This is a genomic window from Streptomyces sp. NPDC087906 (assembly GCF_055584925.1).
The window spans coordinates 457,707-571,367 of record NZ_JBVJLC010000003.1; the positions used below are offsets into that span (position 1 = coordinate 457,707).

A 113,661-nucleotide genomic window follows, 5' to 3' on the forward strand; every position below is an offset into this window, starting at 1 on the left:
CGGCTGCGTGAGGACGTCTCCGTCGCGGCCGGCGATCTGATTGCCGTCGACTCGCTCGACGCCAGGCCCACGTACGACGGACTGGTCAACGCCGTCCAGGTCGGCATCCGCTACATCGAGTCCTGGCTGCGCGGTTCGGGCGCCGTGGCGATCTTCAACCTGATGGAGGACGCGGCGACGGCCGAGATCTCCCGCTCGCAGATCTGGCAGTGGATCAACGCGGGGGTGGAGTTCGAGCACGAGGGCCGGACCGTACGGGCCACCCCGGAGCTGACCCGCGAGATCGCCGCCGCCGACCTCGCGGCGATCCGCGCCGAGATCGGCGACGAGGCGTTCGCCGCCGGGCGCTGGCAGCAGGCGCACGACCTGCTGCTGACGGTCTCGCTCGACGAGGACTACGCGGACTTCCTCACGCTCCCCGCGTACGAGCAACTGCGCGGCTGAGCGACCCCGGCGCGCGGCACGACTGCCCCGGTCCGCACCAGGACCGGGGCAGTCGTACGCCGAGTTCCGGCCGCGGCGGGTTCCGCCGCGATGAGTTTCGCCGCTCCCGCCGGTCTACCCCTGCATGGAGACAAACACCGATACGGACATGATCGACCTGACGCCCGTGTGCGACGAGGTCGCCGGGCTGCTCGACTCCGTCACCGACGATCAGCTCGCCGGGCCGACACCCTGCCCCGACTACGCCGTACGGGACGTGCTGACGCATCTCCTGGGGCTGACGGTGGCCTTCCGCGACGCCGCGCGGAAGGACTTCGGGCCGACGACCGACAACACGCCGGGGAACGTGCTGCCCGAGCTGGGCGACGGCTGGCGCGCCGAACTGGCGGGGCAGTTGGCCGAGTTGGCCGCCGCCTGGCAGTCACCCGACGCCTGGCGGGGCGCGACCAGGGCCGGTGGCGTGGATCTGCCGGCCGCTGTCGCCGGGGTGGTCGCCCTCAACGAGGTGCTGATCCACGGCTGGGACGTGGCACGCGGTACGGGACTCGGCTACGCGCCCGACGAGGCGGCGCTCCAGGCGTCCCGCGCCCTGCTGACCCCCGACGACGCGATGGGTCCGAACAAGAACAGCCTGTTCGGCGCCCCGGTGGAGGTCCCGGCGGACGCGCCGCTGCTGGACCGCGTCATCGGACTGAGCGGCCGCCGCCCGGACTGGAAGCCGTAGTCGGGGCCGAGTAACACAGTTCACTCTCCGTCCACCACTCATAACGGATGTTCATAGGTTACTCACGTACGCTCGTAGCCTGATCGGCGCGAGGGCCTGCCCGACCCTGATCGGCCGGACAGGCCCTAGGCACCGCGAAAGGCACGACACGTGATCCACCCGCTCCGCCGCATGCTGCTCCTCCTCTTCGCGCTGGCGCTCGCCGCGTGCGCCGCCTGCACCACCGCTTCGGGTGCGTCCGCGGGGCTCGACGACCCGGCGAAGAAGAAGACAGCGATGCAACTGGTGTCCAGCGCGGAGAACTCGTCGCTGGACTGGCAGGCGCAGTACCGCTACATCGAGGACATCCACGACGGCCGCGGCTACACCGCGGGCATCATCGGCTTCTGCACCGGCTGCGGCGATCTGCTCCAGGTCGTCCGGCGGTACACGAAGGCCAAGCCCGACAACCCGCTGAAGCCCTTCGTCCCCGCGCTGACCGCGGTCAAGGGCAGCGACTCGCACGACGGGCTCGGCGATCCCTTCGTCAGCGCCTGGCGCAAGGCCGCCGCCGATCCCGAGATGCGGGCGGCCCAGGACGCCGAGCGGGACCGGCAGTACTTCGACCCGGCCGTCGACCGGGGGAAGGCCGACGGGCTCGGCGCGCTGGGGCAGTTCATCTACTACGACGCGTTCGTGATGCACGGCGCAGAGGACTCCCCCGGGTCGGTCGGCTTCAACACCCTGCGCGAGCGCGCCATGAAACGGGCCAGGACCCCGCATGACGGCGGCGACCAGACGGCGTATCTGAACGCGTTCCTGGACGTACGGGTCGACGCGATCCGCCACGAGCCGACGCACGCCGACACCAGCAGGATCGACACGGCGCAGCGGGTCTTCCTGAAGCGGGGCAATCTGGATCTCGACACCCCGCTGAGCTGGAAGGTGTACGGCGACAGCTACCACATCGCCAAGCGCTGAGCCGGCCGCTTCATTCAGATCTCTTTACGTAGAACGTCTGTACGCTGCCTCCAAAAGTTGGTAGGAAAGCTTCCTAACAGAACAGCGGAAGCCCAACTCCCCACCCAGGAGGCACAGGTGCACACCCCCCACATCAGCACCGCACGTCGGCTCAGGTTCCTCCCGCCCCTCGCGCTCGGCCTGGCGCTGGCCGCCGCTCCGCTCACCGCGACGGCGGCCACAGCGCCGGTCGCGACGGGTACCGTCACCGCTGTGACCACAGCGAACCCGGCAGCGGCGACCGGTCTTGACGACCCGGCGAAGAAGGACATCGCGATGCGGCTCGTCTCCAGCGCCGAGAACTCGTCGCTGGACTGGCAGGCGCAGTACAGCTACATCGAGGACATCGGCGACGGCCGCGGCTACACCGCCGGCATCATCGGATTCTGCTCGGGCACCGGCGACATGCTCGATCTGGTCGAGGCCTACACGGCGGACGAGCCGGACAACCCGCTGGCCTCCTATCTGCCTGCGCTGCGCGAGGTCGACGGCACGGACTCGCACGAGGGGCTCGACGGATTCCCCGAGGCGTGGCAACAGGCCGCCGAAGACCCGGCGTTCCAGACCGCGCAGAACAACGAGCGGGACCGGGTGTACTTCGACCCGGCCGTCGGCCGGGCCAAGCAGGACGGGCTCGGCACGCTCGGGCAGTTCATCTACTACGACGCCATCGTGATGCACGGCGACGGCGGCGACGACACCAGCTTCGGCTCCATCAGGGAGCGGGCGCTGGCCGAGGCGGCGACGCCGGCGCAGGGCGGTGACGAGGTCACGTATCTCAACGCCTTCCTGGACGGCCGGGTCTGGGCGATGAAGCAGGAGGAGGCGCACTCGGACACCAGCCGGGTGGACACGGCGCAGCGCGTGTTCCTCGACGCGGGCAATCTGAATCTGGACCCGCCGCTCGACTGGAAGGTCTACGGCGAGAGCTTCCACATCGGCTGACGGACCGTCAACCGGTGGATACGTCGGTGTTCTCAGCCCTTCACGGCGCTGAGCACACCGTCGGTCTCCGGCACCTGCGGTGAACTCTCCTTCGCACCCAGGTGGTTGAAGGCCAGATTGAGCGCGATGGCGACGACGCAGCCGGTGCTGATGCCCGAGTCGAAGATGACCATCAGGTCCTTCGGGAAGGCGTGGTAGAAGTCCGGGGCCGCTATCGGTATCAGTCCGATCCCGAGGGCGACGGCCACGATCAGCGCGTTCTCGCCCTTCTCCAGGGCGGCGGAGGCCAGGGTCTGCACGCCGCTCGCCGCGACCGAGCCGAACAGCACGATCCCCGCGCCGCCAAGCACCGGCAGCGGTACGAGCGCGATCACCGACGCCAGCACGGGACACAGCCCGAGCAGGACGAGAATGCCGCCGCCGGTGGCGACGACGAACCGGCTGCGTACCTTCGTCATGGCGACGAGTCCGATGTTCTGCGCGAAGGCACTGCACATGAAGCCGTTGAACAGCGGACTGATCGCGCTGCCCACGGTGTCGGCACGCAGCCCGCCGAGGATGGTGCGCCGGCCGGCGGGCCGCTCGACTATCTTGCCGAGCGCCAGCATGTCGGCCGTCGACTCCGTCATGCAGACGAGCATGACGACACACATGGAGACGATGGCGGCGGCCTCGAAGTGCGGTGCGCCGAAGTGGAAAGGCGTGGGGAAGCCGACGAGGCCCGCGCCCCTGATCGCGTCGAGGTTCGTCATCCCCAGTGGTACGGCGATGAGCGTTCCCGCGACCAGGCCGAGCAGGATGGCGATCTGCTGGAGGAAGCCGCGCAGCACCTTGCGCAGGACGAGCACGATCAGCAGCGTCAGCCCGGCCATCCCGAGATCGCGCATCGAGCCGCGGTCGGCCCCGGCCGCCGAGCCGCCCTGCGCCCAGTCGAAGGCGACGGGGAGCAGCGAGACGCCTATGAGCGTGATGACCGTGCCGGTGACGACCGGTGGGAAGAAGCGCACGAGCTTCGAGAAATACGGCGTGACGACGAGCCCGAGCAGGCTGGCGACGATGATCGCGCCGAAGATGACGGTGAGTCCGTCGGCTCCCCTGTCCTTGCCGATGGCGACCATCGGGGTCACTCCGGCGAACGAGACGCCGTTGACGAACGGGAGCCGGGCGCCGACCTTCCAGAACCCGAGGGTCTGGAGCAGGGTGGCGATGCCTGCGGTGAAGAGACTCGCGCCCATCAGAAAGGCGGTGTCCTTCGCGCCGAGGCCCACGGCGGGCCCCACGATCATGGGCGGGGCGACGACGCCCGCGTACATCGCGGCCACGTGCTGCAGTCCGCTGGTGACCATCTTGAGCGGCGGGAGTGTTTCGTCCACCGGGTGTGTCTTCAGGGGCTGTTCGTCGCGGGTCGGTGTGTCGGCGGGCGTTGGTGTGTCGGCGGGGGTCGGTGGGTCGGCGGGCGGTGTTTCGACGTGCTGTGTCCGGTCTGCCACGGGGATGTTCCTCCGGTCGGTTACGCGTCGTCGGTGACGCGGGTATCAGGGAGGTGGAGACATGATGCGCGCGTACTCGCATGCGTGCGGGCATGGACGAAGACACGTTTCACCGTCCCGGGAGGCGGCCGTACCGCTGTGCGGTGCGGCGCCTCCCGGGCGCGGCTGCCCGTGGACCCTGAGCGGGTCCACGGCTCCGGCCGGGGGCCGTCCCCCCCGGCCGGACTTCCAGGGGGGATCAGCCGTCGGCGGCGATCCGCGCGAGCCGCTGCGCCTCGCCGCGGGTCGAGCGGGCGACAGCGTCCTCGTCCACCGTGGTGAGGTGGTTGTCCTCGACGACGGTCCTGCCGCCGACGAGCGAGAGGGTGACGGGGGCCGCGGCGCCGAAGACCAGGGCGGTCACCGGGTCGGCGATGGAGGAGTGGGCGAGGGTGTCCAGCTTCCAGAGCACGAGGTCGGCGAGCTTGCCGGCCTCGACGGAGCCGATCTGGTCGGCGCGGCCCAGCACTTGGGCGCCGCCGTAGGTACCGAGGCGCAGCGCCTGCCGGGCGTTGAGCGCCGCTTCGCGGTGGGCGCCGAGGCGGTTGATCAGCAGGGCGTTGCGCAGTTCGGTGTGGAGTTCGCCGGACTCGTTGGAGGCCGTGCCGTCCACCCCGAGGCCGACGGGTACCCCGGCGGCGAGCATGTCGGGCACGCGCGCGATCCCGGCGGCGAGGCGGGCGTTGGACGACGGGCAGTGCGCCACACCGGTGCCGGTACGGGCGAAGGCGGCGATGTCGGAGTCGTTCATGTGGACGCAGTGGGCCATCCACACGTCGGAGCCGAGCCAGCCCGTCGACTCGAAGTAGTCCGTGGGTCCCATGCCGAACAGCTCCTTGCAGAACTGCTCCTCCTCGACGGTCTCGCTGCCGTGGGTGTGCAGCCTGACCCCCTTGCGGCGGGCCAACTCGGCGCCCTGCTTCATCAGTTCGGTGGTGACGGAGAAGGGCGAGCAGGGGGCGACGGCGATCTGGGTCATCGCGTCGAACGAGGCGTCGTGGTAGGTGTCGACGGTCTCCTCGGTCGCGGCGAGGGCGCCTTCGAGCGTCTCGACGGCGAAGTCCGGCGGCAGTCCGCCGTCCGACTCGCCGCGGTCCATGGAGCCGCGGGCGAGGGTGAACCGTACGCCGGTCTCCTTCGCCGCGCCGATGATGGCGCCGGTCAGATCGCCGGAGCCGCGCGGGTAGACGTAGTGGTGGTCCATCGCTGTGGTGACACCGCCGCGGGCCAGCATCGCGAGGGAGCCCTGAGCGGCGGCGCGCACCATGGGTTCGTCGATCCGCGCCCAGGTCGGGTAGAGCGCGACCAGCCAGTTGAAGAGGTTGTGGTCGGTGGCGAGCCCGCGGGTGATCCACTGGTAGAAGTGGTGGTGCGTGTTGACCAGGCCAGGGGTGAGGAGATGACCGGTGCCGTCGATCCGGCGGACGACGTCGGCGAGGTCCTGCGGGGCGGGTCCCGCGCCGACGGACTCGACGCGGTCGCCCGCGATGACGACATGGCCCGACGCGTACTCGGTGTCCTGGGCGTCCACGGTCGCGATGGCACAGTTCTCGATGACGATGCGCGAAGCCGTCATGGCGGTTCCTCTTCCTGACGTCGGGCCTGGGGCCCGGATTCTTACGGGCCCGGGGGTCGAGCGGGGTGACGACCGGGTCCAGGGTGCGCAGATGCCCCCGCTCCCCCTCCGGTGGCCCCCGGGAGCGGGAAGGAACTCCCGGGGGCCGACGCCGGCGCGCGCGTCGAGGGGTCAAGGATGTGTCAGAGGTTGGTCAGATCGACCGGGATCTGCGGCTCGACGCCGTCCCGCAGGACGGTCGCCTCGATCAGGCCGTACGGCCGGTCGGCCGCGTAGTAGACCTCATTGTCGTTCTTGAGGCCGAACGGCTCCAGATCCACCAGGAAATGGTGCTTGTTGGGGAGCGAGAAGCGGATCTCGTCGATCTCGCTGCGGCTGTTGATGATCCGCGAGCCCATCTGGTACATCGTCTGCTGGAGCGAGAGCGAGTACGTCTCGGCGAAGGCCTGGAGCAGGTGCTTCTTCGCCTGCTCGTACGACGTGTCCCAGCGGGGCATGCGCTGGTCGTCGGAGGTCCAGTTGTAGCGCCACTTGGCGGCGACCTGGGTGGCGAGTATCCGGTCGTAGGCCTCGGGCAGCGTCGTGTACTTGTCCTTGGCGTAGCCCCAGAACTCGGAGTTGGTCGAGTTCAGCACCGTCAGGTCCTTGAGGCCCGAGATGATCTGCCAGGACTCGCCGTCGTAGGTGATCTGGCTGACCCGGGTCTCCTGGCCCTTGCGGACGAAGGAGTGCCTGACCTCCTCGGCCCCGATGAACTGGGAGTTGGCGTCGGAGGTCGCGATGCGGTCCCAGGCGTACTCCTCGATCCTGATGCGCGCCTGGTGGATCTGCTCCTGGCTGGTCACGAAGTGCCGGGCCAGATGGATGCCGAACTGCTCGGCTGACTCTATGCCGTGCTCCTTGGCGAACGCGTACACCGTGTTCTTGGTGGTGTCGGTCGGCAGGACGTTGGCGTTGGAGCCCGAGTAGTGGACGTCCGCCATCTCGCCGGAGAGCGCGACGGAGACGTTCAGGTCCTTGATGTGGTGGGTGTCGCCGTCCCGCGTGATCTTGACGACGCGGTTCTCCGCTTTGCCGTACTGGTTCTGGCCGAGAATCGTGGGCATCTGCTAGCTCCCTCTGTAAACGGAGTAGCCGAACGGGTTGAGCAGCAGCGGTACATGATAGTGCTCGCCGGGGCTGACGCTGAATGTGATCGCCACCTCCGGGAAAAACGCACCGCTGTCCCGTAGCGCGGGGGCGTCCTGCTGTGCCTCGGCTCGCCTGTCTGTGTGTTCGGTGTGTGCGGTGTGATCGGGCTGGTCGGTGTGTGCGGTGTGCCCGGTGAAGTACGCCTCGGTCGCGAAGTCGAGCCGTACGTGCGTGGTGCCCGCCGGCAGCGCCGGCAGGTCCTTGCAGCGCCCGTCGGGGTCCGTCGCGGAGCCGCCGAGCGCCACCCAGTCGCCGGCCGCGCCGCTGCGGGCGGCGAGGGCAATCCGGACGCCGGACGCCGGGCGTCCGACGCTGGTGTCCAGGATGTGCGTGGACACCGAGGCGGTGGTGTCGGTGCTCAAGACCTCACTCCTCTTCTCCGGCCGCCACGAGGCGGGTCAGCCGGATACGGTTGATCTTGCCCAGTTCGACGCGCACGATCGCACGCTCCTGCTCGGGCGTATGGCCCGACCGGGTCCGCAGCGCGTCCCGCATCTGCTCGCCGGTGGCGCCGGTCGCGCAGATCAGGAAGACATGCCCGAACTTCTCCTGGTAGGCCAGATTCAGTTCGAGCATCTCGGTCTTCAGCGCCTCGGAGGCGTCCGCCATCCCCCGCTGCTCCCTGGCCGATGCCGGATCGCCCGGCTTGGGCCTGCCGATCGGCGGGTGTCCCGCCATCGCCTCGGCGAGAGAAGCGTCGGACAGCTCGGCCGTCGCCCGGTCGGCGGCGGTGAGCAGCGCGTCCACGGTGGCGTAGGGACGCCCGGCGAGCACGCCGCTCCCCCATGCGGGGGCGGCGCACACCTCACGCAGCGCGGCGGTGGCCGCCGCTTCGGGCAAGGTGTTGAACCGGGCGAGACCCGGCGGCTGGCGATACGTCACGGGAGCCTCCGCGGCTGTGCTGGACGGGCTCCGCATAGCTAACGCCCCGAACAACAACACGTCAACACTTTGTTGAAATCTCGCGAACCCGGGCCCTCCCGCCGGACCAGGACCCGTCCGCCGGACCGGCGCTAGTCGCTGTCGGCCGCGTTGGCCCTGTTCAGGTAGTTGTACACAGTGAAACGGCTGACGCCGAGCGCGCTCGCCACCGTCTCCACCCCGTGGCGTACCGAAAAGGCACCGCGTGCCTCCAGGGTCCTGACGGCCGACTGCTTGGACTTGCGGTCGAGGTCGGCCAGCGGCATCCCGTACGTACGCTCCAGCGCCGCCAGGATGTGGTCGAGGGAGTCGGCGAGCTGCGGCAGGCGTACGGCCACGACATCCGTGCCCTCCCAGGCCAGCACGACATCGTCGGGTCTCGCGTCGTCCGGCGCCAGCAGCTCGCCGCCCATGGCGTCCACCAGCGGCTTCACCGCGGCGATGAAGGGGTGGTCAAGCGGCTCCCTCACCGGTCGCCCTCCCCGGCGGCGGCTTCGCCCGCGGCGACGGCGTCCACCACGTTCACCTGGAGCGAGACCCGGGTGGCACCGGCAGCGAGCGACTCGCGCAGCAGCGTCCCCACGGCCGCGAGCACCTCTTCCGCACCACCTTCGGCCGTGTTGCCGAACGGACCGACGTCGACCGCGTCAAGATCAGCCCCTTGGACGACCTCGCGCGCCACCACCGCGTGCGCGGGCGCCTCGTCGAGATCGAAGGGTTCGGTCGTGAATTCCACTCTCAGTCGCACTGTGCCTCCACCGCCATCCTCACCTGCTTCTCCGCATCGGGGAAGACAGGAACAGGTGACTATAGACGGCCCGGCCAAAACCCCACCCGTGGTGAAATGTTTCAAACCATTCTTCGCCGACAAAAACCGTAGGCCGAATGCTCGTGAAGCCTCCTTGACAGGCGGTTCGAACGCGACCTACCTTCACAGTGTGAATCGATTCATCTCCTACTGCCCTCGCCTCTGGAGTGAGCATGCCTGACCTGTCGACCGTGAAGGCCGCACTGAAGTCGCAGGTGATCGAGACCCCGTCGTGGGGGTACGGCAACTCGGGCACACGGTTCAAGGTCTTCACCCAGGAGGGGGTCCCCAGGGACCCGTACGAGAAGCTGAACGACGCGGCGCAGGTGCACGCGGCGACCGGCGTCGCCCCGGTCGTGTCCCTGCACATCCCCTGGGACAAGGTCGACGACTACGGCGCGCTGAAGAAGCACGCCGAGGAGCTGGGGCTGCGGCTCGGCGGGATCAACGCCAACGTCTTCCAGGACGACGACTTCAAGCTCGGGTCCGTGACCAACCCGGACCCGGCGATCCGGCGCAAGGCCGTCGCCCATCTGCTGGAGTGCGTCGACATCATGGATCTCACGGGCTCGCACGACCTCAAGCTCTGGTTCTCCGACGGCACCAACTACCCCGGCCAGGACGACATCGTCGAGCGCCAGGACCGGCTCGCCGAGGCGCTGGCCGAGGTGTACGCGCGGCTCGGCGACGACCAGCGGATCCTGCTGGAGTACAAGCTCTTCGAGCCGGCCTTCTACACCACCGACGTGCCGGACTGGGGCACGTCCTACGCGCACTGCCTCACGCTCGGCGACAAGGCGCAGGTCGTGGTGGACACCGGGCACCACGCGCCCGGCACCAACATCGAGTTCATCGTGGCGTTCCTGCTGCGCCAGGGGAAGCTCGGCGGCTTCGACTTCAACTCGCGCTTCTACGCCGACGACGACCTGATGGTGGGCGCCGCCGACCCGTTCCAGCTCTTCCGGATCCTGCACGAGGTGGCCAAGAACGGCGGCTTCGCCCCGGAGACCGGCGTCGCCTTCATGCTCGACCAGTGCCACAACATCGAGGCGAAGATCCCGGCCGTCATCCGCTCGGTGATGAACGTGCAGGAGGCGACGGCCAAGGCGCTGCTGGTGGACACCGAGGCACTGCGTGCCGCGCAGCGCTCCGGTGATGTGCTCGCCTCCAACGCGGTGCTGATGGACGCGTACAACACCGACGTACGCCCGCTGCTCGCCGAGGTGCGCGAGGAGCAGGGGCTGCACCCCGACCCGGTCGCGGCCTACCGCGCGAGCGGCTGGGCCGAGCGGATCGTGGCCGAGCGCGTCGGCGGCGAACAGGCCGGCTGGGGCGCCTGAGCCGTACGGTCTGCCTCCTCGCACCCCTTGTCGTGCCATCTCTCTTGTCCGTCTCCCCTCCCGTCAAGACCTGCCGCCAGGAACCGAAGGAATCCACGCCATGACGTCCCACCCCGAGGCATCGGCGCTGCTCGCGCGTTCCAACCGCTTGGGCGCCGACCCGCGCAACACCAACTACGCGGGCGGCAACACGTCCGCCAAGGGCACGGCCACCGACCCCGTGAGCGGCACCGACACCGAGCTGATGTGGGTCAAGGGGTCCGGCGGTGACCTGGGCACGCTCGGCGGGTCCGGGCTCGCCGTGCTGCGGCTCGACCGGCTGCGCGCCCTGGTGGACGTCTATCCGGGGGTGGAGCGCGAGGACGAGATGGTCGCCGCCTTCGACTACTGCCTGCACGGCAAGGGCGGCGCCGCGCCGTCCATCGACACGGCCATGCACGGCCTGGTCGACGCGCCGCACGTGGACCATCTGCACCCCGACTCGGGCATCGCGCTGGCCTGCGCCGCCGACGGGGCGGCGCTGACCCGCGAGTGCTTCGGGGACAGCGTGGTGTGGGTGGACTGGCGGCGCCCCGGCTTCCAGCTCGGCCTGGACATCGCCGCGGTCAAGGAGGCCAACCCGGCGGCGATCGGCTGTGTGCTCGGCGGGCACGGCATCACCGCGTGGGGGCGTACGTCCGACGAGTGCGAGGCCAACTCGCTGCGCATCATCGGGGAGGCGGAGCGCTTCCTGGCGGAGCGCGGCAGGCCCGAGCCGTTCGGTCCGGCGCTCGACGGGTACGGGGCGCTGCCCGAGGCCGAGCGGCGGGAGCGGGCCGCCGCCCTCGCGCCGCTGCTGCGCGGCCTCGCTTCGACGGACCGGCCGCAGGTCGGCCACTTCACCGACACCGAACCCGTACTGGACTTCCTGGCGAGCGCCGAGCATCCGCGGCTCGCCGCGCTCGGCACCTCCTGCCCCGACCACTTCCTGCGGACGAAGGTCAGGCCGCTGGTCCTCGACCTGCCGCCGGCCGCGCCCGCGGACGAAGTGACCGCCCGGCTGCGGCAGTTGCACGCGGAGTACCGCGCGGAGTACGCCGCGTACTACGAGCGGCACGCCACCCCTGACTCGCCCGCGATGCGCGGCGCGGACCCGGCGATCGTGCTGGTGCCCGGCGTGGGGATGTTCTCGTTCGGCAAGGACAAGCAGACCGCGCGGGTGGCCGGGGAGTTCTATCTCAACGCGATCAATGTGATGCGCGGCGCCGAGGCCGTCTCGCGCTACACCCCGATCGAGGAGTCGGAGAAGTTCCGTATCGAGTACTGGGCGCTGGAGGAGGCGAAGCTCAAGCGGATGCCGAAGCCCAAGCCGCTGGCGACCAGGGTCGCGCTGGTGACGGGCGCCGGTTCGGGCATCGGCAAGGCGGTGGCGCACCGGCTGGTCGCGGAGGGCGCGTGTGTGGTCGTCGCGGATCTGAACGGGGAGAACGCGGCGACCGTCGCCAAGGAACTGGGCGGCGCCGACAAGGCGGTGGCCGTCACCGCCGACGTGACGGACGAGGAGCAGATCACCGCCGCCTTCCGGCAGGCCGTCCTGGCGTTCGGCGGGGTCGACCTGGTCGTCAACAACGCGGGCATCTCCATCTCCAAGCCGCTGCTGGAGACCACCGCACGGGACTGGGACCTGCAGCACGACATCATGGCGCGCGGCTCGTTCCTGGTGTCGCGGGAGGCGGCCCGGGTCATGACGGAGCAGGCGATGGGCGGTGACATCGTCTACATCGTCTCGAAGAACGCCGTCTTCGCGGGCCCCAACAACATCGCGTATTCGGCGACCAAGGCCGACCAGGCACACCAAGTGCGCCTGTTGGCGGCCGAGTTGGGCGGCGAGGGGATCAGGGTCAACGGGGTCAACCCGGACGGCGTGGTGCGCGGCTCGGGGATCTTCGCCGCGGGCTGGGGCGCGCAGCGCGCCGCCGTCTACGGGGTGGAGGAGGAGAAGCTGGGCGAGTTCTACGCGCAGCGCACCTTGCTCAAGCGCGAGGTGCTGCCGGAGCATGTCGCCAATGCCGTCTTCGCGCTCACCGGCGGCGATCTGACCCACACGACCGGTCTGCACGTACCGGTGGACGCGGGGGTGGCGGCGGCGTTCCTGCGCTGAACGCGCCCGCGCAGCCGCGCTGTTCGTCCCGCCGTCTCCATCGCCAGCGTCCTTCCCGCGTTCTTCCCGCGCCGTCCGCTCCGCCGAGGTAGCCACCGTGTCGACCCCCCACCGTCCGTCCTCCGCCGCACCTTCGGCCTTCGCCGCCGCCGACCTGGGCGCCACCAGTGGACGGGTGATGGTCGGCCGGGTGGGCCCTGCGGGCGGCGGGGGCGCGCCGTATCTCGATCTCAGTGAGGTGCACCGCTTCCCCAACCGGCCGGTGCGGCTGCCCGGCGGGCTGCACTGGGACGTGCTGGGTCTCTTCCAGGGCGTGCTGGACGGGCTGACCGAGGCGAGCCGCTCCCACGACCTCGCCTCGATCGGCGTGGACAGTTGGGCGGTGGACTACGGACTCCTCGACGCGGCAGGGGAGTTGCTCGGCAATCCGTACCACTACCGGGACACCCGTACCGAGGGGACGGCGGCGCGGGTGTGGGCCGATGTGCCGGCCGACGAGCTGTACCGGATCAGCGGGTTGCAGCATCTGCCGTTCAACACGGTCTTCCAGCTCGCCGCCGAGCGGTCCGGCGCGCGGCTGGCCCCGGCGCGGACGCTGCTGCTGATCCCCGATCTGATCACGTACTGGCTGACCGGCAGCGTCGGCGCCGAGGCCACCAACGCCTCCACCACCGCCCTGTTCGACGCGCGCACCGCCGACTGGTCGGGGCAGGTGCTGGACCGCCTCGCCGTCGACCGCGCGCTGCTGCCCCCGATCCGCCACCCCGGCGATCCGGCGGGCACCCTGCTGCCCGAGGTGGCGCTGGCCACGGGCCTGTCCGCCAACACGCCGGTCACGGCGGTCGCTTCGCACGACACCGCGTCCGCCGTCGTCGCCGTACCCGCCGCCGAGGCCGACTTCGCCTACATCTCGTGCGGTACGTGGTCGCTGGCCGGCCTCGAACTGGCGGCGCCCGTGATCACCGAGGCGTCGCGTGCGGCGAACTTCACCAACGAGCGCGGGGTCGAAGGGTCGATCCGCTTCCTGCGCAACATCATGGGGATGTGGCTGCTGACCGAGAGCCTGCGCGCCTGGTCCGCGCGGGGGCTGCCCGCCGACCTGGCGCCCCTGCTCGCCGAAGCGGCCCGCGCGCCCGCCTTCGCCGCGCTCGTCGACCCCGACGCGCCCGACTTCCTCACCCCCGGCGACATGCCGGGCCGGATCGCCGCCTACTGCGAGCGGACGGGACAGCGCGCCCCCGCAGATCAGGGCGCCGTGGTGCGCTGCGTCCTGGAGAGCCTCGCGCTCGCGCACCGCGCCACTTTGCGTACGGCGGCCGAACTGGCGGGCCGGGACATCCGGGTGGTGCATCTGGTCGGCGGCGGCAGCCGCAACGAGCTGCTCTGCCAGCTCACGGCCGACGCCACGGGACTGCCGGTGGTCGCGGGTCCCACCGAGGCGACGGCGCTCGGCAACATCCTCGTCCAGGCACGCGCGCACGGACTCGTCGGCGACCGCGCGGAGATGCGCCAACTGGTCGCCGCGACGCAGGACTTGCGGCACTACACACCGCGCGGTGACGAACGGGCCTGGGCGGCGGCAGCGGCGCGGGTCGGGCTCGGCTGACCGGCGGCGTACAGGCCGCGTCGCGGGCCCCGGTCGCTTCGTACCGCAGCTCTCCGCGCCTCAGCGGCGGGCGCGGCTCGATCCCCTGACGACCAGTTCGGGCTGGAGCACCACATGCTGGTGCTCGTGTCCCGCCCCTTCGGCGCGGATCTCCTCCAGCAGCAGATCGGCGGCGAGCCGCCCCATCGCGGCGGCCGGCTGGCGCACCGACGTCAGCGGTACGGCGGCGGCAGCGGCGAACTCGATGTCGTCGTACCCGACGATGGCCAGGTCCTGCGGCACGGCGAGGCCCGCCGCGTACACCGTCTGGAGCACCCCGAGGGCCAGCAGGTCGTTGGCGCAGAACACGGCGGTGGGGCGCGGCGCGAGGCCGAGCAGCCGGGCGCCCGCGTCGCGGCCCGCCGCCACGTCGAGCCGGTCGGCGGGGATCTCCAGCAGCGCCTCGGGCGGCAGCCCCGCCTCGGCGAGGGCGAGCCGCATGCCCGCGCGCCTGTCCCGTACCTGCTGGAGGTGGGGCGGGCCGCTGATGTAGGCGATGGTGCGGTGTCCCGCGCCGATGAGATGGCGGCCGGCGAGGGCGCCGCCGACCGTGTCGTCCACCGAGACCGAGCATTCCTCGGCCTCCCCCGCGACCCGGTCGACCAGCACGAAGGGGATCTCCTGCTGGCGCAGCGCGTCCAGGTTGGCGCCGGTCGAGTCGACGGGGGTGACCAGCACGCCGCGCACCCGGTGCTCCACGAACAGCGAGAGATACGTCGCCTCCTCGGCGGGGTCCTGGGCGCTGTTGCAGACCATGACGCCGAGTCCGGCGCCGCGCGCCGCCGACTCGGCGCCGCGTGCGACGTCGACGAAGAAGGGGTTGCCCATGTCCAGCACCAGCAGCGCCATGATGCGGCTGTGTCCGGCCCTGAGCTGCCTGGCGGACTCGCTGCGTACGTAGCCGAGGCGTTTGATGACGGCCTGGACCCGTTCCTTGGTCTCCTTGGAGACCATTTCGGGGCGGTTGATCACATTGGACACCGTGCCGACGGAGACGCCGGCCTGCCGTGCCACATCCTTGATCCCGACCATGCCGTCCCACTCTCCGCCGGAGGCTCTACCGGCAGCCCCTATTGAAACATTTCATTTCCCCCTCGGGGCCCTGCGCCTGCGGACAAGGACGATGCCGAACACGAGCAGCAGCAGGCCGGATCCAACACCCGCCGCGCTGTAGAACGACGACGTGGCCCAGCCGGGGCCCGGCCAGATACGTACGGCGACCCCGGCCGTGTCGTTGGCCGGCCGGTCGTCGTGGGTGGGGCGCTTCGCGTCGGCTCCCCGTACGGTGACCTGGCCGCCGCGGTCGGTGATGTCCCGGTCGATGCGCAGCGTGAAGGGGAAGAGGGTCAGCCGCCCCGCCTTCCCGCCCGGCGCCGTGCACGCGTAGCGGCGGGCGGGCGGCTGCCTTTCACCGGCCGACCCGGTGATCGGGGTGCCGTCGTCGCGCAGGGCCCGGCACGGCTGGTCGAGCACCTCCTCGTCGCGCTCGGGCTCGTAGGGGGACTCCACGACGCTGGTGCCGGCCGGCACGGTGAAGCCGACCGTCACGGGTGTGTCGCGCGGGGAGCCGGGACCGCGCGTGCGGAAGCCGATCCGCGTGCTCTGCCTGCTGCCGACGGGGCCTTTGACGGTGGCTCCCACGGCGGCGAGGTCCGTGTGCGTGGTGACGGCGACCTGCAGTTCGTCGCCCGCCGGACGCGCGGACGGCGTGACCGGGACCAGCCGCAGGTCCGGGCCGGACCCCGGCGTGAAGCGCGCCGCCCCCTCCGGCGGGGGTGTGGAGTCCTCCGCGAGGGCGTCGGCCGAGTAGGTGACGCCGGGATACATGGCGTCGGCGGCCACCCGGACCCGCTCGGGTACGGCGAGCGCGTACGCCTCGCCGGGCGCGACGACGACCGTGGCGGCCGGCAGCCGGCACCACGCCGAGGCCCCCCGGTAGCGGCAGTTGCGGTGTTTGCTGTCGAACGAGAAGCCGTCCCGCGCGTCCATCCGGAGGGCCACGCCCCGCGCGGGGACGCCACCGGTGTTACGGATGACGAGCCGGACGCCGACCGTGCCGCCGGGCGCCACCGTCGTACGGTCGGGCCGCTGTTCCACCGCGAGGGTCGGCTTGCCGACGGTGACGGTGGTCCGGCCGGTGACGTCCGGGACGCCGGGCGCGCGCACGGTGTAGCGCACGACGCCGGTGTCCCCCGCCTTGCTGCCCTTGACCGGTACGACATGGAAGGTCTGCGACGCCGCGTGCTGCTGGTCCGTGCGCATGGTGCAGCCGAAGACCGGCTGCCTGATCCGGTCGATCTCGCACCGGTCCCCGCCCCGCTTGAGCACGGCGACCCCGGCCAGCCCCCGGATGTCGAAGGTGATGGAGACGTCGGTGGGTCCCTTGCCGGTCAGTCTCTGGCCGACGTCCAGGTCGTTCTCCGAGCTGAGGGCGCGGGACGGGTCGGTCGACACGTACAGCACCTCGGGCACCTGCAAGCTCAGGCGCGGCCCACCCGACGGGCCAGCACAGCCGCCGAGCAGCGCGACCAGGGCCACGACCACCAGTACGACCGGCCAACGACCCCTGAGACATGTGCCGTTCATCCGACCACCCTGCCCGACGGAGATCACGGCGGGACAACGGAGTCGGCGCGGATTCCGGTGGGGACACTTGACAGCTCCCGAGCCGCGCAGGCAGTCTTCCGTTAAGCAGAAAACAACTTCCGCAATACGGAAGGAGCGGCTGACCCTCATGGGCTACGCAGACCAGCGCTTCGATGTGAACCTCTCGATCCTCTACACCGAGCTTCCGCTCCTGGAGCGCCCGGCGGCGGCCGCCGCCGCGGGCTTCACCGCGGTCGAGCTGTGGTGGCCCTGGACCGACACGCCCACCCCGCCGCAGGCCGAACTCGACGCGCTCAAGAAGGCGCTCGACGACGCGGGCACCCGGCTCGTCGGGCTGAACTTCTACGCGGGGCAGCTCCCGGGGCCCGACCGCGGCGCACTGTCCGTGCCCGGCGAGGAGTCCGACCGGTTCCGCGCCAATATCGAGGTCGCGGCGGAGTTCGCCGCGTCCGTCGGCTGCACGGCGCTGAACGCGCTGTACGGGAACCGGGTCGACAGTGTCGCCCCCGAACTCCAGGACGCCCTCGCCCTGGAGAATCTGGTCCTCGCGGCGCGCGCGGCCGACCGGGTCGGCGCGACGCTGCTCGTCGAAGCCCTCAACAAGCCGGAATCGCCGCGCTATCCGCTGGTGAGCGCGCCCTCGGCCGTCGAGGTGGTCGACAAGGTGAACGCGGCGACCGGGCTCGGCAACGCCTCGTTCCTGCTCGACCTCTACCACCTGTCGATGAACGGTGAGGATCTGGCCGAGGTCGTGGACCGCTACGCGGGCAAGGCCGGTCATGTGCAGATCGCGGACAACCCGGGCCGCGGCGCGCCGGGCACCGGATCGCTGCCGCTCCAGGACCTGCTGGACCGGCTGCGGGACGCGGGGTACCGCGGTTGGGTCGGCCTGGAGTACAAGCCGGGCGACCGGCCGAGTGCCGAGTCCTTCGACTGGCTGCCCGCCGAGGCGCGCGCGGCACGCTGATCGCACGTCAGCTCCCCTTATCCAAGCGTCAGTTGAACCCAGGAAGGCATCCCATGAGCACGCTCCCCAAGATCGCATGGATAGGTCTCGGCATCATGGGCTCGCCCATGTCGGAGAACCTGATCAAGGCCGGTTACCAGGTGACCGGTTACACACTGGAGCAGGACAAGCTGGACCGGCTCGCGGCTGCGGGCGGCGCCGCCGCTTCCTCGATCGCCGAAGCGGTGGCCGACGCCGATGTCATCGTCACCATGGTGCCCGCCTCGCCGCAGGTCGAGGCCATCGCGTACGGCGACGACGGCATCCTGGCGCACGCCCGGCGCGGCGCGCTCCTCGTCGACATGTCCTCGATCACCCCGCAGACCTCGGTCGAGCTGGCCAAGGCCGGTGCGGAGAAGGGGATCCGCGTTCTCGACGCGCCGGTCTCCGGCGGCGAGGCCGGTGCGATCGAGGCCGTACTGTCCATCATGGCCGGCGGCGAGCAGGCCGACTTCGACGAGGCGAAGCCGCTGCTGGAGGCCCTGGGCAAGACCATTGTGCTCTGCGGCCCGCACGGCTCGGGGCAGACGGTGAAGGCCGCCAACCAGCTCATCGTGGCCGTCAACATCCAGGCGTGCGCCGAGGCCGTGGTCTTCCTGGAGAAGTCCGGCGTCGACCTGGCCGCCGCGCTGGACGTGCTGAACGGCGGCCTGGCCGGCTCGACCGTGCTGACCCGCAAGAAGGACAACTTCCTCAACCGCGACTTCAAGCCCGGCTTCCGGATCGACCTGCACCACAAGGACATGGGCATCGTCACCGACGCGGCCCGCAATGTCGGCGCGGCACTGCCCGTCGGCGCCGTGGTGGCCCAACTGGTCGCGTCCCTGCGCGCGCAGGGCGACGGCGGCCTCGACCACTCCGCGCTGCTGCGCTCCGTCGAGCGCCTCTCCGGCGACCAGGTCTGAGCCGAGCACCAGACCCTCGCCTCCCCCCGAACCCCGGGCGGCGGTGGCGCTGACACCTGTCCTGTCGCGCCCAGGCGCCGCCGCCGCCCGGAACCCACTTCTCTTCAGTCCCGCACGGAAGGTCACCATGTCGAAGCGCGTGCTTACGACCGAGTCAGGCGCCCCGGTCGCCGACAACCAGAACGCGGCGACCGCAGGCGCCGGCGGTCCCCTGCTCCTCCAGGACCAGCATCTGCTGGAGAAGCTCGCCCGCTTCAACCGCGAGCGCATCCCGGAGCGTGTGGTGCATGCACGCGGCTCCGGTGCCTACGGCTACTTCGAGGTGACCGACGACGTCACCGCGTACACCAGCGCCGACTTCCTGTCCGCCGTAGGCAGGCGCACCGAGACCTTCGCGCGCTTCTCCACCGTCGCCGACTCGCTCGGCGGCGCCGACGCGGTGCGCGACCCGCGCGGTTTCGCGCTGAAGTTCTACACCGAGCAGGGGAATTACGACCTGGTCGGCAACAACACGCCGGTGTTCTTCATCAAGGACCCCATCAAGTTCCCTGACTTCATCCACTCGCAGAAGCGCGACCCGTTCACGGGCCGCCAGGAGCCGGACAACGTCTGGGACTTCTGGGCGCATTCGCCCGAGGCGACGCACCAGGTGACCTGGCTGATGGGCGACCGCGGCATCCCCGCCTCGTACCGGCACATGAACGGCTACGGCTCGCACACCTACCAGTGGACGAACGCGGAAGGCGCGGCCTTCTTCGTCAAGTACCACTTCAAGACCAACCAGGGCGTGCGCTCGCTGAGCGCGGGGCAGGCGGCCGAACTCGTCGGCAGGGACGCGAACTCGCACCAGACGGACCTGCTCCAGGCCATCGAGCGCGGCATGAACCCGTCGTGGACGCTGCACGTCCAGGTGATGCCGGCCGCAGAGGCCGCGAGCTACCGCTTCAACCCGTTCGACGTCACCAAGGTGTGGCCGCACAGCGACTATCCGCTGCGCCGGGTGGGCCGCCTGGTGCTCGACCGCAACCCCGACAACGTCTTCGCCGAGGTCGAGCAGGCGGCGTTCTCACCGAACAACTTCGTTCCTGGCATCGGCCCTTCGCCGGACAAGATGCTCCAGGGCCGGCTGTTCGCGTACGCCGACGCCCACCGCTACCGGCTCGGCGTCAACCACACCCAGCTCGCCGTGAACGCGCCGAAGGCGGCGACCGTCGACAACTACGGCCGTGACGGCGCCATGGCCGCGCGCCGTGGCGGACGGTACGACAAGAACTACGAGCCCAATTCGTACGCGGGGCCCGTGCAGAGCGACGCCGCGCTCGCCGCGCCGTACGCCGTGCACGGCTGGACCGGGACCCACCCGGCGCCCGCGCACACCAAGGACGACGACTTCTTCCAGGCCGGCGAGTTGTACCGGCTGATGTCGGCGGAGGAGAGGTCCCGGCTCGTCGCGAACATCGCCGGCGGGCTGTCGCAGGTCTCCCTGGACGAGGTGGTCGAGAAGAACCTGGCCCATTTCCACGCCGCCGACCAGGAGTACGGCAAGCGTGTCGAGGAAGCGGTACGCGCGCTGCGCGAGGAGTGAGCCTTCCTCCCTGATCGGACCGCGGCGGCGAGTGAGCCAGTGCGGTGGTAACGGGAGCGAGCGGCCCCCTCACCGACGTGAGGGAGGGGGCCCCGCTCCCTTCGCCCGCCGCCGCGGTCTGCCCGACGGAGCGCGGGGTACGGAGACAACTGGTCCCGTACTCCGCGCTCTTGTGTGTCAGGGCCGACCCGCACGAAGGGCCCGGGGCCGCTACGTACACCCGCGCACGCGTACGGCCCCGGTGCCGGAGTTGGTCCGGTACCGGGGCCGTACAGGGCCTGCCGCCAGGGTCAGGCCAGCGGCAGGATCGCGGTGGGCGCGTGGCCCGGCTCGGTGGCGATGTCCTCGAACTCGTTCACACTGGCGATGTCACTGCCGCTCATGGCGATGTTGGTGACGCGCTCCAGGATGGCCTCCACGACGACCGGCACCCGGAACTCGGCCGCCAGCTTCTTGGCCTCCTCGAAGGCGGGCAGCAACTGATCGGGCTCGGTGACCCTGATCGCCTTGCAGCCGAGACCCTCGGCGACCTTCACATGGTCGACCCCGTAGACGCCCAGCTCGGGCGAGTTGAGGTTCTCGAACTCCAGATTGACCTGGAAGTCGATGTCGAAGTTGCGCTGCGCCTGGCGGATCAGGCCCAGATAGGAGTTGTTCACCAGCACATGCACGTAAGGGATGTGGTGCTGCGCGCCGACCGCCAGCTCTTCGAGCATGAACTGGAAGTCGTAGTCGCCGGACAGGGCGACGACGGTCGCCTCCGGGTCGGCGGTGGCGACGCCCAGCGCCGCGGGAACGGTCCAGCCGAGCGGGCCCGCCTGGCCGCAGTTGATCCAGTGGCGCGGCCGGTAGACGTGCAGCATCTGCGCGCCGGCGATCTGGGAGAGGCCGATGGTGGTCACGTACCGGGTCTCGGGCCCGAAGGCCCGGTTCATCTCCTCGTACACCCGCTGCGGCTTGAGCGGCACGTTGTCGAAGTGCGTACGCCGGTGCAGTGTGGCCTTGCGCTCCCTGGCCGACGCGGCCCAGGCACTGCGGTCGGGCAGCCGCCCGGCCTCCTTCAGCTCCCGCGCCACCTGGACGAAGAGCTCCAACGCCGCCTTGGCGTCGGACGCGATGCCGAGGTCGGGGGCGAATATCTTGCCGAGCTGGGTGGGTTCGATGTCGACGTGCACGAACGTCCGCCCACGCGTGTAGACATCGAGCTTGCCGGTGTGCCGGTTGGCCCAGCGGTTGCCGATGCCGAGGACGAAGTCCGACTCCAGGAACGTGGCGTTGCCGTAGCGGTGCGAGGTCTGGAGCCCGACCATGCCCGCGTTCAGCTCGTGGTCGTCGGCGATGGTGCCCCAGCCCATCAGGGTGGGGATGACCGGCACGCCGGTCAGCTCGGCGAACTCGACCAGCAGCGCGGACGCGTCCGCGTTGATGATGCCGCCGCCCGCGACGATCAGCGGCCGCTCGGAAGCGGCCAGCATCGCGACGGCCTTCTCCGCCTGCGCGCGGGTCGCGGCCGGCTTGTACGGCGTCAGCGGCTCGTACAGCTCCGGGTCGAACTCGATCTCGGTGAGCTGGACGTCGATCGGCAGGTCGACCAGGACCGGGCCCGGCCGTCCCGAGCGCATCAGATGGAACGCCTGCTGCAGCACGCCGGGCACCTGCGCGGCCTCCAGGACCGTGGTGGCGGCCTTGGTGACGGGCGCGGCGATCGACGCGATGTCGACGGCCTGGAAGTCCTCCTTGTGGATCACGGCGGTGGGCGCCTGGCCCGTGATGCACAGGATCGGGATGGAGTCGCCGAGCGCCGAGTAGAGACCGGTGATCATGTCGGTGCCGGCCGGACCCGACGTACCCACGCAGACACCGATGTTGCCGGTCTCGGTACGGGTGTAGCCCTCCGCCATGTGCGAGGCGCCCTCGACATGGCGGGCGAGCGTGTGATGGATGCCCCCGGACGCCTTGAGGGCGGCGTAGAAGGGATTGATCGCGGCACCCGGCACACCGAAGGCGTGTGTCACGCCCTCGCGCTTGAGGATCTCAACTGCCGCTCGGGCGGCGGTCATTCGCGTCATGGGGTTACTCCTCATCCGGCAGGCGGATTCGGGCTCTGTCGCGCCACCTGAGAGCGCCAATTCCGTAATGTGGAAGTACTGTTCTGCTATATGGAAACAATCTAGGGTCGATACGACACCCCGTCAAGGGAGGGATCCCGGCGGCCCCTCCCCAACGCCTCGCTCTTGGTGGACGATGGGCCACGCAGCGCAGTCGATGAGGCATGTGCGAACGTGGTTGATGGGGGTCGTGATGGGAGAGAGCGTTCCGGTGAGCTGCCCGACCTGCAGCCGTCGGCACACCTTCGTGGTGTCGGTGTACCCGTGCGCCTGCGGCGCACCGGTGGCCCCGCCGCTGGCGCGGGACGCACCCCCTGAACCGATCACCCACCGCACCTGGACCGACGAGTGGGTGATGGTCCGCTGCGCCGCCTGCGGCCGGCAGGGGCACTGGCCCCAGCCCGAACTCGGCTGCCCCTGCGGGGCGGTGCTGCGCATCCCCGTACGGCCGGTGAATCCGGCGGGACCGGCGCGGGAGCCGCGGGAGCCCCAGGACCCGCAGGACACGGCGCGGGTGCGCCCGGTGCTGTCGCGCAGGCCCGCGGCTCCCCGGCCGTCCTTCCATCCGCTGACGATCCGCACGGCGCGCGACGTGGTGACGGCAGCCGCGCTCTATCTGCGCTGGCTGGGCTTCCACGGCATCGTCCAGGCCGAGGAGCAGCCGGCGTCCGGCATCGACCTGCGCGGCCCCGAGGTCGTCGCCCAGGTCGACCCGACGACCAGCCCGGCCTCGCTGCGCTCGGTGGAGACGCTATGGCTGCACGGGCTGAGCGCCTCGGCGGTCAGTGTCTTCTTCTCGCTCGCGGGGTACGCGGACGACGCGCGCGCCCGCGCCGACGACCTCGGGGTGCCGCTGTTCGTCATGGACCTCACGGGCGCCCCGCAGCCGGTCAACACCCCGGCGGCGGAATTAGTGTCGTCCGGGGCGTGAGCCCGCGCCATAATCGGCCGATGCTCATACGCCCTGCCACCTCGGCGGATCTGCCCCTGCTCCAGGACATCGAGGTCGCGGCGGGCGAGCCGTTCCGCACGGTCGGGATGGCGCTCGTCGCCGACGACACTCCCCCGTCGCTCCATGTGCTGGAGCGCTACCGCGCCGACGGCCTGCTCTGGGTGACGGACGACGGCAGCGGCGCGCCCGTCGCCTATGTGATCCACGAGGAGGTCGACGGCACGGGGCATGTGGAGCAGGTCACGGTCCACCCGGCGGCGGCACACCGCAGGATCGGCAGCGCCCTCATCGACCATGTCGGACGGCTCGCGAAGGACGCGGGGCTGCCCGCGCTCACCCTCACGACGTTCGCCGAGGTCCCGTGGAACGCGCCGTACTACACGCGGCTCGGCTTCCGCACCCTCGGCGAGGACGAACTCACCGAGGGCCTGCGGGAGATCAGGCGCGCCGAGGCACAACAGGGCCTGGACGCCTGGCCGCGGGTCTGTATGCGCCGCGAACTGTGAGCCGGGGCGGGGGCCGGGGCCGGGGCCGCCGATTCGGCGCTCAGGCGCGGGGGGCGACCGTCGCCATCGCGCGGTCGACGGCCTCGGCGAAGGGGCCGTGCGCACCGGAAGCGAGCCAGGAGTGCTGCGCCGTCGCCCACCACCCCGGAAATGTCGCGTCGAGCTTCGGCACCAAGTCCGAGAGCCGGCTGATGAAGTTCATCACCATCGACCCTGTCACCCGTGGCATGTTGATCTCTCCGGAGAAGGGCGCGGACCAGTTGGTCTGGTTCGCCGAGAGCCACCCCGGCACCGACTGGGAGCCGGGGCGCTACTACGAGCAGCGCGAACCCGCCAAGCGGCTCAACCCTCAACCCGCAGACGCGGGACGCCGATCTGGCCCGTCAGCTCTGGGAGCGCTCCGCGGAGTTGCTGGCCTGAACGCCGAAACGCTCGCGCAGTTCGACCTTTCTGACCTTGCCGCTCACCGTCATCGGGAAGGCGTCCACGATCTCCACCCGGCGCGGGATCTTGTAGTGCGCGAGCCGGTCGCGGCAGTACGCGGCGATGTCGTCCAGCGTGGGCGGGTCGGCCGGGTCGCGCGGGATGACGCAGGCCAGGATCTCCTCGCCGTACTTCGGATCGGCGACACCGACGACCTGTACGTCGGCGACCTGGGGGTGGGTGTAGAGGAACTCCTCGATCTCCCGCGGATAGACGTTCTCCCCACCCCTGATGATCATGTCCTTGATCCGGCCCACGATCTGCGCGTAGCCGTCCTCCCTGATCACCGCGAGATCGCCGGTGTGCATCCAGCGTCCCGCGTCGATGACCTCGGCCGTGCGCTCGGGCTCGTCCCAGTAGCCCAGCATCACGCTGTAGCCCCGGGTGCACAGCTCGCCCGACTCGCCGCGCGGCAGGGTCACTCCGGTCACCGGGTCGATCACCTTGACCTCGATGTGCGGCAGGGCCCGGCCCGCTGTGCCGGTGCGCCGCTCCAGGTCGTCGTCGCGGCGGGTCTGGGTGGAGACGGGTGAGGTCTCCGTCATGCCGTAGCAGATCGAGACCTCCGCCATGTTCATCTCGGCGACGACCCGCTTCATCACCTCGACCGGGCAGGGCGAGCCCGCCATGATGCCGGTGCGCAGCGACGACAGGTCGTACGCCGCGAACCCGGGGAGGTTCAACTCGGCGATGAACATGGTCGGTACGCCGTACAGGGACGTGCAGTGCTCCGCCTCGACGGCGCGCAGCGTCGTTTCGGCGTCGAAGGCTCCGGCCGGGATGACGATGCACGCGCCGTGCGAGGTGGCGGCGAGATTGCCCATGACCATGCCGAAGCAGTGGTAGAAGGGGACCGGCAGGCAGATCCGGTCCTGCTCGGTGTAGCCGACCGTCTCCCCCACGAAATAGCCGTTGTTGAGGATGTTGTGGTGGGAGAGGGTGGCGCCCTTGGGGAAACCGGTGGTGCCTGAGGTGTACTGGATATTGATCGCGTCGTCGCAGGACAGCTCGGCCTCGCGCGCCCTCAGTTGGTCCCCGCTGACGCCGCCGGCCGCGTCGTGGAGTGCGTGCCAGCTCGGGTCGCCGATGTAGTGGACGGCGCGCAGGGCCGGGCAGTTGGCCCGCACCTGCTCCACCATCGCCCGGTAGTCGCTGGTGCGGTGGGCGGTGGACGCGATCAGCAGGGAGATCCCGGACTGCTTGAGCACGAACTCCAACTCGTAGGCGCGGTAGGCCGGGTTGATGTTGACCATGATGGCGCCGACCCGGGCAGTCGCGTACTGCACGAGCACCCACTCGGGGCAGTTGACCGCCCAGATGCCGACCCGGTCGCCCTTCGCGATGCCGCTGCCGAGCAGGGCGCGCGCCAGTTCGTCGACGGCCGCCCCGAACTCCCCGTACGTCCAGCGCCGTCCGGACGGTACGTCGACCAGGGCCTCGCGGTCGGGGAACGCCTCGATCGCCCGGTCGAGATTGGCGCCGATGGTGTCGCCGAGCAGCGGGGTGTCCCCCGTACCGTGGGTGTACGACGCGGCCGTGGCCGGTGTGCTCATCGCAGGTCTCCCTCGTCGTATTCGGCGTCCGAACCGTTGGCGGTCAGCTCGCGCAGCTCGATGCGGCGGATCTTCCCCGAGACGGTCTTGGGCAGCGGTGCGAACTCCAGCCGGCGCAGCCGCTTGTACGGCGCGAGGACGGCGCGGGAGTGCTCGAAGATCACCTTGGCCGTGTCGGGCCCCGGCTCCCAGCCTTCGGCGAGGACGATGTACGCCTTCGGCACGGCGAGCCGCAGCGGGTCGGGGGCGGGCACGACGGCGGCCTCGGCCACCGCCTCGTGCTCCAACAGGGCGCTCTCCAGCTCGAAGGGCGAGATCTTGTAGTCACTGGCCTTGAACACGTCGTCACTTCGGCCGATGTAGGTGATGTAGCCGTCGGCGTCGCGCGAGCCGATGTCGCCTGTCCGGTAGTAGCCGCCCGCCATCGCCTCGGCCGTACGCTCCGGGTCGCCGTGGTAGCCGGTCATCAACCCGACCGGAAGCGTGGACAGGTCGAGCGAGATCTCCCCCTCGTCCACCCCCGCCTCGCCCGTCACCGGGTCGACCAGCACCACCCGGTAGCCGGGGGTCGGCCGGCCCATGGAGCCCGCCTTGACCAACTGCCCCGGTGAGTTGGCGACCTGCACGGCCGTCTCCGTCTGGCCGAACCCGTCCCGGATGGTCAGACCCCACTCGCGCCGTACGGTCTCGATCACCTCGGGGTTGAGCGGTTCGCCGGCCGCGACGACCTCGCGCGGCCGGGTGCGGAGCTGCGACAGGTCGGCCTGGATCAGCATCCGCCACACGGTGGGCGGGGCGCAGAAGCTGGTGACCCCGGCGCCGTCCATCTCCGCCATCAGCCGCGCCGGGTCGAAGCGGGTGTAGTTGTGGATGAAGACGGTCGCCTCGGCGTTCCACGGCCCGAAGAGATTCGACCAGGCGTGCTTGGCCCATCCGGGTGAGGCAATGTTGAGATGCACGTCGCCCGGCTTGAGGCCGATCCAGTACATCGTGGCCAGATGGCCGATCGGGTACGAGACGTGGGTGTGCTCGACCAGCTTCGGCCGCGCGGTGGTGCCCGAGGTGAAATACAGCATCAGCGGATCGTCCGCACGGGTGACCCCGTCGGGCTCGAACGTCTCGGACTCGGCGTACGCCTGCTGGTACGGCAGCCAGCCGCCGGTCTGCGCGTCGCGCCCGGCCCCGACCACGACGCGGGTGAAGTCGCCGGGCACGGAGTCGAACTTCGCGGTGTCGTCGGCCCTGACGATCACATGGCGGGCCCGGCCGCGCTCGACGCGGTCGCGCAGGTCGACGGGGCCGAGCAGCGGGGTCGCCGGGATGACGACGGCCCGCAGCTTCATCGCGGCCAGCGCGGTCTCCCACAGCTCGACCTGGTTGCCGAGCATGACGATGATCCGGTCCCCCGCCCGCACCCCTTGCGCGCGCAGCCAGTTGGCCGCCTGGTTGGAGCGCGCCGCCATCTCGGCGAAGGTGACCCGGGTGCGGGCACCGTCCTCCTCGACGATGTGCAGGGCGAGCCGGTCGTTGCCTTCGGCGATGCGGTCGAACCAGTCCAGCGCCCAGTTGAACCGCTCGGGCCTGGGCCACTCGAACCCCGCGTAGGCCGTCGCGTAGTCCTCGCGGTGCGCCAGGAGGAAGTCCCGGGCGGCCCTGAACTGCTCGGTCGGGCCGGTCGGGCTGGATTCCGTCATGTGTCCTCCTCATTGCGGGGCCGTGCACTGCCACTGTGTAATCGTGACGCAGGTCTCACCACCCCCGAACGGGGGTGGCCCGGCGGGGCGAGAGGAACGAGCGGCGTGGCCGAAGCGGTGGAGGCGGTGGAGATGCGCGCTGCGCTGCTGCGGCTGCGCCGTACGACGGGGCTGCCGGTCGCCTTCGGCGGGCTGCTGCACGACCCGGGCCAGGTCAGACTCGCCGAGCTGACCGGAGCGGCGACGAGCGCCCTGCGCGGCCTGCTGATCTCCTCGGGCAACGGCCTCGGCGGCAAGTCGATCGCGCTGCGCCGCCCGTTCGCCGTGACCGACTACCACGAGGCGCGCCACATCAGCCACGAGTACGACGCGGCGGTCGCCGCCGAGGGCCTGCGCTCGGTGCTGGCCGTGCCGGTGGTCGTACGGCGCAAGGTGCGCGGGGTGCTGTACGGGGCGCTGCGCACGGCGCTGCCGATAGGCGACCGCACCTTCGACGCGGCTGTCGCCGCCGCGCGGGACGTGGAGCAGTCCCTTGCGGTACGCGACGAGGTGCAGCGGCTGCTGTCCCTGACCCGCGAACCGGCGGCCGGTACGGCGGCCTGGGAGCAGGTACGCGCGGCCCACAGCGAACTGCGCGCCCTGGCCCCCCGCGTCCCCGACACCCGGCTGCGCGACGAACTCCTCGCGGTCTGCGGCCGGTTGGCGGGCGCGACAGCGCCGGACGGCCCCCCGATGCCGATCGGCCTGGCCCCCCGCGAACTGGACGTCCTGAGCTGCGTCTCGGCAGGCGCGACGAACGCGTCGGCAGCCGAACTGCTCGGCCTGCGCCCCGAGACGGTGAAGGGCTACCTCCGCTCGGCCATGCGCAAACTGGGCGCCCACACCCGCCTCGAAGCGGTCGTGTCAGCCCGCAGGGCGGGGCTCCTGCCCTGAGCGGGTCCGCAGGTCAGGACGGGGCGGCGACAGGGGGGCGTCAAGATCTGGGGGGTGGTGATCAAGGGGTCGTCATGGGCCCGCCGGACGCGTCCCCGGCGGGCATAGCTTCCTGGTGTCAGGCAGTGACCTACTCCTCCGGAGGACACCATGGAGCGCATTTCCGACGACGAAGCCGCGGACCCCGACCCGGCCGATCTGCCGTGCGGTGCGGGCATGCTCTACGTACCCGTGCGGCGCGGTCCCTCGGGGGACTGCCAGTTGCGTTTCGCGCGTACCCCGCTCGGGGCGCGGACCGCTGTCGGGTTCACCCGCAGGGGGCGGCTGGCTGCCGTCTTCGGTGAGCGGCAGGCCTGGATCCTGCTCTCCGAGCCGGCGCTGCGCGCGCTCGGCGCGCCGCTCGGGGCGATGGTGGTGACGGTCGACCCGCAGCTCACCGCCGTCCCGTCCGCTCCTCCCTCACCGGTCGGCCGGCGTCCCGCGCCGGTCATGACCTGCGCGCGCCGGACCATGGGCCCGCTGGACGTCCCGGAGGCGATGGCCGTATGACCACCGAACCGCGGCCGCTGCTGCGTATCGACGAGCTGAGTACGGCGACGGTGTGGCCCACGTCCGCCGTGCTGGCCCCCGGCGGTGACATCGCCGTGGCGGGCGTGTCCCTGGCCGAGCTGGCCGAGCGGTACGGCACACCGGCGTACGTACTGGACGAGGGCGAGGTCAGATCCCGGGCGCGGGCCTGGCGTGCCGCGCTGCCGCAGGCCGATGTCGTCTACGCGGCCAAGGCGTTCCTGTGCCGCGCCGTGGTCGACTGGGTCGAGCAGGAGGGCCTCGGGCTCGATGTCTGCTCCGCCGGTGAACTGGAGCTGGCCGCCACCCGCGGCTTCCCGCCGGAGCACATCGTGCTGCACGGCAACGCGAAGTCGCCGGAGGACCTGCGGACGGCGCTGCGGCTCGGCGTCGGCCGGATCGTCATCGACTCGGACAACGAGATCGCACGGCTCGCCGCCCAGGTCGCCGGGCCCGACCCGCAGCAGGTGATGGTGCGGGTGGTGCCCGGTGTGGCGGCGGGTGCGCATCGCAAGGTGCGTACGGGGGTGGTGGGCCAGAAGTTCGGCCTGTCGATCGCCGACGGCGACGCGCTGGACGCCGTCGGCCGGATCCTCGGCCAGCACCGGCTCCAACTGGTCGGGCTGCACTGCCACTTGGGCTCGCAGATCACCCAAGCCGAGCCGTTCGCCGAGGCCGTGCGGCGGGTGGTCGCCTTCATGGCGCTGATCCGGGAGCGGTTCGGGGTGACCCTGCCCGAGCTGGACATGGGCGGCGGTTTCGCCGTGGCGTATCTGCCGGGCGACCCGGCGCCCGCGCCGTCGGTGTACGGGCGGCTGATCACCGAAACGCTGGCGGACGCCTGCGCCGAGCACGAGCTACCGGTGCCGCGGCTGACCGTCGAGCCGGGCCGTTCGATCATGGCACCGGCCGGGATCGCCCTCTACCGCGTGCTGTCGGTCAAACACACCGGCGGCCGGGCCTTCGTCGCCGTCGACGGCGGGATGAGCGACAACCCGCGCCCCGCGCTGTACGGCGCGCGCTACACCGTCCGCAGGGTGGGCCGGGCGTCGGACGCGCCGATGCGGACGGCGACGGTCGTCGGGCGGCACTGCGAGGCGGGCGACGTGCTCGCCGAGTCGGTGGAGCTGCCCGAGGACGTCAGAGCGGGTGACGTACTGGCCGTACCGGCGTCGGGCGCCTACCAGGTGTCGATGGCGTCCGGCTACAACATGACGGGCCGCCCGCCGGTGGTCGCGGTGTCGGAGGGCAGGTCACGGCTGCTGGTCCGGCGGGAGAGCTTCGACGACCTGCGGATGCGGGACGTCGGGCTGTGAGGTGACGATCCGTCAGAGCACGCGTGCGGTCAGGCGCCGGTGAAGTTCGCGTAGCGGACTCCACCGGCCGCGCCCGCGTACATGGTGGTGAGCAGCCGCTTGCCCTCCTCCGTCACCTCGGCGAGCTGTCGGCGGCCGATGGCGGCGAAGAGTTCGACGGTGAGGGGCGCGCCGCCGCCTTCCGGCGGCTGCCAGACGCCCGCGAGGAAGCCGTCCACGAGGAGCGTGCGGTATCCGGTGTTCCCCCGCCAGGCGCGGCCCCGATAGGCCGGCGGGACGATCCGGCCGCGCTCGGCGTACGAGAGCAGCACGTTGTCGAACTCCGGCAGGAAGCGCGGCGGCGCCGGGGTGCCGGGGTCGGGCCTCGGCGCTTCGGGCAGGTCGAAGAGTTCGCCGCCGTTCTCGTCCCGGAACGTGCGCAGCCGGGGCCGTAGCCGCTCGAAGACGGCCCGCAGCCGGGTCAGCCCCGCCCAGGTCTGCATGTCCTTCACGGAGGCGGGTCCGAAGGCCGCGAGATAGCGCAGAACGGTCCCGTCGGGGGCGGGCGCTGGCTCGGCGGGCCTGCCGAACCAGTGTTCCGCCGTGGTGAGGGTGACCTGGGCGCTGGTCTCCCACAGTCCGCGCGGGGTGGTCTGCACGAGCGGCAGCAGGCAGCGGGCTGCGGCGGTCAGCGCCTGCGGATCGGCGTCCGGCCACCGCTTCAGCAGTGCCTCGCGCAACTCCTTGACCGGGCGCGGCTGTTCCTCGACGAACGCGCGGCTGTACGCGGCCAGCCGGTCGAGGTCGACGCCGGTCAGCCCCTTGCGGAAGAGCCCCAGTTCGCGGTCGCGGGCGGGCTGGACGAGCGGGCGCAGGGTGAGGCAGTCGTCGGCGGTGTGCGTATGGATCGTGGAGCGCATGGTCACCAGCCGGGCCACGGCGCGGGAGGCCATCAGCCCGGACAGGTCCTCGGGGACGAACCCCGCCAGCCGGGCCGCGAGTTGGAAGTACGGCGGTTTCACGTTCTGCGCCTGCAGCCCCAGCAGATGCGCGACGGCGTCCTCGGCCGGCCTCGTGTCGCGGCGCAGGAGCATCTGCCGCTCCAGGGTCGCCCGGTTGAGGGCGTGCACCCCGAGCACGGGGTCGGTCGTCTTCGAGGCCATGCCCGAAACCGTACCGAGCCTTGCGGACACCTTCGGTCCGCGACACCGGCCGGCGAGGAGCCGGTCTACCGGGACGCAGCCGCGAGGACGACGGACGTCATGATGATGCCGTCCCGCACCGCCCAGCGCCCGGTGAACCCCTTGAGCGTGCCGTGGCCCGGCAGTTCGGGTCCCGGCACCAGCAGCCGCGCCGTGAAGCCGCCGCTCGCCGCACCCGCCGCACCCGCCGCACCCGCCGCACCGGACGCGCCCGTCGCTTCGATGTCGAACTCCGCCTCGGTGAAGTCCAGCCAGCTTCCGGTGATCGGGTACCACGCCTTGTACACGGACTCCTTGGCGCTGAACAGCAGCCGGTCCCAGTGGACTTCGGGCCGGGTGCGGGACAGCTTCCCGATACGGGCCGGCTCGTCCCCCACCGTGATGGTCTCCAGCACGCCGTCGGGGATCCGGGCGTGCGGTTCGGCGTCGATGCCGAGGGTGACGATGTCGCTCTTCCTGGCGACGGCGGCGGCGCGGAAGCCGTCGCAGTGGGTCATGCTGCCGACCGTCCCGGCCGGCCAGCCCGGCGCGCCGCGCTGGTCCCGCAGGATGGGCGCGCGCTCCACGCCCAGTTGGGCGAGCGCGCTGCGCGCGCAGTGCCGGGCGGTGCCGAACTCGCGCACCCGCTTGGGCACGGCCTTCTCCACCAGCGCCGCCTCTTCGGGGAAGAGGTCGGGCTCGGCGACGTCGTCCGTCCTGGCCACGGACGCCACGGTCGGCGGCAGTATCTCGCCGATCATGACGTGGACCCCGGCACGGGCAGGATCTGGCGCAGCGCGGGATCGGGGTGCCGCTGGCGCTGCCATTCGCGGGGGTAGCCGACGGAGACCTCCTCGAACCGCACCCCGTCCTCGTAGGTGGTGCGCGGGATGTGCAGATGGCCGTAGACGACCGCCTTGGCCTCGAAGCGCACATGCCAGTCGGCCGTGGCTTCCGTGCCGCACCACAGCGCGAACTCGGGATAGGTGAGGACGCGGGTGGGGTGGCGGGTCAGCGGCCAGTGGTTGACCAGAATCGTCGGCATACCGGGTGTTCTGTCTTCGAGCCGCTTCTCGGTGATCCTGACCCGCTCGGCGCTCCAGGCCTCACGGCTCTGATACGGGTCGGGGTGGAGCACCATCTCGTCCGTGCAGACCACGCCCGACTCGTGCGCGACGGCCAGCGCCTGCTCCTTGGTCGTGGTGCCGGCCGGGCGGAACGTGTAGTCGTAGAGGACGAAGAGGGGCGCCACGGTGACAGGACCGCCGGGGCCCCGCCAGACGGGGTACGGGTCTTCGGGCGTCGACACGCCCAACTCCCGGCAGAGCGCCACCAGATGCTGGTAGCGGGCGTCGCCGCGCAGTTGCACCGGGTCCTGCTTGTGCGTCCACAGCTCGTGGTTGCCCGGCGTCCACACCACTTTCGCGAACCGGCCGGCGAGGGTGCGCAGCGCCCATTCGACGTCCGCGACCTTCTCCGCGGTGTCGCCCGCGACGATGAGCCAGTCGTCCGGGGACTGCGGGCGCAGCGATTCGACGATGTCGCGGTTCTCGGTGTACGCGACGTGGAGGTCACTGATCGCGAAGAGTTTCGGCGTCTGGTCAGAGGCGTCGGAGGCGCTGGGCACAGTCACACGCGCCAGGCTATCGCGGCGGCTTCCGGTGCTGCGAGGGCGCGTGCCCCTGCGGGCCCGCAGGTGGCCGTCGCAAGCAGGCGCCTTGTACACGGTCGGCTCCGCGGGCCTGTGGGTGAACAGGCCCCCGGAACCGGCCGTTTCGGCGCTTTCGCGCTCAGTACTGCGCGGGCGGCGGTGCCGGGGCCGCCCGGCGGCGTGAGGGGCGGGCCAGGGTGTAGCCGGCGATGGCGGCGAGCGCGCCGAGCACGCCGCCGCCGACCGTCCACAGCCAGCGGTCGGACCAGCGGCCCGACGACCAGCCGTCCTCGGGCGCCGTCGCCGCTCCGTCGTCGGCGACGCCGGGCGTCAGCGGTGCGGCGAGCTTGCCGCCGACGGCGTGCGCGCCGCCTTCGCCGGACGTCCGCACCCCGATCGACGCCTTCATCGGCAGCCCGAGGTCCTGCTCCTGCGCGTTGATCGCGGTCAGCCGGATGTAATAGCTGCCCGGCAGCGGGTCGTTGGACCACGGCTCGGCCCAGGCCCGTACGGTGCGCAGCGTGCAGCGCAGTTCGACCGTGCCCGCGTCTCCCGCGACGGCCCGGGTCTGCGCGCCGTAGACGCACGGCTGGCGGCGGCGCAGTCCGTCGTACACGTCGACCTGCCAGGTGGAACTCGACTTCCTGGCCGAGGAGTCGGGGAAGGTGACCTCGGCGGTCACGGTGGCCCGCTGCCCCACGTCGACGGGGAACATCCAGTACAGGTAGTCGCCGGTCGACGCGTCGGCCGTGGGCCGCTGCCCCGGCCGGAAGGCCGTCGCCGTACGGAACGACGTGCCGGCCTCGGTCGGCGCAGCCGAGCCGTCGTCGCCCGAACCGTCGTCGGTGGTGGCGGCGGTGTCGGACGGGCTCGGGCTGTCGGCCGCGGCGGGTCCTGCGGCGCCGGCGAACACCGCGCCCGCCAAAGCACCCGTGAGCAGAACGCTCGTGAACACACCTGTGGTACGCATCAGTTGCTCCTCCAGACAGCGACACGCCAGCGGGAGATCCAGCCCCACAGCAGTCCGGCGACCAGTCCGGTGAGGGTCAGCAGACCGAGCAGCCACCAGCCCCGGCCGAGACCGAAGGAGGCGACGTCGGAGGGGTCGTCGGGCGAGTCCACCAGGGCGACGGTCAGCTCGACCGGCAGTCCCGGGGTGGTCTGCACCGAGTCGGGCGCCGAGAAGGCGTTGCCGACCTCAAGGCAGACCGCCTCGGCGGGCGGTGGGGTGCCGTCGTCGTCCTCGTCGACGGGCGGCTTCGGGTAGCGCAGACCGGCGGAGATCACATCGGTGCGCCCCGCGCCCGCCTCCGAGCCGCGCACGATCTCCCTGCCGTGCAGCGTCACGGCCCGCAGCAGTACGCCGTAGTCGAGGTCGACCGCGCGGTCGGCGGAGACGCTCACCGAGGCGCGCAGCTCCTGTCCCGGCCGGACGTCGACGCGGTACCAGCGGTGTTCGGAGAACCGCTCGCGGTCGCTGTAGAGACCGGGCTTGAGTTCGGGGGCCTGCGCGCAGCGCGCCGCGCCCTCGGTGGCCACGGGCGTGACCACGGGATCGGCGGCCCGGTCGACCAACTGGGTCACCCGGCCGGACAGTTCGTCGGTGTGCCGTACGGAGGTGTAGGTGCCGCCGGTGGCCTCGGCGATGCAGGTGAGCTGCTTGCGCGTCTTGTCGTCGGGGACGAGGCCGAGCGTGTCGATGACGAGGTGGATGCCCTTGGCCGCGATGTCGCGGGCCACCTCGCAGGGGTCGAGCGGCGCGCAGGTGTCCTCGCCGTCGGTGATCAGGACGATACGGCGGGTGGCCTCGCCGCCTTCGAGGTCGTCGGCCGCACGCAGCAGCGCGGGGCCGATGGGCGTCCAGCCGGTGGGGGCGAGGGTGGCGACGGCGGTCTTCGCCTCGGTGCGGTCCAGCGGGCCGACCTTGTAGAGCTGCTCGGTGTCCTTGCAGCCCACCTTGGTGTCCTTGCCCGGGTAGTTGGCCCCGAGGGTGCGGATCCCCAGCTCCACCCCCTGCGGTACCGCGTCCAGGACTTCGTTGAACGCCTGCTTGGCCGCCGTCATCCGGGTCTGGCCGTCGATGTCGCGGGTCCGCATCGAACCGCTGACGTCCAGCACGAGATCGACCTTGGGTGCGGGCTGCGCCGCGGGTTCGTCGTCGGCTGCCGCGGTGGAGGGCGCGAGGAGCCCGAAGGACAGAGCGGCCAGCAGACCGCACGCGGCGACCGCCGACCGTTTACTTATGATCATCGCCGGATGATATGGAGAAGCGGCCACCGGGACCAAATGCGTTCTGACGGCCCGTCATATCAGTTCCGGACTTGTCGGGACGAGCGGATCGGGCCACTGTGGTGGGCGCGTTCGCCCCGTCCACCACGATCCCCCGTCCACCACGATCCCCCCTCCACCACTCTCCACCCGTCACACCCCCACCCGTCACACCCCCCACACGCAGAGGTGACCGGCATGAGCAGGAGCACAGGACAGGACGCACAACCACCCGGCGGCCCCGGCAGGCGCCGGGTGCTCGGCGTGTTCGCCGCGGCGGCGGCGCTGGCCGCCGTACCGGCGGCGGCGGAGGCGAACACCGCGCCGCTGAGCCGGAGTCCACTGCCCGCAGGACCGCGCGCCGCCGGCCGGCCGCTGTACCTCGGGACGTACACCTCCCAGCAGGGCGGCGGAACGGGCGTCGGCCTCGCGACCTACGACGGGACGACCGGCGCCGTCACGGCGGGCGGCACGCTCACCGGCGTCGCCAACCCCTCGTATCTGGCGGTCCATCCGGACGGTACGACGCTCTACGCGGTCGACGAACAGCAGGACGGCGCGGTGACCGCGATCACCCTGCCCGCCGACGGCGGCAGCCCCTCGGTGCTGGGCAGCAGGAGCGCGGGCGGTGCGGGGCCGACCCATCTGTCGGTCCATCCGAGCGGCCGGTGGCTGCTGAGCGCCGCCTACACGTCGGGCAGTGTGGCCGTGCACCCGATCGACACGACGGGCGCGCTGGGCGAGGCGACGGACGTGGTCCAGCACTCGGCCCCCGCACCGGGCCCAGGACAGGACGGGCCGCACGCCCACCAGATCGTCACCAGCCCGGACGGCGGCCATGTCCTCGCCGTCGACCTGGGCAACGACACCGTCTACACGTACCGCCTCGACGAGTCGGCCGGCACCCTCAGCCAGGTCTCGTACGCGACGCTGCGGCCTGGCGCGGGCCCCCGGCACCTCACCTTCCACCCGTCGGGCGCGTACGCCTATCTGGCCAACGAACTCGACAACACCGTGGTCGTCTGCGGCTACGACCCGCAGAGCGGTGAACTCACCCCGGGGGAACCGCAGTCCACCGGGGCGGGCGGCGCGGGCAGCAGCTTCCCCGCCGAACTGCTGGTCACGGCCGACGGCGCCTTCGCCTATCTCGCCAACCGGGGCCACAACAGCCTGACCCGGTACGCGGTCGAGGCGGACGGCGCCGAACTGCGGCTGCTGGACACCGTGCCGGTCGGCGGCGACTACCCCCGGCAGATCGCCTTCTCGCCCGACGGCGGGCTGCTGTTCGCCGCGAACCAGAACTCCGGCACGGTGACGGTCTTCCACGTCGACCTCGCGAGCGGCGAACTCAGCCCCGCCGGGGACCCGTTCCCCTCGCCGGTGGCGGTCTGCGCACTGCCGCTGTAGCGGGTTGCCGTACATACCACTGTGCGCCACGGGCCGGCCGGCCCGTGGCGCACAGTGGTATGTCGTGACAGTGTCAGTGTGAGTACGAGTGTGCGTTCCCGTCAGTCCGTCGCGCCGTCTCGCCGTCGGATGTCTCAGTGGTGGTGCTTCGGCGCCCAGTGCTTCGAGGCGACCACGTGGTGGTGGTTGTCGCGCAGGGTCGCCGTGTCGTCGTTGTCCCAGATGTAGAAGCGGCTGCCCTGGTAGAGGTCGCGCGCCGTGTCGCGGCCGACGCCGGTGTGCACCCGCAGCGACTGCTTGGCGGCCAGCCGGACGTTCTTGAAGTGGTAGACGTGCCGGCTGTCCTTGGCCAGCGTGTAGCCGTTGAGGTTCACTGCGCGCTTGCCGGTGTTCTTGACCGTGACCCACTCCGCGTTGAGGCTCCGGTTGGACCGGTCGTCGCGTCCGGGGCTGTCGTACTGGACCTCGCCCAGGGTGACGGTCGAGTGCGGCGCCGGCGCGCCGTGACCGTGGCCGTGGCCGTGCCCGTGGTCGGCGGCGACGGCGGGGAGGACGGCACCGGCCGCCAGCGCGGCCGAGCCCAGGATGACCGCTGCGGTGCGGGATACGGAGTTGGACATGTGAACCTCCTGCGTACGGCGCCCGTCCCTGGGTGCCGCTGGTACCTGTGCCCGGTCGGTCGCCGGGCGCTTTCACACTGTGGCGGTCCGGCGGCCGACGGTGAAGAAAATGCGGTTACGGGTTACAAAACACGGACATTTGCACACCCTCGTCACGCCAGGCGCGTACGCCCCGGCGCTCACCGCACGCCACACGACACCCCCTGCAACGACCCGGGTGGCACAAGGCCGACATATGCATGAGAGCGCTCCCAGTGGTTGGATGGCGAGAGTGCTCGCGGCAGTCCGTTCCCCCACACACCGGACGGCGTACAGATGCAGACCGGAGGTCGCAGAGATGGTGGCGAAGGGACGTACGGGTCAGCCGACCCTGGAAGAGGTCGCGGCGCTCGCCGGAGTCGGCCGGGGCACCGTCTCCCGCGTCATCAACAACTCGCCGCGGGTCAAGGACAGCACCAGGGTCCTGGTCGAGCAGGCGATCAGCGAGCTGGGCTACGTACCGAACCGGGCGGCCAGGGCGCTGGCGGGCAGCAGGACCGACGCGGTCGCGCTGGTCATCCCGGAGAACGAGAAGCGGTTCTTCGCCGAGCCGTACTTCTCCGACATCGTGCACGGCGTGGCCGACGGGTTCGCCGACACCGACATGCAGTTGCTGCTCACCTTCCTGCGCACCGAGAGCGAGCGGAAGCGGTTCCTGCAGTACGCGGGCGCCCGCCGCGTGGACGGCGTCCTGCTGGTCTCCGTGCACGGCAGCGACCCGCTGCCCGACCTGCTCGCCCAGATCGGTCTGCCGACGGTGCTCGGCGGCCGGCGCTCCGCCGCCGAGCCCGTGGCGTACGTGGACGCCGACAACGCGGGCGGCGCCCGCTCGGCCGTGGCCCATCTGGCCGGCTCGGGGCGGCGCGCCATCGCTACGGTCACCGGACCGCCGGACATGTACGTGGCGCAGTCCCGGCTGCGCGGGTACGAGGAGGCGGTGCGCGACGTCTCGGGCTCGGCGCCCGACCCGTCGTGGATCGCGAACGGCGACTTCACCGAGGAGGGCGGCCGGCGTGCGACGGCGGAGCTGCTGGAGCGCCACCCGGAGCTGGACGCGGTGTTCGCGGCCTCCGACGTGATGGCGGCCGGCGCCCTGCACACGCTGCGCGCCGCCGGCCGCCGGATCCCCGAGGACGTGGCGGTGGTGGGATTCGACGACTCCCCCATCGCCCGCCACACCGACCCGCGGCTGACCTCGGTACGCCAGCCGGTGGAGGAGATGGGGCGCACGATGGCGCGGGTGCTGCTGACGGCGCTCGGTGCGCCGGAGGCGGCGCGCGAGCACGTGGTGCTGCCGACGGAGCTGGTGCAGCGGGCGTCGGGCTGAGCCCGCAGGACACAGAGAACGTCGCCGCCCTTGACAGCGGCGAGGCGTGGGAGAAGTCTTTCGGGAGCGCTCCCAAAACCGCGAGAGGGCCTGTCTCCCGTCCACGCCACCCCGCACGGACTGCCGCTCCGGTTCCGGGTGCGCCGCTGCCTCACCGGTCGTACGGGCAGGTAGCCGCGCCGTTCCGTGCCGCGCCCGTGGGGGGTCGCGGCCCGGGACGGCGCACCTGACCGCGGTCCCGCCCGATCGGCGGTCGTCACCGATCCGGCGGTCCCACCCGAGCGGCAGTTGTGCCCGATCGGCGGTCCCACCCGAGCGGCAATCGTGACCGAGCGGCAGTTGTGACCGGCTCAGGCGACCGAGCCGATGCGCCTGCCGGGGCCCCGGCGGGATCCGTCGTGGTGGATCGGCGTGTGCGCCCCGGTCAGCGAGACTCCCGTACCGCCGCGCCGGCACGCGACGATCTCGGCGGCGATCGACAGCGCGGTCTCCTCGGGCGTACGCGCCCCCAGGTCGAGGCCGATCGGCGAGTGCAGCCCGGCCAGTTCGCGCTCGGTCAGACCGACCTCGCGCAGCCGCCGGTTGCGGTCCTCGTGGGTGCGGCGCGAACCCATCGCGCCGACGAAGGCGACGGGGAGCCGGAGCGCCACCTCCAGGAGCGGTACGTCGAACTTGGCGTCGTGCGTGAGCACGCACAGCACCGTCCGACCGTCGGTCTCCGTCGACTCCAGGTAGCGGTGCGGCCAGTCGACGACGATCTCGTCGGCGTCCGGGAAACGCTCGCGGGTGGCGAAGACGGGGCGCGCGTCGCACACCGTCACCCGGTATCCGAGGAACGTGCCGACCCGCACCAGCGCCGCAGCGAAATCTATGGCGCCGAAGACGATCATGCGCGGGGGCGGGACGCTGGACTCGACCAGCAGGGTGACAGGGCGGCCGCACCGCGAGCCGCCCGCGCCGATCACCACGGTGCCGGTCCGGCCGGCGTCCAGCATCGCGCGCGCCTCGCCCACCGCCGTACGGTCCAGCGCCGGGTGGCCGCCGAGTCCGCCCTCGTACGAGCCGTCCGGCCGTACCAGCAGGGCCTGTTCGCGCAGGTCGTCCGGGCCTTCCGTGATGCGGGCGAGCGCCGCCGCCCCGCCGCCCGCCGCGGTGGCGAGGGCGGCGGCGAACACATCGCGGCGTGCGGTGCCCGCGCGCACCGGTGTGACGAGGATGTCGATGACACCGCCGCAGGTCAGTCCCACGGCGAAGGCGTCCTCGTCGCTGTAGCCGAAGCGTTCCAGGACCACGGAGCCGTCGGCGAGCACCTGTTGGCACAGCTCGTACACCGCACCCTCCACGCAGCCGCCCGAGACCGAACCGATCGCGGTGCCCTCGCTGTCGACGGCGAGCGCGGCACCCGGCTGGCGGGGCGCGCTGCCGCCGACGGCCACGACGGTGGCGACGGCGAAGTCCCGGCCCTGCCCGACCCACCGGTTCAGCTCTTCGGCGATGTCCAGCATGACGGTCTCCTCAAGGGTCCGGCGGCCAAGTGGCGTGCATGGATAGCGGGTTGATGTGGGTGACGGCGGGTCAGGAGACGCCCAGCCACGCCTCGATCGGGTGCAGCGCGTAGAAGACGAGGAAGACCGCGGTGAGCCCCCACATGAAGGCCCCGATCTCCCGCGCCCTGCCCTGGGCGATCTTGATGGCGACATAGGCGATGACGCCTGCGGCCACGCCGGCGGTGATGGAGTACGTGAACGGCATCAGCACCACGGTGAGGAACACCGGTATGGCGACCGACCGGTCGCTCCAGTCCACATGCCTGGCGTTCTGCATCATCATCGCGCCGATGACGACCAGCGCCGCGGCGGCGACCTCGCCCGGCACGATCTGGGTGATCGGTGTGAAGAACAGGCAGGCGGCGAAGAACAGGCCGGTGATGACGGCGGAGAAGCCGGTACGCGCCCCCTCGCCGACACCGGTCGCCGACTCGACGAAGACGGTCTGGCCCGAGCCGCCGACCACACCGCCGACCGCACCGCCCGCGCCGTCGATGAACAGTGCCTTGGAAAGCCCCGGCATCCGCCCGTCGGCATCGGCCAGCTTGGCCTCCGTGCCGACCCCGATGATGGTGGCCATCGCGTCGAAGAAGCCGGCCAGCACGAGGGTGAAGACGATCATGCCGACCGTCATGGCGCCGACCTGGCCCCAGCCGCCGAACTCGACCTTCCCGAACAGCGAGAAGTCCGGCATCGAGACCGCGCCGCCCTTCAGCTCGGGCGGGCCGCTGCCCCACGCCTTGGGGCTGATGTCGCCGACGGCGTTGAGCACGACGGCGATGACCGTGCCGATCACGATGCCGATGAGGATCGCGCCGGGCACGTTGCGCGCCTGGAGCATGAAGATCAGCAGCAGGGTGACGCAGAAGATCAGCACGGGCCAGCCGGCGAGCTGTCCCGCCGGGCCGAGGGTGACGGGCCCGCCGCCGGTGGAGGCGTGCACGAAGCCCGCCTTCACCAGGCCGATCAGGGCGACGAACATCCCGATGCCCATGGTGATCGCGTGTTTCAGCGCGAGCGGGATCGCGTTCATGATCATCTCGCGTAGCCCGGTGACCACCAGCAGCATGATCACCACGCCGTACATCACGCACATGCCCATGGCCTGCGGCCAGGTCATCACGGGCACGACCTGGCTGGACAGCACACCGGACACGGACAGCCCCGCGGCGAGCGCCAAGGGCACCTTGCCGACGAAGCCCATGAGCAGGGTGGTGAGGGCGGCGGCGAAGGCCGTCGCCGTGATGAGCGCGGAGCGGCTGAGGCTGTCGCCCGCCGCGTCCTTGCCCGACAGGATCAGCGGGTTGAGCAGCAGGATGTACGCCATCGCCATGAAGGTCGTGACGCCGCCGCGCAGTTCGCGCGAGACGGTCGACCCTCGGTGCGTTATGTGGAAATACCGGTCGAGCCACGAGCGGCCCGCCGGGGGACGTGAGCCTGAGCCGGCGTCCTCGGCTGTGGTCTTCGGCTCTGTCGACGACTGGGTCATGGTGCCTACTCCCAAGGTTCACAGGGGCACCCGCGTGGTACTGGGATTGCGGGATTTGGGATGGTGCGTGGGCTGCACGACCCGGGGGACGGCCCGAGGCGAACTGGGTACGGCGGGAACGCCGTTGGCTGGTTACGTACCGGTGAGATGCTCGGGACGTACCGGCGTCCGGTTGAGTTCGAGCCCTGTCGCGTTCCTGATGGCCGCGAGGACAGCGGGAGTTGACGACAGGGTGGGTGCCTCGCCGATGCCGCGCAGCCCGTAGGGGGCGTGGTCGTCGGCGAGTTCGAGCACATCGACGGGGATGGTCGGTGTGTCGAGAATGGTGGGGATCAGATAGTCGGTGAAGGACGGGTTGCGCACCTTCGCGGTCTTGGGGTCGACGATGATCTCCTCCATGACCGCGACGCCGAGCCCCTGGGTGGTACCACCCTGGATCTGGCCGACCACGGACAGCGGGTTGAGTGCCTTGCCGACGTCCTGCGCGCAGGCCAGTTCGATGACCTTCACCAGGCCGAGTTCCGTGTCGACCTCGACGACGGCGCGGTGCGCGGCGAACGAGTACTGGACGTGGCCGTTGCCCTGCCCGGTGCGGAGGTCGAACGCCGCGGTCGGCCGGTGGCCCCACTCCAGCTCCAGGTCGACCGCCTCGTCGCCGAGTACGTCCACCAGGCCGGCCAGCACCTCGCCGCCGTCGGTGACGACCTTGCCGCTTTCGAGCAGCAACTCGGCGGTGGCCCAGGCCGGATGGTAGCTGCCGAGCTTGCGGCGGCCCATCTCCAGGACCTGTTCGCGCACGTGCTCGCAGGTGTTCTTCACCGCGCCGCCGGTGACGTACGTCTGCCGTGACGCGGATGTGGAGCCGGCCGAACCGACCTGGGTGTCGGCGGGGTTGATGGTGACCTGGGTGACGCCCAGCTCGCTGCGGGCGATCTGCGCGTGCACGGTCACCCCTCCCTGGCCGACCTCGGCCATGGCCGTGTGCACGACGGCGACCGGCTCGCCGTTGATGACTTCGAGCCGCACCCGCGCGGTGGAGTAGTCGTCGAAGCCCTCGGAGAAGCCGACGTTCTTGAGGCCGACCGCGTAGCCGATGCCCCGTACCACCCCTTCGCCGTGGGTGGTGTTGGAAAGCCCGCCGGGCAGCGCCCGCACGTCGGCGGCCTCACCGGCGGTGAGCCACTGCTGCTCGGGCGGCAGCGGCCTGGCCTTGACGCGGCGCAGCAGTTCGGCGACGGGCGCCGGTGAGTCGACGCGCTGTCCCGTCGGCAGCAGTGTGCCTTGCTCCATGGCGTTGAGCTGGCGGAACTCGACCGGGCCCAGGCCCAGTTGCTTGGCCAGCTTGTCCATCTGCGCCTCGTAGGCGAAGCACGCCTGCACGGCGCCGAACCCGCGCATGGCGCCGCAGGGCGGGTTGTTGGTGTAGAGGGCGATGGCCTCGATGTCGACGTCCTCGATGACGTACGGACCGACCGAGAGCGACGAGGCGTTGCCGACGACGGCGGGGGACGCGGAGGCGTAGGCGCCGCCGTCGAGGACGATGCGGCACTTCATGTGGGTGAGCTTGCCGTCGCGGGTGGCGCCGTGCTCGTACCAGAGCTTCGCCGGATGCCGGTGGACATGCCCGAAGAACGACTCGAACCGGTTGTAGACGATCTTGACCGGCTTGCCGGTGCGCAGCGCCAGCAGGCAGGCGTGGATCTGCATCGAGAGGTCTTCACGGCCGCCGAAGGCGCCGCCGACACCGGACAGGGTCATCCGGACCTTGTCCTCGGGCAGGCCGAGCACGGGCGCGATCTGCCGCAGGTCGGAGTGGAGCCACTGGGTCGCCACGTACAGGTCGACGCCGCCGTCCTCGCCGGGCACGGCCATACCGGACTCGGGGCCGAGGAACGCCTGGTCCTGCATGCCGAAGACGTACTCCCCCGACACGATCACATCGGCGCGCTTGGCGGCCTCGTCGGCGTTACCGCGTACGACGGGCTGCCGGTGCACGATGTTCGGGTGCGGGACATGGCCGATGTGGTGGTCGTCCCGGCCCTCGTGGATCAGCAGCGCGCCGGGCGCCGTCGCGGACGCCTCGTCGGTGATGACGGGCAGTTCGGCGTAGTCGATCACGATCTTCGCAGCGGCCCGGCGCGCGGTCTCCGGGTGGTCGGCTGCGATGATCGCGACCGGCTCGCCGTGGTGGCGCACCTTGCCGTGCGCGAGGACGGGGGTGTCCTGGATCTCCAGGCCGTAGTTCTTCACGTCGGTGGGCAGGTCGTCGTACGTGAGGATGGCGTAGACACCCGGCATGGCGAGGGCTTCGGCGGTGTCGATGGACCGGATCTCGGCGTGCGCGACGGTGGAGCGCAGGGTGTGGCCCCAGAGCATGTCCTCGTGCCACAGGTCGGACGAGTACGCGAACTCACCGGTGACCTTGAGGGTGCCGTCGGGGCGGAGGGTGGACTCGCCGATGCCGCCCTTGGTCTGGGAGCCCTGGGTGAGGCTGGTGGGGGTTCCTGTGGTGGGACGGGTGGCGCGGGCGGCGCCGGTGGCGCGGGGCGCCGGTGTGGGGGCTTCGGTCGTCATCGGGTCTTGGGTCGTCATCGGTTCGTGGTTCGTCATCGGACCGCCTCTTCCTGCCGGGCGGCGGCGAGGCGCACCGCGTCGAGGATCTTCTCGTAACCGGTGCAGCGGCAGAGGTTGCCGGACAGCGCCTCGCGGATGTCCGCGTCCGTGGGCGAGGGGGTCCGCTCCAGCATCTCGTCGGCCGCGACGAGCAGGCCGGGGGTGCAGAAGCCGCACTGCACGGCGCCGGCGTCGATGAACGCCTGCTGGATGGGGGACAGCGCGCCGCCCTCGCCGGTCTGCGAGTCGGTGCCCTGCGCCGGCGGGCGGGCCTGCCACTGCTGGGCGCGCTGGATGTCGGTGCCGGCGGGGGCGCCGTGGGAGTCGTGGGCGCCGTGGGAGTCGTGGGAGTCCTCGCCCCTGCGGCCCTCGGCGCGCTGCTCGGCGTAGTCGGCCAGGCCCTCGACCGTGATCACCTCGCGGCCCTCGACCTGGCCGGCGGCCACGAGGCAGGAGCAGACCGGGACGCCGTCGAGCCGTACCGTACAGCTACCGCACTCCCCCTGCTCGCACGCGTTCTTGGAGCCCGGCAGGCCCATGCGCTCGCGCAGGACGTACAGCAGGCTCTCGCCCTCCCAGACGTCGTCGGCCTCGTGCTTGCGTCCGTTGACGGTGAAGTTCACGCGCATGGTTATGCAGCTCCTTCCAACGTGCGGCCGGTGCCGCGGTACTGCTCCCAGGTCCAGCCGAGCTGGCGGCGAGCCATGATCCCGACGGCGTGCCTGCGGTAGGCGGCGGTGCCGCGCACGTCGTCGATGGGGTTGCAGGCGGCCGACACCAGCGTGGCGAACTGCTTGGCGATCGACGGGGTGATGATCTTGCCGCTGTCCCAGAAGCCGCCCTCTTCGAGCGCCGCGTTCAGGAACTCCTCCGCCGTCGCGGCCCGTACGGGGGTCGGCGCGGCGGAGCCGATGCCGGTCCTGACCGTGCGGGTACGGGGGTGCAGCGCGAGCCCGAAGGCGCAGACGGCGATCACCATCGCGTTGCGGGTGCCGACCTTCGAGTACTGCTGCGGGCCTTCGGCCTTCTTGATGTGCACCCACTTGATCAGCTCGTCGGCTTCGAGAGCGTTGCGCTTGACGCCGGTGTAGAACGCGTCGATCGGGATGCGCCGGGCGCCGCGTACGGACTCGACCTCGACCTCGGCGCCCGCGGCGAGCAGGGCCGGGTGCGCGTCCCCTGCGGGGGACGCGGTGCCGAGGTTGCCGCCGACGCCGCCGCGGTTGCGGATCTGGGGGGAAGCGACGGTGTGGGAGGCGAGCGCGAGACCCGGCAGCTCGGTCCTGAGCCGCTCCATGATGTGGGTGTACGGGACGGAGGCGCCGAGCTGGACGCTCTCGGCGCCGACGGCCCACTCGCGCAACTCGCCGATGCGGTTCAGGTCCAGCAGGTACTCCGGCCGCCGGTGGTCGAAATTGATCTCGACCATGACGTCCGTGCCACCCGCGATGGGCACAGCGGTGGGGTGCTCGGCCTTGGCGGCGAGCGCCTCCTCCCAACTGGCGGGACGAAGGAAGTCCATCAGTGGCTCTTTCATTCGTGATCGGTCGTGATCGGTCGTGCGCTGAGGCGATCGGTCGTGCGCTGAAGCCCGGAGACGGCCGGAGATTCGACAGGTTATTCATGAGCTGTTAACGCTGTGTGGCCCCAGTACACCGGGCCGTGCTCCGTCCGAGGCAGTCACCGAAACCATGAAGGAGTTGGCTGGGCGGGTTCGCGGTCTTGTAGATTCGAACAAAAGACGAGGCGGACGGTGCGCGCACGGTGCGTGTCCTGGCGGCTGTACCCACCCCTGAGCGACGAAAAAAGATCGGCGGCGACGAGATGCGGCTGCGCGCACTGCTGGAAACCGAGGCGCTCGGCCTGCGCCTCCTCGGCGGCGCCGACGAACTCGACCGGCCGGTGCGGGGCGTGATGACCACCGACCTGCGCGACCCGAGCCGCTATCTGACGGGCGGCGAACTGGTGCTCACGGGGCTCGCCTGGCGGCATGAGGCGGCCGACTCCGAGCCGTTCGTACGCATCCTCGCGGGCTCAGGCGTCACCGGGCTCGCGGCGGGAGACGCGGGGCTCAACGGCATCCCGGACGATCTGGTGGAGGCGTGCGTACGCCACCGGCTGCCGCTCTTCGCGGTGAGCGAGGACGTTGCCTTCGCGACGATCACCGAGCACGTGGTGCGGCAGGTGTCCGGGGAGCGCGCCGGGGATCTGGCCGCCGTCGTCGACCGGCACCGCAGGCTGATGACGGCGGGTCCTGCGGGCGGCGGCCCCGATGTCGTCCTCGACCTGCTGGGCTCGGACCTCGACCTGCGGGCCTGGGTACTCTCCCCGGCCGGCCGGCAGATCGCGGGCTCCGGCGAACCGCTGTCGGCGGCGCGGGCGGCCCGGCTCGCGGGCGAGCACATGGCGGCGACGCGTACGGGACGGCGGGGGCCTTACCGGGTGACGCTGGACGGTACGGCGTATTCACTCTTCGCGGTACGCAACGCCGGGCGTGTCGAGACGCCGCTGGGAGCCGGGGTATCGGGGGCGGGGGCGGTTTCCTCAGGAGTGCTTCCCTCGGGAACGGCGCGGGATCCGCGCGAGGCGGTGCTCTCGGAGTGGCTGCTCGCCGTCGAGGCTGACGCCGGCGAGTGGCCGACGGCCCGGCTCGATCTGCTGCAGGGCGTCACCCAGCTCATCGCGGTGGAACGGGACCGGCGCGACGGCGCCCGTACGGTACGGCGCAGGCTCGCGCAGGAGATCCTCGAACTCGTCCAGGCGGGCGCGCCGCCCGCCGAGATCGCCGCGCGGCTGCGGGTCGCGGCGCCGGTGCTCCTGCCGGGGCTCGACACGGCGCCGCACTGGCAGGTCGTGGTGGCCAGGGTCGAGTGGACGCGGGGCGGTACGGACGGGGCGGCGGCGGTGGGCCACGGTCCTGTGGCGCAGTCGCTGCTGGAGGAGATCCTGGTCGATCCGACGATCGCGGGGGCCGATCCGTCGGACCGTATCGCCGTGGCGCAGGTCGGCGACGAGGCGGTCGCGCTGGTACCGCTCGTACCGCCGGCGGTGGCGGAGGCGGAGGCGACGGAGCCGGGCGGGGCTGTTGAGGAGGAAGCGCTGGGGGAGGCCGTAGACGCCGGGCCGGGGCTGCGGGCCGATGTGCTCCTGGCCGCCGTACAGGCACCGCTGTCCGCCGGGCTGGCGGACGACGGCCGGCTGACCCTCGGTGTGAGCGCGGCCGTCCACTCGGCCGAGGGGCTGCGCGGCGCCCTGGAGGAGGCACGGCACGCCCGCCGGGTGGCGGCGACGCGGCCGGGCCGGGTCTGCGCCGCGGGCCACCACGAGCTGGCCTCGCACGTACTGCTGCTGCCGTTCGTCCCCGACGACGTACGCCGGGCCTTCACCGCGAGGCTGCTCGACCCGCTGCGGGACTACGACCGCCGGCACCGCGCTGAGCTGATCCCCACGCTTGAGGCGTTCCTGGACTGCGACGGCTCATGGACGCGCTGCGCCGCGCGACTGCATCTGCATGTGAACACGCTGCGGTACCGGATCGGGCGGATCGAGCAGTTGACGGGCCGTGATCTGTCGCGGCTGGAAGACAAGTTGGACTTCTTCCTGGCGCTGCGGATGAGTTGAGGGGCGGTTCGAAGCGCGGCCCGTGGGGCGGGCTTCCGCCTGCCACGGGTCGGCGTCACCGCGTGCCAGGTTGACCGCCTCACCCGAAAAGGTCACGTGGAGATCCAACCGGTCGGCCACGGCGGGTGCATGACAGACCTGGACGATCTCTGTGACGCCGGCCTCACCGCAGGTGAGGGGCGTGAGCGAGGCGTGGCGGCCGGATCGGGGCGGGGTCGCGGCCCGCGTTGACGACCAAGAGATTGTGAAAACTTTCACCTAACCTATTGGCCCGGCGTGCCTATCCGTGTTGAGATGCGTCTCACACTCAACAGCACAATGGCGCGCTAGGGGAGGGCAATGTGGCGCATACCGCCATGTCTGGTACCGGAACCACTGCCGGGGACGACCCACTCCAGACCGCGGTATGGCGGCTGCGCTCGCGCGGCTGTTGGACCGACGCAGCAGCCCTGCTCGCACCGCACACCGGCACGGCGGCCCCGGCGCTCCAGCGGGCCGCGCTCCTCGTCGAACGGTGCCTGTACACCGGAAGCGGCTGGGCCGACGCGGAGGACGCCCTGCGTACGGCGGAGGCCATCGCCCACGAGGACGACGAACGCGGCGCCGCCGCCTGCGAACGCGGTCATCTCGCGTACGCCTCGACGTGGCTCGGCGTCCGGGACCGCGCGGACGAGGCCCGCGCCGCGCTCGGCCGAGCAGCGGCGCTGCTCGACCCGACGGCGCCCGGCCGCGGGCTGCTCGACTTCCGCCGCGGCCTGATCGCCGAACACCTCTCCGACTCCCCCCAGTCGGCCCGCGCGGCATACGGCCGCGCCCACGCGTCGGCGACGGCGCAGGGTGACCAACTGCTGCTCTCGCTCACGTGGCGCCACTTGGCGGGACTGGCACTCAGGGACGGCGAACTGGCGGAGGCGAGACACGGCTTCAGCGAATCGCTGCGCCTGAGCGAGGAGTTGGGCTACCTGGTAGGCACAGCCCCGGCCCTGGCCGCCCTGGCGGAAGCCGAACCAGAACCGGAAGCCACCCGCCTACGCACAGAAGCCACCCGCCTGGTCCGCCTCTTGGACGGCGTCCCGACGTGGCTGGCGGAGCAGTTGACACCACCGACGGCGACGGTCTGAGGGTGGGGCGGGGGCCCGGGTACAACGTCGGAGATCATTCGTCCGGAGTTCTCAGTACGGTGGCGGGCATGGCGACGATCCTGCGGCACCCCCGACCCGGATTCACGTGGGACTGGTGGGCCGTCGACACCGAGGGCTTCCTCGTACAGTTCAGCGACGGGCCGGCCCCCGAGCACCTGCTGACGCAGGTGGCCCGCGTCGACGCCGCAGCCGCGTGGGCGGAGGAACACCGCCCCGCATGGTTCAGCCCAGGTCCTCCACCGCTCCACGCCTTCATCTGTAACGGCGAGTTGCCGACCTACACCCGGCACGATGTCCCGGACTCCCCGATGCGGCTGTCCGAAGCACCGCCAGTCATGGGGGAGGTCGCGGCCCTGGTCGAATTGAACAGGGCGGTAGGAGACGCCTGGACGATCCACCTCGACGAGGGATGGGTCTAGACAGCTCACTCGGGGTCACGCCACGGTGCCGCAAGCTGGGGCATCCCCCGCTGGTGCGGGTGCCGCGCGGCGGTTGCGTGGGGCGACTCGGGCAGTCTCGGCGTCTGCCCCGGCGGGTGGTCGGCGGGGACGCATGCCCCGCTGGATTAGCCGCCCGTGGGACCGCCCCCCTGAGGTTTGAGTGTCGCGGTTGCGGTCCGGGAGCGGTGTAACGGGTGCTTGCCCGGGTGCGGGTGCCGCGCGGCGGTTGCATGGGGCGACTCGGGCAGGCTCGGCGTCCGCCCCGGCGGGTGGTCGGCGGGGACGCATGCCCCGCTGGTCACTGGGGGTGAGTGGGTGCTGGTGAGTGCGCATGGGCCCGAAGCTGTGCGGACCGGAGGGATTAGCCGCCCGTAGGGCCGCCCCCTGAGGTGTGAGTGTCGCGGTTCCGGTCCGGGCGTCAAGGGCGCTCCTACGTCGCGTCGCTTCGCGATGACCTGCGGTCACCCTTGACTCCCGGCCCTCCACCGCAAGTACCTCTTTTTTGGGGGGGGCGGCCGGGGGGACCACGGGCAAGCTGGGATCGCGGTGACGGGTGCTCGGCCGACTGCGGGTGCCACGCACCAGTTGCATGGGGTGACTCGGGCTGGCTAAGCGTCCACCCCCACCGGGTAGTAGCTGAGACACATGCCCCGCTGGTCACTCGGGGTGGGTGGTGGGACGGGAGGGCGCCCTGGCGGAGGAAGCGGGGCCAGGGCAACGGGCCGGTGGGTGGGACGGGTGTGACTGGGGTGACGAGGGACGGCTCCTGGGGCGGCGGTCCGGAGCCTTTTGCGTGGGTGGTTGCGTTCAGCGCGCCACAGGGCGCACCCGGCCGGTGGAGCGACCCCGGCGGTGGAGCGGGTGTGACTGGGGTGACAGGGGACGGCTCCTAGGGCGCTCGTCCGGAGCCTATTGCGTGGGGAGTTGCGTTAGGCGCGCCATAGGGCGCACCCGGCCGGTGGAACGAGCCCGGCGGTGAGGCGGGTGTGACGGGAGGGACGCGGGATGGTCCGTGGGGCGACTGTCCCGTGCCTTATGCGTGGGGCGTTGCGTTAGGTGCGCTGTAGAGGGCACCCAGGCCATAGATGGGCCTGACGACGGGGGTGGAAGTGGACGGTCGGCCGGACCTGTTGCGCGGGCGGGCACTCGCAGCCCCCGTCGGGGTACCCCACAGGTCGCACCCACCCCGCCGCTCGGACGCTCCACCGGCCTGATTCGGCCTGATGCGCCCTCAACGCAACCGCCCACACATAAGGCTCCACATAGCCGCCCCAAAAGGCATCTTCCGTCACATCCGACACATCCGATTCACCCACCGGGTGCCTCCACCAGCCTGATGCGCCCTGATGCGCGCTGAACGCAACTCCCCACGCAAAAGGCGCCCGACGGCTGCCCCACAAACAATCCCTCGTCCCACCCGTCCCACCACCCACCCCTAGTGACCAGCGGGGCATGAGTCTCAGCTACTACCCGGTGGGGGTGGACGCCGAGACGGGCCGAGTCACCCCACGCAACTGGTGCGTGGCACCCGCAGTCGGCCAAGCACCCGTCACCGCGAACCCAGCCAGCCCGTGGTCCCCCCGGCCGCCCCCCCCAAAAAAGAGGTACTTGCGGTGGAGGGCCGGGGGTCAAGGGTGGGCGCAGCCCATCGCGAAGCGACGCGACGAAGGAGCGCCCTTGACGCCCGGACCGCAACCGCGACACTCAAACCCCAGGGGGCGGCCCCACGGGCGGCTAATCCCTCCGGCCCGCACAATCCCCGGCCCATGCGCACTCGCCCGCACCTGACAACCCCCAGTGACCAGCGGGGCATGCATCCCAGCCGACCACCCGCCGGGGCGGACGCTTAGCCAGCCCGAGTCGCCCCACGCAACTGCCGCGCGGCACCCGCACCCGGGCAAGCACCCGTCACAACGGCCGGTCTGGTCCGTGGTTCCCCCCGGCCGCCCCCCCAGCCTTCCCTTGCGGTGGAGGTTCGGGGGTCAAGGGTGAAGCGCAGCGGAATCGGCGCAGCCGACGCGACGAAGGAGCGCCCTTGACGCCCGGACCGGAGCCGCGACACTCACACCTCAGGGGGCGGCCCTACAGCCGCCTAATCTCGGCGGTCGCCCAGGGCCCGGCTCATGCCGCCCTGACCTGCACACGCCGAGCCAGCCCGAGTCCCCCATTCAACTGACACGTGGCACCCGTCACCGTCACCCGCTGCTTCCCTGCCACGACTGCCACGACTGCCACAGCGACGCGTACTCGCCCTTCTGCCCTACCAGTTCCTCGTGGGTGCCCAGTTCCGTCAGGTGGCCGTCCCTCATCACCGCCACGCGGTCCGCGTCGCGGGCTGTGTGGAGGCGGTGGGCTATCGCTATGACCGTGCGGCCCTTCAGGACCGCGGCCAGGGCGCGTTCTGTGTGGCGGGCCGTTGTTGGGTCCAGGAGTGCTGTCGCCTCGTCCAGGATCAGGGTGTGCGGGTCGGCCAGTACGACTCTGGCCAGGGCCAGTTGCTGCGACTGCGCGCCGTTGAGCGGGTGTCTGCCCGCGCCCAGTTCCGTGTCCAGGCTCTCCACCAGGCGCCGGACCCAATCCGCGCCCACCACTCCCAGCGCCGACCACAGTTCTTCGTCCGTGGCGGCCGGGGCCGCGATCAGCAGGTTGTCGCGGACCGTGTCGTGGAAGACGTGGTGCTCCTGCGTCACGAGCACGACCTGCCGGCGCAACTCGTCGGGGTCCAGGTCCGCGACCGGTACGCCGCCCACCGTCACCGTGCCACGGGCCGGTCGGTCGATGCCGACGAGCAGTCTGCCCAGCGTGGACTTCCCCGCTCCCGACGGGCCGACGAGGGCCAGCCGTTCGCCCGGACGGACCGTCAGGTCGACGCCGCGCAGCACGTCGCGGCCGCCGTCGTACGCGTAGTGGACGCCTGTCACCTCGATGCGGTCGTCCGCCGGGACCGGGCCCGTGGACGGCCGTACGCGCGGGGCCAGTTCGAGGCCCTCGACCCTCGCGAACGCGGCTCCGCTGCTCTGCAGGCTCTCCATCTGCTGCAGGATCACGTCCAGCGGCTGCGACAACTGCCGCAGATACAGGGCGCAGGAGACGACCGTCCCCAGGCTGACCGCGCCGTGGTCGAGCAGCGTCCCGCCGACCAGCAGTACGGCGACGACGGGGATCACGTACGAGATGTCGATCGACGGGAAGAGCACACTGCGCAGCCGCAACGTCCGCATCCGGGACCGCAGCCACGTGCCGTTGGCCTCTCGGCCGGCCGCGATCCGGCGCTCCTGGAGACCCAGCGCCTCGACCGTACGCGCGCCCGTGGCCGTGGTGGTGATCACCTCGGCCAGGGCCGAGTTGGCCTCGCCCTGGCGGAGGTAGGCCGTACGGGCGCGGCGCAGATACCAGCGCGCGGCGGCCACGATGCCGAACAGGCCCAGCAGGCCGCACACGCCGAGCAGCGGATCGAGGACGAGTACGGCGCCGACGATGAACACCGCCTGGATCGCGGCGATCGCGATCTCGGGTCCCGCATCGCGCAGTGTGCTGCCCACCGCCACGACGTCGGTGGTGCCCCGCGACGTCAGATCGCCGGTGCCGGCGCGCTCCACCACGGCGACCGGCAGGTCGAGTGCCCGGTCGACGAACTGTTCGCGGACACGGGCCGAGGTCCGTTCACCGAAGCGGTGGCCCACGTACCCCGCGTAACGGGTGAGGACGAGCTGGGCGAGCGCGCAGGCCACGATCGCGTACGCGTACCGGTCGACCTTGCCGACGGCGCCGTTCCCCCCGCCCGCACCGACCACGTTGACGATGCGCCCGAGCAGCCACGGTCCGACGAGGCCGACGGCCGCCGCCGCCGCGTTGAGTAGGAGCATCAGGCCGAACGCGCCACGGTCCCGCCCGATCAACCGCAGCGCGGCACGCCGGACTTGGCGCTGCGTCGCGACGGGCAGCGGCAGCGGCAGCGCGGAGGAGTCGTCGTGGCCGGTCATCGAGCCGTGCCCCCCTCGCCCGGGTCCTCCCCTGCATCCTCCCCCGCGCCCCGCGACACCAACTCCCGGTATCCCGGCGTCGATCCCAGCAGCTCGTGGTGCGTCCCCACCGCCGCCACCCGCCCGTCGACCAGGTAGCAGACGGCGTCCGCGTGATCCAGCAGCAGCGGCGAGGTGCTGGTGACCACCGTCGTACGCCCGGCGCGCGTCGCGTGCAGCCGCGCGGCGAGGGCGGCCTCGGTGTGGGCGTCGACCGCCGAGGTCGGTTCGACGGCGAGCAGCACCTCGGGGTCGGCCAGCAACGCCCGCACCAGCCGCACACGTTGACGCTGGCCGCCCGACAGGTTGCGGCCCTGTGCGTCGATCGCCGAGTCCAGTCCTGCGGGCAGCCCTTGGACGATGTCGTCGGCAACTGCCGTACGTACGGCCTCTGCTATGGCCTCTTCCCTGCGCTCCGACCGGCCCTCCACGACGGCGCGCAGTGTGCCCGAGAACAGGTCGGCTTCGTTGTCGGCGACCAGGATCCGTTCCCGTACGTCCGCCAGGGCGACGGCGTCGAGCCGTACGCCACCCCAGGTGGCTGCCGAGCGGGCGAACCGGCCCACCCGGTCGACCACTTCGGCCGTTTCCTCGGGCCGGGCCGAGACGAGCGCGGTCATCCTCCCCGGTTCGATCTCCACACCGGAGTCGGGGTCGCGCAGTGTGGACGGTCCCGCGGGCGCCGCCACCCGCGCGGTCCCGCTGTCGTCGTCCGCCTCGGGGCGGAGGTTCAGGAAGTGCGTGACACGGCGGGCCGCGACCAGCCCGCGGCTGACGTCGTACCCGCCCTCGATGAAGAACGAGACCGGCACGACGAGGACAGCCACGTAACCGTAGACCGCGACAAGATCGCCCGCGCTGATCGTCCCCCGGGCCGCCATCCGCGCGCTCAGCCACGTCACGGCGGCGAGGAACAGCGCGGGCAGGCCGACCCCGAGGGCCTGGATCCAGCTCGTCACAGCCCCCACCCGGTACCCCTCGGTGCTCAGCCGCCGCGAACCGCGCCGGTAGCGCGCCGCGTACGCGTCCTTGCCCCCGAGACCGCCGAGGACACGCAGCCCGCCCACCATGTCGGCGACCCGGGCGGCCAGCTCGCTCTGCTGCGCGCGGTACGAGGTCTCCACCACCCGCAGCCGGCCCAGCAGCGGTCCGATCAGCAGCACGAGCACCGGCACGCCCAGCACCACGACCACCGCGAGCAGCGGTGAGATGGTCAACAGCATTACGGCGACGACGACATACGAGAGCACGGCGCCGACGCCCGGCCCGGTCACGGTCAGGGTGTCGGCCATCATCGCGACATCGCCGAAGCCGATGGTGACCAGCTCTCCCGCCGTGACCCGGCGCGGGAGTGTGGCGCCGAGCCGCGTCGCGTGCTCGACCACGGTCTGCACCGTGCGCAGTGCGGCGTCCGTCCGGATCCTGGTCATGGTGCGGTGGCGCATGATCGCGAGCCAGGCGTTGAGGATGCCGACGCCGAGCAGCGCGGCCGACCAGCCGAGCAGCGCGTCGCGCCGGGCAGGGCGCAGGCCGTCGTCGATGGCGTGCGAGAGCAGGAACGGCGGCAGGGTGAGGGCGATCATCCAGAGGCTGCCGAGGGTGGCCCCGGCGGCGATACGGCGGGGCTGGCTCGCGGCCAGCCACCAGAGGTAGCGCGCGGCACTGCGCCGGTCGGGCTCTCCCGGGTTCATGTAGGCGCCACTCATGGGGAAGACCCTAGTCAAATGCCCATGTGGGCCGGGCTGCGGGTCTCCCGGCAGGGGTCACACGTCACACCGAAGGGGCCCCGCACCGGAGGGGCCCCGCACCGGAGGCGTCAACCCTCAGCGCGAAGCACCTGTGAAGTGTTCGCTCACGAGCGACCGCACCACCGGCAGGTCCCGCGCCGTCAGCGCGTCGAGGAGCGCTTGGTGCTCGGCGGCGTCGGCGACGAGATCCGCGCGGCGCGTGGCCGGTGCGCTCATCAGCGGCCACTGCGAGCGGCGGTGCAGGTCGTCGGCGAGCATGACCAACTGCTGGTTGCCGGACAGCGAGAGCAGCGCCCGGTGGAAGGCCCTGTCCCGGTCGGCGTACGCGGCGCGGTCGCCGCGCGCGGCGGCGGCGCCCGTCTCGTCGGCCAAGGGCCGCAGCGCGGCCCAGCGTTCGGCGGGGACGGTACGGGCCAGCCGCAGCATCACCGGCACCTCCAACAGCGCCCGCACCTCGGCGAGTTGGGCCAGTTCACCGGCGCTGCGCTCGGCGATTCTGAACCCCCGGTTGGGTACGACCTCGACGGCGCCCTCGACGGCGAGCTGCTGCATCGCCTCGCGCACGGGCGTGGCGGAGACGCCGAACCGCTCACCGAGCGCGGGCGCGGAGTACACACCGCCGGGCGCCAGCTCGCCGCTGACGAGCGCGGCCCGCAGCGCGGCGAGTATCTGTCCGCGCACCGAGTGGCGGCGCACCGGCAGCGGGGCGGGCGGTTCACTGTGCGTGTGCTCGCCGCGCGCCTGCTCCGGGAGCCGGACCGGGTCGTACGGATCCACGCCGGACGAACAGGCAGCGGAGGGCCCGGACGGAGCCGAGGCGGCCAATCCGGGGCCCGGCGCATCCGACGCGCCCGACGCAGGTGTAGACACAGCCGCAGACGCAGACGCAGCCGACGCGGCAGCGGCCCCCGTGTCACGCGTACCGCTCTGCTCCACTCGGGTCCACCTCCGGCGGCCTGTCAGGTCCCCGCCCGGGTCAGGGGCGGCCGATGCTCCTCTGCACGATAGGCGGCCCCGCTCCCAGTTCAAACACCGATCACATCGGGTAAGGTAAGCCTTGCCTGTCAACGAACGTGATTCGGTGGTCCCCGCATGAGCCTGTCCACCCTGCTGCCCAGCTTGTCCACCTCGCCGGTCGCCGCCGCCTACACGCGGCTGACCGAGGTGTCCCCGGGGCTGCGGGTGGACGAGATCACGGGGCGTGAACCACTGCCGTCCGGCGCCGGCTGGCTGTGCGCGGGCGACCTCGCGGCCGGCGGTCCCGTCCTGGACGAGTTCCTGGCGTGGGACGCGGCCCAGGTGGTGCGGGACTACGGCCAGGAGGCCCGGCCCGACGTGGTCGCCACCTTCGGCCTGCACCGCTACGCGTGGCCCGCCTGCCTGCTGATCACCGTGCCGTGGTTCTTCCAGCGGCGCGTGCCCCGGCTGCCGGCCGGGTCCGTCGCCTTCCACCGGACGCTCGGCCGAATGGCCGTCAGGACCGGGGAATTCGCATGCCTGCCCGACGACCCGGCGGCGGGGCTGCCCGGCGCCCGTGTCGTACCGGACGAGGAGGCGCTGCGCGCCGAGGTACGGGCCGCCGTCGCCGAGCATCTCGGCCCGCTCCTGGACGTGTTCGCACCACGGATGCGCCGTGGCCCGCGGGCGCTGTGGGGCATGGCGACCGACGAGATCGTCGAAGGGCTCTGGTACGTCGGCTCGTTGGTGGACGAGGAGCCGCGCGCGATGGCCGAGCTCGAACTGCTGCTGCCGGGCGGCGTACGGCCGTACGTGGGTACGCCCGGCTTCCGCGAGCTGACCGGGGCGGCCGGCGAACCGCTGCCGACGCGCGACCGGGCGAGCTGCTGCCTCTACTACACACTGCGGCCGGACGACACGTGTGTCACCTGCCCGCGCACGTGTGACGCCGACCGGGTGGCGAAACTCGCGGCAGAGGCCACGGCCGAGGCCGCGGCGCACCCCGCCGACCAGGCCTGACACACCCCGCGACACACCCTCGACACGCCCACGTCACACCACTCAGGAAGGCATCCTGCGGCGGAAGCTCGGCGGTGGGTCTGACGGATCGTCACCCCGAGTTCAACGCCACTCGCAAGGGTGATATTAATCAAACATGACAGCCGCATGCCGCACGGCAGTTCTAGCCGAACGCGCCTATTTGCGTAACTCGACGCCCCGTTGGCGTTCTCTTGTCCCGAAACCCTCTGTGGGACACCCTTCTTCCGCCATTATGGCGCCCGAAACGTCCTACTGCGATGCAAGGAACACCGCATGCGTCTGACCGACATATCGCTCGACTGGCTGCTTCCCGGCGGCGTGCTGCTCGTCGGAATCCTGGCGGCGGTGGCAGTGCTCGCGCGCGGCAAGCGCGCGAGTGTCAAGGCTGCGGCCGGCTCCGAGGATTCCTGGGAACGCCAGGAAGAACGCCGCAGACGGAAGGAAGCGATCTACGGCACGGCCTCCTACGCACTGCTCTTCTGCTGTGCTGCGGTGGCCGCCGCGCTCTCCTTCCACGGCCTGGTCGGCTTCGGCCAGGAAAACCTCAACCTCACCGACGGATGGGAGTACTTGGTTCCGTTCGGCCTCGACGGCGCGGCGATGTTCTGCTCCGTGCTCGCCGTGCGCGAGGCCAGCCACGGTGACGCCGCTCTCGGCTCGCGGCTGCTCGTGTGGCTGTTCGCCGGCGCTGCCGCCTGGTTCAACTGGGTCCACGCGCCGCGGGGGTTCGGCCACGCCGGCGCGCCCCAGTTCTTCGCGGGGATGTCTCTCTCGTCAGCGGTGCTCTTCGACCGCGCGCTGAAGCAGACCCGCAGGGCCGCACTGCGCGAACAGGGCCTGGTGCCGCGCCCGTTGCCGCAGATCAGGATCGTACGGTGGCTGCGTGCGCCCCGCGAGACCTTCGGCGCCTGGTCGCTGATGCTGCTCGAGGGCGTTCGTACGCTGGACGAAGCGGTCGAAGAAGTCCGCGAGGACAAGCGTCAGCAGGAGCAGACCAGGCACCGCAGGCGCGAACAGGGGAAGCTGGACCGGGCGCAGATAAGGGCGCTCAACCGGCAGCACCGCTCCTGGCCGCGTGGTCGCGGTGGCCGTCAGGTCCCCGCACTGACCGCATCGGGTTCGGCTCCGGCGGCCGTCGGCTCATCGGAGCCTGCGCTATCGGAGCCCGAACCCCTCCCCCAGCGGGAACCGGATCCGCAGCGCTCGTGGCCGTCCCTTCAGGCGGTCAAAGGCACTGAGACTCCACGTACCGTGGACCTCACGGCGGAGGACGACACCCAGGCACTGCCGAGGCTCGACTCCCTTGAGCGCAAGCTCAAGGACCTTGAGCAGCAGTTCGGCTGAGTCAGGACCAGTTCGGATCGGAGCGGGTCGGTACGACGGAGACGTCGTACCGGCCCGCTCAGTCGTTCGTACCGGCCCGCTTCGGTGTGCGGCACCGACAGCGCGGCACTGGGCAGTGCGGCGCCGGACAGTGCGTCAAGGCCGTGGCACGTTGCGCAGGTTGGAGCGGGCCATCTGCACCATGCGGCCGACTCCCCCGTCCAGCACGATCTTGCTGGCGGAGAGCGCGAAGCCGGTGACCATGTCCGCGCTGATCTTCGGCGGGATGGACAGCGCGTTCGGGTCGGTCACCACGTCGACCAGCGCGGGACCCTTGTGCTTGAAGGCGTCCTTGAGCGCGCCCTCCAACTGCTTCGGCTTCTCGACCCGCACCCCGTACGCCCCCGCCGCACGCGCGATGGCGGCGAAGTCCGGGTTGTGGTTGGTGGTTCCGTAAGCGGGCAGGCCCGCCACCATCATCTCCAACTCGACCATCCCGAGCGCCGAGTTGTTGAACAGGACGACCTTCACCGGCAGATCGTGCTGGACCAGCGTGAGGAAGTCGCCCATCAGCATGGAGAATCCGCCGTCGCCCGACATCGAGACAACCTGCCGGTCCCGGTCGATGAACTGCGCGCCGATGGCCTGCGGCAGCGCGTTGGCCATCGAGCCGTGGCTGAACGATCCGATCACCCGGCGCCGTCCGTTCGGGGTGAGATAACGCGCCGCCCACACGTTGCACATGCCGGTGTCGACGGTGAACACGGCGTCCTCGTCGGCGAGATCGTCCAGCACGGCCGCCACGTACTCCGGATGGATCGGGGTGTGCTTCTCGACCCTGCGGGTGTACGCCTTGACCACGCCCTCCAGCGCCTCGGCGTGCTTCTTCAGCATCTTGTCGAGGAACCGGCGGTCGGTCTTCGCCCGCACCCGGGGGGTGAGCCCCAGCAGCGTCTCGCGCACATCTCCCCACACCGCGAGATCCAGCTTGGAGCGGCGGCCCAGGTGTTCCGGCCTGATGTCCACCTGCGCGATCTTGACATCGTCCGGGAGGAAGGCGTTGTACGGGAAGTCCGTACCGAGCAGGATCAGCAGATCGCACTCGTGCGTGGCCTCGTAGGCGGCGCCGTAACCCAGCAGCCCGCTCATGCCGACGTCGAACGGGTTGTCGTACTGGATCCACTCCTTGCCGCGCAGCGCGTGCCCAACCGGGGACTTGATCCGTTCGGCGAACTCCATCACCTCGGCATGCGCGCCCGCCGTGCCGCTGCCGCAGAAGAGGGTGACCCGGTCGGCCTCGTCGATCATCCGCGCCAGCTTCTCGATCTCCGCGTCGCCCGGCCGTACCGAAGGTCGCGAGGTGACCAGTGCCTGCTCCGAGGCGCGCTCGGGCGCGGGGGCCGAGGCGATGTCGCCCGGCAGGGTCACCACACTCACTCCGCTCTGGCCGACGGCGTGCTGGATCGCCGTCTGGAGCACCCGTGGCATCTGCTTCGGGTTGGAGATCATCTCGCTGTAGTGGGAACACTCCCGGAACAACTGGTCCGGATGGGTCTCCTGGAAGTAGCTCAGCCCGATCTCGCTGGACGGGATGTGCGAGGCGAGGGCGAGCACCGGGGCCATCGAGCGGTGCGCGTCGTACAGGCCGTTGATGAGATGCAGATTGCCGGGCCCGCAGGAGCCGGCGCAGGCGGCGAGCTTGCCGCTGATCTGCGCCTCGGCCCCGGCGGCGAAGGCAGCGGTCTCCTCGTGCCGTACCTGCACCCAGTCGAGGCCCGGGGTGCGGCGGATGGCGTCGACGACAGGGTTGAGACTGTCGCCGACGACCCCGTACAGCCGCTGGACACCCGCCTTGACGAGGATGTCGACGAACTGCTCCGCCACGTTCTGCTTGGCCATGGGAGGCGCACCCTTCCGGTGTGAGGTCCGGTTCCGGTGTCCATCAACCCATGTCCCGCGCGGTTACGCCTCCCAGACGGCGACGGCCGTGCGGTCGTCGGCGTACCCCTTCATCCGCAACTGGGTGTCGGCCAGGAACTCCACAAGACCGGGCGGCTCGGCGGCGGCCCAGCGCTCGGCCAGCGCAGCGGCCAGCTCAGGACCGCCGCGCAGCGGCTCGGAGAGACCCGGTCCGCACAGCAGGAGCGTGTCGCCAGGCCGGGCGACGGACGCGCGGAACCGGAACGGCTCGGCGGGGGCCGGGGCCGGCTCGTCGACATGCGGCGCGGGCGCCGTCGTGATCCCGAGGTCCATGGTCAGCCTGTCCCCGTCGGGGGTCTCGGCGGGCTGGGCGCCGAAGCCGACGACCGCCTCGCCCGTGACCGCCCCGGGGTCCGGGGCCGGCGGCTCCAGGTCCTGCCAGACGCCGTCCCTGAGCCGGAAGAGGCCGCCGGGGCCCACGCCGAAGAAGACCCGGGTCCTGCACTCCGGATCGGCGGACAGCAGGAGGCAGCGCAGCCCCGCCGTGTACTCCTGCGGTTCGACGCCCAGCTCGGCTGCGCGGGAGCGGAGCTTGCCGAAGCTGCGGTCGGTGAGCCGGTGCAGACCGGACTTGAGATCGCCCCTGCGGCCGCTCCGTATGTCGTCGGAGAGCCGGCTGTGGCTGCGCCCGACGGCGCCGCCGATCCAGTGGCACGCGTCGGCCGCCGCGCGATGCGCCCCTTCGGTCGCGCGGGCGCCGCTGGCGACGGCCACCAGCACGAGCGCGCCGGCGCCGCTGCCGAAGCGCGCCGTCAGCAGCGCGTCCCTGCGCGGCTCGCCGCGGTAGCGCGCGGAGTCGCCGCGTACGGAAGCGGCCCGCAGGGTGTACGTGCCGTAGCGGGCGCCGTCGAGGACGGTGTCGGCGACGAGCGCGCCGAGGTCGTCGTAGTCGGCGGGGGCGAGGGCGGTGGGCTCGGGGTCGTACGTGGGCGGCCGGTCGCCCACGTAGGCGATGCCGGGCCGTACGAGACCTCCGAGACCTCCGAGATCTCCGAGACCTCTGTCGCCGATGGCGGTGTTCTCCACGGGGCTCTCCGCCAGTCTCTCCGGTTGCGTGGTCGGCTTCTGGGGCTGCTTCGCAGGCTGCTGCTCGGGCTGCTGCTCGGCGTACTCGTCCGCGTACTCGGCTCGCGGCGGGACCGGCGGCAGTGGAGGTGTCACCGGAGGCGTGGGGGTGGGCGGAGGCGCAACCGGAGGCGTAAGCGGAACCGGCGGCGGGGCGGCGGCGCGGCCCGGCAGCGGGCGCGCGTCGGACGGGTCGTAAGCGACGGGCGGCTCCCACGGCGCGCGCTGCCGTGGAGGCGCGGGTGCGGGTGCCGGGGCGGGTGCCGGGGCGGGTGCCGGGGCGGGAGTCGGCGGCGGGGGCGGTACGGGAGCGGGTGCCGGTACGGGGGTGGCGGCGGGCGGTGCCGTGGGTGACGGCGGCGCCGGGACGGCCGGCTTCGCCGTGGGCGCCGCGGCCGGCGAGACCGGCGGTGCGGGGGTCGGCGGTGGCGGCGGCTCCCACCAGGCGCGCGGACGCCGGGGCCGCGGTCCCGGCGGGTCGGCCGGGCCGGGCGGGCCGGTCTCGGGCGGCGGTGCTGCGGCCGGTGGGCGGCGGACATCCGGCTGGTGGTGGACATCCGGCTGATGACGGGCGGCGGGCGGCCGGGCCGGACGCGGCGGCCGTTCCGTGCGCGGCCGTTCGGCGCGCGGCGGATCCACGGGTAGCGGCTGCGGTTGCGGCTGCGGTGCGTCGGCCGGTTCCGGCGCCGGGTCGCGGACTGCCGAGCCGGCGACCGCTGCCGGGCCCCCGGTCGCGTCCGGCGGGTCCGCCGGGGTCGGATCCGTCGGATCCGCCGCCCCCACGGTGTCCGCCGCCGAATCGAAGCGGTCGTCGAGTGTGTCGTCCGTCGCTGCCGTGGGGCCGGTGTCCGGAGTGGTCTCGTCGTACAACCGGTTCCACCAGTCGTCGGTGGTCGACCTCTCCCCCTGTTGACTCATGCCCCTATTGTCGACCGCCGGAGGGACCAGAAAACGGAGCATCCGGAAAAATAACGGCGGCGGCCGGTCCCGGCCGCCGCGCACGTCCCTGGAGTCCGCCGGGCGGCCCTACCCCCCACAGGAAGGACGCCCGGCAGACGTTCACAGGACAAGCAGGGCGCATCACGCGCCCGAGCACATCCACGGTCAAGCGTACCCAGGGCGTACCCAAAAGGCATATGACCGAGGTCTGTTGCTGCTGTGATGCCCCACCTTGGCAGAGTGGCGACCGGTACGGGGATGATAGGCGCGGCGGGTTTACGCCGTGGCTGGTATCCGCCAGCACGCGCCGGTGGCGTAGGGAGGGGTGCGAGGGGTGCTGGGAGCAATAGGTCTCGACGAGAGACAGGAGTCCGCCTACCGCGCGCTCGTGGCGATCGGCGCCGCCGATGTCGCGGATCTCGCGCACCGGCTCGCGCTGCCCGAACCGGAAACGGAACGGGCGCTGCGCAAGCTGGAACGGCACGGGCTCGCGGCGCAGTCGTCGTCCCGTACCGGCCGCTGGGTCGCCGCGCCGCCGGGGGTCGCGCTGGGCGCGCTGCTCACCCAGCAGCGGCACGAGCTGGAGCGGGCGGAGCTGGCGGCGGCGCTGCTCGCCGAGGAGTACCGCGCCGAGGCCACCGAACCGGCCGTGCACGATCTGGTCGAGATGGTGACCGGGGCGGCCGCCGTCTCGCACCGCTTCCTCCAGTTGCAGCTCGGGGCGGGCCAGGAGGTCTGCGCCCTGGTCACCGGGCGTCCGGTCGCGGTGACGGGCGGGGACAACGAGGCCGAGGCACAGGCCACGGACAGGGGCGTCACGTACCGGGTGGTCATCGAGCGCGAGGCGCTCGCCGAGCCCGCCGGTATCGGGGAGCTGGTCGCGGCGCTCGGCCGGGACGAGCAGGTCAGGGTGGCCGAGCGGCTTCCCACGAAGCTGGTGATCGCCGACCGGGCGCTGGCGATGGTGCCGCTGACCGGGCCGGGCGCCGAGCCCGCCGCGCTGGTCATCCATGCCAGCGGGCTGCTGGAGTCGCTGCTCAGCCTGTTCGAGGCGGTGTGGCGGGAGTCGCGCCCGCTGCGGCTGGACGGCAGGGGCGCGGCGGCGGAGGGCGAGCTGCCCGGCCCTGACGGCACGGATCTGGAGATCCTGTCGCTGCTGCTCGCCGGGATGACCGACGCCAGTGTCGCCAAACAGCTCGATCTCGGCCTGCGTACCGTGCAGCGGCGGGTGAAGGGGCTGATGGAGCTGAGCGGGGTGACGACCCGGCTGCAGCTCGGCTGGCACGCGTACGAGCGCGGGTGGGTGGCTCGCGAACTGCGGAAATGAGCTGATTCCGGCAGGCTGGGCAGATGGACGTGTGGCAGCTCGTGCTGGTCGGACTGGTCATGCTGCTCGGTCTGATCGGCGTCCTCGTCCCCGGTGTGCCCGGACAGGCGATCGTCTGGGCCGCCGTGCTGTGGTGGGCGTTCTCGGAAAAGACCGCGCTCGCCTGGGCCGTACTGGTGGGGGCGACGGTGCTGCTGCTGGTCAACCTGGCGCTGAGACCCATCCTGCCCTCGCGGCGGACCGGCAGGACAGGTGCGCCTCGGCGGGTGCTGGTGATGGGCGGGGCCGCCGGCATCGTCGGCTTCTTCGTGGTGCCGGTGGTGGGCGCGGTGATCGGGTTCGTCGGGGGTGTCTACGGCGCCGAGCGGGTCCGGCTCGGCAGCCGCAGGAACGCCTGGGGGTCGACCCGGACGATCATGCGCAGCGCGGGCTACTCGCTGCTGGTGGAGCTGCTCTCGTGCCTGCTGGCGATCGGTGCCTGGCTGGGCGTACTGATCTGGGGCTGACCGCTCCCGGTCCGGCACTGTCCGGGGCTGATCTGACGGCCCGTTCACCGAGGCCCGCCCGGGATCGGCGCGGGACCGGTGCGCCGCCCGGGACCTGTGCGTCGGCGCGTCGGTGCGGCGGGCATGTGACGCTGGGCGCATGACCGCATTCAGCGAGGCCGAGAGCGCCTATCTCAAGTCCCAGCGGCTGGGACGGCTGGCCACCGTCGACCCCAAGGGGCAGCCGCAGGCCAATCCGGTCGGCTTCTTCCCGCAGGAGGACGGCACGATCCTGGTCGGCGGGTATTCGCTCGGCACCACGAAGAAATGGCGCAATCTCCAGTCCAATCCCCGGGTGGCGCTCGTCGTCGACGACATCGTCAGTCTGCGGCCGTGGACGGTGCGCGGGGTCGACATCCGGGGCGAGGCCGAGCTGTTGACGGGGCCGCATGATCTCGGTCCGCACTTCAGCGAGGAGTTGATCCGGATCCACCCGCGCAAGATCCATAGCTGGGGTCTCGACTGACGGCGTCACGAGCTGACGGCGTCAAGGGCTGACGGCGTCAAGGGCTGACGGCCGTCACGAGCCGACGGCCGTCGGAGGACCGGCGAGCACCGGCGTATCGCGCAGATGCCGGGCCGCGTAGGAGCGCCAGGGCCGCCACGCCCCGGTCTCCTCCTCAGCGCCCGGCTCGCCGGCCGACGGCGGCCAGATGTCCGGGTCACCGAGCGCCCGCATCCGGATCAGCGCGGCGATCCGCGGCGTGATCCCCGCGACCGACAGCAGCGCCTTCTCCGCCTCGTCGCGGTCGGCGCCGGGGTCGAGTCGTACGGCGCCGTCGGCGAGCGCGGCGGCGAGCGGTCCCGCCACCGGGTGGTCGCGCAGGGCCGACGGCGCGGGGAACAGCCGGGTCAGCCCGCCGCACGGCTCGGGGATGTCCTCCCCGTACGTCTCGACGAGGCGCGCCGCCGCCTCCTGGCCGAGGAGGGCGCGCAGCGCGTACTCCTCGGGCTCGGCGGCGCCCGGCGAGCGCAGCCCTGGGCGGGCGGCCACGAGCGGCGCGAGCCTCGGGTCGGCGCCGAGCCGTTCGTCCACGGCGTACGGATCGGCGTCGAGGTCGAGGAGCCGGCGCAGCCGCTGTACGGCGGTGGTCAGGTCGCGCAGATCGCCGAGCTGGATCCGGGCCTCCAGCCACCCGCCGCGACCGACCGGGGCCTGCCTCTGCCCCAGTCCCTGCCCCCGTCCATGCCCCTGCCCCTGCCCCCGTCCCTGTCCCTGCCTGCGTTCGTCCACGGTGACGACGCCCGGACCGTGCGGCAGCCGCAGGGTGCGCCGGTAGGTGCGGCGGCCCGGGGTGCCGGTGATCTCCTCGACGCCGGGGATCGCCTCGCGGGCGAGCAGATCGAAGACGTCGCGTGCGCCGTACGGGCCGCGGAACGCGAGCCGTAGCGGCACACCCGCGAGCGCGGGGGCGCGGGAGGTGCCGAGCCGGGTGCCGCTCTCCTTGCGCAGTTCGCTGGGGGTGCGGGCGTAGATCTGCCGGACCGTGTCGTTGAACTGCCTGACGCTGGCGAAGCCCGCGCCGAACGCGATGTCGGTGATCGGCAGCACGGTGGTCTGGAGCAGCACCCGGGCGGTGTGGGCGCGTTGGGCGCGGGCGAGCGCGACGGGACCCGCGCCGAGTTCGGCGTTGAGCTGGCGCTGCACCTGGCGGGTACTGTAGCCGAGCCGCTCGGCGAGCCCCGGTACGCCTTCGCGGTCCACGACGCCGTCGCCGATCATGCGCATGGCACGACCGACGACGTCGGCGCGTACGTTCCACTCGGCGGACCCGGGCACGGCGTCCGGCCTGCACCGGCGGCAGGCGCGGAAGCCGTGCCCCTGGGCCGCTGCGGCGGTGCGGAAGAACCGTACGTTCTTCCGCTTCGGGGTCACCGCGGGGCAGCTCGGGCGGCAGTAGATGCCCGTGGTCTCGACGGCGAAGAAGAACACGCCGTCGAATCGGGCATCGCGGCTGGTCACCGCTTCGTACCGGGTCTCCTCGTCCGTCATGGGTCCAGTGTGCGGCAGCCGCGGCCACCGCACTCGCGGGATTCGGACAGCACCGTCAGTGCGGTTCTGTCACCGGATACGGCCGCCGCGCTTGGCCTCCATGGCGGCCTTGCCCTGCGCTCCCCGCATCTTCCAGACGCGCCGGAGTTCCGCGCGGGCCCGTGCGTCGGTCTTGGCGACGATGTACTGGTTCTCCCGGATGAGTTTGCGGTAGCTCTCCAGCCGCCGGTCCTGGAGCGAGCCGTCCTCGACGGCGGCGAGCACGGCGCAGCCCGGTTCCGCGACATGGCCGCAGTCGTGGAAGCGGCACTGCGCGGCCAGTTCCTCGATCTCGGCGAAGACCTGTCCGACGCCGGTCTCGGCGTCCCACAGCCCGACGCCGCGCAGCCCGGGGGTGTCGATGAGCACCCCGCCGCCGGGCAGCGTGAGGAGGTTGCGGGTCGTGGTGGTGTGCCGGCCCTTGCCGTCGACGTCCCGGATGGCCTCCACCCCCATCACGTCCTCGCCGACGAGCGCGTTGGCGAGGGTGGACTTCCCCGCGCCGGAGGCACCCAGCAGCACCGCCGTACCGCCGGCGAGCACGGCGGAGAGTACGTCGATGCCCTCGCCCGTCTCGGAGCTGACGACCAGCACCTGCACGCCGGGCGCCGCGGTTTCGACGTCCTGGACGGTGTGGGCGAGCACAGCGGGGTCGCCGACCAGGTCGGCCTTGGTGAGGACGAGCAGCGGCGTCGCACCGCTCTCCCAGGCCAGCGCGAGAAAGCGCTCGACCCGGCCGAGGTCGAGTTCGACGGCGAGGGAGACGGCCACGACCGTGTGGTCGATGTTGGCGGCGAGGATCTGCCCCTCGGACCGTTTGGACGAGGTCGACCGGACGAACGAGGTCCGGCGCGGCAGATAGTCCCGTACGAAACGCGGGTCGCCCGACGGGTCGACGGCGGCCCAGTCCCCGGTGCAGATCACCCGCAGCGGGTCGCGCGGCACGACGTACGCGGTGTCGGCGCGTACGAGACCTTCGGCGGTGACGACATCGCACTGCCCGCGGTCCACCCGCACGACACGGCCGGGCACGAGCCCCCGCTCGGCGTGGGCGGCGAACGCCGCTTCCCACGCGTCGTCCCACCCGTACAGGGCGAGAGGATGCGAAGAAGGGAGATGAGATGGAGAGAAAGACAAGGTGGGACCCTTCACAAGGGTGGCCCCGGCACCGCGCTCACGGGCGCGGGAAGTAAAGAGGTCAGCCGGAGACCACGGAAGTGGACTTGATGAACTTCCGGATGCGGGCAGCGCCCATCTCAACGACAGCCATCGGTCACACCTCCTTGATCACACGGGACCACACCGGCGGCCACCGGCCACCGCGGAACGAGGTAACCCTAGCCACACGCATCGGCGGAAGGCCATCTGTTTTTCCGCCGAGGAGCCCCTGTGCGCTGCGTAACCTCACGCTGCTTGGCACCATCACACGCGGGGAGCTGACGGGCCGCTGAGGCGGGCCGTATTCGCGCGGCTCGTAAGGCTGCCTCACTCCTCACTGGGGGCGTGGACCGCAAGGCACGGGCCGGCACGTGTGTGCGCTGTCAGCGGGGGTCGTGCCAGGTCCAGTCGCGGATTTCGGGCAGGTCCTGGCCGTGCAGACCGATGTAGCGGCTGTGTTCGACGAGCTTGTCGCGCATGGTCTGCTTGAGGTAGTCGCCCCGTGGGCCCAATTGCTCCACCCGGTCGATGACATCCATCACCAGGTGGAAGCGGTCCAGTCGGTTCTGTACCCGCATGTCGAACGGGGTGGTGATGGTGCCTTCCTCGTTGTAGCCGCGGACGTGCAGATTGCGATTGGTCCGGGCGTAGGTCAGGCGGTGGATCAGCCAGGGATAGCCGTGGAATGCGAAGATGATGTGCTTGTCGGTCGTGAACAGCGAGTCGTAGTCCGCGTCGCTCAGCCCGTGCGGGTGCTCGGTGTCGGGCTCCAGCTTCATCAGGTCCACGACGTTGACCACGCGGACCTTCAGGTCGGGCAGGTGCTCGCGCAGAATCGACACCGCAGCCAGCACCTCCAGGGTGGGAGTGTCGCCGCAGCAGGCCAGCACCACGTCAGGTTCGCTGCCCTGGTCGTTGCCTGCCCACTGCCAGATCCCGGCGCCTTCGGTGCAGTGGACGACCGCGTCCTCCATCGACAGCCACTGCGGCATGTCGCGTTTACCGGCCACTACGACATTGACGTAATTCCGGCTGCGCAGGCAGTGGTCGACCACGGACAGCAGGCAGTTGGCGTCCGGCGGCAGGTAGACCCGGACCACGTCGGCCTTCTTGTTGACGACGTGGTCCAGGAAGCCGGGGTCCTGGTGGGTGAAGCCGTTGTGGTCCTGCTGCCAGACGTGCGAGGTGAGCAGGTAATTGAGGGAGGCGATGTCGCGCCGCCAGGGAAGCTGCTTGGTGACCTTCAGCCACTTCGCGTGCTGGTTGAACATCGAGTCGATGATGTGGACGAACGCCTCGTAGCAGTTGAACAGGCCGTGCCGCCCGGTCAGCAGATAGCCCTCCAGCCAGCCCTCGCACTGGTGCTCGCTGAGCATCGAGTCCAGGACCCGTCCAGAAGGTGCCAGGAACTCGTCGTTCGGCTCCACCTCGGCGTTCCACTGACGGCCGGTGACCTCGAAGACCGCGCCCAGGAAGTTGGACAGCGTCTCGTCGGGACCGAAGATCCGGAAGTTGTGCCGGTCCTCGTTGAGTGTGATCACATCCCGGAGGAAATTCCCCAGCACCAGGGTGTCCTGCCGGTCGACGGCACCCGGAGTGGGTACGTCCACCGCGTGCCGGCGGAAGTCCGGCATCCGTAGATCCCTCAGCAGCAGCCCGCCGTTGGTGTGCGGATTGGCGCCCATCCGCCGCTCCCCCTCGGGCGCCAGCACTGCGAGGTCGGGCATCAGGCGGCCGTCCGCGTCGAACAGTTCCTCGGGCCGGTAGCTGCGCATCCAGCTCTCCAACTGCCGCACATGGTCAGGGTGCGCGGCGTCCACCAGCAGCGGCACCTGGTGCGATCGGAAGGTGCCCTCGACCGGCAATCCGTCGACCACCGCCGGCCCGGTCCAGCCCTTCGGCGACCGCAGCACGATCATCGGCCAGCGCGGACGGGTGGTGTCGCCGGTGGAGCGGGCATGCGACTGGATGTCCTTGATCCGCTCGACGGCCAGATCCATGGTTGCCGCCATGAGCCGGTGCATTGCCTCAGGCTCGGAGCCGGACACCACGTACGGTTCCCAGCCGCAGCCCCGGATGAACTGCTCCAGTTCTTCGTCCTCGATACGGGCCAGCACCGTCGGGTTGCTGATCTTGTAGCCATTCAGATGGAGGATGGGCAGAACAGCCCCGTCACTGACCGGGTCGAGGAACTTGGTGGATTGCCACGCGGTGGCCAACGGACCGGTCTCGGCCTCGCCGTCGCCCACCACGCAGGCCACCACCAGCTCCGGGTTGTCAAAGGCGGCGCCGAACGCGTGACTGAGGGAGTAGCCCAGCTCACCGCCCTCGTGGATCGACCCCGGGGTGGTGGGCGCGACGTGGCTGGAAATTCCGCCTGGGAAGGAGAACTGGGTGAACAGTTTTTTCAGCCCTGCCTCATCCTGGCTGATATCCGGGTAAATCTCGCTGTAGGAACCCTCAAGATAGGTGTTGCCCACCAATGCGGGTCCGCCGTGACCGGGACCGGCGATGTAAAACATGTCGAGGTCGTATTTCTTGATGATCCTGTTCAGGTGCACGTACACGAAATTCTGCCCCGGTGTTGTCCCCCAGTGCCCGACAATGAGCGGCTTGACGTCCGAAAGTTCCAGGGGACGCCGCAGCAGCGGATTGTCGTAGAGATAGAGCTGCCCCACGGAGAGGTAGTTCGCAGCCCGCCAGTACCCGTCCATGGCGTGCAGAAGATCCAGGGAAAGCGTGTCGGCGGCTCGGGTCTGCATGGCCATGGCCGGGCTCCTTCGCGATCGGGCGTGGTCAGGGAAATTCCTGTGCTCCGCAGGGGCCGGGCGAAACCAGCGAGCCATAATTGCTCGAAATAACCGAGCGACTAAATGAAAGCATCACGTGCGAGTGAACGCTCGCTTCGGTCGCGTGTCAACGCGCGGGCAAAACTGCCTGCGGGTTCCGTTCGGGCCGCGGGCCGAAGGGCCGGGGCCCGGCCCTCGAAGTGTCGTAATCAAGTCTGAACTGACACGGCTGCCATGGACTCCTGGAGCGGCACGGTGCAGCATCTACCGCACAGCGACAGCCCATGAGGAAGTAGGCACATTCAGATGAGCGACCGAGATGTATCGCAGCAACACCATCCTGTCGTTGTTGCCCACCGGTCCGAACGCGCGGCCGATGTCCAGTTGCGCATCGCCGATGCGATCACCAAGTTCGCCGGCTCCATGGTTTTCGTCTATCTCCATGCGGTCGGGTTTCTACTCTGGATGCTGTTCGTCGAGACCAATCCGTGGCCCACGCTGACGCTGATCGTATCCCTTGAGGCGATTTTCCTGTCAACCTTCGTCATGATCGGGCAAAATCGCCAGGCCGCCTTTCAGCAGGCCAAGGCCGATCACGACTTTGTCGAGCAAGAACTGGAGCTGAAGACCAACACTGAACTGACCCGAGCGATCCACGTCATGACCACCGAGCTACACCGCCGCTTGGTAGCAGATCCTGACCAGCGCTGACCAGAACATCCCGGGTGAATGCAGGGCCACAGAACATTCTCGCGGTAGCACGATATCCGGTGCGGATCAGATGTCTGCCGGTGGTGTGTCGCCCGGTGTGTTCCGACGGCGCAGCCACCGGACCAATTCATCGGCTCCCCAGACAATGAAGGGGAACGGAGCCACGACGGCCAGTTGTGAAAGACCGACCGACGCGGTGCCGAAGACGTGCTGGAGCGGCGGCGCATAGACGACGGTTGCCGTGAAGACCAGTTCGAAGGCGATGCCCCAGAGCAGGAGCCGATTGGACCGCAGACCGACGGTGAACAGCGAGGCGTGGTCGGTTCGGGCGGCGAACGCCGTGCCGATCTGGCAGGCGACGATGCCGACGAAGGTGATCGTCGTGGCTTGCAGATAGGCGTGGTGCAAAGCCGCACCGCCCCCCGTGGGGTCACCAGGGTGCCAGCCGGCACGCCAGAGGGTGACGAAGAAGCCGCCCATGACCAGGACCGCCGAGACGCTTCCGAGGAGCGCCCAGGCGCGCATGAGTAGCGCTCGGTCGATGACTCCGGCGGTACGGGAGCGGGGCGGGCGGTCCATCAGTCCGGGTTCGGCAGGCTCGCGTCCCAACGCCAGGGCGGGCAGGGTCTCCGTGCCGAGGTCGATAGCGAGAATCTGAAGGACCGTCAGGGGAAGCGGTACTGATCCGCCGGAGAGTGCGAACACGAGAAAGGGGATCACTTCGGGGACGGCGTGGGCGAAGATGTACAGGACGAACTTGCGGACATTGTCGAACACCCTTCGCCCGGCGTCGACGGCGGACACGATGGTGGCGAAGTTGTCGTCGGTGAGCACCATGGTCGCCGCTTCGCGGGCGACGTCGGTGCCGGAGCGTCCCATGGCCACACCGATATCGGCATGCCGCAGTGCCGGGGCGTCGTTGACGCCGTCTCCCGTCATCGCCACCACTTCGCCGCGGGCACGCAGGGCTTCGCAGATGCGCAGTTTGGCCTCGGGAGACGTTCGGGCGAACACGATCTCGTCGTCACCTGAGATCAGGACGCCCAGGTCGGCGTCACTCATCTGGTCGAGCGTCGTGCCCGCGACGACCGGGCTGCCTTTGCCTCCGATTCCGACCTGGCGGGCGATTTCGGCGGCGGTCGGTCCGTAGTCGCCGGTGACGACATGGATCCGGATTCCTGCCCGGTGGGCCGCACTGACCGCTGTGGCGACACCCTTGCGGGGTGGGTCGGTCATCGCCACCAGACCGACCAGCGTCAGTCCGGCTTCCGACTCCTCCCTGCTGTCCGGAGCGGCCGCTCCCCGGGGCATGACGCGCCGGGCGACGGCAAGCACGCGCAGACCGGCAGCCGCGTAGCGGTCGGTGGCAGTGCGCAGGTCGAGTTGTGCACCTTCATCTAGCTGCTGTCTGTGGCCACGGGCGTCCACGAGGCCCGTACAGAAAGGCAGCACGGTTTCGAGCGCACCCTTGGTGTGCACCACGATGTCGCCGGCGGTTTCGTCCACAGTCGACATGCGCTTGAGGTGGGCGTCGAAGTGGAAGACGGCCCGGCGTGCGGCTGTGCGCTCGGAGGTGGTCACCGCTACGCCGATCTCCGATGCCAGCCGCAGGAGGGCGAGTTCCGTGGGATCACCGTTGCCGCCGGGTTGGCCATCGGTCGGTGCTTCCGCGGTCGTGCACGCGGCGGCGCTCGCTGCCAGCAGCTCGGCACGAGGATCGCCTTTCATCCGCGCGGTGTCCAGTTCGCCGCCGGGCAGCCACATCCGGGTGACCCGCATCCGGTTCTCGGTGAGCGTGCCTGTCTTGTCCGTGCAGATGACTGTCGTCGAGCCGAGGGTCTCCACGGCCGAGAGACGTTTGACGACGGCTCCTGCGCGGGCGAGTTCGCGTACTCCGCCGGCCAGGGACAGCGTGATCGTGGGCAGAAGACCTTCGGGTACGTTGGCGACGATCAGGCCGATCGAGAAGCTGATCGCCGCACTCCAGCCCAGTCCGGCCGCGACACCCACGGGCAGGAACGCCGCGCCGATGACCACCGCGACGACTGCGATGATCCAGGTCGCCCGTCTGACCTGCTGCTCCAGCGGGCTGCGCTCCGCCGTCGCGCGCTGGGAGAGGCTGGCGATGCGGCCCAGCTCGGTGTGCATCCCGGTTCGCGTGACGACGGCGTCGGCTTCGCCGCCGCTGCACGTGGTACCGCTGAAGACGAGTTCCTGGGCTTCCAGCAGGGCCCCTGTGACTGCCCCCGGGTCGGCGGAGCGGCTGACCGGCAGCGACTCACCGGTCAGCGAGGACAGGTTCAGCAGAACCGTCCCGTCAACGATGCGCGCGTCAGCGCAGACGCGGTCTCCTTCGGCGATGACCAGGAGGTCGCCGGGCACCAGGTCGCGGGCCGCGATCTCACACCGGGCCCCGTCCCTGACCACGCGGGCGGTGGCGGGCAGGAACGCGGCCAGCGCCTCGACGGCACGTTCGGCCTGCATCTCCTGCACGAAAGCGAATCCGGCGTTGAGCAGGATCACTGCCACCACGGCGATCGACAACGCCGGCGTGCCGCCCGCCCAGGCCAGAACGGCTGCCAAGGCGAGCAGGATCGCCAGTGGCTGCGTGAACTGGGTCAGCAGTTCACGGGGCCAACGACGACCTCCACGGCGCGTCAACTCGTTCGGCCCGTAGATCAGTTGGCGCCGAGCCGCTTCCCTGCTCGCCAGCCCCTGCCGGGAGGACCGCAAATCGCGGAAGAGCTCGGCCGGCTGTTGTCGCTCGTCTGCGTCCTCCGCGTTGTCCGCGTCAGGTGCGGCAGCAGCGTCTGGCTTGTGGATGCCGCGTGACAGCACCATGAGGTGTCCTCCTGAGTGTTGAACGGATCCACGTACTCGGCGAAGTCACCCGGCTGCTGGGGCGTCGCCCGCGTCCGACTGCGGAACGACGACGACGGGACAGGGCGCGTGCTGGACGCAGTGCTGGCTGACGGAACCGAGCAGGACACCGGCGAAGGCGCCGTGTCCCCGGGTTCCGACCACCAGCAGCCGGGCATCGCGCGAAGCTTCCATGAGCACCTGAGCCGGGTGTCCCTCGATCACCCGGGGCGTCACCGCAGTCGTCGTGCTGACCTGGTCCTTGACGCGCGCAACGGCTTCTTCCAGCACTTTCTCGGCGGACGCTGAGAAGTCTCCACCGTCCGGCATGGACGGCAAGTACCCCCAGGAGTAGCCATACATATCGGGGTACTGCCAGGCGGCAACGGCCTCGACCGACGCGTTCATCTGCCGGGCATGGGCCAACGCCCAGCGCAGTGCGGCCTCGGAACCCGCGGAACCGTCCACTCCCACGACGATCCGGCCGGTCCGGTCTACGAGTTGATCCACCATCGGAACTCCTACTGATCGATTGTGATCGGGCTTCACGTACGAATCGTGCGGATCATGCCCGCCTGGTCGGCTCGGCGGTCAGCGGTCAGCGGTCAGCGGCCGGCGGCCGGCGGCCGGCGCCGGGTGACGGGAGACAGTGGTGAGTGCGGTGGTCACACCGCTGCGCCGGCACCGTTCAGCACGGGTGCGGGGACGGGCTTCGCAGCGCCGTTCGGCGACGCGGGGATCGCAGCGGCGGCGGTCTCACGGGCGAGGAAGGAGCCGAGTTCGCCGATGGTGCTCATCAGCGGGGCGGGGAAGACGACGGTCGTGTTCTTGTCGACGCCTATCTCGACCAGACTCTGCAGGTTGCGTAGCTGGAGCGCGAGCGGGTGCTCCATCATGATGTCCGAGGCATCGCCGAGTGCGGCGGCTGCCATCGATTCACCCTCGGCATTGATGATCTTCGCTCGCTTTTCCCGCTCTGCTTCCGCCTGACGGGCCATGGCCCGCTTCATGCTGTCCGGCAGTTGTATGTCCTTGAGCTCCACCAGGGTGACTTCCACGCCCCATTCGGCGGTCGTCACGTCGAGTATCTCGCGTATGCCCAGATTGATCCGGTCCGTCTCCGACAGCGTTTCGTCGAGCGTGTGCTGGCCGACGACCTTGCGCAGAGTCGTCTGCGCTATCTGGTCGATCGCCGTATGCACGTTCTCGATCGCGATCACCGATTTCACGGCGTCAACGACCCGGAAGTAGGCGACGGCCGACACGTCGACGCTCACGTTGTCCCGCGTGATGATGCCCTGGGACTGAATGGGCATGGTGACGATCCGCAGCGACACCCGGCGAAGGACATCAACGAACGGAACGATGAGCCGCAGTCCTGGCGAACGCGTCCCCACCAGTCTGCCGAACCTGAACAGCACCCCTTCTCGTACTGCTTGACCACCTTGACCGCCGTCGCGAGAGCCACGATGCCCGCGACGACCGCGATGACCAGAAGGAAAATCAGAACTGCCATGGTGTTGCTCCTCAGAAGAGGGGGTCGCACACTCCGTGCGCGATATCCCGTGATCGTCTTGTCTGCGACGGCTCAGCATCCGGTGGGCGTTCGAGCGACCGCCCCGCGACGAGTTCGCACGCGATCCTGATATATGTCTCCCCCGTGGGGTTCGCCCAGGACTGCGTGTCCAGCGCGCGCAGCCTCCGGCATTCGCCGGCGTCCCTCACCAGCCCGGCCCGACCAGTGACGACCACACTCCATCCGCTTCGGGCGTCTTCATCAAAGCAATCCGCCTCAAAGGCGACTATTGCGTTGTCCACTTCGACGACCATGGGAGAAGCCTTGGAGGTACGGACGACAATCGCGGAATCGTGGTCCAGGACATACCTGACGGGCAGGACCGCGGGCAGGGCGTGGCGCGTGAAGACCATGCGCCCGATAGAGACCATCGCCAGCAGTCTCAGGCACTCTTGATCACCCAGCTCGCGGAATCCGTCGTGGTAGTCCATACATCCATCCTCGCCACGTCAGGTCGTCTCCCGGTAGGGCCGCTTGGTCCCCCGTCGCAGGCCTGGCGGCCCCGCTCACGCGGGCCGCACTCCTCCTGCGGAGTGGTCGCCAATCCGTTTCGGCGAGTCGATCGGCCCTAGCCGTCGGATCGGTTGTCGCACCATCGTGGAGACATGAACATCCAAGAGACCAACTTGCCGGAGTTCGCCGGAGCGCGGCCGATCGTCGTGGGGGTGAACGGATCCCGCGCGTCTCTCGCTGCCCTGCAATGGGCCGTGGTCGAAGCGGTGAAGCTCAATGCGCCTCTCGTGATGGTTCACGCCTGGGAGCCGTCGGGACGTCTCCGCGCGCCGTACGCAACTGTGACCGAGCGTCGTACGCCGGCCGAGGATCGGGCCGGCGGGCAACGGGTGGTCCAGGCCGCGGTGGCCGCCGTCCTGACGGCCTGTCCGGGCGCCGACGTGCGGACGGCGCTGACCGAGGGGCCGCCGGTCCCGGTACTTCTGCGCTACACCGACGACGCCCTGCTGCTGGCACTCGGGCAGCGCCCCTACCAGGACGGATCGCCGACCGTGCTCGGTCCTGTGACCCGCGCGTGCGTCAGCGAGTCTCGTTGCCCCGTCGTGACTGTGCCGGACTCCCCAGTGACAGCGCACCACAGCGAACTCCCGGCCGTAACGCCCTTGGAGGCAGCCTTCGCCGGCTGACTGGCTGTCTCCCCCACGGGTCAGTGGTTGCCGACGGCGACGCCGGTTTCGGCAGAGCCAGGACGGCACCACGCGAACACGCGCCTGCCCCGGTCCGAGCTTCGGATCGGGGCGAGTCTTTCCATGCCCGGTGGCTCGCTGAAGGCGGTCTCAGTCGTGTGGGACGACGGCGATGGGGGCCCTTGCATGATGGATCGCCGCGTGGGTCACGGAGCCGATGTGCGAGCCGATCGACGAACTGCGAACGCGGCGGCCAACGACCAGCAGCGAAGCGTCGGACGCCGCCTCGACCAGTACGGGGGCCACGCTGCCCATCCGGGCCTCCACGACCACCTCGACGTCGGGGAACTTCTCCCGCCACGGCAACAGCGTCCGCGTCAACGCGTCTGCCACGTTCGCGGCCAACTCGACGCCGAGGTCCGCAGGCACGCCCACCGGTGCATTGCCGTAGATCGCCGGCAGATGCCAGCCATGGACGACACGCAGCGCGGCCGAGCGGCGGGACGCGGCGTCGAAGGCGAAGGCGATCACCGCGTCGCCGGGGTGCTCCACGTCGAGCCCGAGCACGACGTCCCGGCTCTCGGAAGGCTTCGGCGGTCGAGCGCCTTCGGCCTGCCGCTGCTCGTCTTCCGCCAGCCCGCCTCCGCGCAGGAGCACCACCGGCCGTGACGCGGCGGCAACGACCTCAAGCGCCACCGAGCCGATCAGGAAGCCGGCCACCGCGCCCAGGCCGCGCGATCCGAGCACCAGGAGTTCGGCCTCCGCGCCGGCGGCCACCAGGGTGGGGACTGCCGGGCCGCCGACCTGGTCGGCGGTGATCGGCAGCCGGGGATAGCGGCGGCGCAGTGCGGCGGACGCCTCGCGCGGTATCCGCTCGGCCCAGTGACGCGTCTCATCGGCGCCGGCCAGTGATCCTCTTGTGTCGTAGTTGTACGGCTGCCATTCCCAAGCATGGATCAAGTGGAGTGGCAGCCCGCGGCCGGCGGCTTCGCGGGCTGCCCAGTCGGCTGCGGACAGGCTTTCGGGTGAACCATCCAGACCTGCGACAACGGAACGGATCATGGCTGCGGCCTCCTTCAGGCGTTTGGCCGCCAGCTTCGCGGCTGCCGCCGCGCAGGAGCAGGGGCCGCGGGTCCTTCTTCGGGGGCCGACCGGCCCCGCGCCCCGTGCCGGGAGGTCAGATCGCCGGCAGACCGTGCTCGCGGAACTGGCCCCGTACTCGTTCGATGAGCGCGGGGTCGGGTACGGGGGTGTCGCGGAGGGGGAACGAGAGGCCGAGGGCCTCGTACTTGACGGTGCCGAGTTTGTGGAACGGCAGGACGTCAACGCATTCGACGTTGCCGAGCCCGGCGGCGAAGGCGGCCAGACCGTCGATCGCGCGCTGGTCGTCTGTCCAGCCGGGGACGAGGACGTAGCGGATCCGGGCCGGGACACCGAGCTTGTTGAGGCGGGTGGCGAAGGTGAGGGTGGGGGCCAGGCAACCGCCGGTGAGTCTGCGGTAGGTCGGAATGTCGAAGGCCTTGATGTCGAGCAGGACCAGGTCGGTGTCGGCGAGCAGGCCGTCGGTCGCGCGGGCGCCGAGGGAGCCTGAGGTGTCCAGCGCGGTGTGCAGGCCCAGTTCGCGGCAGCGGCGGAACACCTCAGCGGTGAAGGCGGACTGGAGCAGCGGCTCGCCGCCGCTGAGGGTGACTCCGCCACCGGCGGTCGTCAGGAAGTCCCGGTACTTCGTGATCTCCTCCATGACCTCGTCCACCGTGGCGCGCCGGCCTTCGCGCATGTGCCATGTGTCGGGGTTCTGGCAGTACAGGCAGCGCAGAGGGCAACCGCTGAGGAAGAGTACGAACCGGGTGCCGGGGCCGTCCACGCCGGTCGACACGTCCCATGAGTGGATCCGCCCGCCGGTCTCGGTACGGACGGCCCGAGTCGCGGGGCCGGTGCTCATCGGGCGCCGTGGAAGGTGCGGCTGAGGACGTCGAACTGCTGCTCGCGGGTGAGGCGGACGAAGTTCACGGCGTATCCGGAGACCCGGATGGTCAGGTCCGGGTACTTCTCCGGGTGCTCCATGGCGTCTTCGAGGGTCGCCCGGTCCAGGACGTTGACATTGAGGTGGAAGCCGCCGGCAGCCGTGAATCCGTCGAGGATGCCCACCAGATTCCCCGCGCGTTCGGCGGGGTCGTGGCCCAGTCCCTCCGGGGTGACGGTGGACGTCAGGGAGATCCCGTCACGAGCCTTGTCGTACGGGATCTTGGCGACCGACATCGCGGAGGCGATCACCCCGTGGAGGTCCCGCCCGTTCATCGGGTTGGCGCCCGGGGCGAAGGGTGCACCTGCGGGGCGCCCGTCGGGAGTGTTGCCGGTGTGCGCGCCGTAGACGACGTTGGAGGTGATGGTGAGCACCGATTGAGTGTGCTCGGCGTCGCGGTACGTCGGGTGGCGGGCGATCTTGGCCATGAACGACTCGACCAGGCCCACTGCGAGGTCGTCCGCACGGTCGTCGTTGTTGCCGTACGCGGGCCAGTCGCCCTCGGTCTCGTACTGCACCGCCAGGCCGGTCGTGTCCCGGATCACCTTGACCCGGGCGTACTTGACGGCGGACAGGCTGTCGGCGGCGACGGACAGGCCTGCGATGCCGCAGGCCATGAAGCGGTGCACCGGGTAGTCGTGCAAAGCCATTTCCAGCCGCTCGTAGGCGTACTTGTCGTGCATGTAGTGGATGACGTTGAGCGCGTCGACGTAGGTGGCGGCCAGCCAGTCCAGTGTGCGGTCATACGCGGCGGAGAGCTCGTCGTAGTCGAGATAGTCACCGGTGAGTGGCTGCGTCGGCGGGCTGATCTGCTCGCCGGTCCTCTCGTCGCGACCGCCGTTGATCGCGTAGAGCAGGGCCTTGGCGAGGTTGACCCGGGCCCCGAAGAACTGCATCTGCTTTCCCACCGCCATGGCGGAGACGCAGCAGGCGATGGCGGTGTCGTCGCCGGTACGCGGGCGCATCAGGTCGTCGGACTCGTACTGGATGGCGCTGGTATCGATGGAGACCTGGGCGCAGAACCGCTTGAAGCTCTCCGGGAGCCATGGTGACCAGAGCACGGTCAGGTTGGGTTCAGGCGCGGGGCCGAGGTTGTAGAGGGTCTGCAGGAAGCGGAAGGAGGTGCGGGTGACCAGGGTCCGGCCGTCGGTCCCCATTCCGCCGACGGCCTCGGTGACCCAGGTCGGGTCACCTGAGAAGAGCGCGTCGTACTCGGGTGTGCGCAGGAAGCGGACGATCCGCAGCTTGATGACGAAGTCGTCGATCAGCTCCTGCGCACCTGTCTCGTCGATGTTGCCGGCGTCGAGGTCCCGCTGGAGGTAGACGTCCAGGAAGGTGGAGGTCCGGCCCAGTGACATCGCCGCGCCGTTCTGCTCCTTCACCGCGGCGAGGTAGCCGAGGTACAGCCATTGGATGGCCTCGCGGCCGGTGGCTGCGGGGCAGGTCACGTCGCAGCCGTAAGCACCGGCCATCTGGTCCAGCTCGCCCAGCGCCCGGATCTGCTCGGCCAGTTCCTCGCGGTCGCGGATGACGTCCGCAGTGGAAGGTTGCTCATCGAGCAGGGCGCGCTCGGCCCGCTTGACCTCGACCAGGCGGGCGGTGCCGTAGAGGGCGACGCGGCGGTAGTCGCCGATGATCCGGCCGCGGCCGTAGGCATCGGGCAGGCCGGTGACGATGCCGGCTTTGCGGGCGCGGCGCATCTCGGGCGTATAGGCGTCGAAGACCCCGTCGTTGTGCGTCTTGCGGTAGGTGCCGAACACCTTGGTGACGAACGGGTCGGGCTCGTAGCCGTACGCGCGCAGGCTGTTCTCGACCATGCGCAGACCGCCGTTCGGCATGATCGCGCGCTTGAGCGGGGCGTCGGTCTGCAGGCCGACGATCAGTTCGCGGTCGCGGTCGAGGTATCCGGGGGCGTGCGAGGTGATGGTCGAGGGGGTGGCCGCGTCGACGTCGAGGATGCCCCGGGCGCGCTCCTCCGGGTAGAGGGCCGAGACCCCGGCCCACACCGCGAGGGTACGGTCGGTCGGGCCGCTCAGGAACGCGGGGCCGCCCTCGTACGGCGTGTAGTTGGCCTGGATGAAGTCGCGGACGTCGACGCGGTCGCGCCAAAGCTGCCCTCGCCATGTCGCGGTCCATGCCTCGGTGCGGGATTCGGATGTCGCAGTCATCGCCGTCGTCCTTTTCACGTTGCCCGTCACTGCTGTGCCGATCCTGGTCGCGATGGGCGGGCGACGGCAGGGCCGCCGGGTGCCGAACTGGTGGGCCGGTCGGACCCCGTGTCCCGTCTGCCGGGCGTAGCCGTCCGCGTACCCCTTGGGTCCCGGGGTGCTGCCCCGATCGGCCCTTATGCCGGATGGGGGCGATGACGGACAGTGCGGGAAAGGTCCCGCACTCCAGCAGGAAGGCAGCATCATGAGGTACCGCACCGTGGGCGACCTGATGACCGTTTCAGTGGCACGGGCACGCGTCGACACGCCCTTCAAGGACATCGTCAAGCTGCTGGGTGAGTACGACATCAGCGCGGTGCCCGTCGTGGACGGCACCGATCACCCGGTGGGCGTGGTGTCCGAAGCGGACCTGTTGCGCGCGGCGGCCGGCCGACCGGACCCGGCCCGATTGCTGTCCGTTCGCCCAAGCTCCGGCGACCGTGCCGCGGCGACCACCGCGGGCCGCCTGATGACCAGCCCCGCAGTGGTGGCCGAGCCCCACTGGACGGTCGTCCGGACGGCGCAGGTCATGGACAGCCGCAAGGTCAAGCGGCTACCGGTGGTGGACGAGGCCGGCCGGCTGGTCGGCATAGTCAGCCGAGCTGATCTGCTGCGGGTTTTCCTGCGTCATGACCACGCGATCCGCGAGGAGATCAGCGGGGCCCTCCTCGACCGCACCTTGGGGATCACCTCCACCGACGTGGCCGTCCGTGTCGTCGACGGGCGGGTGACCCTGGTCGGCGTCGTCCAGAGCCGCAGCCAGATTCCCCTTCGTGATCCGGCTGTGCGAGAGCGTCGACGGTGTCGTCGAAGTGACAGGGGAACTCAGATTTCGCACCGACGACGTACTCACATCGGCCACCGCTCACGGACCCGCCAGTCATGTCGAACAGTCACCGTGACACCGCGACGGAAACCGTGGCGACCAGGCCCGCTTCGCTCATGAACCTGGAACGGAATCAACTGCCATGGAAGTGCTGACATTGCAGGGCGAGATCGACCTGTCCACCGCACCGGGAGTGTCCGCTCAACTCGACGCGGCAACCGCCCGTCCAGGCACCGAGTTGGTCGTGGACCTGCGCCCGGTGACATTCATGGACTGCAGCGGGCTGTCGGTGCTGTGCCGCGCGCGCAAGCGCCTCCTGCGCGGCGGTGGCGGTATCCGGCTCGTCGTGAACGACTCCGCCGTCCTGCGGCTGCTGCGCCTGACCGGACTGTCCGAGGTCTTCGACACGGTCGCGGACCTGCCGCACGAAGTCCCTGCCCTGATTGGATGACGCGGGATACGTGCCGGCGATCAGGCGTACCGCACGTATAGGGGGACAGGTTCACCCCGTGGTGCTTCGGCACCGGTGGAGGACCGTTGAGCGAGAACAGCACGGAGACCGGCGGACAACTGCCCAGATCACGGCCGGGCGAACTGCTCGAAGAGCCTCAGCTTCGGGTCGACACGGTGCGCGGGACACGCGACCGGGTGCACAGCTTGCTGGAGGCGGTGCTGTCGGTCGGGCGGGAACTGGATCTGCCCCACGTGCTCAGACGGATCGTGGAGACCGCCGTCGTTCTGGTCGATGCGGAGTACGGTGCGCTGGGTGTGATCGGCGACGACGCCCAACTGTCCGAGTTCCTGACGGTCGGAGTCTCCGACGAACAGGCGCTGCAGATCGGGCCGCTCCCCTCGGGACACGGAATCCTGGGAGAGCTGATCCGCCACCCGGAAACCCTGCGTCTGCCGGAGCTTTCCGCGCACCCGGCGTCATACGGACTCCCGGGGAACCATCCGCCGATGCGTACGTTCCTCGGCGTCCCGATCCGGGTACGGGACGTGGCTTTCGGCAACATCTACCTGACCGAGAAGCGGGGCGGCCGCGAGTTCGATGTCGAGGACGAGAGTCTGCTGACCACCCTGGCTGTCGCGGCCGGCATCGCCATCGAGAACGCCCGACTGTACAAAAAGGCCCGTGAGAGCCAGCGGTGGATGGAGGCGAACGCCGAGGTCGTCAGCGAGCTGCTGTCAGGCGCCGACGAAACACCGGTACTGGAACTGATCGTCGACCACAGCCGCCGCATCCTCCACGCGGACCTGGGCGTCGTCGCGCTCCCCGTACCGGGCGGTACAGACCTGCAAGTGATGATCGCGATGGGCGTCGACGCCGAGAACCATCGGGGGCTGATACTACCGGGCGAGGGCTCTTTCATGGGGACCGCGATGTCCGTCGGCCGACCGATCACCACGACACATATCACCACGGATCCCAGGGTCACCGTCGGCCCCCCGCGCTGGCAGGGGCTCGGGCCGGTGGTGGCAGTGCCCATGGTGGCCGGCGAAAAGGCACGCGGCGTGCTGATGCTCGCGCGCAAGGAGGGGTCGGCCGAATTCACCGAAGGCGAAGCGTCGCCGCTGCTCAGCTTCGCCGGCCACGCTGCGCTGGCACTCGAACTTGCCGAACGACGCCGCGGAGCAGAACAGTTGGCGCTGCTGGAGGACCGCGACCGGATCGCCCGCGACCTTCACGATCTTGCCATCCAGAGGCTTTTCGCGACGGGGATGACGCTCCAGAGCGCCGCGCGGTTCGTCCAGCACCCCGAGGCGAGCGAGCGGCTGGTGCGGGCTGTGGACGATCTGGACGAGACCATCAAGATCATACGATCGACCATCTTCGGACTGCGGGTCCACGAATCCGGCCGAGCCTCCCAAAGCCTGCGGGTACGGGTATCGGCGGCGGTGGCGCAGGCCGCCCGTACGCTCGGCTTCACCCCGGGGCTCAGCATGGAAGGGCTCATCGACACCGACGTGCCGTCGGCAGTCGCGGACGACGCCATCGCTGTCCTGGCCGAAGCTCTTTCCAACGTCTCACGCCACGCGAGGGCCACGACTGCCGGTGTTTCGTTCGCCGTCAGATCCGGGACCCTGACCATCACTGTTGTCGACAACGGAGTCGGCGTGACCGCCGGCAGCAGGCGAAGCGGCCTCGACAACCTCGCGGTACGGGCCGAGCGCCACGGTGGCAGCATGGACATGCGAGCCGGCACCCAGGGCGGTACCCGCCTGGTCTGGTGCGTTCCGGTGGCAGCAGACCACGCCGGACCCGCCTGAAGCGTGTTGCGGACGGTTGTGTCCGTGCACGTCGGGACGAGATTGTGGCCGATCAGGTCCTATGGCGAGGGCGAGTCCGGTGTTGATGTCCGCGGACCTTCGCCGAGAACCGGTGGTTGCGGGACGAGGCACCGACCTTCCGGTCCCGTACCGGGATCGGGGTGCCGTCCACGATCGCAGCCGAACAACGGCGCGAGCTGGCGCATCGTGAGGTTCGTGCCGAAATGCACGGCCACCAGCAACGCCCGGTCCGCCAGGGGATCTCTCAGGTCTCGGAAGCCGCGCCCGTCGATACGACCTCCTCGGTCAGCAGTCGGCGAATGTTCCGGGCCACGGTCTCGGCCTGGACGAAGGCTCGCGGACGGGCCGACGAAGCAGGGCCGACGGCGGGGCCGAGGGCGAAGACCTCGCGCATGGTCGTCGACCGGAACGTCTGCGGGTCGACAGAGAGAAAGCGGTGCCCGTCGGCGAGGCCGGACGGGAGCGGATGCAGTCCGGTCGCCACGACCAAGGCGTCGTAGCCGAGGGTGGTGCCGTCCGTGAGGCAGAGTTCCGCGCGATCGGTGTCCACGGAGGCGACCTCCACGTGACGGAAGCCGATGCCCTGCCGAAGCCGTAGATGCGCGGGCGGTTGCATAGCGTGCGGCCCGTAAAGGCCCAGGGCCACCAGGAGTTCGAGCTCCGGGTCGCGCGGGTCGATCCGATCGATCACGACGATGCGGAACTCACCGCCATAGCAGAGCGCGCGCAGCCGGTTGGCCGCCAGAGTACCCGCGGCGCCGCTACCGATGATCACAATGCGCTGGTGCGTTTTGTGTTCTGCGTATGGGTCCATGTGGTCTTCCACGGGGCTCACTCTCCGTTTGTCGGCGTGGCGCCTTTCACGGCGTCGCGCGATGAGGTTCCGGATGCCGGCGACCACCGCCAGCGGTCAGCACCGTCTGAGTGCTGCGCTGTTCGAGGCGCTGCTTTGTCACCTTCATGTGAAGCGGCGGCGCCGGCTAGCCCGAGCTTCTTCAGGTTGCCGTGTGCGGCGGCCGATGCCGAGAGCCGAACGGCCCTGCCGCGAGGGCGGACCGGGCCGTGAACCAGGCTCGGCCGGCCCTGCCCGTTCACGGAGCCGGGCCCCAGGATCGAGTCGGGGACCCATTACCGAAGGAGCGGGCATGAGCGCACAACGTGTCGTCGTAGGAGTGGACGGATCATCCCCGTCCTTCGTGGCACTGGACGCCGCCGCCATCGAGTCGCAGCGGCGTACGGCAGACCTCGAAGTGGTCTACTGCGTAGCCGACTTGGACGAAGGCGGCCCGATCCTTCGGGCCGCCGCCTCGCGGGTCGCCAAGCGCCACCCCGGCCTCACCGTCAACACAACCGCCGTTGTCGGGGACCCGGCCGACGTGCTGGTCGAACGGGGCCGCGACGCAGTCCTCACGGTGGTCGGCAGCCGTGGGATCGGCGGCTTCGCCGGGCTGATGGTGCCCTCGGTGAGCCATCGGGTGGCGGCCCGTTCAGACGTACCGCTGCTCGTGGTGAAGGGTACGGACGCCCGGCATACGTCTCGGCGCATCCGCAAGGAAGGGGTGTTGCTCGCTCTGGAGAATGACGACGACGCTGACGCCGCGCTGTTCGCCTTCGAGGAGGCCGAACTGCGCCACGCCCAGATCGACGTACCGCACGCCTGGACATATCGGCAGGCGCTCCTGGAAACCCTGGACCCGCACCCCACCGTGCCCGCACAAGAAAGGATCCCGCGCCGGACCGCAGCCTCGGCGGCACTCCCAGGTGAGTTCGTCACACCGCCGCGCCCGGCGTACCCGCGCCGTGAGTTCGGGACCCGGCCTGTGCGGTCCACGCCCTGCCGCGACCTCATCGCAGCCACCGCGGACGCGGAACTGGTGGTCATCGCCGCCCACCGGCGGCGCAACCGGCTGCACATCCAACTGGATCCGCTCATCCGGGCATTGCTACACCACGCGCAGTGCCCGGTGGCAATCGTTCCGGCTCCGGAAGGCTAGGGCGGAGGAACAGGAGCGCCAAACAAGGCGGCGGTCCCGGCCGCTGCCTCGACGAGCCTCCCCTCCTGAATCCGGGCGCCGCCACGCCACCACGCCCCTGGGCAGGGCGCAGGCCCGTGCGCACACACGCGCACGGGCCTCCGCTGTACCCCACCGTTCGCGGACGACAACATGACGTCCTTCCTTCGAGTTTCCCGTTCGACGTCGCATTGCCGAGCGCCCGCGCAAGAGGTCGTCTGCGATTCGGCGTGCACAGGGGTATTGCACCAACTCGTCGGGCGGGGCCGGGAGTCGGCGGGGACGCGGCCGAGGAGCAGGGTGACGCGGGCGTCGTCCTCGGTGACGTGGTCGGTGGGGAGCTGAGTGACGCGAGCGGTGGGCTGCGCGTTCAGCGAGCGCCTGTGGCCGCGCCGCACGGTCTGGTCCAGGAAGGCGCGGAACGTGCGGCGGCCGGGGGGCGATTGGGCAAACCGGGCGTCCAACAGGGTGTGGGTGCAGCCGACCAGGGCGGATTTCTGGGCTGTCAGCCGCCCCAGCAGGCGTACGACGCTGCGGACTTCGTTGCGCACGCCCGCGTACTGTCCGGAGGTGATCTCTCGGCGGGCCCCGTCACCACCTCACGCCGTCTCACCAGCCGGAATCTCTTCGAAGAGCTGCCCCAAGCGCTTTCGCGTGATTCTCACACGCGGGGGAGGTGGCGGTTTGGGCCAGCCTTCCTCACGGGCCTTGTCCGCTCGTGTCTGGGCCCAGCCACGCCACAGATATACCGGGTCGGTCTTCCTGAACATCCAGAAGCGATCGAAGAACCAGTCGCAACGCGCTTCATCCTCAAGTTCAGCCTTGACCCCTTCGAGGCGCGCTATCACCTCGTCGAAATCGTATTCGACCTTTCCCCGCATCCACCAAATTCCCATGTCGCCATGAGGGTGGCGACTCGCTTCCGTCGCGTGGCGCTGGTACGCAAGCTGCGCTGTCCACGCGAGTAACCCCTTATCGCTTTTACCTAGGTTGCACGGCTCACAGGCCGGCACCAAGTTACGCCAGTGCTCGGATCCGCCGCCATTCACCGGCACAACATGATCGATCACCTGCGACTCGGCGTGATCGCAGTAGACGCAGCGCCCCATATTGGCGAGCAACACCATCAGCCTGACCCACATGTCCTGCTTCTTGCGACCCAACAGTCCTCCTTCGCCTCCCAGCGACGGTAGCGGGCACCACTGACAGCCAGTCGCGGGCCGCGAGAAGGCCACCACGACGCTGGCGACGGCGCCTCAATCGACATGCTCAACGAGGTTGGCGCCGCGGGGTGCAGAAGAAATTCGAGGTCTGCGAGACACACCTGTCGTTCTCTTCGTCGTCCGCAGGCACCGACTGTGCCGTGGAAATCGATCTCTACAGCGAGATCGTCGAGAAGGCGGCGGAGAGGGCCTACACGGCGAAGTCGGTCACCCTCAGCCTGCGCAAGCCCGCAGATGTGTGGTGGCCGCGCCTCCAGAAGGACACGCAGAAGTCCGCCTGCATCAAGGCCGACTGGGACAGGTGGGTTGACGAAGAGGAGGACGGGTCCACATTCACCCCGCCCGCCGCTGAAGCGGCGCACAGCGGCTCGGATGCCGACAGGACCGACTTCGACGGCACGGATCTCGATACCGAGGACCTCACGGACGAGGATGAGGGCTCGCAGGCGGCACGACGTACGCGGTGTCGGCGCGTACGAGACCTTCGGCGGTGACGACATCGCACCGCCCGCTCCCCCGGCGCCGCGCCACCCATTTATTAGGCTGACCGGGTCCCGGGTGGTCCAGGGAGGGGCCCAGGTGGTCCAGGGAGGGGAACGGCACATGGCTGAGCTGGGTCGGGCGGGAAACGTCCTGGTCGTCGACGACGATGCCGCCATTCGCCGCTCGCTCGACCGCGGGCTGCGGCTGAACGGGTTTCGCGTACGGGTCGCCGACAGCGGTCCGCGGGCTCTGAGCGCGATCCGCCTCGATCCGCCCGACGCCGTGGTGCTCGATGTGTCGATGCCGGGTATGAGCGGCATCGAGGTGTGTACGGAGATGCGCGAGGCCGGTCAGGACGTGCCGGTGCTGATGCTGTCGGCCCTGGACGAGACCGCCGACCGGATCGCGGGACTCCAGGCGGGCGGGGACGACTATCTGGTGAAGCCGTTCGCACTGCAGGAGCTGGTCCTGCGGCTGCACGCCCTGCTGCGCCGCCGGCCGCCCACCGGGCGCGGTCTCGTACGGGCCGCGGGGCTCGAACTCGACCCGGCGGCGCGGACGGTGCACCACGACGGCACACCGCTGACACTGACGCGGCGCGAGTACGAACTGCTCGAAGTGCTCGCCCGCAACGCCGGACTCGTCCTCACCCGCGACCAGTTGCTGGAGCGGGTCTGGGGGTACGACTTCGACGTGCGGACCGACGCCGTCGACACCTTCATCAGCTATCTGCGCCGCAAACTGGAGAAGTCGGGCCGGCCGCGCGTCATTCACACCGTGCGCGGTGTCGGCTTCGTCCTGCGTACGGCCCTGCCCGTGGACGAACGGTGAGGCTGTCGACCCGGATCGCTCTCGCGGTGGGTCTGAGTGTGCCGTTGCTGGTGCTGCTCTGCGGCTGGCTGCTGCTCCAGTTCGTCTCCCACGACCTGCACCGCGAGCAGGACGACCATCTGCGCGAGCGTGCCGCGGCCGTCGCGAAGGACGCCCGTACGGTCCTGCGGGTGACGGCGGCCGACCGGCCGGACGCCGTCGAGGAGGCCAGGCAGCGGCAGTTGTACAGCGCGGCGCTCGACGTGGGGGTACGACTCGTCGGCCCCGGCGGGACGTTCATGGGCGGCCCGCAGCCCGGCGCGTCGGTGCCGCTGCCCGCCGACGCTTCGAGCCCGCTGACGGTGCGGGACGGGGAGTCGAGCTGGCGGGTCCTGTCCGTGCCGCTCAGGAGCGGGAAGCCCGGCGCCGCGGGTGCCAGGCGGGCGGCCACCGGCACCCTGTGGGTGTTCTCCCCCGACACGGTCGGCCGGGGCCAACTCACCCTGGTGCGGCGGCGCGTGATCACCACGGCCGTGCTCGCTGCGCCGCTCTCCGCGCTGGCTGCCTGGGGGATCGCGGTCGGCGCCGTCCGTCCGCTGGGCCGGCTGCGCAGGGAGACCAGCGGCCTCGACCCGCGCGCCAGTTCGGCCCGGCTGGAGCACCGGCCCACGGGGGTGACGGAGGTGGACGAGCTGGCCGAGACCGTGGCGACGGTCCTGACCCGCTACGACGAGCAGGCGGCGCGTACCGCGCAGGCGTTGGACACGGCGCGCTCCTTCTCATCGGCGGCGTCCCACGAGTTGCGCACGCCGCTGATGAGCATGGGCACCAATCTCGACATCCTCGCCGGGCATCCGGATCTGCCGTCGCAGGACCGGGCGGAGGTGCTGGACGATCTGCGCACCGAACACGGGCGGCTGCTGGGCCTGTTGGTCATGCTCCGGGAGCTGGGCCGGGGCGATCTGGTGGAGAAGGACGCCTTCGGACCGGTCGACGTGGCGGAGACGGCGGACGCGGCCGTCTCGGACGCCCGGCGGCGCGCTCCCGAGGCGTGCTTCACGCTTCGTGCCGGGCCGGGGCTCGTGGTCCACGGCTGGGAGCCCGGCATCCGTACGCTGCTGGACAACCTGCTGGCCAACGCGCTTGCCCACGGCCGGAGTCCGGACGGCAGCGCCACCGTCGAGGTCGGGGCGGTCCGCTCCCGGGAGTGGATCGTGATCACGGTCGACGACCGGGGGCCCGGCATAGCGCCCGACCGGCGGGAGGCCGTCTTCGGCCGCTTCCACCGCGGCCCCGGCAGTACGGGCTCCGGTCTGGGCCTGACCTTGGTCGCCCAGCAGAGCGCCCTGCACCGGGGCGGGGTCGAGATCTCCGCGGGGCCCGGGGGCGTCGGGACCCGGTTCACGGTACGGCTGCCGGCCGCAGGGGACGAGCCGCGGGCAGGTCAACCGCCGCTGCCGAACGGCTCGTTGCCAGGGCCGAGGGACTGGCTGATCGGCGCGGCCGAGCGGTCACACGATTCCCACAAGAACGGTTCCTAGCCTCACTGCCGTCGGGCGGACCGTCCGACGGAGCATCGGAGGCAATCATGCGGAACCCCGTTCTTCGCGAGCACCGCGTCACCGTGGTGGGTCTGGCGGCGGCAGCGCTTCTCGCGGGCAGCAGTCAGCTCGCGCTCGCCGACGACGGCGCCACCGCCACCCCGCGGGGCGGCACGGCGACCCAGGCCCAGAAGGCGGCGAAGGCCCCCAAGGCTGATGGCGCCAAGGCGCTGTGCAAGCGGGTGCCGAAGATCGAGGCGCGCATCGGCCGGGCGCTCAAGCGGCTCGACGGCGGTGTGACGGTCAGGGGGTCGGTGGCCCGGATGGAGAAGCGGGTCGGCAACGCGAAGACAGCCGGTCACACGGAGATCGCGACGTTCCTGAACCACAAGCTGGCGACCCGCACGGCGATGGTGAAGACGTTGCAGCAGCGGCAGACGGATGTGAAGGGCGTCAAAACCTGGTGTCAGAAGAACGACAACGGCAAGAAGCCGGCCCGGAATTCGGCAAGCTGATGACCGGACGCCGTATCCACCGGGCTGCGGGAGCGCTCGTCGCCGCACTCCTGGTGTGTCTCGTCACCGGCTGCTCGGGCAGTGACGGACCGGCCGGACCGGCCAGTTCCACAGCACCGGCCGCCTCACCCGGCGCGCCGTCGTCCGACCCGTCCGACCCGTCGGAACTGGCGGAGATGCGCGAGAAACTGGACGCCGCCGAATCGGCGGCGGCAGCCGAGGAGTCCGACGCCGCGTCCGACGGCTGAGCCGTCAGGGCCCTGGAGGACCGTCACACCGGCAGCACTTCGGCCGTGCCGTGGCGGTCCGTCCAGGTCGAGCGGTGGGCGCGGGCGGCGCCCAGGGCCCGGCGGCGGGCTTCGGCGGGGACCGGCAGGGCGCACAGCGCGTCGGCCGTGTGCAGCAGGTGCGTGGCGAAGTGCCGGCCGAGCGGGGTGAGATGGCCCGAGGCCAGGATCGTGGTGGTCGCTTCGCGGGTCGCGGTGCGCCAGCGGGCGAAGTGGGCGTGCGCGGCGGCTCGTTGCGCCGTCTGCGGTTCGGCCTCGCGGCGGCGGTTCCAGAACTGGGCGACGCCCAGGTGGGCGTAAGCGCCGTGGAACAGGCCGAGCAGCGGGCGCGGGTCGGGGCGCCAGGGGGCGTAGTACAGCTCTGGGGCGGCAGGGTCGAAGAGGTCGAAGAGGTGCAGCAGGGCGGCGAACTTGTTGTGCTGCATCTCGTGGACCAGGGTCACGGCGAAGCCGGTGCCGGTGTTCGGCAGGGACATCGCGACACAGCCGAAGGTCTCCGCGCTGCTGCCGCTGACGCTGCCGGGACCTACGCGCGTCAACGGCACCAGAACCCGTGGCCCCGCGGTGAGTTCCGCGTACGGGCCGGGGTGGTCGGTGCGGAGCAGCCGGTACGCGTCGTGGGCGGTCGAGCGCCAGCGGCGCAGGTCGTCGGCGCCGATCGCGCCGGGGTGCGGTACGGCGCCCGGGAAGCACGCGGGGTCGAGGGCGTCGAGGAGCAGCGGTACGCCGGTGTCGTCCTGGGTCAGTCTCCGCCCGCCGTGCCAGCGGACCCGTACCGTGTACGGGTCACGGGGCACGGTCAGCGGCGGTGAGCCGGGTACGCCGACGCCGGCCTGTCCGTCGGCGGTCACCCGCAGTTCGGCGGTGTCGCCGGCGCTGACGCCGGGGAGATGCGCGCGGCCGAGCGACGGCAGCGCGACCCAGGGGTCGGTGACCGTCCACCGCACGCTGCCGGGCAGTGCGGCGCGGGCCGTGGCCGCCGCGCCGAGGGCGGTCAGCCAATGCATGGGAGGCGCGGGGGGCATGGGGGTGCGGGAGTCCCGCTGCCCCGCGTCCTGGCCGCCGTTCGCCGCCTGCTGGACCCGGGCCAGCAGCCCGGCCAGCGCCGGGCCTGCGGAGGGGTGGGCGATGACCGCTGCCGTGGCGCCGGGGGCCGCCTGCTGCGCGGCGGACAGCAACTCCCATGCTTGCTGTGCTTGTTGGCCGGTCGCGCCGCCGATCTCGCGCGCCATGGTGGTGATCGCGTACACGCAGGCGAGCCGTCGGCTGTACTCGGCGCGGGCGAGCAGCCGCAGCGCCTCGGCCCCGCCGCCGCCCGCGGCGACGGCGTCGAACAGCGGGCCCGGCATCCGATGCGGCGCCGGCGTCATGCCACCGCCCCCACGTCGGCGGCGAGCCGGCCGCGTACCCGGGTGATCAGGGCGGTGAGATCGGCGCAGTACACACTGCGGTTGGCGAACCCGGTGTCCCTGCGGTAGCGGTTGGCGTAGTGCCCGCCGCCGCACACCTGGTGCAGCGGGCAGGCCAGGCAGTCGGCGCACAGCGCGTCGGCGCCCCACTGCCGGGCCGCGACGCCGGGGTGGCGCAGCAGCGTGTCGAAGGAGTGCCGCCGCAGGTCGAGCCCGGTGGTGGCGGCGCCCGCGTAGGCGGTGCGCAGGGTGTCGTCCTGGGTGAGGGTGCCGTCGGTCTCCACGACGGCGTAGCGCACCGGGCGCAGGCCGAGGGCTTCGGTGGCGGGGGCGGCGCCGAGGAGCAGCGCCATGAGGTCGTCGAGCAGCCGGATCCGGGTCTCGCCGACGGGGGCGCCGTACCAGCGTTCGAAGACGGTCCAGAGCCAGTCGGCGTACGGGGTGCGTCCGTCGCCGGGGGTGAGGCCGGGCGGTGGTGTGTGCCAATTGCCCAGCGGGAGAAGGAAGTCGACGGCGGGCGGCCGGTACGCGAGCAGGTCTTCGTAGACGCGTACGGGGTCGTTGCGCAGGTCGACGGTGCAGAGCAGACCGGCGAAGAGGTGCCGGTACGGTCCTTCGGAGAGCAGCCGCAGCGCTTCACGCACGCGGGTGTGGCTGCCGCGCCCGTCGGCGCCTTTGCGGTGGCGGTCCTGGGCGGCCCTGCCGCCGTCCACGCTGACCCCGACGCGGATGCCGTGTTCGGCGCACAGGTCGAGGCGGCGCTCGGTGAGGCGTACGCCGTTGGTCTGGAGGGAGAGGTTCAGCCGTACGCCGTCGCCGACGGCGGCGCGCAGGACCCGGGCGGTGCGGGCGAGGGTGGCGTCGCCGGCGAGGAGCGGTTCACCGCCGTGCAGCACGACACCGGCCTCGCGCAGGCCGTGCGCCGTGAGGTGTTCGGCGATTCGCAGGCCGGCGCGGTCGACGGTCTCCTCCGTCATGGTGCGCGGCTGGGTGCGCCAACTCTGGTCGTGGGAGCGGTACATGTAGCAGTAGTCGCAGGCGAGGTCGCAGCGGCTGTGGATCTTGAGGACGAAGGAGTGCAGCGGGGACGGCACCCAGCCGGCCGCTTCCCTGGACGCCACATCGGCGGCCGTCGGCCAGGGCAGCTCGGTCTGCCGCAGTGGCGGTCGACTCATCGGCTTCCCCCCGAAGTCGTGCGCCTGCCGCCCCTGGTCCGCCGGGGGCGGAGGCAGGCCGGGCGGAGCACACCATGTTCGTTCCATGTTCGTTCGGGCGCCGAACAGCGTCAACATCACGATTGAGCCAAAGGGGTTCCGATCAGGGCGAGTTGCCGGTCAGGAAGCCGGCCGGGAAGGGGGCGTTCGGCCCTGCTCGCCGGGCGGGTGCGGCGGTACGCTGAAGGGGTCACGATTTCTCTGACGCGTACTCGCCGGGCGGGTCACGGCGGAGCGGCCCCGAGCCACCACGGAGCGCATATGACAGCCGCAGCCAAGGGCGTCACCCCCGGCGCTGACGCCGAGTCGGCCGTCCTGGACATCTCGGATCTGCCGCTCGCCGACATCGCCGCTCTGCCGGACTCGGTCCTCGGCGATGTGCTGCGCCGGGTGCGCGCGAGCTGTGCGGCGGGCGACCCGTTCGTCACGGGTCATTCCGAGAGTCTGTGAGATGCCTGTCGGCGCTCCTGCACCGACATCTCTCCCTGTTCCGTTATATCCATTAAGTCCATCTTCCTTGCTCCGCCGCACGGAACGGAGAGGCCATGCCCGACGCCGACCCCTTCGCACCCTCTGGTCCCTTCACCGTCTTCTTCACCACCTCGGAGAACCTCGGGCTCAGCACCACCATGCGCAACGCGGCGGACATCCTCGCCGAGGGCAACCGCAGTGTGCTGATCGTGGACGGCCGGCCGAGCGCCGCGGTGGGGCTGCCGGTACCCGAGCCGGCCCCTGGGGCGGTGGCGTACGCGGCCCGTCCCGACTCCGACTCGCTGACCGGGCTCGGCTCGGACCCGGTGGCCGCCCGTTACGACCATGTGTTCGTCGAGGCGCCGGTGCCCGACGCCCCCGGCGCCGCCGTGCCGGGCCGGCTGGCGCGGTTCGCCGACTCGGTCGTCATCTGCTTCGCGATGACCGCGTGGTCCATCGACGGCGCGGCGGCGCTCGCCGAGGACCTGTCCGGGGTGCGCGCGGCCCGGCCGCTGCGGCTGCTCACCCTCGGACTCAAGAGCGACGTCGGCTCCCGTGACCGGCTGCGGGTGGCGCGCGAGCGGGTCCGCCGCAAGTTCGGACCGCTCTCCCAGGCGCGCGGGCAGGGCGAGATCCCCTTCCTCGAAATCCCCTACAACCCGCTCTACATGGACAGCAGACGGCTCGCCGTCGAGAACGAGGACGCGGGTACGGTCACCGGACTGCGGCCGTACTACGAACAGCTCGCCGACTGGCTGCGCGAGCGCACGCCGCTGCCGCTCAGCGATGTGACCATCGTGCACTCGGGACGCCATGTGCCGTGGGCCGCCTGGCTGGCGGACCGGCTGGGCGACCGGGGCATCGAGACGGAGCTGCGCAGGAGCGACATGTACGCGGGGGAACGCCCCACCCCCGGCACCGCGCTGCTGTTCCTCTCGCTGCCCGACGCCGACGAGACCCTGCTGGCCCAGGTCGCCGCGCTGTCGCACGCCGACGTGCGGATCGTCCTCGTCGACGAGCCGTTCTCGGACGCGGACACCGCGCACCACGAGCGGATCGATCTGCGCGGCACCACCGAGGACGAGGCCCTGCGCATCCTGTACGCGAGCCTGCGGCTCGGGCCCGTGGTGCCGCGTGACGGTACGTCAGGTGCGCGCTTCCCCCGGCTGCCCGGGGTGACCAACGTCGCGGAGCGCAACGGCGACTTCGTCGACCGCGACGCGGTACTGGCGCGGCTGGAGAGCGACCTGCGGACGGCGGGCGAGGAGCGCGCGGCGCTGGTGCTGCACGCCCCGAGCGGCTGGGGCAAGAGCGAGACCGCGCGGGAGCTGTGCCACCGCTACGGCGCCGGGTACGACGTGGTGTGGTGGGTGCGCTCCTGGGAGCGGCTGCGGGTGCGGCGCGGGCTCGCCAGGCTCGCCGGCCTGCTCGGCATCGTGGCCGCCGACGGCGGGGTGGCCGAGCTGCTCGGCCGGCTCTCGGAGCCCGCTTTCCCGCTGGACGGCGCCGGCGACCGGGACGGGAGCTGGCTGATCGTCTACGACGGCGTGGCGGACGTCGCCGAGCTGCGCGATCTGCTGCCCGTCCCGCACGAGCGCGGGCATGTGCTGATCACCGGCCGTACGGCGCCGCCGCAGGACGGCGAGGGACCGCGGCTGACCGGCTCGGCGCTGCCCCGGATGTCGTCGGCCGAATGCCGCAGCCTGCTGCGGGAGCGGCTGCCGGAACTCGCCGACGAGCAGGCCGAACAGGTCGGCAGCGTCCTGGACTTCGTCCCGCTGGCACTGTGGCTGGCCGCCCACTGCCTGGCCGAGCGCGCCGAGACCCACCGGCGCGACGACCACATGGGGCAGGAGGCGTCGACCCGGGCTGCGGTCGCCGATGTCGTGGAGGCGTTCCGCACCGCGAAGACCGACATCCTGGACACGGCGGAGGCGGCTCCGCCGGTCGAGGTCATGGTGCGGGTGGCGCGGCGCGTGGCGCGGGGCACTCCGGGGGCGGCGGCCTGGCGCGCGGAGAGTTCCGCGCGGCTGCCGCTGGACTGGCTGCTGAACGCCGCCTCGCTGCTCACCGGGCGCGGTATGGGCCTGGAACTGCTGCGCTCCCGGCGGATTCTGTCCGAGCTGGCCCGCGACGACTCGGCGGGACCCGAGGCGGGACCGGAGAACGGCGCCGCCGTGCAGCCCCACCCGGAGGACGTGCAGCTCCCCGACGAGCACATGGTGAGTGTCGCGTTGTGGTCGCTGGCCCAAGTGGGCCTGCTCGATGTCGACTTCGACCGGGAGCAGCAGCCGCTCGCGCAGCACCACGCGCTGCGCGACCTGATCCGCGACGGGATGGCGCCGGAGGAGCGGCGGCATGTGGAGTCGGTCCTGCGCGGCATCATCGCCGAGTACGTACCGCGCGCCGAGGAGGATCTGCCGGCCGACTGGGCGCGCGAGGTGTACTCGCTGCGGCTGTGGGAGGACTCCAGGCCCCGGGTGCGCCGGGCGCTGCTGCGCCATCTCAACGCGCTGAGCCAGCGCGGCGAGAGCGCCGACCTGGACCGGCTGCTGGACATCGCCGACCAGGCGCGGGCCGCCTGGATGCCGGAGGGCGACGAGGAGACGCCGGAGTATCTGCGGCTGCTCAACATCACCGCGCGTGCCCACCGGCTGGTCGGCGACTACGAGCAGTCGCGGCGCCAGTCCGAGCGGGCGCTGCGCGGCCACCGCAGGCTGCTGGGGCTGGTCCATCCCCGTACGCTCCTGTCCGCCGACTCGCACGCGGCGACCCTGCGGGCGCTCGGCCGGTTCGACGACGCGCTGATGCAGATCAGGCCCGCCGCCGAGGGGCTCACCCTGCTGCTGGGGTGGAAGCACCCGGCGACGGCCCAGGTCGAGCACAACCTCGCCCTGACGGAGGCGCTGACCGGCCGCATCGACCAGGGCCTGGACCGGGTCCTCGACCGCTTCCGCTACCGCCAGGCCATGGGCGGCAAGGACGACGCGGCCTCCTGGCAGTCGGCCGAACTGCTCTCCTACCTCTACCGGATGACGGGCAGGGACGGCGAGTCGCGGGACCTGCTGCGCCAGCATCTGCGCCGCCACGGCGACGAGTGGGACCTGGCACGGCTCAGGACCGAGGTCGGACTCGCCGTCAGCGAGCGGCGGCTCGCGGACGGCTACCCCGCGGCGAAGGATCCGAGGTACGGCTTCGAGGGCGCCCATGAGCGCGACCGGCGGGCGCTGGACCTGTATGTGAGCCGGTTCGGCGCCGACCGGTTCGACACGCTGCGCTGCCGGTTCAGTTACGCCGCCGACCTGCACGCGCTCGGCAAGCACGAGGACGCCGAGCAGCAGGCACGCCAGTGCGGTGAGGCGCTGGCCGGCCGGTTCGGCGCCGGCCACCCGTACACCGGGGCCTGCCAGGTCCGGCAGGGCGTATATCTGCGCTCACTGGGGCAGTTGGACGAGGCCGAGGAGATGGGGCGGTCGGCGGTGCACGTACTGACGCACAAACTGGGCCATGCCCATCTGTGGGTGGCGGGTGCGGAGAACTCACTCGCGGTCACCCTCGCCGCCGCCGGCAACCGGGACGAAGCGGTCGTGCAGGCGTACAATGCCCTCACCCGGTTGCAGCGTCTGGGCATCGGGCACCGGCCGGACGCACGGCGGGTGAAGGCCCATCACGACTGGCTGACGGGTTCGACGAGGGCCCGCACCGAGCCGCCGTCGGGATTCGACGTCGACTTCGAACTACCGGGCCTGTAAAGGCGTGTGAGCTTGTGCCGGCGGAAAGGCGAGCGAACGTGGCAGTCCCAGCCCCTCATGCGCCCCAGACCTTGCGGGAGCACCACTGGTCCAGCCAACTCCACGGCACGGTCACGGAGTTGGCCCAGGAGACCGCCGCTGCCACCCCGGCCATCCGGTCGCTGTCGCACTACAGCGCGGGCACTCTCGACTTCGTGGTGTGCCGCGCCCGGCGGGCGCCGCTCAGCAGCACGCTCCTGGAGAACGGTGACGACCTCCAGGACGAGTCGCTGGCCGGCAGCCGGCTGCTGCTGTGCACCCAGGACCTCGGCTCGCTCCTGCGTCCGCTGGGCACGGGCGAGTTGATGCGCACGGTCGTCGCCAACGCGGGCGGGGGCCTGTGGGGCGGCCGGGTCAAGCCCGGGGAGTACGTGGCGGCCGTCGCCGACGCGCCGGACGACGTGCAGGCGATGGACGAGGCCATGAACGGGCTGGTCACCCGGATCCGCACCCAGGTGCACAAGCTCGCAGGCGAGATGCTGGGCGGGCCCGAGGCACCGCCGGTCCAGGACACGCCCCTGAGCGCCCAGTTGCGGGTCGACTACGGTACGGCCGCCGAGCCGGACGGCCCGTACGAGCAGCGGCTGCGCGCGCTGTGGGGCAGCCATCTCAGCACCGCGGACCTGCAGTACGCCGCGTACTACCGGGACCGGACGCTGGTCTGCGTCGGCGATGTCTTCGACGCGCCGGAACTCGGCCCGCGCTTCATGGATGTCAGTGTGCGCGCCCGGCGCACCGCCTACCGCGATCTCGCGTTCAGCCTGGGCGGCCATCTGGCCCGGCTGGCCGACGCGCTGTGCCTGGTCGCCACCCCCGGCGCCGATCAGCCGGTGGTGGAGCGGCTGGTGCTGGACGTGCAGGAGGGCGCCGTGTTCGTGACCTGGCCCTCGCCCGACGAGTTCGTCGTCGGGGTGACCCTCGACCAGACACAGGTCCGGCCCGCGGAGGACCGGCTGACCCGGCTCGCCGCCGCCCTGCACAAGGTCACGCTGCCGCGGCGGCGCTGAGCGTCTCCCACACCTCCTCGGCCAGCACCTCGACCGAGCGGGCAGCGGTCAGCGGATGCGGCGGGCCCGGGTTGCCGAGCAGATGGACGGGCAGCACCTCGACGGCGTTCTCGTAGTCCCGGCAGATCCTGCGCAGTTCGTCCCACTGGTCGCCGGTCGGCGCGCCGGACCCCGCCGTCCTGTGCCAGTCGGCGACAGAGCTGCGGAAGGTCTCCGTGAGGGTCCGGGTCAGGGTGGCGCAGCCGAGCCTGCTCAGCTCCGGCCGGGTGACGGTGCGCCGCAAAGCCCTTTCGCTCGCGGCCAGTTCGCGGGTGACGGCGTCGAGGACCGAGAGCGTCTCCTGGAAGCGGCGGTCGACCGGGCCCGGCAGGGTGTCGGCCGGTGCTTCGGGCTCGGCGGGGCGGCCGGTCGTGCCCGCGGGTTCCGGGGTGCCGGTGTCCCGGGCGAGGGCGGTCATGGCCTGGCGTAATTCGGCGAGTTGGATGTTCTGCTGGGCGAGGTCCCGGCGCATCCGCTCGCCGAGCTGCTCCAGTTCCGTCGCGCGCCCCCCGTCGGCCAGCCGGCCCGCGAGCCGTTCGAGGGCGTCGTTCACCTTCCGGTCGAAGTCGGGCTGCCGGTAGACCAGCGGCGGGGATCCGGTCAGCCGGCTCAGCCGGTCCTGCGTGTGCTGCGGCACATGGCCGTTGACGACGATCAGCGCTTCGAAGCGGGCCGGCAGTACGGCGTTGCGCAGGCCCTGCACATAGGCGGCGACCCGCTCGGCGTCGTCGGCGCCGAGTACGGAGCGGGTGACGATGACGGCGAGCCGGGCCTTCGGCGCGGGAGCGAGCCAGTAGACCACTTCCTCGGCGGGGTCCGAGGCGTCCGGCGGCTGCGGGGACGACATCCGCGCGGGCACCGGGTCGCGGGAGGCGATGCGCCACTGGCCGAGGCTCAGCGCGTCATGCACGACGGCCGAGACCTGGTCGCGGGAGACCTTCTCGTGCAGGGCGCGGACGGCTCTGAGGACGGCGGCGGGGGTCACTTCCCGTACCGCGCCGTGGGCGTCCTCGCTGAACTGCCAGGCCTGCCGGCAGGTCTTGAGGATCTCGCGCGGCAGCCCCTCGGTCAGCTCGTGCAGCGTCCGCAGGGTGTCGGCGCCGAAGAGTTCGGCGGACGGGGCCGCCGCCTCGTCCTCGCCGCGGCCCGCCTCGACGTAGGCGGCGACGAGCCGCCCGGTGAGTTCCCTGCTGAATCCCTCCGGCCACACCTGGAGCAGCCGCTCGTGCAGGCTGGGCCGCAGTTCCTGGAGCCCGGCAGGCGAGATGCAGAAGACCAGCAGACCGCCGCGGCTGACATAGATGTTGACCAGCCGCTCGAAGGCGTCGACGAAGGTGCGCCTGCTGTCCTGCGGCCAGTCGAGGACCTTCTCCAGCGAGTCCACGAGCAGCACGTAGGGACTGCCGACCCTGCCGTGCATGAAGCCCTGCACGGCGAGCGCGTCGAAGACCTGGTCGATGCCGGCGGCGGTGTCCTGCCGGCCGGCCGCCGACGGCGGCACGATGGCCTCCGTGATGCCCCGCTCGCGCAGGGCGTCGGCGGGCTCCTCGCCGCCCAGCCAGGCCCACACCAGCCGGGTGAACAGGGGGTCCTGGAGCAGGGCGAGGGCGGTGGCGAACCGGCGGTGCTCGGTGACCTCGCCCAGCGTGCCGCGCAGATCGGCGTGGATCACCTCCGGGTCGTAGCGCAGCGCCGAGACCACCTTGCCCGGGTCGAGGCTGCGGTCGCGCAGTCCCGCCGCGATCTCGTCGAGGCTGCCGAGCCGGGGGTCGCCGCCCTGCTCGCCGACGCGGTTGGCCGTCACGTACGCGTAGTAGTCCCTGACCAGCTCCTCGAACGCGCGGCGCCCCTGCGGGGTGTCGCCAGGACCGCGCAGCCGGTCGCGGTACATCCGGCCCATGTCCTGGGCGGGTTCGTCGACGATCCACATGGCGGGGCCGTCCGGGCGCCTGCTGAGCGAGGTGTAGATCTGCCGCAGCACATGGCTCTTGCCGAGCCCGAAGCTGCCCACGACGGCGATGGCCCTGCCCCGCCTGCCGCCGGTCGGATTCTCCACCAGGTAGTCGTCGACCAGCCGGTTCAACTGGTCGGACGTGGGCGTGGCGATACTCGCGTTGCCCGAGTCGGCCGCCGTCACCGGCGCGTCACCGAGGTCGGCCGAGGGGCCGAGCCGTACGACCGGTATCAGCGGGAAGGGGTTGCGGTACCGGCTGTATCCACGGTCGGCGGTCATGAAGGCACTCCTTCTGGGCCGGGGGGCGTCGTGGGGCCGGTACGGGCCATGGACGCGAGGTCCAGGGCGCCGGGCGGCCAGTACCGGTTCAGCTCGTCGGCGGTGACCGGCGTGCCGGCGGCGTCGGGCCGCCGGTGGCCCGCGGCGGCGTAGAAGACCTGGCGCAGCATCCGCACGTCGGCGGGGCGCCGGGTGTCATGAGCCGCTATCAGGCCGGCCCTGACGGCGGGCGGGAGGTCCTGGGGCTGCCTGTGGTGCGGGACCGCGCTGAATTTCACGGTGTCCTCCGACGTCAGTTGGCCGAGGGCGAGATGGGTGACCGCGCCGTCCGGCAGTTCGGCGATGACCGCCTCCGCCGCCTCGTTCGTCTCCTGGCTCACTTCGACGAAAAGTACGATCCGGGTCTGCGCGTGGTTCAGACAGGTCTTCAGGAAGTTCGTACGCACCCCCGCGCCCTTCCAGTCGATGTGCGGAACGACCGCGAACAGCAGCGCGTCCTGCTGGGCGAGCAGCACGCTGATCGCGCTGAACGCCTTCGCCGGGGGATCCTCGGCTATCGCCGGATCGATCTTGACGTCCTCGAAGTGGCGGCAGAGCGTGGCGTAGATCTGGTCGCGGATGTTGCCGTTGACGACCGGCATCGACGCGAAGTCGCCGTTCTCGTCGATGCTGATCTGCGCCCCGGTGTTGCGGTATCCGCCGGTCATCGCGACGATGCGGCGCAGCGGCGGAGGCCCGCCGTCGCCGGGCAGCCGGGCGATGTACTCGCCCGCCTCGTGGATGCACCGGTGGATGAGGGTGGTCTTGCCCATGCCGCGCGGCCCGCTCACGACCACCAGCCGCCCCGCGCCGACGCCGGGGGTGACCAGCTCGCCGAGCCGTTCGAGGGTCTGCCCGAAGCGGGCCACCTGCTCGCGCGCGTGGTCGACGTCGACCCACTGGGCCGTGTGGTCCGGCTCGTCCCACGGGACCAGCGGGTGGTCGTCCGTGGGCGGGGCTTCGAGGCCGGGCAGGTGGTAGCCGGTGCCCGGCACCCGCACCCCGTACGGGTTGCCCTGGACCGGTGTCATACGCCGCTCCCGGTCGAGCGGTCCCGCAGGGCGCGCCACCACCAGTAGGGGAAGGTCCGGCTGAGATCCGCCGCCTGCGTCAGGTGACGGTCCATCAACTGCCGTACCCGGTCGGCTTCGTGACGTCTGCCCTCGGGGGTCAGCGGCACCCCTTCGCGGTTCTCCGGCAGGCGCTGGGACAGCGGCAGCGCGTCGGCCAGCCGACGGGCCGCTCGGCCCTTGGCCCCGGCACCCTCCACTTCGGCGAAGGCACCGGTCAACGCCTCGCGGGCGGGGAGCAGTTCCGCGTGGTCGGCTTTCGGGTCGCGCTCGTACGCCGCGAGGTAGAGCCGCGCCGCCGACCGGAAGGTCTGTCGGCAGGTCTCCAACTGCCTCTTGAACTGGCGCCGTTCGCCGAGGGTGCGGTCCCAGAACTGCACGAGCAGGGTCAGCAGGGCGCCGAGCACCACCAGGGGCAGTTGCGCCCACTGCGTCAGGAGGGTCGCGAGCCAGCCGTCGTCCTCCTTCGGTGCGGCCCCCGGTGACTCGGACCCGGCCGCCATCAGCGCGTCGCAGGCCCGTGCGAAGTCGTCCTCGCGCCGCTCGGCCCATGCGTCGAGCGTCATCGGGGCGGGCTGCCCGGCGGCGGGCTCCACGGGTCCTTCGGCCGTCGCACCGGGCTTGAGCAGACCCAGCCGTACCCCGGCCGAAGCGAGCCCCGCCCGGTGGGCGGCGTCCAGGCAGTAGACGAGCCGCACATCGCGCTCCTTGCCGCTGTCGGCGGTGGCGTTGCCGCTGTCGGCGGCGGCGCTCGGCGCGGTGACCGACGCCAGCAGGAGCCCCACGGCCACGGCCCGGCGCACCGGCGCCGCCCGCCGGCTGCGCCCTTCCCGCTGTCTCATGCCGCGCCCTCCCCGTCCGGCCGCTCCGGTGCGCCGGTCCTTCCTCATCTCGCGTGGCTGTCGCCTGTCTCGCGTGGCTGTGGTGTCCCGCCCGTACCGGCCTGGCTCAGGTCAGCGAATCCGGCCAGCCGGCCGGCTGGGGTTCGGCGGGTGCGGGAGGCCGTTCGCCACCGGTCCTGCGGCGGCGGGCGCGCAAGCCGAGGCCCGGGAGCCGGGGCGGGTGCGCGAGCAGCAGCCGCGAGCCGCCGTAGAGCAGATTGACGGTGACCACGGCGGGGCCGACGACGGCGACCGTGCCGGGGAAGTCACGCTCCAGGGTGAGCGCGATGAGGACGGCCGTGATGCCGTTCTGCTGGGCGAGCCCCAGCGCGATCCTGTCCCGGCGGTCCAGACCGCGGACGAACAGCGGCATGACGAGCAGCGCCACCACCGCCTGGGCGGCGAAGGCGGACACGCCGAGCAGCAGTCCCGGCCACAGCCGCACGCCCTGCGCCAGAAAGAGGCCGAGCGCGAGGAACGCGGCCAGGAAGGCGCCCGTGACGGCCCGGCCGATGATCTTGTCGAACGCCGCCGTGCGCACCACGAGTCCGGCGACGGCCACGGCGAGCATCAGCATGTTCCCCGCCGCGACCAGCAGCATCGCCACGACCAGCACCCCGGCGGCGGCGAGCGGCAGTGCGGCGCGCCGCCACCGGGGTGCGGGGGCCAGTGGCATGGTCGGCGCCGGGGCCGCCTTGCGTACCGCCCACCACACCAGCAGGACGGCCGCGAGCAGGGCCGCGTTCAGGGCGAGCCCGGTCGCGTAGCCGCGCGTACCGCCGCCGGCCGCCAAGGGCACGCCCGTACGGCCCGACGCCGTATAGGCGTAGCCCGCGGCGTACAGCGTGAGCAGTACGGTCATCGGGTCGTCGAACGACGCCCAGGCCGTGAGCAGCGAACGGGCCCGGTCGGACATCTGTCCGCTCCGGCCGAGGGCGGCGACGGAGAGCGGGTCGATCTGGGCCACCGCGATCCCGAGCACCAGATACTCGGGCCGGCCGAAGGCCAGCACCATGACGGCCGCGATGAGCGCCGCCTTGAGGACGACGCCGAGGGTCACGGCCGCCACCACTCCGGCGAGGTCGGCGCGGAGCGCCTTGATGTCGATGCCGTAGGTGCTGCCGTAGAGCCCGACGGCGAGCAGGAAACCGGCGCAGAACACGTAGCCGGTCGTGCCGACCAGCGCCGTGGGGTCGAGTAACAGACCGAGGGCGACGCCCAGCACCAGCGCGGCCGCCCCGCCGAGCACGACGGGCGGCACGGGACCCAGGGCCCGGAAGGGGCGGGCACGTTCGGATGTCGCCAATGCCTCTCCCCCTCCCCCCGGCGTGCGCGCACGCGCGCGACTGAATCGTATGGGGACGGAGCACCGGCGGAAAGGAGAACTCCCGCCGTTCACCCGGACGTTGACGTTTTATGGCCCGTATCGACCTGTATATGTCGGAGGGTGAGCGCGGGGCATCGCCGCCGGAGCGGGTCCCTCTGTCACGATGCCCGGCGCCGGGGGCCGCCGAACCTTCAGGCGGCGACCGCGAGTCGTACGGTGATGCGCTTGCCGACGAGTTCGCGCCGTACGTCGAACCCGTCGCACAGCGAGAGGATGATCTCCATACCGTGCTGGCCCACCCGGCCGGGGTCGGCGGCGCGGGCGAGCGGCAGCGTGGAGTTGCTGTCCCAGACGGTGATCTCGACCATGTCGTCGGCGAGTTCGAGGTCCAGCAGGCAGGGGCCGATGGCGTACTTGCGCGCGTTGGTGACCAGCTCGCTCACCACCAGTTGCGCGGTGCCGATGAGCCGCCCGGAGAGGGGCTCGCCGTAGCCGGTGCGGGCCTGGGCCAGGAAGTCGGCGGTGAAATGACGCGCCTCGGCGATCATCCCCGGTTCACCGTCGAACGCGATGCCGCCCTTCGGCGACTGGTTCGCGGCTGCCGCTCCGCGTGTGCTGTTCAATGCCGTCCGCTCCATGGCTGCTCCCCCCAGAGACCCGCGCGGTCGGCGTGGGTAGTTTTTGCGACCAACGGCCGGATACCCCGTTACGGGCGGGCTAGGCACTGGTCCCCGGGTCAGTTGAGGGCGCCGGCGCCCAGGAGGCCGAAGAGCAGCAGTCCGATCACGATGCGGTAGATCACGAAGGCGTTGAAGGAGTGCTTGGCGACGAACTTCAGCAGCCAGGCGATCGACCCGTAGGCGACGACGAACGACACGAGTGTGCCCACGACCAGCGGTCCCGCTCCCGTGCCGGTGCCGAGCGCGTCCTTCAGCTCGTAGATCCCGGCGCCGGTGAGGGCGGGGATGCCGAGGAAGAAGGAGAGCCGGGTGGCCGCCACCCGGTCGAGGTCGAGGATGAGCGCGGTGGACATCGTCGCGCCGGACCGGGAGAAGCCGGGGAACAGCAGCGCGAGGATCTGCGAACTGCCCACCAGCATCGCGTCCTTGAACGTCGTGTCGGCCTCGCCGCGGCGGTGCCGGCCCATCTGGTCGGCGGCCCACATCACCCCGCTGCCGACGATCAGCGAGGCCGCCACCACCCACAGGGACGCCAGCGGCCCCTCGATCAGCGGTTTGGCCGCCAGGCCGACGATGACGATCGGGATCGTCGCGTAGATGACCCACCAGGCGAACTTGTAGTCGTGGTTCTGCCGCTCGTCCTGGTGCGCGAGGCCCCGGAACCAGGCGCCGACGATCCGCACGATGTCCTTGAAGAAGTAGACGAGCACGGCGGCGATCGCGCCCACCTGGATGACGGCGGAGAAGCCGACCACCGAGTCGTCGTCGACCGGAATGCCCATCAGCCCCTCGGCGATCTTCAGATGACCGGTGGACGAGACCGGCAGGAACTCCGTCACCCCCTCGACGGCTCCGAGAATCACGGCCTGGCCGATACTGATCACGCTCATCGGGTCTCTTTCCGGGCAGCAGATGGTCTACCGCACTGTAGACGATCGCCGCCGCCGGATCATGACGGGGTGAGCCGGTCCAGCAGAGCCAGCGCTTCCCGTACGGTGCCGCGCTCGGCCGGGGTCCAGCGCTCCTGGACCGCGCGGGCCAGCCAGTCGGCACGCGCCCGCGCCTGCTCCTGGACGAGCGCGCCGCCCGCCTCGCTCAGACTGACGAGCTGCCTGCGGGCGTCGCCGGGATCGGGATCGCGGCGGAGCAGCCCGTGCCGGTCGAGCGCGGCCAGCGTGGCGGCCATGGACTGCGGGCGGACCCGCTCGACCGCCGCCAGCTCGCCGGCGGAAGCGGCGCCGCCCGCCAGCCTGCCGAGCACGGCGGTCTGCGCGGGGGTGAGACCGCGGGCGCCCGCGATCTCCTGGAGCCGGCCGCGCAGCCGGCTGAGGACCACCCGCAGTTCGTGCGCGGTGAGCGAGGACCGCTCGGCGATGTCCTCGGGCGTCTCGTCCATGCGGTCACCCTAAGCTGACGGATCGGGCAGGACGGCCCGATCCGAACGAGGGAGCGAAGGTGCGGCGCATCGAGGTGGCGCAGCGGCGCGCGAGGCTGGCGGTCCGGCACCGGCTGGCCGGTGCGGCGCGGTCGGACGACCCGGTGGAGGTGGCCCGCGACCTGGTGGCCCTGCACAGCACGGACCCGTCGTCGGTCCATGTGGCGGCCTGGGTACGGATGCGTGACGGCGCCGCCGACGAGGTGGAGCGGGCGCTCTACGAGGACCGTTCGCTGATCCGGCTGCTGGGGATGCGCCGTACCGTCTTCGTGACGTCGCTCGACGTGGCCCCGGTGCTGCAGGCGGCCTGCTCCCGTACGGTCGCCGCGCGGGAGCGGCGCAAGCTGCTGGGATTCCTGGCCGAGTCGGGCGTGGCCGACGACGAGGCCGGGGTGCTGCGCTGGCTCGCCGGAGCGGAGGAGGCGGCGCTGCGGGCGCTGACCGCGCGCGGCGAGGCGACGGCGGCCGAACTGGCGGGTGACGATCCCCGGTTGAGCACCCGGATCGTACTGTCGCGCGGCAAGAGCTACGAGGGCCGGCAGAACGTCGCGAGCAGGCTGCTGCTGCTGCTCGCCGCCGAGGGCCGGGTGGTACGCGGCCGGCCGCGCGGCTCCTGGACCTCGCACCAGTACCGCTGGGCGCCGCTGACCGACTGGTTCCCCGGCGGGCTCGCCGAGTGGGACACCGAGGACGCAGAGGTGGCGCTGGCCGAGCGCTGGCTGCGGGCCTTCGGCCCCGCGACCGCCGAGGATCTGAGCTGGTGGGCGGGGTGGACGAAGACGCAGACCCGGCGGGCGCTGACCCGGCTCGCGCCGGTGGAGGTGGAGCTGGGCGACGGCGGCGGTACGGGGCTGCTGCTCGCCGACGACCTGGCGGACACGCCGGAGCCCGAGCCGTGGGCGGCGCTGCTGCCCGCGCTGGACTCGACCCCGATGGGCTGGCACGAGCGCGGCTGGTTCCTCGGCGGTCACGGGCCCCGGCTGTTCGACCGGGCGGGCAACATCGGCCCTTCGGTGTGGTGGAACGGCCGGATCGTCGGCGGCTGGGCGCAGGACGGCGCGGGCACGATCGTCTGCCGCTTCCTGGAGGACGTCGGCGCGGACGCCGAGGCCGCCGTACAGGCCGAGGCGGAGCGGCTGGCGCCGCGGCTGGCCGGCGTACGGCTCAGCCCGCGCACCCGTGGCCGTACCCGGCTGGAGGACGAACTGGCCGCCGGATAAAGCCGGGAGGCAGCGGCGGGTCAGGCGAGGGGGCAGGCAGGCGGGCAGGCAGGCAGGCAGGCAGGCAGCGGAGGCTCAGGCGGGGAGGGCCGCTTCGACCAGTGTCGCGGCCATGGCGCGTGCGTCGGCGGCGGCGACCACCGGGTCGTGGTCCAGCCGGGCCGCGACGGTCGCGCCGTCGGAGACGAGCGTCAGCCTGCGGGCGAGGAGCTCGGGGTCGGCGGCCCCCGCCTCGCGGGCCAGGTCGGTGAGCAGCCGGCGGCGGTGCTGCCGGAAGGAGTCGGTGGCCGCCACGACCGGGCTGTCCGGGGTGGCCTCGGCGCTCGCGTTGGCGAAGTGGCAGCCGTTGAAGGCCGGGGCGACGAAGGTCTCGGCGAGCAGGTCGAACACGCCGAGCAGCCGCTCGCGCGGGGTGTCGTAGTCGGCGGCGAGCCGGGTCGTCATCCGCTGCGTCCAGCGCTCGTGGCGCCGTTCGAGGTAGGCGCGGATCAGTTCGTCCTTGCTGCCGAAGGTGTTGTAGAGGCTCGCCTTGGCCACACCCGCCTGGGCGATGACGCGGTCGATACCGACCGTGCGGACCCCTTCGCCGTAGAACAGCTCGTCCGCCGCGTCGAGCAGCCGCTCGCGCGCCGTCGTTCGATCCGCAGACTTCGTCGCCATGCGCCAACGGTACTAGACAGGTCTGTATGGTGGCAATCGCCGGGCGCGCCGCCGGGCAGCGTGCCGACGGCCGAAAGGGAGAATCGCGGAGTGACCGAATCCTCAGCGGGCGCCGACCAGTCCGGTTCGACGGCGGGCGGCGCCGACGCGCACACGCCGTTCCGCTCCTTCCTGCGTACGGAGACGGGCAGCGCCGCCGTCCTGCTCGCTGCCGTCGTCGCCGCCCTCGTCTGGGCCAACATCAGCCTCGCTTCGTACGAGACCGTGTGGCGGACGGATCTCGCGCTGCGGCTCGGTTCGTACGGCGTCACGCTGGAGCTGCGCGCGTGGGTCAACAGCGGTCTGATGGCGGTGTTCTTCTTCGTCGTCGGCCTGGAGGCGCGCCGCGAGTTCGACATGGGCGAGCTGCGTGAGCGGCGCCGGGTCGCGCTCCCGTTCATCGCGGGGATCTGCGGGATGCTGCTGCCGGTCGGGATCTTCCTCGCCTTCAACGCGGGCCACGGCACGACGCACGGCTGGGGCGCCGCGATGTCCACGGACACCGCGTTCGCGCTGGGCATGCTGGCCCTCCTCGGCAAGCGGCTGCCCGCGGCGGTGCGGATGTTCGTGCTGTCGGTCGCCGTCGTGGACGACTTCGTGGCGCTCGTCGTCATCGGGGTCGCGTACAGCGACCACATCGTCCTGCCGGGGCTGCTGGTGTCCGTCGGGGCGCTGGCCGTCGTGCTGGTGATCACCCTCGCCGGGCTGCGGCGCGGCGGGGCGTACGCGCTGCTCGCGGTGATCGCCTGGGTGGCCATGCTGGAGTCGGGGGTCGACCCGATCGTGGTGGGTCTGGCGATGGGGCTGCTGACGTACGCGTATCCGGCGGCCCGCAGCGATCTGGAGCGGGCCAGCGGTCTCTTCCGGCTCTTCCGCGAGCAGCCGACCCCGGAGCTGGAGCGCTCGGCGCGGCTGGGTCTCGCCTCGGCGATCTCGCCGAACGAACGGCTCCAGCGGATGTACCACCCCTGGAGCAGCTATGTGATCGTGCCGCTGTTCGCCCTCGCCAACGCGGGCATCCGGATCACCGGGAGCGAGCTGGCGAACGCGTTCACCTCCCCCATCACGCTGGGCATCCTGTGCGGCTTCGTCGTCGGCAAGCCGGTCGCCATCTTCGGGGCGTCCTGGCTGGCCACCCGGGTCAGCGGCGGCCGGCTGCGGCCGCCGGTCGGCTGGGGCGCGACGCTGGCGGGCGGCGCGAGCGCCGGAGTCGGATTCACGGTCTCGCTGCTGATCGCGACGCTGGCCTTCAAGGGCGACCAGTTGGAGGAGGCGAAGATCGGCACGCTCAGCGGGCTGATCGGCGCGTTCGCCGTCACGTGGGCGGTGACGGCGGTGATCGGTCTGCTGCCCAAGCACCGGCGCACCCGCGCGCTGCTCGGGACGACGGAGCTGATCGTCGACCTGGCCGTGCCCGTCGACCCGGAGCGGGACAAGGTGCGCGGGCCGATGGAGGCGCCGGTCACGGTGGTCGAGTACGGCGACTTCGAGTGCCCGTACTGCGGTCAGGCGGAGCCGATCGTCCGCGAGCTGCTGGCCGACTTCGGGGACGTGCGTTACGTATGGCGGCATCTGCCGCTCACCGATGTCCATCCGCAGGCGCAGCTCGCGGCGGAGGCGTCGGAGGCGGCGGCCGAGCAGGACGCCTTCTGGGAGATGCACGATCTGCTGCTGTCCCACCAGGGCGCGCTGCGGGCGCCGGATCTGCACCGGTACGCGGCGGATCTCGGGCTCGACATCGAGCGGTTCCGGCGCGACATACGGCACAAGCGCGGCTCGGCGCGGATCGCCGACGACGTGGAGTCGGCGGATCTGAGCGGGGTGTCGGGGACGCCGTCGTTCTTCATCAACGGCCGTAGGCACCGCGGCGCCTACGACATCGGCCATCTCTCGGCCGCCGTGCGGGAGGCGCGGCAGCGGGCGGCGCTGGTACCGCCGTCCTGACCGGTCCGTGCGCCGGCCCGTGCGCCGGTCCTAGCGCCGGTCCTTCCGGGGGAACGGCGTGGGCCCGGCGGACGGTCGTGCCGTCCGCCGGGCCCGTGGCGCGGTCTGCTGGTGCTGCGGTTACGGGTGGTGCTGTGCGGTCAGTGCTTGAAGGCGTCCTTGCCCTTCTCCTTCGCCTGCCGCATGTCACCCTTCGCCGCCTCGGCGCGGCCTTCGGCCGTCATGCGCTCGTTGCCCACCGCGCGGCCGACCGTCTCCTTGGTCTTGCCCTTGATCTGCTCGACCTTGGCCTCGGTCTTCTGGTTCTTCTTCGCGGTCACAACCATCACGTCCTGACGTACTCGAAATCGGTGGACACCCTTCGCATGGCCGCGATCCGGACGGCCAAACCTCGGTTTTTCAGCCGGGCCGCGGCCGGCCTGTCAGCCGGTCCCGTCGGCCGGTCCCGTCAGCCGAGCTGCGTCAGGTCCGGCCGCAGCCGGTGCCAGACCGGCTGCCGGACGACCCGGCCCGAGGTCCAGCCGGAGATGGTGATCTCGGCGACCAGCCGGGGCTCGACCCAGTGCGGGGCCGGTACGTCGACGGGGTTGGCGAAGGGCGAGCCGCCGCGCGGGATCACGCCCAGATAGCGCGCCAGGTCGTGCCGTTCCCGCTCGGACATCCCGGACCCGACGGCCCCCACGTACCGCAGCCCTTCGGGCTCGGCGAGGCCCACCAGCACCGCCCCCGGCAGTCCGGCGAGCCCGCCGCGGCCCTCGGCCCAGCCACCGATGATCACGTCGACGGTCAGCAGATGCTTGGTCTTGCGCCAGTCGGGTGATCTCAGCCCCGGGGTGTAGCGGGAGGAGAGCCGCTTCGCCACGACGCCCTCGAAGCCGCCGCGCAGCGTGGCGTCCCAGGCCTCCTGGCCGTGTCCCTCGATGTACCCGGGGGCCGACCAGCTCGGGCCCGACAGGCCGAGAGCGGCCAGGGCGGCCCTGCGCTCCCGGTAGGTCCTGCCCAGCAGGGACGTGCCGTCCAGCCGCATCAGGTCGAACAGGACGAGGTGGACGGGGTACTCGACCGCGAGCCGCGCGGCCCTGCGCGGGTTGGTCACGCCCATCCGGCGCTGGAGCAGCCCGAAGTCCGGCCGCCCCTTGGCGTCCAGCACCACGACCTCGCCGTCCAGTACGGCGGCCCTGCCGCCGAGCTGGGCGCCGAGGGAGGCCAGCTCGGGGTAGCGGGGTGTCGCGTCGTTGTCCGCGCGGGTGGTCAGCCGTACGGCGCCGTCGGCGGACACGTCGATGACGCACCGCACGCCGTCCCACTTGACCTCGTACGCCCAGAGCGCGCTCCCGTCGGGGGCGCGCTCGTCGTCGGCCGGCAGCGGTCCCGGGACCGCCAGCATCGGTCTGATCAGTGCCGGGTCGGCGGCGCTTCGGTCGGACGTGGCCATGCCTTCGATGATCGGGGCAGTTCGCCCTTGCCGCCTCGCGAGCGCAGCGCGTACTGGAGCTTGCCCTCGGAAGAGCGCAGGGAGCGCAGCGCGAGCATCAGGACCCCGATGTCGTCGAGGTACACCGGGTCGGGCACCAGGTCGGTGGGGAGTACGAGATAGATCATCGCCCCCCAGAACACCCAGCGGTTCTGGACCGGCAGTCCTGAGGCGCGCAGCCTCCGCCTGGTCCGCACCAGCCGGACGGCCAGGACGATCGCGAAGCCGACGGTGACTGCCACCACGACGGCGGCGACGGCGATGAGGATCTGGAGCTCACTGCTCATGGTGATCTCCTCCTTCGGGGTCGGCTCCCGTACCGGATACCCCCGGTCCGTCGCGCCACCGGGGCGCCGACCACTGATTGTCCGTCAGCGGCCGTGCTCGCGGCGGGGCGTGCCGAGAGCGTAGCGAGGGGCGGCGGGCCCGCCGGGTCCTGACTCCCGGCGGGCGCGCCGCCCCTGCCTGCCTTGCCCCGCGCGCGGCCGGGTCAGGCCGCGGCGCCCGCCTTCAACTGCCGGGCGACGCGCACGACGCGGTCGGCCTGGACGCGGGCCGCGTTGCGGGTCTCGTCGTTGACCGGGTTGCTGCCCTGGGCGTCGATGTGCGAGGTGCCGTACGGGTTGCCGTCGGCGAACTTCGCCGGGTCGGTGTAGCCGGGGGCCACGACGATGCCGCCGAAGTGGTGGAAGGAGTTGTAGAGCGCGAGCAGCGTGGACTCCTGGCCGCCGTGCCGGGTCGCCGACGAGACGAAGCCGGAGTAGACCTTGTCGGCCAGCTTGCCCTGCGCCCACAGGCCGCCGAGCGTGTCGATGAACTGCTTGAGCTGCGAGGCGACGTTGCCGAAACGGGTGGGGCTGCCGAAGATCACGGCGTCCGCCCACTCGATGTCCTCGGGGGTCGCGACGGCGATGTCGGCGCTCGCCGCGTGGTTGGCGGCCCAGGCCGGGTTCGAGTCGATGGCGGCCTGCGGGGCCAGCTCGGCGACCCGGCGTACCCGCACCTCGGCGCCGGCCTTCTCGGCGGTCTCTGCCAGCACCTTGGCCACTTCGGTGTTGGTTCCGGTGGCCGAGTAGTACACGACGGCGAGCTTGACGGGGTCACTCATGGTGGGGCCTTTCCGAGCCGGATGCGCGCATGGCGACATGCGCGAGTCGATGACGTATCAACATCTTGGTTTAACGGTAAACCATTATTCGCCGACCACCGCCGTGACCACCCTCACGCCGTGCGGCGGAATGCGCGCCACCGCCGTCGCGTTGGCGTGCGACTGTCGAAATCCAGCCATGATCAACTCAGGTGCAATTCGGTAGCACGGCGCACAAACGGACCGCCGCCACCCCCGCGACGCCGCACTGCCGGGCCCCTACACCTACTCCCGACCGCGCCGAGTCAGATTGCGGACACCCTCGGTGAGCCGTGTGTGATTGCGACGCCCCGGCCCGGTGGCCGAATAGCGCGGACTCTCAACGCGCGTGCTGGGCAGGGGTGTCGGCG

The 113,661-nt window shown here is 71.2% G+C and carries 95 protein-coding genes and 2 pseudogenes (1 of these 97 cut by a window edge); 41 read left to right on the forward strand and 56 right to left on the reverse strand.

Annotation, left to right across the window (positions count from 1 at the left end):
• From aceB to ACZ63I_RS11520, 4 genes are all read left to right on the forward strand, one after another.
• On the forward strand, positions 1-444 hold the 3' end of the coding sequence (gene aceB, locus ACZ63I_RS11505) for a malate synthase A (RefSeq protein ID WP_469337686.1). The gene continues 1,188 nt to the left of window position 1, outside the view; the window shows 444 of its 1,632 coding nt (coding positions 1,189-1,632); the start codon falls outside the window, past its left edge; its stop codon occupies positions 442-444.
• Between the two features lie 148 nt (positions 445-592).
• A complete protein-coding gene (locus ACZ63I_RS11510; protein ID WP_469337687.1) occupies positions 593-1,168 on the forward strand; it encodes a TIGR03086 family metal-binding protein in 576 nt (191 codons plus the stop codon).
• Positions 1,169-1,339: 171 nt separating this feature from the next.
• A complete protein-coding gene (locus ACZ63I_RS11515; RefSeq protein WP_469338339.1) occupies positions 1,340-2,128 on the forward strand; it encodes a chitosanase in 789 nt (262 codons plus the stop codon).
• Positions 2,129-2,245: 117 nt separating this feature from the next.
• A complete protein-coding gene (locus tag ACZ63I_RS11520) occupies positions 2,246-3,112 on the forward strand; it encodes a chitosanase (protein ID WP_469337689.1) in 867 nt (288 codons plus the stop codon).
• Between the two features lie 32 nt (positions 3,113-3,144).
• On the opposite strand, the gene ACZ63I_RS11525 is transcribed toward ACZ63I_RS11520, so the two are convergent.
• The 7 genes from ACZ63I_RS11525 to ACZ63I_RS11555 all read right to left on the reverse strand — a co-directional run bounded on the left by ACZ63I_RS11525 (position 3,145) and on the right by ACZ63I_RS11555 (position 9,077).
• Complete coding sequence (locus ACZ63I_RS11525) at positions 3,145-4,500, reverse strand: nucleobase:cation symporter-2 family protein (protein ID WP_469338341.1); 1,356 nt, start codon at positions 4,498-4,500, stop codon at positions 3,145-3,147.
• Positions 4,501-4,840: 340 nt separating this feature from the next.
• Positions 4,841-6,217, reverse strand: coding sequence for an 8-oxoguanine deaminase (locus ACZ63I_RS11530; protein ID WP_469337691.1), 1,377 nt, complete (start codon positions 6,215-6,217; stop codon positions 4,841-4,843).
• Positions 6,218-6,399: 182 nt separating this feature from the next.
• A complete protein-coding gene (gene pucL, locus ACZ63I_RS11535; RefSeq protein WP_469337693.1) occupies positions 6,400-7,323 on the reverse strand; it encodes a factor-independent urate hydroxylase in 924 nt (307 codons plus the stop codon).
• A gap of 3 nt (positions 7,324-7,326) precedes the next feature.
• Positions 7,327-7,770, reverse strand: a complete 444-nt coding sequence (locus tag ACZ63I_RS11540) for a hydroxyisourate hydrolase (protein ID WP_469337695.1) — start codon at positions 7,768-7,770, stop codon at positions 7,327-7,329.
• A 4-nt stretch (positions 7,771-7,774) separates the two neighbouring features.
• Positions 7,775-8,326: a 2-oxo-4-hydroxy-4-carboxy-5-ureidoimidazoline decarboxylase gene (uraD, locus tag ACZ63I_RS11545; protein ID WP_469337697.1), complete on the reverse strand. Its 552-nt coding sequence runs from the start codon at positions 8,324-8,326 to the stop codon at positions 7,775-7,777.
• Between the two features lie 95 nt (positions 8,327-8,421).
• Positions 8,422-8,742, reverse strand: coding sequence for a helix-turn-helix domain-containing protein (locus ACZ63I_RS11550; protein ID WP_469338343.1), 321 nt, complete (start codon positions 8,740-8,742; stop codon positions 8,422-8,424).
• A 53-nt stretch (positions 8,743-8,795) separates the two neighbouring features.
• Complete coding sequence (locus ACZ63I_RS11555; RefSeq protein WP_469337698.1) at positions 8,796-9,077, reverse strand: YkoF family thiamine-binding protein; 282 nt, start codon at positions 9,075-9,077, stop codon at positions 8,796-8,798.
• Positions 9,078-9,310: 233 nt separating this feature from the next.
• Here ACZ63I_RS11555 and rhaI point away from each other — a divergent pair, with 233 nt between their 5' ends.
• The 3 genes from rhaI (at position 9,311) to ACZ63I_RS11570 (ending at position 14,223) form a co-directional block, all read left to right on the forward strand.
• Positions 9,311-10,477, forward strand: a complete 1,167-nt coding sequence (gene rhaI, locus ACZ63I_RS11560) for an L-rhamnose isomerase (RefSeq protein ID WP_469337700.1) — start codon at positions 9,311-9,313, stop codon at positions 10,475-10,477.
• 100 nt (positions 10,478-10,577) lie between these two features.
• Entirely contained in the window at positions 10,578-12,617 is a 2,040-nt protein-coding gene (locus tag ACZ63I_RS11565; protein ID WP_469337702.1) for a bifunctional aldolase/short-chain dehydrogenase, read from the forward strand.
• 178 nt (positions 12,618-12,795) lie between these two features.
• Positions 12,796-14,223: a rhamnulokinase gene (locus ACZ63I_RS11570; RefSeq protein WP_469338344.1), complete on the forward strand. Its 1,428-nt coding sequence runs from the start codon at positions 12,796-12,798 to the stop codon at positions 14,221-14,223.
• A 60-nt stretch (positions 14,224-14,283) separates the two neighbouring features.
• Here ACZ63I_RS11570 and ACZ63I_RS11575 read toward each other — a convergent pair whose 3' ends face one another.
• Together ACZ63I_RS11575 and ACZ63I_RS11580 are read right to left on the reverse strand one after the other, a co-directional pair.
• Positions 14,284-15,294 carry a LacI family DNA-binding transcriptional regulator gene (locus tag ACZ63I_RS11575; RefSeq protein WP_469337704.1) on the reverse strand — a complete coding sequence of 337 codons (1,011 nt, stop codon included), beginning with the start codon at positions 15,292-15,294 and terminating at the stop codon, positions 14,284-14,286.
• A gap of 51 nt (positions 15,295-15,345) precedes the next feature.
• Positions 15,346-16,848 (reverse strand): COG1470 family protein, encoded by a 1,503-nt coding sequence (locus ACZ63I_RS11580; protein ID WP_469337705.1) that lies wholly within the window; start codon positions 16,846-16,848, stop codon positions 15,346-15,348.
• Positions 16,849-16,996: 148 nt separating this feature from the next.
• On the opposite strand from ACZ63I_RS11580, the gene ACZ63I_RS11585 reads away from it, so the two are divergent.
• The 3 genes from ACZ63I_RS11585 to ACZ63I_RS11595 all read left to right on the forward strand — a co-directional run bounded on the left by ACZ63I_RS11585 (position 16,997) and on the right by ACZ63I_RS11595 (position 20,365).
• Positions 16,997-17,836, forward strand: a complete 840-nt coding sequence (locus tag ACZ63I_RS11585) for a TIM barrel protein (protein ID WP_469337707.1) — start codon at positions 16,997-16,999, stop codon at positions 17,834-17,836.
• A gap of 53 nt (positions 17,837-17,889) precedes the next feature.
• Positions 17,890-18,780, forward strand: a complete 891-nt coding sequence (locus ACZ63I_RS11590) for a 2-hydroxy-3-oxopropionate reductase (RefSeq protein ID WP_469337709.1) — start codon at positions 17,890-17,892, stop codon at positions 18,778-18,780.
• 127 nt (positions 18,781-18,907) lie between these two features.
• Positions 18,908-20,365, forward strand: a complete 1,458-nt coding sequence (locus ACZ63I_RS11595) for a catalase (protein WP_469337710.1) — start codon at positions 18,908-18,910, stop codon at positions 20,363-20,365.
• Between the two features lie 290 nt (positions 20,366-20,655).
• On the opposite strand, the gene gcl is transcribed toward ACZ63I_RS11595, so the two are convergent.
• Positions 20,656-22,425 (reverse strand): glyoxylate carboligase, encoded by a 1,770-nt coding sequence (gcl, locus tag ACZ63I_RS11600; protein WP_469338346.1) that lies wholly within the window; start codon positions 22,423-22,425, stop codon positions 20,656-20,658.
• Between the two features lie 241 nt (positions 22,426-22,666).
• On the opposite strand from gcl, the gene ACZ63I_RS11605 reads away from it, so the two are divergent.
• Both ACZ63I_RS11605 and ACZ63I_RS11610 read left to right on the forward strand, forming a co-directional pair.
• Positions 22,667-23,404 (forward strand): hypothetical protein, encoded by a 738-nt coding sequence (locus ACZ63I_RS11605; RefSeq protein ID WP_469337712.1) that lies wholly within the window; start codon positions 22,667-22,669, stop codon positions 23,402-23,404.
• A 20-nt stretch (positions 23,405-23,424) separates the two neighbouring features.
• Positions 23,425-23,931, forward strand: coding sequence for a GNAT family N-acetyltransferase (locus tag ACZ63I_RS11610; RefSeq protein ID WP_469337714.1), 507 nt, complete (start codon positions 23,425-23,427; stop codon positions 23,929-23,931).
• A 40-nt stretch (positions 23,932-23,971) separates the two neighbouring features.
• Here ACZ63I_RS11610 and ACZ63I_RS11615 read toward each other — a convergent pair whose 3' ends face one another.
• The 3 genes from ACZ63I_RS11615 to ACZ63I_RS11625 all read right to left on the reverse strand — a co-directional run bounded on the left by ACZ63I_RS11615 (position 23,972) and on the right by ACZ63I_RS11625 (position 27,661).
• The gene (locus ACZ63I_RS11615; RefSeq protein ID WP_469337716.1) at positions 23,972-24,160 is read right to left on the reverse strand and encodes a hypothetical protein; all 189 of its coding nucleotides are present in this window, start codon (positions 24,158-24,160) and stop codon (positions 23,972-23,974) included.
• Between the two features lie 154 nt (positions 24,161-24,314).
• Positions 24,315-25,967 (reverse strand): AMP-binding protein, encoded by a 1,653-nt coding sequence (locus tag ACZ63I_RS11620; RefSeq protein WP_469337718.1) that lies wholly within the window; start codon positions 25,965-25,967, stop codon positions 24,315-24,317.
• Positions 25,964-27,661: an AMP-binding protein gene (locus ACZ63I_RS11625; RefSeq protein WP_469337720.1), complete on the reverse strand. Its 1,698-nt coding sequence runs from the start codon at positions 27,659-27,661 to the stop codon at positions 25,964-25,966. The genes ACZ63I_RS11620 and ACZ63I_RS11625 overlap by 4 nt, the downstream gene beginning before the upstream one ends.
• Before the next feature lie 105 nt (positions 27,662-27,766).
• Between ACZ63I_RS11625 and ACZ63I_RS11630 the strand changes: the two genes are divergently transcribed.
• The 3 genes from ACZ63I_RS11630 (at position 27,767) to lysA (ending at position 30,477) form a co-directional block, all read left to right on the forward strand.
• Positions 27,767-28,594 (forward strand): helix-turn-helix transcriptional regulator, encoded by an 828-nt coding sequence (locus tag ACZ63I_RS11630; protein ID WP_469337722.1) that lies wholly within the window; start codon positions 27,767-27,769, stop codon positions 28,592-28,594.
• 150 nt (positions 28,595-28,744) lie between these two features.
• Positions 28,745-29,143, forward strand: a complete 399-nt coding sequence (locus ACZ63I_RS11635; RefSeq protein WP_469337724.1) for an SAV_915 family protein — start codon at positions 28,745-28,747, stop codon at positions 29,141-29,143.
• Positions 29,140-30,477 carry a diaminopimelate decarboxylase gene (gene lysA, locus ACZ63I_RS11640; protein ID WP_469337725.1) on the forward strand — a complete coding sequence of 446 codons (1,338 nt, stop codon included), beginning with the start codon at positions 29,140-29,142 and terminating at the stop codon, positions 30,475-30,477. The genes ACZ63I_RS11635 and lysA overlap by 4 nt, the downstream gene beginning before the upstream one ends.
• A gap of 29 nt (positions 30,478-30,506) precedes the next feature.
• Here lysA and ACZ63I_RS11645 read toward each other — a convergent pair whose 3' ends face one another.
• The 5 genes from ACZ63I_RS11645 to ACZ63I_RS11665 form a co-directional block, all read right to left on the reverse strand.
• Positions 30,507-31,619 carry a winged helix DNA-binding domain-containing protein gene (locus tag ACZ63I_RS11645; protein WP_469337727.1) on the reverse strand — a complete coding sequence of 371 codons (1,113 nt, stop codon included), beginning with the start codon at positions 31,617-31,619 and terminating at the stop codon, positions 30,507-30,509.
• 65 nt (positions 31,620-31,684) lie between these two features.
• Positions 31,685-32,398, reverse strand: coding sequence for a 4'-phosphopantetheinyl transferase family protein (locus tag ACZ63I_RS11650; RefSeq protein ID WP_469337729.1), 714 nt, complete (start codon positions 32,396-32,398; stop codon positions 31,685-31,687).
• Positions 32,395-33,270 (reverse strand): metallophosphoesterase family protein, encoded by an 876-nt coding sequence (locus ACZ63I_RS11655; protein ID WP_469337731.1) that lies wholly within the window; start codon positions 33,268-33,270, stop codon positions 32,395-32,397. Before ACZ63I_RS11655 ends, ACZ63I_RS11650 begins: the two co-directional genes overlap by 4 nt.
• Before the next feature lie 157 nt (positions 33,271-33,427).
• Positions 33,428-34,258 carry a hypothetical protein gene (locus ACZ63I_RS11660; protein ID WP_469337732.1) on the reverse strand — a complete coding sequence of 277 codons (831 nt, stop codon included), beginning with the start codon at positions 34,256-34,258 and terminating at the stop codon, positions 33,428-33,430.
• Positions 34,258-35,538: a VWA domain-containing protein gene (locus tag ACZ63I_RS11665; protein ID WP_469337734.1), complete on the reverse strand. Its 1,281-nt coding sequence runs from the start codon at positions 35,536-35,538 to the stop codon at positions 34,258-34,260. Before ACZ63I_RS11665 ends, ACZ63I_RS11660 begins: the two co-directional genes overlap by 1 nt.
• A 216-nt stretch (positions 35,539-35,754) precedes the next feature.
• Between ACZ63I_RS11665 and ACZ63I_RS11670 the strand changes: the two genes are divergently transcribed.
• Positions 35,755-36,963: a lactonase family protein gene (locus ACZ63I_RS11670; RefSeq protein WP_469337736.1), complete on the forward strand. Its 1,209-nt coding sequence runs from the start codon at positions 35,755-35,757 to the stop codon at positions 36,961-36,963.
• A gap of 134 nt (positions 36,964-37,097) precedes the next feature.
• Here ACZ63I_RS11670 and ACZ63I_RS11675 read toward each other — a convergent pair whose 3' ends face one another.
• Complete coding sequence (locus tag ACZ63I_RS11675; RefSeq protein ID WP_469337738.1) at positions 37,098-37,583, reverse strand: lamin tail domain-containing protein; 486 nt, start codon at positions 37,581-37,583, stop codon at positions 37,098-37,100.
• A 337-nt stretch (positions 37,584-37,920) separates the two neighbouring features.
• Here ACZ63I_RS11675 and ACZ63I_RS11680 point away from each other — a divergent pair, with 337 nt between their 5' ends.
• Positions 37,921-38,949 carry a LacI family DNA-binding transcriptional regulator gene (locus ACZ63I_RS11680; RefSeq protein ID WP_469337739.1) on the forward strand — a complete coding sequence of 343 codons (1,029 nt, stop codon included), beginning with the start codon at positions 37,921-37,923 and terminating at the stop codon, positions 38,947-38,949.
• A gap of 350 nt (positions 38,950-39,299) precedes the next feature.
• Here the strand turns inward: ACZ63I_RS11680 and ACZ63I_RS11685 are convergent, their stop codons facing one another.
• The 5 genes from ACZ63I_RS11685 to ACZ63I_RS11705 all read right to left on the reverse strand — a co-directional run bounded on the left by ACZ63I_RS11685 (position 39,300) and on the right by ACZ63I_RS11705 (position 46,120).
• Positions 39,300-40,454 carry an XdhC family protein gene (locus tag ACZ63I_RS11685; RefSeq protein WP_469337741.1) on the reverse strand — a complete coding sequence of 385 codons (1,155 nt, stop codon included), beginning with the start codon at positions 40,452-40,454 and terminating at the stop codon, positions 39,300-39,302.
• A 70-nt stretch (positions 40,455-40,524) separates the two neighbouring features.
• On the reverse strand, positions 40,525-41,985 hold the full coding sequence (locus ACZ63I_RS11690; RefSeq protein WP_469337743.1) for an NCS2 family permease: 1,461 nt from the start codon (positions 41,983-41,985) through the stop codon (positions 40,525-40,527).
• Positions 41,986-42,117: 132 nt separating this feature from the next.
• Complete coding sequence (locus ACZ63I_RS11695) at positions 42,118-44,559, reverse strand: xanthine dehydrogenase family protein molybdopterin-binding subunit (protein ID WP_469338348.1); 2,442 nt, start codon at positions 44,557-44,559, stop codon at positions 42,118-42,120.
• Positions 44,560-44,591: 32 nt separating this feature from the next.
• Positions 44,592-45,227, reverse strand: a complete 636-nt coding sequence (locus tag ACZ63I_RS11700) for a (2Fe-2S)-binding protein (protein ID WP_469337745.1) — start codon at positions 45,225-45,227, stop codon at positions 44,592-44,594.
• 2 nt (positions 45,228-45,229) lie between these two features.
• Complete coding sequence (locus tag ACZ63I_RS11705; RefSeq protein ID WP_469337746.1) at positions 45,230-46,120, reverse strand: FAD binding domain-containing protein; 891 nt, start codon at positions 46,118-46,120, stop codon at positions 45,230-45,232.
• 302 nt (positions 46,121-46,422) lie between these two features.
• Here ACZ63I_RS11705 and ACZ63I_RS11710 point away from each other — a divergent pair, with 302 nt between their 5' ends.
• From ACZ63I_RS11710 to ACZ63I_RS11720, 3 genes are all read left to right on the forward strand, one after another.
• Positions 46,423-48,219, forward strand: coding sequence for a PucR family transcriptional regulator (locus tag ACZ63I_RS11710; protein WP_469338350.1), 1,797 nt, complete (start codon positions 46,423-46,425; stop codon positions 48,217-48,219).
• A 341-nt stretch (positions 48,220-48,560) separates the two neighbouring features.
• Positions 48,561-49,340 carry a hypothetical protein gene (locus ACZ63I_RS11715; RefSeq protein ID WP_469337748.1) on the forward strand — a complete coding sequence of 260 codons (780 nt, stop codon included), beginning with the start codon at positions 48,561-48,563 and terminating at the stop codon, positions 49,338-49,340.
• Positions 49,341-49,408: 68 nt separating this feature from the next.
• Entirely contained in the window at positions 49,409-49,780 is a 372-nt protein-coding gene (locus ACZ63I_RS11720; protein ID WP_469337749.1) for a hypothetical protein, read from the forward strand.
• Between the two features lie 2,216 nt (positions 49,781-51,996).
• Here ACZ63I_RS11720 and ACZ63I_RS11725 read toward each other — a convergent pair.
• The 3 genes from ACZ63I_RS11725 to ACZ63I_RS11735 form a co-directional block, all read right to left on the reverse strand.
• Positions 51,997-53,784, reverse strand: a complete 1,788-nt coding sequence (locus ACZ63I_RS11725) for an ABC transporter ATP-binding protein (protein WP_469337750.1) — start codon at positions 53,782-53,784, stop codon at positions 51,997-51,999.
• Positions 53,781-55,529: an ABC transporter transmembrane domain-containing protein gene (locus ACZ63I_RS11730; RefSeq protein WP_469337752.1), complete on the reverse strand. Its 1,749-nt coding sequence runs from the start codon at positions 55,527-55,529 to the stop codon at positions 53,781-53,783. Before ACZ63I_RS11730 ends, ACZ63I_RS11725 begins: the two co-directional genes overlap by 4 nt.
• 117 nt (positions 55,530-55,646) lie before the next feature.
• A complete protein-coding gene (locus tag ACZ63I_RS11735; protein WP_469337754.1) occupies positions 55,647-56,348 on the reverse strand; it encodes a GntR family transcriptional regulator in 702 nt (233 codons plus the stop codon).
• Between the two features lie 315 nt (positions 56,349-56,663).
• Here ACZ63I_RS11735 and ACZ63I_RS11740 point away from each other — a divergent pair, with 315 nt between their 5' ends.
• Both ACZ63I_RS11740 and ACZ63I_RS11745 read left to right on the forward strand, forming a co-directional pair.
• Positions 56,664-57,548 carry a (2Fe-2S)-binding protein gene (locus ACZ63I_RS11740; protein WP_469337756.1) on the forward strand — a complete coding sequence of 295 codons (885 nt, stop codon included), beginning with the start codon at positions 56,664-56,666 and terminating at the stop codon, positions 57,546-57,548.
• A 294-nt stretch (positions 57,549-57,842) separates the two neighbouring features.
• Positions 57,843-58,913 carry a DUF2637 domain-containing protein gene (locus ACZ63I_RS11745; protein ID WP_469337757.1) on the forward strand — a complete coding sequence of 357 codons (1,071 nt, stop codon included), beginning with the start codon at positions 57,843-57,845 and terminating at the stop codon, positions 58,911-58,913.
• Positions 58,914-59,048: 135 nt separating this feature from the next.
• Here the strand turns inward: ACZ63I_RS11745 and ACZ63I_RS11750 are convergent, their stop codons facing one another.
• Positions 59,049-60,791: a pyruvate dehydrogenase gene (locus ACZ63I_RS11750; protein WP_469337759.1), complete on the reverse strand. Its 1,743-nt coding sequence runs from the start codon at positions 60,789-60,791 to the stop codon at positions 59,049-59,051.
• A 63-nt stretch (positions 60,792-60,854) separates the two neighbouring features.
• Positions 60,855-62,855 carry a protein phosphatase 2C domain-containing protein gene (locus ACZ63I_RS11755; RefSeq protein WP_469337761.1) on the reverse strand — a complete coding sequence of 667 codons (2,001 nt, stop codon included), beginning with the start codon at positions 62,853-62,855 and terminating at the stop codon, positions 60,855-60,857.
• 355 nt (positions 62,856-63,210) lie between these two features.
• On the opposite strand from ACZ63I_RS11755, the gene ACZ63I_RS11760 reads away from it, so the two are divergent.
• The 3 genes from ACZ63I_RS11760 to ACZ63I_RS11770 all read left to right on the forward strand — a co-directional run bounded on the left by ACZ63I_RS11760 (position 63,211) and on the right by ACZ63I_RS11770 (position 65,214).
• A complete protein-coding gene (locus tag ACZ63I_RS11760; protein WP_469337763.1) occupies positions 63,211-64,203 on the forward strand; it encodes a helix-turn-helix domain-containing protein in 993 nt (330 codons plus the stop codon).
• 23 nt (positions 64,204-64,226) lie between these two features.
• A complete protein-coding gene (locus tag ACZ63I_RS11765; RefSeq protein WP_469337765.1) occupies positions 64,227-64,709 on the forward strand; it encodes a DUF456 domain-containing protein in 483 nt (160 codons plus the stop codon).
• A 139-nt stretch (positions 64,710-64,848) separates the two neighbouring features.
• Positions 64,849-65,214, forward strand: a complete 366-nt coding sequence (locus ACZ63I_RS11770; protein ID WP_328583901.1) for a PPOX class F420-dependent oxidoreductase — start codon at positions 64,849-64,851, stop codon at positions 65,212-65,214.
• 54 nt (positions 65,215-65,268) lie between these two features.
• Here ACZ63I_RS11770 and ACZ63I_RS11775 read toward each other — a convergent pair whose 3' ends face one another.
• The 3 genes from ACZ63I_RS11775 to ACZ63I_RS11785 all read right to left on the reverse strand — a co-directional run bounded on the left by ACZ63I_RS11775 (position 65,269) and on the right by ACZ63I_RS11785 (position 70,706).
• A complete protein-coding gene (locus ACZ63I_RS11775) occupies positions 65,269-66,741 on the reverse strand; it encodes a bifunctional transcriptional activator/DNA repair enzyme AdaA (protein WP_469337767.1) in 1,473 nt (490 codons plus the stop codon).
• A gap of 69 nt (positions 66,742-66,810) precedes the next feature.
• Complete coding sequence (gene rsgA, locus ACZ63I_RS11780; RefSeq protein ID WP_469337769.1) at positions 66,811-67,917, reverse strand: ribosome small subunit-dependent GTPase A; 1,107 nt, start codon at positions 67,915-67,917, stop codon at positions 66,811-66,813.
• A 404-nt stretch (positions 67,918-68,321) separates the two neighbouring features.
• A complete protein-coding gene (locus tag ACZ63I_RS11785; RefSeq protein ID WP_469337770.1) occupies positions 68,322-70,706 on the reverse strand; it encodes a phosphoketolase family protein in 2,385 nt (794 codons plus the stop codon).
• Between the two features lie 327 nt (positions 70,707-71,033).
• Between ACZ63I_RS11785 and ACZ63I_RS11790 the strand changes: the two genes are divergently transcribed.
• Entirely contained in the window at positions 71,034-71,438 is a 405-nt protein-coding gene (locus ACZ63I_RS11790) for a DUF1003 domain-containing protein (protein WP_041993910.1), read from the forward strand.
• A gap of 66 nt (positions 71,439-71,504) precedes the next feature.
• On the opposite strand, the gene ACZ63I_RS11795 is transcribed toward ACZ63I_RS11790, so the two are convergent.
• The 4 genes from ACZ63I_RS11795 to ACZ63I_RS11810 form a co-directional block, all read right to left on the reverse strand.
• Positions 71,505-74,279 (reverse strand): cation-translocating P-type ATPase, encoded by a 2,775-nt coding sequence (locus ACZ63I_RS11795; RefSeq protein ID WP_469337778.1) that lies wholly within the window; start codon positions 74,277-74,279, stop codon positions 71,505-71,507.
• Between the two features lie 45 nt (positions 74,280-74,324).
• A complete protein-coding gene (locus ACZ63I_RS11800; protein ID WP_469337779.1) occupies positions 74,325-74,810 on the reverse strand; it encodes a universal stress protein in 486 nt (161 codons plus the stop codon).
• Between the two features lie 152 nt (positions 74,811-74,962).
• Positions 74,963-75,718, reverse strand: a complete 756-nt coding sequence (locus ACZ63I_RS11805) for a slipin family protein (RefSeq protein WP_469337781.1) — start codon at positions 75,716-75,718, stop codon at positions 74,963-74,965.
• Positions 75,719-75,824: 106 nt separating this feature from the next.
• Positions 75,825-76,304, reverse strand: coding sequence for a pyridoxamine 5'-phosphate oxidase family protein (locus ACZ63I_RS11810; RefSeq protein ID WP_469337782.1), 480 nt, complete (start codon positions 76,302-76,304; stop codon positions 75,825-75,827).
• 174 nt (positions 76,305-76,478) lie between these two features.
• Here ACZ63I_RS11810 and ACZ63I_RS11815 point away from each other — a divergent pair, with 174 nt between their 5' ends.
• Complete coding sequence (locus ACZ63I_RS11815; RefSeq protein ID WP_469337784.1) at positions 76,479-77,012, forward strand: universal stress protein; 534 nt, start codon at positions 76,479-76,481, stop codon at positions 77,010-77,012.
• A 150-nt stretch (positions 77,013-77,162) separates the two neighbouring features.
• Here ACZ63I_RS11815 and ACZ63I_RS11820 read toward each other — a convergent pair whose 3' ends face one another.
• From ACZ63I_RS11820 to pflB, 3 genes are all read right to left on the reverse strand, one after another.
• Positions 77,163-78,074 carry a universal stress protein gene (locus tag ACZ63I_RS11820; RefSeq protein WP_469337785.1) on the reverse strand — a complete coding sequence of 304 codons (912 nt, stop codon included), beginning with the start codon at positions 78,072-78,074 and terminating at the stop codon, positions 77,163-77,165.
• 115 nt (positions 78,075-78,189) lie between these two features.
• On the reverse strand, positions 78,190-78,954 hold the full coding sequence (gene pflA, locus ACZ63I_RS11825; protein WP_469337787.1) for a pyruvate formate-lyase-activating protein: 765 nt from the start codon (positions 78,952-78,954) through the stop codon (positions 78,190-78,192).
• A complete protein-coding gene (pflB, locus tag ACZ63I_RS11830; RefSeq protein WP_469337789.1) occupies positions 78,951-81,203 on the reverse strand; it encodes a formate C-acetyltransferase in 2,253 nt (750 codons plus the stop codon). Before pflB ends, pflA begins: the two co-directional genes overlap by 4 nt.
• A gap of 244 nt (positions 81,204-81,447) precedes the next feature.
• On the opposite strand from pflB, the pseudogene ACZ63I_RS11835 reads away from it, so the two are divergent.
• The 3 genes and pseudogenes from ACZ63I_RS11835 to ACZ63I_RS11845 all read left to right on the forward strand — a co-directional run bounded on the left by ACZ63I_RS11835 (position 81,448) and on the right by ACZ63I_RS11845 (position 84,339).
• Positions 81,448-82,144: pseudogene (locus ACZ63I_RS11835) on the forward strand (CBS domain-containing protein).
• 66 nt (positions 82,145-82,210) lie between these two features.
• Positions 82,211-82,519: an STAS domain-containing protein gene (locus tag ACZ63I_RS11840; protein WP_469337791.1), complete on the forward strand. Its 309-nt coding sequence runs from the start codon at positions 82,211-82,213 to the stop codon at positions 82,517-82,519.
• A gap of 86 nt (positions 82,520-82,605) precedes the next feature.
• Positions 82,606-84,339, forward strand: a complete 1,734-nt coding sequence (locus tag ACZ63I_RS11845) for a sensor histidine kinase (protein ID WP_469337792.1) — start codon at positions 82,606-82,608, stop codon at positions 84,337-84,339.
• A 103-nt stretch (positions 84,340-84,442) separates the two neighbouring features.
• On the opposite strand, the pseudogene ACZ63I_RS11850 reads toward ACZ63I_RS11845, so the two are convergent.
• Together ACZ63I_RS11850 and ACZ63I_RS11855 are read right to left on the reverse strand one after the other, a co-directional pair.
• Positions 84,443-84,596 (reverse strand): annotated as a pseudogene (locus tag ACZ63I_RS11850) (helix-turn-helix domain-containing protein); the annotation flags it as partial.
• Between the two features lie 8 nt (positions 84,597-84,604).
• Positions 84,605-85,186, reverse strand: a complete 582-nt coding sequence (locus ACZ63I_RS11855; protein ID WP_469337794.1) for an FAD-dependent oxidoreductase — start codon at positions 85,184-85,186, stop codon at positions 84,605-84,607.
• A gap of 319 nt (positions 85,187-85,505) precedes the next feature.
• Here ACZ63I_RS11855 and ACZ63I_RS11860 point away from each other — a divergent pair, with 319 nt between their 5' ends.
• Positions 85,506-86,354, forward strand: coding sequence for a universal stress protein (locus ACZ63I_RS11860; protein WP_469337796.1), 849 nt, complete (start codon positions 85,506-85,508; stop codon positions 86,352-86,354).
• Between the two features lie 617 nt (positions 86,355-86,971).
• Here ACZ63I_RS11860 and ACZ63I_RS11865 read toward each other — a convergent pair.
• The gene (locus ACZ63I_RS11865) at positions 86,972-87,535 is read right to left on the reverse strand and encodes an HNH endonuclease (RefSeq protein WP_469337798.1); all 564 of its coding nucleotides are present in this window, start codon (positions 87,533-87,535) and stop codon (positions 86,972-86,974) included.
• A 200-nt stretch (positions 87,536-87,735) separates the two neighbouring features.
• Between ACZ63I_RS11865 and ACZ63I_RS11870 the strand changes: the two genes are divergently transcribed.
• The 5 genes from ACZ63I_RS11870 (at position 87,736) to ACZ63I_RS11890 (ending at position 91,192) form a co-directional block, all read left to right on the forward strand.
• On the forward strand, positions 87,736-88,089 hold the full coding sequence (locus ACZ63I_RS11870; protein ID WP_469337799.1) for an alpha-crystallin domain-containing protein: 354 nt from the start codon (positions 87,736-87,738) through the stop codon (positions 88,087-88,089).
• A 109-nt stretch (positions 88,090-88,198) separates the two neighbouring features.
• A complete protein-coding gene (locus ACZ63I_RS11875) occupies positions 88,199-88,909 on the forward strand; it encodes a response regulator transcription factor (RefSeq protein ID WP_469337801.1) in 711 nt (236 codons plus the stop codon).
• Positions 88,906-90,429 (forward strand): sensor histidine kinase, encoded by a 1,524-nt coding sequence (locus ACZ63I_RS11880; protein ID WP_469337803.1) that lies wholly within the window; start codon positions 88,906-88,908, stop codon positions 90,427-90,429. Before ACZ63I_RS11875 ends, ACZ63I_RS11880 begins: the two co-directional genes overlap by 4 nt.
• A gap of 47 nt (positions 90,430-90,476) precedes the next feature.
• Positions 90,477-90,944 carry a hypothetical protein gene (locus ACZ63I_RS11885; RefSeq protein ID WP_469337804.1) on the forward strand — a complete coding sequence of 156 codons (468 nt, stop codon included), beginning with the start codon at positions 90,477-90,479 and terminating at the stop codon, positions 90,942-90,944.
• Complete coding sequence (locus tag ACZ63I_RS11890) at positions 90,944-91,192, forward strand: hypothetical protein (protein ID WP_469337806.1); 249 nt, start codon at positions 90,944-90,946, stop codon at positions 91,190-91,192. Before ACZ63I_RS11885 ends, ACZ63I_RS11890 begins: the two co-directional genes overlap by 1 nt.
• Before the next feature lie 23 nt (positions 91,193-91,215).
• On the opposite strand, the gene ACZ63I_RS11895 is transcribed toward ACZ63I_RS11890, so the two are convergent.
• A complete protein-coding gene (locus ACZ63I_RS11895) occupies positions 91,216-92,601 on the reverse strand; it encodes an aKG-HExxH-type peptide beta-hydroxylase (protein WP_469337808.1) in 1,386 nt (461 codons plus the stop codon).
• Positions 92,598-93,815: an FxsB family cyclophane-forming radical SAM/SPASM peptide maturase gene (locus ACZ63I_RS11900; protein WP_469337810.1), complete on the reverse strand. Its 1,218-nt coding sequence runs from the start codon at positions 93,813-93,815 to the stop codon at positions 92,598-92,600. Before ACZ63I_RS11900 ends, ACZ63I_RS11895 begins: the two co-directional genes overlap by 4 nt.
• 300 nt (positions 93,816-94,115) lie before the next feature.
• Here ACZ63I_RS11900 and fxsA point away from each other — a divergent pair, with 300 nt between their 5' ends.
• The 3 genes from fxsA to ACZ63I_RS11915 all read left to right on the forward strand — a co-directional run bounded on the left by fxsA (position 94,116) and on the right by ACZ63I_RS11915 (position 99,123).
• Positions 94,116-94,304 (forward strand): FxSxx-COOH cyclophane-containing RiPP peptide, encoded by a 189-nt coding sequence (gene fxsA, locus ACZ63I_RS11905; RefSeq protein WP_469337811.1) that lies wholly within the window; start codon positions 94,116-94,118, stop codon positions 94,302-94,304.
• Positions 94,305-94,399: 95 nt separating this feature from the next.
• Positions 94,400-98,077 carry an FxSxx-COOH system tetratricopeptide repeat protein gene (gene fxsT, locus ACZ63I_RS11910; RefSeq protein WP_469337812.1) on the forward strand — a complete coding sequence of 1,226 codons (3,678 nt, stop codon included), beginning with the start codon at positions 94,400-94,402 and terminating at the stop codon, positions 98,075-98,077.
• Between the two features lie 38 nt (positions 98,078-98,115).
• Positions 98,116-99,123, forward strand: a complete 1,008-nt coding sequence (locus ACZ63I_RS11915) for a hypothetical protein (RefSeq protein WP_469337814.1) — start codon at positions 98,116-98,118, stop codon at positions 99,121-99,123.
• Here the strand turns inward: ACZ63I_RS11915 and ACZ63I_RS11920 are convergent.
• From ACZ63I_RS11920 to ACZ63I_RS11950, 7 genes are all read right to left on the reverse strand, one after another.
• The gene (locus ACZ63I_RS11920) at positions 99,101-101,395 is read right to left on the reverse strand and encodes a hypothetical protein (protein ID WP_469337816.1); all 2,295 of its coding nucleotides are present in this window, start codon (positions 101,393-101,395) and stop codon (positions 99,101-99,103) included. The genes ACZ63I_RS11915 and ACZ63I_RS11920 overlap by 23 nt on opposite strands.
• Positions 101,392-102,465 (reverse strand): hypothetical protein, encoded by a 1,074-nt coding sequence (locus ACZ63I_RS11925; RefSeq protein WP_469337818.1) that lies wholly within the window; start codon positions 102,463-102,465, stop codon positions 101,392-101,394. Before ACZ63I_RS11925 ends, ACZ63I_RS11920 begins: the two co-directional genes overlap by 4 nt.
• On the reverse strand, positions 102,462-103,346 hold the full coding sequence (locus ACZ63I_RS11930) for a hypothetical protein (RefSeq protein ID WP_469337820.1): 885 nt from the start codon (positions 103,344-103,346) through the stop codon (positions 102,462-102,464). Before ACZ63I_RS11930 ends, ACZ63I_RS11925 begins: the two co-directional genes overlap by 4 nt.
• Before the next feature lie 106 nt (positions 103,347-103,452).
• Positions 103,453-104,691, reverse strand: coding sequence for a cation:proton antiporter (locus ACZ63I_RS11935; protein WP_469337822.1), 1,239 nt, complete (start codon positions 104,689-104,691; stop codon positions 103,453-103,455).
• A 212-nt stretch (positions 104,692-104,903) separates the two neighbouring features.
• Positions 104,904-105,335, reverse strand: a complete 432-nt coding sequence (locus ACZ63I_RS11940) for an ATP-binding protein (protein WP_469337824.1) — start codon at positions 105,333-105,335, stop codon at positions 104,904-104,906.
• A gap of 113 nt (positions 105,336-105,448) precedes the next feature.
• Positions 105,449-106,282: an undecaprenyl-diphosphate phosphatase gene (locus ACZ63I_RS11945; RefSeq protein ID WP_469337826.1), complete on the reverse strand. Its 834-nt coding sequence runs from the start codon at positions 106,280-106,282 to the stop codon at positions 105,449-105,451.
• Positions 106,283-106,341: 59 nt separating this feature from the next.
• Entirely contained in the window at positions 106,342-106,788 is a 447-nt protein-coding gene (locus ACZ63I_RS11950; protein WP_469337827.1) for a MarR family winged helix-turn-helix transcriptional regulator, read from the reverse strand.
• 68 nt (positions 106,789-106,856) lie between these two features.
• Here ACZ63I_RS11950 and ACZ63I_RS11955 point away from each other — a divergent pair, with 68 nt between their 5' ends.
• Entirely contained in the window at positions 106,857-108,047 is a 1,191-nt protein-coding gene (locus tag ACZ63I_RS11955; protein WP_469338352.1) for a winged helix DNA-binding domain-containing protein, read from the forward strand.
• Positions 108,048-108,122: 75 nt separating this feature from the next.
• On the opposite strand, the gene ACZ63I_RS11960 is transcribed toward ACZ63I_RS11955, so the two are convergent.
• Positions 108,123-108,707: a TetR/AcrR family transcriptional regulator gene (locus ACZ63I_RS11960; RefSeq protein WP_469337829.1), complete on the reverse strand. Its 585-nt coding sequence runs from the start codon at positions 108,705-108,707 to the stop codon at positions 108,123-108,125.
• Between the two features lie 90 nt (positions 108,708-108,797).
• Between ACZ63I_RS11960 and nhaA the strand changes: the two genes are divergently transcribed.
• Positions 108,798-110,690, forward strand: coding sequence for a Na+/H+ antiporter NhaA (nhaA, locus tag ACZ63I_RS11965; RefSeq protein ID WP_469337831.1), 1,893 nt, complete (start codon positions 108,798-108,800; stop codon positions 110,688-110,690).
• Positions 110,691-110,830: 140 nt separating this feature from the next.
• Here the strand turns inward: nhaA and ACZ63I_RS11970 are convergent, their stop codons facing one another.
• The 4 genes from ACZ63I_RS11970 to wrbA form a co-directional block, all read right to left on the reverse strand.
• Positions 110,831-111,010, reverse strand: coding sequence for a CsbD family protein (locus ACZ63I_RS11970; protein WP_469337833.1), 180 nt, complete (start codon positions 111,008-111,010; stop codon positions 110,831-110,833).
• A 128-nt stretch (positions 111,011-111,138) separates the two neighbouring features.
• Positions 111,139-112,125: a non-homologous end-joining DNA ligase gene (gene ligD / locus ACZ63I_RS11975; RefSeq protein WP_469337834.1), complete on the reverse strand. Its 987-nt coding sequence runs from the start codon at positions 112,123-112,125 to the stop codon at positions 111,139-111,141.
• The gene (locus ACZ63I_RS11980; protein WP_469337835.1) at positions 112,086-112,451 is read right to left on the reverse strand and encodes a YkvA family protein; all 366 of its coding nucleotides are present in this window, start codon (positions 112,449-112,451) and stop codon (positions 112,086-112,088) included. The genes ligD and ACZ63I_RS11980 overlap by 40 nt, the downstream gene beginning before the upstream one ends.
• Before the next feature lie 203 nt (positions 112,452-112,654).
• A complete protein-coding gene (gene wrbA / locus ACZ63I_RS11985; protein WP_469337836.1) occupies positions 112,655-113,272 on the reverse strand; it encodes an NAD(P)H:quinone oxidoreductase in 618 nt (205 codons plus the stop codon).
• Positions 113,273-113,661 lie beyond the last annotated feature (389 nt).

Excerpts from the sequence above, each read along its gene's own strand:
- ACZ63I_RS11765 (WP_469337765.1), top strand. The coding sequence starts at position 64,227 with ATGGACGTGTGGCAGCTCGTGCTGGTCGGACTGGTCATGCTGCTCGGT.
- ACZ63I_RS11860 (WP_469337796.1), top strand. The coding sequence starts at position 85,506 with ATGAGCGCACAACGTGTCGTCGTAGGAGTGGACGGATCATCCCCGTCC.
- ACZ63I_RS11650 (WP_469337729.1), bottom strand. The coding sequence starts at position 32,398 with ATGATCGGCGAGATACTGCCGCCGACCGTGGCGTCCGTGGCCAGGACG.
- ACZ63I_RS11900 (WP_469337810.1), bottom strand. The coding sequence starts at position 93,815 with ATGAGTCGACCGCCACTGCGGCAGACCGAGCTGCCCTGGCCGACGGCC.
- ACZ63I_RS11580 (WP_469337705.1), bottom strand. The coding sequence starts at position 16,848 with ATGAACGGCACATGTCTCAGGGGTCGTTGGCCGGTCGTACTGGTGGTC.
- ACZ63I_RS11685 (WP_469337741.1), bottom strand. The coding sequence starts at position 40,454 with ATGCTGGACATCGCCGAAGAGCTGAACCGGTGGGTCGGGCAGGGCCGG.
- pflA (WP_469337787.1), bottom strand. The coding sequence starts at position 78,954 with ATGAGCACCGGCCCCGCGACTCGGGCCGTCCGTACCGAGACCGGCGGG.
- ACZ63I_RS11820 (WP_469337785.1), bottom strand. The coding sequence starts at position 78,074 with ATGATCCGTTCCGTTGTCGCAGGTCTGGATGGTTCACCCGAAAGCCTG.
- ACZ63I_RS11675 (WP_469337738.1), bottom strand. The coding sequence starts at position 37,583 with ATGTCCAACTCCGTATCCCGCACCGCAGCGGTCATCCTGGGCTCGGCC.
- ACZ63I_RS11840 (WP_469337791.1), top strand. The coding sequence starts at position 82,211 with ATGGAAGTGCTGACATTGCAGGGCGAGATCGACCTGTCCACCGCACCG.
- ACZ63I_RS11980 (WP_469337835.1), bottom strand. The coding sequence starts at position 112,451 with ATGAGCAGTGAGCTCCAGATCCTCATCGCCGTCGCCGCCGTCGTGGTG.
- ACZ63I_RS11510 (WP_469337687.1), top strand. The coding sequence starts at position 593 with ATGATCGACCTGACGCCCGTGTGCGACGAGGTCGCCGGGCTGCTCGAC.
- ACZ63I_RS11570 (WP_469338344.1), top strand. The coding sequence starts at position 12,796 with ATGGTCGGCCGGGTGGGCCCTGCGGGCGGCGGGGGCGCGCCGTATCTC.
- ACZ63I_RS11775 (WP_469337767.1), bottom strand. The coding sequence starts at position 66,741 with ATGACGGACGAGGAGACCCGGTACGAAGCGGTGACCAGCCGCGATGCC.
- ACZ63I_RS11620 (WP_469337718.1), bottom strand. The coding sequence starts at position 25,967 with ATGAGCACACCGGCCACGGCCGCGTCGTACACCCACGGTACGGGGGAC.
- ACZ63I_RS11800 (WP_469337779.1), bottom strand. The coding sequence starts at position 74,810 with ATGGTGGATCAACTCGTAGACCGGACCGGCCGGATCGTCGTGGGAGTG.
- ACZ63I_RS11680 (WP_469337739.1), top strand. The coding sequence starts at position 37,921 with ATGGTGGCGAAGGGACGTACGGGTCAGCCGACCCTGGAAGAGGTCGCG.
- ACZ63I_RS11515 (WP_469338339.1), top strand. The coding sequence starts at position 1,340 with ATGCTGCTCCTCCTCTTCGCGCTGGCGCTCGCCGCGTGCGCCGCCTGC.
- lysA (WP_469337725.1), top strand. The coding sequence starts at position 29,140 with ATGACCACCGAACCGCGGCCGCTGCTGCGTATCGACGAGCTGAGTACG.
- ACZ63I_RS11575 (WP_469337704.1), bottom strand. The coding sequence starts at position 15,294 with ATGGTCGGGATCAAGGATGTGGCACGGCAGGCCGGCGTCTCCGTCGGC.
- ACZ63I_RS11815 (WP_469337784.1), top strand. The coding sequence starts at position 76,479 with ATGAACATCCAAGAGACCAACTTGCCGGAGTTCGCCGGAGCGCGGCCG.
- ACZ63I_RS11920 (WP_469337816.1), bottom strand. The coding sequence starts at position 101,395 with ATGACCGCCGACCGTGGATACAGCCGGTACCGCAACCCCTTCCCGCTG.
- ACZ63I_RS11705 (WP_469337746.1), bottom strand. The coding sequence starts at position 46,120 with ATGGACTTCCTTCGTCCCGCCAGTTGGGAGGAGGCGCTCGCCGCCAAG.
- rhaI (WP_469337700.1), top strand. The coding sequence starts at position 9,311 with ATGCCTGACCTGTCGACCGTGAAGGCCGCACTGAAGTCGCAGGTGATC.
- ACZ63I_RS11795 (WP_469337778.1), bottom strand. The coding sequence starts at position 74,279 with ATGGTGCTGTCACGCGGCATCCACAAGCCAGACGCTGCTGCCGCACCT.
- pflB (WP_469337789.1), bottom strand. The coding sequence starts at position 81,203 with ATGACTGCGACATCCGAATCCCGCACCGAGGCATGGACCGCGACATGG.
- ACZ63I_RS11960 (WP_469337829.1), bottom strand. The coding sequence starts at position 108,707 with ATGGCGACGAAGTCTGCGGATCGAACGACGGCGCGCGAGCGGCTGCTC.
- ACZ63I_RS11565 (WP_469337702.1), top strand. The coding sequence starts at position 10,578 with ATGACGTCCCACCCCGAGGCATCGGCGCTGCTCGCGCGTTCCAACCGC.
- ACZ63I_RS11610 (WP_469337714.1), top strand. The coding sequence starts at position 23,425 with ATGCTCATACGCCCTGCCACCTCGGCGGATCTGCCCCTGCTCCAGGAC.
- ACZ63I_RS11875 (WP_469337801.1), top strand. The coding sequence starts at position 88,199 with ATGGCTGAGCTGGGTCGGGCGGGAAACGTCCTGGTCGTCGACGACGAT.
- ACZ63I_RS11810 (WP_469337782.1), bottom strand. The coding sequence starts at position 76,304 with ATGGACTACCACGACGGATTCCGCGAGCTGGGTGATCAAGAGTGCCTG.
- ACZ63I_RS11695 (WP_469338348.1), bottom strand. The coding sequence starts at position 44,559 with ATGACGACCGAAGCCCCCACACCGGCGCCCCGCGCCACCGGCGCCGCC.
- ACZ63I_RS11925 (WP_469337818.1), bottom strand. The coding sequence starts at position 102,465 with ATGACACCGGTCCAGGGCAACCCGTACGGGGTGCGGGTGCCGGGCACC.
- gcl (WP_469338346.1), bottom strand. The coding sequence starts at position 22,425 with ATGACCGCCGCCCGAGCGGCAGTTGAGATCCTCAAGCGCGAGGGCGTG.
- fxsA (WP_469337811.1), top strand. The coding sequence starts at position 94,116 with ATGACAGCCGCAGCCAAGGGCGTCACCCCCGGCGCTGACGCCGAGTCG.
- ACZ63I_RS11645 (WP_469337727.1), bottom strand. The coding sequence starts at position 31,619 with ATGGCCTCGAAGACGACCGACCCCGTGCTCGGGGTGCACGCCCTCAAC.
- ACZ63I_RS11660 (WP_469337732.1), bottom strand. The coding sequence starts at position 34,258 with ATGCGTACCACAGGTGTGTTCACGAGCGTTCTGCTCACGGGTGCTTTG.
- ACZ63I_RS11945 (WP_469337826.1), bottom strand. The coding sequence starts at position 106,282 with ATGAGCGTGATCAGTATCGGCCAGGCCGTGATTCTCGGAGCCGTCGAG.
- ACZ63I_RS11890 (WP_469337806.1), top strand. The coding sequence starts at position 90,944 with ATGACCGGACGCCGTATCCACCGGGCTGCGGGAGCGCTCGTCGCCGCA.
- ACZ63I_RS11950 (WP_469337827.1), bottom strand. The coding sequence starts at position 106,788 with ATGGACGAGACGCCCGAGGACATCGCCGAGCGGTCCTCGCTCACCGCG.
- uraD (WP_469337697.1), bottom strand. The coding sequence starts at position 8,326 with ATGCGGAGCCCGTCCAGCACAGCCGCGGAGGCTCCCGTGACGTATCGC.
- ACZ63I_RS11625 (WP_469337720.1), bottom strand. The coding sequence starts at position 27,661 with ATGACGGAATCCAGCCCGACCGGCCCGACCGAGCAGTTCAGGGCCGCC.
- ACZ63I_RS11595 (WP_469337710.1), top strand. The coding sequence starts at position 18,908 with ATGTCGAAGCGCGTGCTTACGACCGAGTCAGGCGCCCCGGTCGCCGAC.
- ACZ63I_RS11700 (WP_469337745.1), bottom strand. The coding sequence starts at position 45,227 with ATGCGCGTGAACTTCACCGTCAACGGACGCAAGCACGAGGCCGACGAC.
- ACZ63I_RS11670 (WP_469337736.1), top strand. The coding sequence starts at position 35,755 with ATGAGCAGGAGCACAGGACAGGACGCACAACCACCCGGCGGCCCCGGC.
- ACZ63I_RS11930 (WP_469337820.1), bottom strand. The coding sequence starts at position 103,346 with ATGAGACAGCGGGAAGGGCGCAGCCGGCGGGCGGCGCCGGTGCGCCGG.
- ACZ63I_RS11755 (WP_469337761.1), bottom strand. The coding sequence starts at position 62,855 with ATGAGTCAACAGGGGGAGAGGTCGACCACCGACGACTGGTGGAACCGG.
- ACZ63I_RS11720 (WP_469337749.1), top strand. The coding sequence starts at position 49,409 with ATGGCGACGATCCTGCGGCACCCCCGACCCGGATTCACGTGGGACTGG.
- ACZ63I_RS11605 (WP_469337712.1), top strand. The coding sequence starts at position 22,667 with ATGGGAGAGAGCGTTCCGGTGAGCTGCCCGACCTGCAGCCGTCGGCAC.
- ACZ63I_RS11615 (WP_469337716.1), bottom strand. The coding sequence starts at position 24,160 with ATGCCACGGGTGACAGGGTCGATGGTGATGAACTTCATCAGCCGGCTC.
- wrbA (WP_469337836.1), bottom strand. The coding sequence starts at position 113,272 with ATGAGTGACCCCGTCAAGCTCGCCGTCGTGTACTACTCGGCCACCGGA.
- ACZ63I_RS11710 (WP_469338350.1), top strand. The coding sequence starts at position 46,423 with ATGCGGCTGCGCGCACTGCTGGAAACCGAGGCGCTCGGCCTGCGCCTC.
- ligD (WP_469337834.1), bottom strand. The coding sequence starts at position 112,125 with ATGGCCACGTCCGACCGAAGCGCCGCCGACCCGGCACTGATCAGACCG.
- ACZ63I_RS11790 (WP_041993910.1), top strand. The coding sequence starts at position 71,034 with ATGAGCGACCGAGATGTATCGCAGCAACACCATCCTGTCGTTGTTGCC.
- ACZ63I_RS11725 (WP_469337750.1), bottom strand. The coding sequence starts at position 53,784 with ATGACCGGCCACGACGACTCCTCCGCGCTGCCGCTGCCGCTGCCCGTC.
- ACZ63I_RS11785 (WP_469337770.1), bottom strand. The coding sequence starts at position 70,706 with ATGGCCATGCAGACCCGAGCCGCCGACACGCTTTCCCTGGATCTTCTG.
- pucL (WP_469337693.1), bottom strand. The coding sequence starts at position 7,323 with ATGCCCACGATTCTCGGCCAGAACCAGTACGGCAAAGCGGAGAACCGC.
- ACZ63I_RS11665 (WP_469337734.1), bottom strand. The coding sequence starts at position 35,538 with ATGATCATAAGTAAACGGTCGGCGGTCGCCGCGTGCGGTCTGCTGGCC.
- ACZ63I_RS11635 (WP_469337724.1), top strand. The coding sequence starts at position 28,745 with ATGGAGCGCATTTCCGACGACGAAGCCGCGGACCCCGACCCGGCCGAT.
- ACZ63I_RS11770 (WP_328583901.1), top strand. The coding sequence starts at position 64,849 with ATGACCGCATTCAGCGAGGCCGAGAGCGCCTATCTCAAGTCCCAGCGG.
- ACZ63I_RS11745 (WP_469337757.1), top strand. The coding sequence starts at position 57,843 with ATGCGTCTGACCGACATATCGCTCGACTGGCTGCTTCCCGGCGGCGTG.
- ACZ63I_RS11530 (WP_469337691.1), bottom strand. The coding sequence starts at position 6,217 with ATGACGGCTTCGCGCATCGTCATCGAGAACTGTGCCATCGCGACCGTG.
- ACZ63I_RS11590 (WP_469337709.1), top strand. The coding sequence starts at position 17,890 with ATGAGCACGCTCCCCAAGATCGCATGGATAGGTCTCGGCATCATGGGC.
- ACZ63I_RS11585 (WP_469337707.1), top strand. The coding sequence starts at position 16,997 with ATGGGCTACGCAGACCAGCGCTTCGATGTGAACCTCTCGATCCTCTAC.
- ACZ63I_RS11750 (WP_469337759.1), bottom strand. The coding sequence starts at position 60,791 with ATGGCCAAGCAGAACGTGGCGGAGCAGTTCGTCGACATCCTCGTCAAG.
- ACZ63I_RS11730 (WP_469337752.1), bottom strand. The coding sequence starts at position 55,529 with ATGAGTGGCGCCTACATGAACCCGGGAGAGCCCGACCGGCGCAGTGCC.
- fxsT (WP_469337812.1), top strand. The coding sequence starts at position 94,400 with ATGCCCGACGCCGACCCCTTCGCACCCTCTGGTCCCTTCACCGTCTTC.
- ACZ63I_RS11740 (WP_469337756.1), top strand. The coding sequence starts at position 56,664 with ATGAGCCTGTCCACCCTGCTGCCCAGCTTGTCCACCTCGCCGGTCGCC.
- ACZ63I_RS11690 (WP_469337743.1), bottom strand. The coding sequence starts at position 41,985 with ATGACCCAGTCGTCGACAGAGCCGAAGACCACAGCCGAGGACGCCGGC.
- ACZ63I_RS11550 (WP_469338343.1), bottom strand. The coding sequence starts at position 8,742 with ATGGGCGGCGAGCTGCTGGCGCCGGACGACGCGAGACCCGACGATGTC.
- ACZ63I_RS11895 (WP_469337808.1), bottom strand. The coding sequence starts at position 92,601 with ATGACGCCGGCGCCGCATCGGATGCCGGGCCCGCTGTTCGACGCCGTC.
- ACZ63I_RS11885 (WP_469337804.1), top strand. The coding sequence starts at position 90,477 with ATGCGGAACCCCGTTCTTCGCGAGCACCGCGTCACCGTGGTGGGTCTG.